Raw genomic sequence first — 115343 nt, forward strand, 5'->3', positions numbered from 1 at the left:
TCGTGGTCATCATAGAAAATGCCGGTGTGACCAGCTGCGCCGCTGGTGTATCCACGGCGACCCCAAATAAACACGTCGCCACGTCGTGCCGGGTAATTACCCGATGCATCCGGTCGAACCTGAGTCCAGCCATTACTCTCCAAATCGTGGAAAAGCGTTTCGGTATTACCGATGGCAATATTCTGCGGGAGCAGGCCAGCATCTCGCAGTGCAAAGTAAACCGCAGATGAGCAGTCATAAGAATGCGGGCCAGTTCGATAATTCATCGAATAGGTCACCTTGCCCTTACGCTGCTCCATCCATGCAATCGCTTGATCAATCTTGGACATAATAAAATCCTTTCGGAAAGGCGGTAGCCCCGCACTATGAACCTCCCGGGAAGTCTATAGTTCGGGGCTACCGCAAATGAATTGGACACTAAAAACGCCGACCAGCTTTATCTTGGTCGGCGTGACTGCTCGGTAGGCACACTCCTGCCGAGGTGATATTCACTTTATGTGGGTTGGGATGTGAAAGTCCTGTCGCGTATTTTTGAAATTACAAATTTCTTTATTGTTCGCACGGTCTCCGTGTTTCTACCTACTTCAAACCCTGGGAACTTAGGTTAACCTATGGAAAACAGGTGCATTGCTCCCTAGACTAAAAGAGCACATTGACAGACCACGCGGGCCGCCCACGCCGCGACCCCACCCATCCCAACGGGTATAGCACCGAAGGAGCCACCCATGAGCCGACGCACCGACGCGCCCGCCCGATCACCACGACGAGCCGCCCTCGCCAGCTGGATAGGCTCCGCCCTCGAATACTACGACTTCGCGGTCTACGGCACCGCTGCCGCAATCGTGCTTAACCGTATCTTCTTCCCCGAAGACACCGCAGCCATTGGCATTCTCAAATCCATGGTCGTTGTGGGCGTCGCCTACGTTGTGCGACCTTTCGGCGCCATGATCGTTGGACCCCTCGGTGATCGCTACGGCCGCCGATTCGTCCTGATGCTCACGCTCTTCCTGATGGGTAGCGCCACCTTCGCCATCGGTTGCCTACCAACCTACAGCCAAGCGGGTATTATCGCACCGATTTTGCTGGTCATCTGCCGTATACTTCAGGGCCTCTCCGCCGCCGGTGAGCAGGCAAGCTCCATCTCCATCTCCCTGGAGCATGCCAACGAGCATCAGCGTGCCTTCACCACCAGTTGGACCCTGCAGGGCACCCAGTTCGGCTCGCTGCTGGCGACTGCTGTGTTCATTCCCTTCGCCGCCCTGCCGGACGAACAGCTGCTCACCTGGGGCTGGCGCGTACCCTTCTGGCTCTCCGCCTTCGTGGTGGTGACCGCCTGGCTGATTCGCCGCACCCTCTCTGAACCGCCCGCCTACCTGCAGCGTGAAAAGCTCACCGAATCCCCGCTCGTGCTGGTCTTCAAGCACCACAAGCGGGCCGTACTCACCATCGCCGTGTGCGCCATGGTCAACACCGTGAACATGGTCTTCACGACCTTCGCGCTTTCCTTCGCCACCAAGGGTTACGGCCTTGATCGCAGCACCATGCTGCTGGTGCCGGTCGCCTCCAATACCCTCGGTCTGATTGCGATTCCGCTCGCCGCCATGCTTGCCGACAAGATTGGTCGTAAGCCCGTGTTCATTACCGGTGCGGTTGCTTCTTCCCTGGTGATGTTCCCGTACCTTGGCGCGATTGCCGAGGGTAACTGGGTGGGTATCTTCGCCTACGGTGTGCTCATGCACGGTGCGCTCTACTCCATGGCGAATGGCGTGTGGCCCGCCTTCTACGCGGAGATGTTCCCCACTTGCGTGCGCGTGACCGGTCTGGCGCTGGGCACCCAGATTGGCTTCGCAATTTCCGGAGGCGTAGCACCCGCCGTGGCAACGAGCCTCGCTGGTGCCGACCTGCACAATGCGGTGTTGCCCGCCGTGTTCACGGTCGCCATGTGTGTGCTCGTGGCCTTGGGTGCGCTGACGGCTCGTGAGGGTTATAAGAAGTCCCTTGCGGAACTGGATGCATAGCCCATACAATATATTTCGTATATAGAATAAATACAGGTGGGGCTGGATAGATGACTATCCAGCCCCACCTGTATGTGGTTTTCTAAGCCCCCTGCTGTGCCGCAATCAGTGCCTCAAAATGCGCCGCCATACGCTCAGCATTCGGCTCTAGTTTGGTAAAGAGGCGGAACGCATCCACCGCCTGACCCACCGCCATGTAGCCACCCGTCAGCACCTCGCACCCGGCGGCACGCGCCGCATGCACCAGCTGCGTTTCTTGTGGCAGGTAGATGACATCCGCAACCCACAAGCCCTCACACAATACCCCGGCGCTCAGTGCCGATTCACTCAACGGCATGCCCGGATGCACGTGCATACCCACCGGGGTTGCATTCACCAAACCCTGAGCTTTCAGTAGAGATTCAATGAGGCGCTCATCGTCGCTCAACACCTCGATTCGGGTCTGCGGGAAGAGCCCATCCAGCTGCTCCGCAAGCCCCTGAGCCTTCGCCGCGTCACGCTCAAAGAGACTCAGGCGGCGCACCCCCAGACGGCACAGTGCGTACGCCGTGGCGCTACCGGCACCGCCAGCACCCATCTGCACCACGTGCTCCAGACGCGCTGGATCCTCCGTCACCTGTGGCAGACCGCGCTTCAATGCCGCAATGAACCCCGAGTAGTCGGTGTTATCGCCGTAGAATGTGCCATCCTCGCGAATCACCACGCAATTGACCGCTCCCAAGGCGCGTGCCGCATCCGAAAGCTCGTCCAGATGCTCCATGACTGACTGCTTGCACGGGTGCGTGATGTTGAACGCGTTAAAGCCAAGCAGTGCTGCCGCATCCAGAAGCGCCGGGGCGGAAGCCCCGTCCAGGTCCAAGGCGTCCAGGTCGATGGGGCGGTACAGGTAACGCACCCCGTGCGCGTCCGCCTCCGCCTCATGCATAGGAGGGGTGAGGGAGGAGGTGATGCCGTCACCGATGAGGCCCACCAGGAAAGATTCAGTACGCAAACTCATATTCCCACTCTAAACGTCCGCTCCTCGAGACGGAACCCTGGTGTTCCGTTATTCCATAAGGGACTTCATGTCTTTGAACCGGTGCCAAATATGTGCTGGAGTTGGGGAGAAGAGAAAAATAATTTATACCCCTAAGAGCACAATGTATCTGACATAAACATCTCAAAGGTATAAGCTTGGTATAACTACTTGTGCGCTGGAGCGCGCACGTGAGACTACACAGACACCGTCACAGTGAAGTGATACCGATATTCGGAGGATAGATTGTCAATGACTGACAAGGCTATGGCACACTTCGCTGGCGCCGATGAATGGGTCGAGCAGTATTTCCTGAACAGTCCCGAAGACGAGCGTGAAGAATTCACCCCGGCAGAGTTAGAGGATTTAGCTCGCACCCACCGTGCGCTGGCTCGAATCCGCATGCCTAAGACCCCCGTTGTTGCTGCCCGCAACGACGAATACAACACCACCCTATACGTCACGACCGACGACATGCCGCATATTGTCAGCTCCCTGACTGCGTGCCTCGCAACGAACTTTGGTGGTTTCGTTACCATTCTTCACCCCACCTTCCTCGTAGAACGTGATCCGGAAGGTGCCATCCTGAGCCTGCGCGGCACCGGCATGCGTGGCAACCTCGCCAGCGGTGATACCGCTACCCTGGGCGTGCCCTCCCTGAAGCTCAGTGAGAACGCCCCCGAGGGCGCCACGGTCGCTATTGAATCCTGGATTGCAGTCCGCCTGACCCGCTACCTCACTGAGGAAGATCAGCGCCGTTGCGAGAAGGAAGTTGAGTGCGTCCTTGCTGACGTGCGTGCCTGCCACAGCGACCTGGATGCCATGGTCACCCGCGTTTTCGACATGGCTCAAGTAATGTACGAGCTGCGTGGTGCCACCCTGGGTCACGGCGAGGAATCCTACGCCGCCAACCCGCGCGGTGTGGAGCCTGCCTCCCGCGTGGAGGTGGCACAGGACTTCCTACGTTGGCTGACCCGCGGCAACTTCGTGTTCATGGGTGTCAAGGAGCGCGTTCTGGACGGCTCTTCCGGTGCTATCTCCCTGGTGGACCGCCCCGGCTCGGCGCTCGGTATTCTACGTGCCACCGAGGGCCGTAACCGCATTCAGCTCTCTGGTGAGACTCTCGAACGTGCACTGTTCCCCCGCCCCGTGTACATCACGAAGGCGAACTCCCGCTCCACGGTTGCCCGCAACGACTACCTAGACTACATTGGTGTGCGCCGCTTCGACCTGAACGGTCGAGTCATCGGTGAGTACGTCATCCTGGGTCTGTTTACCCGCCAGGCGTACTCCCTGCCCGCCATTGAGACTCCGCTGGTGCGTGAGCGTATCGCCATGGTGCGCCGCCGCCTCGGCTACCATCCCGGTTCTTACTCTGACAAGGCGCTTCTGGGTGCCCTGGAAGATTACCCGCGCCTGGAACTGCTCCACGCCTCCGCTAATGACCTGACCGAAACTTTCGGCGGCATTATGGGCCTGGAGGAGCGCCGCAAGACCCGTCTGTTCCTGCGCGCAGACCAGTTCAACCGGTTTATTTCCGCCGTGGTGTACCTGCCTCGGGACCGCTACAACACGAACGTGTGTGCGCGAATCCAACAGGTTTTCCAACAGGAATTTGATCTTAGTGCCATCGACCATGAAGTGTACCTGTCCTCCTCATCGTTGGCGCGTCTATTTTTCCGCATTCGGCTCACCAACCCTAATGATGTGCCGAAGACGGATCATCAAGCTCTCGAAAAGCGACTGCAAGAAGCCGCCCGCTCCTGGGTGGAAGCAACCGCAGCTGCTATTGAGGCATGGAAACCCGGAGCGGAAGGCCGCCGACTCGCATCAGCCTGGGCAGATGCGACGAGTGCAGCCTACCGAGCCGATTACACAGTAGAACAAGCAATCGAGGATATCGTGATTCTTGAATCTCTCTCGGGCCAGAAGCCCGCCGCAATCAAGGTTGAAGCCGGCGAAGCCAACACTACCCGACTGAAGACCTACCTGTCCGCACCTCACACCCTCACCGAGCTGCTGCCGGTTATGCAGAATATGGGTCTGGTCGTTGTTGATCAGAAGCCCTACGAGTTCAAGCCTGAGGATGGCGAAGACTACGGCTACCTCTACGACTTTGGGGTCCAGTTCCCCGAAGGTGTAGACGCGAACGCTGTGGCTTCCCTTTACGAGGATGCACTGAACGCCTACCTGCTCGGTGAGCGCGAGTCCGACACCCTGGACCGCCTGATTCTAGCTGAGGGCTTGACCTGGAAGGAAGTACGTCTGTTCCGTGCCCTGAACCATTACCTGATTCAGCTGGGCCTGGGCTACACTCCGTCCTTCATGTCAAACACCCTGCTCGCTAACCCGGCCATCACCAAGCACTTGGTCGAGTTCTTCGAGGTCAGCTTCGACCCGAACAACGGTCTCAACGATGAGCAGCGCAACGCACGCCGCGAGGAAATCGAAGCCGACCTGGTTGAGGAACTGAACCAGATTCCCACCCTGGATGCTGACCGCTATCTGCGCTCCCTCGGTAAGGTCATTCGCGCTATCCTGCGCACTAACGCATACCTTGCTGGCCGCCCCGCACTCGCATTCAAGGTGGCACCGCAGGAGATTGACTTCGCACCCCTGCCCCGCCCCAAATTCGAGATCTTCGTCTACTCCCCGCGCGTTGAGGGTGTTCACCTGCGCTTCGGTAGCGTCGCACGTGGTGGCCTGCGCTGGTCCGACCGCCGTGACGACTTCCGTACCGAGGTTCTGGGCTTGGTCAAGGCACAGATGGTGAAGAACTCCGTCATTATCCCCACCGGCGCGAAGGGTGGCTTCTTCCCCAAGCAGCTGCCCGACCCCGCAGTGGATCGCGATGCATGGATCACCGAGGGTCGCGAGTCCTACAAGGTCTTCATCGGCTCCCTGCTGGACGTCACCGACAATCTCTCCGTTGGCGCTGACGGATCCGAGACTGTTGTCCGCCCCGAGGGTGTTGTAGCACGCGACGCTGACGACTACTACCTGGTGGTCGCAGCGGATAAGGGCACCGCAGCATTCTCCGACACCGCAAACGTAATCAGCCTGGAGCGCGGCTTCTGGCTGGGCGACGCCTTCGCATCCGGCGGCTCCGTCGGCTACGACCATAAGGCAATGGGTATCACCGCACGCGGTGCATGGGAGTCCGTCAAGCGTCACTTTGCTGAGCTCGGCCACGACGCTCAGACCGAAGAGTTCACCGCAGTCGGTATTGGCGACATGTCCGGTGACGTATTCGGTAACGGTCTGCTCCGCTCCAAGGCAACCCGCCTGGTCGCAGCATTCGACCACCGCGATATCTTCCTGGACCCGAACCCTAACGCGGCAGCATCCTTCGACGAGCGTCAGCGCCTGTACAACCTGCCCCGTTCCTCCTGGCAGGACTACAACCGCGACCTGATTTCCGCCGGTGGTGGCGTGTACTCTCGCGGCCTGAAGTCCATCGAGATCACCCCCGAGGTACGCGAGGTTCTGGATCTGGACGAGTCCGTCACCGAGCTGGCACCGACCGAGCTGATTTCTGCTATCCTCAAGGCACCGGTCGACCTGATTTACAACGGTGGTATCGGTACCTACGTGAAGGGATCCACCGAGACCAACGCACAGGTAGGCGACAAGGCTAACGACGCACTGCGTGTCAATGGTAAGGACCTGCGCGCCAAGATCGTTGGCGAGGGCGGTAACCTCGGTTTCACTCAGCTGGGCCGTGTTGAGGCTGCGCTCAACGGCGTTATCCTCAACACCGACGCAATCGACAACTCCGCAGGTGTGGAAACCAGTGACCGTGAGGTCAACATTAAGATTTTGGTGGACCGCCTCGTGGCACGTGGTGAACTACCCGTTGAAGAGCGTGCTTCCTTCATCGAGTCCCTGCAGGACGAGGTTGGCGGCAAGGTACTCGGCACCAACGTTGAGCAGAACGTGCTGCTGCAGGGTGAGTTCCACGGTTCCTTCCTGGGCATCAACCTGTACAAGCGCCTCATGCACGACCTGGAAGAGCACGCCGGTCTGAACCGCGCCGTCGAGTTCCTGCCCACCGATGAGGAGTTGGATGCACGTCTGGAGACCACCGGCGAGCGTCTGACTCGCCCCGAGCTGTCTGTGCTGGCTGCGTACGTGAAGATTTACCTCACTCACGCACTGGAACAGACCGACTTCGCGGACGACCCCTACCTGGAGGGCGTGCTGCGCAGCTACTTCCCGGCAGCACTGGTTGAGCGTTTCGGCCAGCACCTGAACTCGCACCCGCTGCGTAAGGAAATCCTCTGCACCCGCGTCGCTAACGAGCTGGTCAACATCGGTGGTATCACTTTCGCATACCGCGTGATGGAGGAGTTCAACGTTGGTATCGATTCCGTCGCACGCGCCTTCATTGTGGCTCGCGAGCTCTTCGAGCTGGGCACCGCAGCTAAGCTACACCGTGAACTGTCCCCGAAGACCCCGCTGGATGCATGGTTCACCGTTCTGCGCGATAACCAGCGCGTTCTGGACCGTGCCGTCCGCTGGTTCATCACCGAACGTGGTGTGGTCGCTGGCACCAGCATCTCTGAGCTACTGGAGACCTTCGGTTCCGTCGTCGAGATGCGCCGTAACCTGCCCGAGTACCTCTCCGGTACTTCCCGTGACCGTGTTCGTGCAAAGCGCGATGCAGGCGAGGCATGGGGCCTGCCTGAGGAACTCATAGTCATCTGGATTCGCGGCTTTGAGGGCTACGCCCTGATGGACGTTATCCGTTCCGCACGCGACCACGACTTCGAGGCAACCTCGCTGGCACCGGTCTACTTCGCAACCTACGACCGTTTCAAGGTGGACGAGCTGCTCGGCCTCATCTCCGACCTGCCCCGCAACGACCGCTGGGAGATTCTGGCACGTCAGGCACTGCGCGGCAGCCTCTACGAGACCGCTGCAGAGCTGGCACTGTCCGTGGCAGAGGGCGCCAAGGGTGACTTCTCCACTGTAGAAGGTGCACAGCAGGCTCTGGAAACCTGGGTTGAGGAGCACCCGACCCGCGTGGGCAACATTGACCGCGTTCTGAAGGAGATCCGCGAGGCTGCTCCGGACGTTACCGGTCACCCGCGCCTGGCTGTGGTGTCCGTGGCTCTGCGTACTCTTTCGAGCGCATCCTAATGAACTAAGACCCGTTAGGGTCGCGTAGAGCATCCCGGTTCCTTCGCTGTTGAAGGGGCCGGGATGCTTTTATGCAGTGGGTGGGATGTCGCAAAATCTATGCAGAAAAACCTTCTCTGACAACGAACGATGCGTTTTTACACTAAATGCAGTGTGAGACTTTGTTCTAAATCCCGCCAAATATCAGGTAGAGGGTTAAGGAAACCTAAGGTTTTAATCGATATATGGAGTATATTGATTCCCGGCGGCATCGCGGCAAGCTCACTGTAAGCCAAAGGGACCCGGCACCATCATCATGACGAACCCCCACCCTGCGGCACGTGATGCGGTGCTACCAACCAAAAACACACTGCCCCTAATCTTTACGATTATCGACTGAAAGTCTGCAAGATTGTCCACCAGCCCGGTACTGAGGAAAAAAAGTAACAGCGCATGGCGCCTACTCAATTAACTTTCTGCTTTATGTCTCTCCGGTCGCACTGCTGACCACCGTCTTCCCCGCGGTCACCCCGACCATTTACCGGTACAACCTCGATGGTATACCCCTAATCCAGGTGATTCTGGCAGCGTCCATTACCGTTCCTTAGCTCAGTCAGGCGGCCTGCCTGCCCCTTTACCGTGCTATCCAGATGGAGCACAAGAAGATTGCGGGCGCCTGCGAAGGCCTGCGTATTCACGCTGAAATCCTTCAGCACCGGCTCAAGTGCGCTGAAGCACGTGCTGTACGCGCACGCATGTCCGAACCGCAGTTCCAGGACATGACCGCGTTCATTCCCAACTGGCTCTACCTCTTCTTCATGACCATGCTGCTGGTACTGCTTTTTGCCGTACCGTTCGCCCTCGTCCTCCACTGGGTCCCGACTGCATTCGGTGACTTCTTCATCCTGGGCGTTCTCAACATTGCGTTCGCACAGCTGCTGGTCATCCTGAACCTTGTGAAGAACCGCATCATCTGGTTCTTGCTGCCGTTGGTTGGTTCGTTGAAAATGGGACGCTTCTGCTACCCCAGCGCCGATATGGCAACCTACCTGTACCCTAAGGCTCTGGAAGAGGCACACGGTATTGGTGCGCCCATCGACCAAATGAATGAGGGCGAGAAGGACTGCGCAGTCATCCTGCCCAGCGGTATGCTCATCGAGTCCGTGACGGAAGCCTATTACGCCCGCCAGGCAGCGCGTGCCCACATCCTCTCTGAGGGTCGTGGCCACGTGTGACGTTTCGTGTTTATTGCCCGCGTGGTGCCCATTAAGGGCCTGACTGACCTGATTCGCTCCCTCGCGGTGCTGCGCCCCCTCATGGAGGAGCCCAGCATCTACGAACGTTACTGTGGGATCGCCTACGACCGTATTGTCAGCTTCTGCCAGCTGTGACTGGTCATGGACCGCTACAACACGATCTACCGCGAGCTGGGTAAGCTGTCTCCTCGCGCCCCTGAATTCGACCTGGAGTACGATGGCAAATAAACTTACCCGTATGGGCGGACCCGGCAAGTTTGGGCATGGGTCCGCTACGGCGGTAAGCCCATTACCCAGCAGCAGCTCGATTTTGCGGTCAAGAACTACTCTGTCGCAATCCTGTATCCCTGGGAACTGGATGCGGCACGCTACCTGAAGAAGCGTGCACCTCAAATGGTGGTGCTGGCGTATAAGTGCCTGTCCTCCACACGCTCTTATGAGCCCGGCCCAATCTATTCTTTGGATGTGTCTTACCCGCTGGCGCAGTCAATGGCGAATTCCGGTAAGGATTTCTTCGCCCACCGCCTCAATGGCGACCGTATCGAGTGGAAGGGCTACCCTAAGTACTTCCAGCTGCAGGTGTGGAACGCCGACTACCGTTGGCACTGGGTGGACGCTGTGGTGCGCGAAATACGTAACTCACCCTTTGACGGGGTCATGGCTGATAACGACGTGAAGAACGACTACTACGGCCTGAACCTGCCCATTCAGGGCGTTCCTTATTATCGCTCAGAAGACCGCTCATACCCGTGCCTTTACTCGCGGTTGGGCTGCCCTGAATACCAGCTCGAAGGATGTGACCCTGAAGGTTCCCTCTAATCTGGTGGATGCGGCAAACCACCCGGTACCCTCGAGCTTCACGTTGCGGGCGCATCAGGGGGTGGTGTACCGCCATAAAGCGTAATTTACCGCTCGCATATCTCTTCGGAGCCTCTGCGCGACACCGCGCATTTGCGTATATAACCTCATATACAAACCCACCGGCAATATAGCCAATTGGCTATATGTACCGGTGGGTTTGTTATATGTGTGCTAGATGAGCTGGGATAGCTTACTTAGCGGGGTAGGAGGGGACGTCGTAGCCGCCCATACGCTCCAGAACGCGAATCACCTGGCAGGAGTAACCGAACTCGTTGTCGTACCAGACGTAGACAATTGCGGAGTCATCGGTCACCACGGTAGCCAGCGAGTCCACAACACCTGCGGTGCGGGAACCCACGAAGTCGGTGGAAACAGCCTCGGGGGAATCCGAGTAGCCCACCTGGCGGCGCAGCTCGCCGTCGATGGATTCGCGGCGGAACAGCTCGTTCAGTTCCTCAGCGGAACCTGCGGGCTTGGTCAGCTTCACGTTCAGGATTGCCATGGAGACGTCCGGGGTGGGAACGCGGATAGCGTTACCGGTCAGCTTGCCTTCCAACTGCGGCAGAGCCTTAGAAACAGCCTTTGCAGCACCGGTCTCGGTGATGACCATGTTCAGCACAGCGGAGCGACCGCGGCGGTCACCCTTGTGGAAGTTATCGATCAGGTTCTGATCGTTGGTGAACGCGTGAACGGTCTCAACGTGGCCGCGCTCCACACCGTATGCGTCATCCAGAACCTTCAGCGCCGGAGTGATTGCGTTGGTGGTGCAGGATGCTGCGGAGAGGATCTTGTCCTCATCAGTGATGACGCTGTCATTGACACCGAACACAATGTTCTTCATGTCGCCCTTACCGGGAGCGGTCAGCAGAACACGAGAAATGCCGGGGCAGTTCAGGTGCTGCTCAAGGCCCGGAACGTCGCGCCAGCGGCCGGTGTTGTCCACCAGTAGAGCGTCGTTGATGCCGTACTCGGTGTAGTTAACGGTGGTCGGGTCAGAGGAGTAAATGAAGCGAACCGGAACACCGTTAGCGATGATGGTGCTGTTCTCTTCGTCTACCTCAATAACGCCCTTGAAGGGGCCGTGAACCGAGTCGCGCTCCAGCAGGGATGCACGTTTGACCAGGTCCTGATCGCCGTTCTTACGCACCACAACAGCGCGCAGGTTCAGACCAGAACCCAGTGGCGAGGAGGAACGCTCCAGCAGAATACGAGCCAGCAGGCGACCAATACGACCGAAGCCGTACAGCACAACGTCCTGCTCCTTGGGCTGGTTGCCCTGGTGGTTCACGGAGGAACCCAGCTGCTCGGACAGCCACATGGACAGCTCGGGGGAGCCAGCCTCATGGTGAGCCTTGTGCAGAGCAGCAATGTTAATCGAGCATGCACCCAGGTTCAGCTCAGCCAGAGCACGCACCAGCTCCAGGGAGTGTGCGGGGTTCAGAGGTGCACCATCAATGTGAGATACAAAATCGTGCAGCTTCAGCAGCTCAATGACAGACTTGTTGACCAGGCTACGGCCGTGAATGCTCAGCACCACGCCGTTCTCACGGTGCAGCTTACCGATGAGAGGGATCAGTTCCTCTGCGGTAGCCTCACGGTTAACCCAGGTAGCGGTTGCAGTCGTCACGTATGACCTTCTTCCTAACTTCGTCGTTGGAGGGTAGGCGCGACGGTGCTGTCGCGTCAATACCGTGCCGGGCGTTAAAGACCCGGCGTCGGTTTAAGTCTAACCCGTGCGAACCCCTCCAGAGCCTCAAAATTAGCGATATTGGGGCTAAAAGTCAGAAGAGGTAGAAGTCAGTTCCTGCACCCGCCCGGCAAGCCAACACAAGCCCTCAAAAGGAAAAGTAAAACCACTTTAAATACCCACAAAAACACACCCCACGACACGGGAAAACATAGGTAAAATTGGAACCATGTTGACTGTAATCGGTGAAGCACTCGTAGATGTCGTCCACCAGTACGACGGAGAAACCCGCACCTACCCCGGCGGATCGCCCATGAACGTAGCCGTCGGCACACGCCGCCTCGGCCACTCTACCAACTTCGTCGGCCACTACGGCCCCGACGCCTACGGTGAAAGCATCAATGCACACCTGCAGGCATCGCGGGTGACCCAGCCCTTCGAACCGACTGCCGAACGTACTTCCATTGCCCAGGCAACCATTGGGGCCGACGGTGCCGCAGAGTACGAATTCGACATCACCTGGTCCCTCGACTCCATCGCCGAGAAGCTCACCGAACTGGCACACACCTCCGATGCAGTGCACACCGGCTCCATCGCCGCCATGCTCGAACCCGGCGCGCACGTGGTCGCCGTAGCCTTCGAAGCCGCCCGCGACAGTGCCCTGCTCAGCTACGACCCGAACTGCCGCCCCACCCTCATCCACAACGTTGATGAGGGCCGCGCCTGGGCTGAAAAGTTCGTGTCCCTCTCCAGCGTCGTCAAGGCCTCTGACGAGGACCTGCAGTGGCTCTACCCGGACCGTTCTCTCGACGACAGCGCACGCGCATGGCTTGACCTCGGCGCCGAGCTGATGGTCATCACCCGCGGCGAGGACGGCCCCATCGCCTTCACCAAGAAGTACCCTGAGGGCGTTAGCCAGCCCGCACACCGCGTTGAGGTTGCGGACACCGTCGGTGCCGGCGACTCCCTCATGGCGGCGCTCATTGCGGCTCTACTCGACCGCGGTATCGCCGGCGCTGAGGCGCGCACCAAGGTAGCCGCACTGACCGCCGAAGACATCGCCGACCTGCTGCGTTTCTCTGCAACCGCAGCCGGCATCACCGTTTCCCGCGCGGGCGCTAATCCGCCTACCCGCGAAGAACTCGACGCCGTACTCAACGGCTAAATAATCTATGCCTCGCCGGTGGATAGCTCACTCTGTCCGCCGGCGTCGCCATACCCACCCGCACCCCACCATTGAGGAGCATGATGAGCAACCTTGGCACCGCACCCCTGCCCCGCGAACCCTACGCGGGCTTGCCCGAACTACCCGAATTCACCCTGACCTCCACCGACATTCAGGACGGCGGCACCGCCCCTGAATGGATGTGCTCCGCCCTCTTCGGCGTGGCAGGGGGTCAGGATCGCTCCCCGCAGCTGTCCTGGAGCGGCTTCCCCGAGGGTACCAAATCCTTCGTACTGACCTGCTTTGACCCGGATGCGCCGGTTCCCAGCGGCTTCTGGCACTGGACTATCTCCAACATTCCCGCCAACGTGACCAGCATTGACACTGGCGCGGATGCACCCGCCGGCGCTCTGATGCACCGCAATGACGCCGGCGTGGCGGGCTTCCTGGGTGCTGCCCCTCCGGCTGGTCACGGCCCGCACCGCTACATCTTCTGCGTCACCGCCGTGGATGTGGAGAAGCTCGACATTGATGAGAACGCCAGCCCCGCCGTCGTGAACTTTAACCTGCTCGGCCACGGTCTGGGTCGCGCATTTCTGACCGTCACCTACGCGGAACCGGCGGCATAGCGGCATACCGGCTCGCTGGCGCAGTCTAACGAGCTCCGCGCTTTATCCCGTACCGATACACCCCACGACTGAAGGCAAACACTGCATGATTAAACTCATCGCCAGCGACCTGGACGGCACCCTCATCGGGCACGATTTCCGGTTCCGCCCGCGCACCCTGCGCGCCCTTGAGGCTGCCCGCGCCGCCGGGATCAACATCGTCTTCGTGACTGGCCGCCCAAGCCGCTGGCTCACACCCCTACGCGAGCAGACCGACTTTGACTCCTACGCCATCTGCTCTAACGGTGCCGTGGTGTATCACCTGGGCGCGAATGAGGTAGAAGAGATCAACGGCGCAGATCCCGCGGTGATTGCCCGCACCCACGAACTCCTAGAACCCATATTCCCCGATGCCACCTACACCCTGGAAACCGTAGACACCGTCTATATTCAGGGGCCGCACGACAGTGGTGAGGTGCTTGAGGGTGCCCGCGTTATTGAGTCGAGTATTGCTGATTCCCTGGAACGAATCGGCTCAACCCCGGTGATCAAGTATCTGATCCGTGTGCCCGGCATGGACCCCGATATCCTGCAAGCGCGCGTGCATCAGGCGGTAGGTTCGCTGGTCGCAGTTACCCGCGGGGTGGTCGGTGAACCGCTCGTTGAGATGGGCTCTAAGACCGTGAATAAGGGACGGATTTTGGAGAAGTTCGCGGCACGCCACGGCATTGAGGCGCACGAGGTGATGGCATTTGGCGACATGCCGAATGACGCGGAGATGCTCTGCTGGGCGGGGGAGGGCTTTGCTATGGCCTCGGGTCAGCCGGCACTCATCGCGAAGGTGGGGCGTACCTGCCCGCCCTTCCACGAGGATGGTGTGGCGCAGACGATTGAGGCGATGCTCGCCGAACGGTCCTAGTCGCCTAGCACTAGTCATCCAGCGCTAGCGGCTGTGTGGCCCTTGCAGATATAACTCAGACATAAACTTTTATGTCTACACATAAAAAATTTGAGTCTAGACATAAAAATTTATGTCTAGACTCAAATTTTTGTGTCTGATTTACATCTGTTTTGTGTCTAAGCAGGGTGGCAGTTGTGTGTAATACCCAGAAGACGTAAAAAGCGGCCCGGATGGAATCTAATCCATCCGGACCGCTTTTTACACCCTGCGCCTCAGGAGCATTACTCCAACGGGCGCAAGCGTGAGGGGCTAAAACCTAGTGTCCTTCAGACTTCGACGGGTCATAAGGCTCCAGCGGGTCGCCAGTAGCCTTCGTGTACTTCGCGATGAAGGTCATCAGGTGGAAGATAATTAGGGTCGCAGCGGTACCCAGAGCAATACCGGCGAAGGACAGCTCACCGAAGGTCCAGGTGTAATCCGCAATACCAACAATCAGTGCCACAGCAGCGGTGGTCAGGTTGATCTGGTTTGAGAAATCAACACGGTTCTCGCTCCAAATACGAACACCGAGCATACCGATCATGCCGTACAGAACGGTTGCGGCACCACCCAGAACACCTGCCGGGACGGTCGCAATAGCAGCACCGAACGCGGGGAACATGGATAGGCCAATCGCGAAGATAGCTGCCACCCAGTACGCCGCGGTGGAGTACACTTTAGTCGCTGCCATCACGCCGATGTTCTCAGCGTAGGTGGTGGTACCCGAACCGCCACCGAAACCGGCGATGGTGGTTGCCAGGCCGTCCGCCATGAGGGCGCGGCCGGAGTAGTCGTCCAGGTTGGTGTCGGTCATTAACGCAACGGACTTCACATGGCCAATGTTCTCAGCCACAAGCACCAGAATCACGGGGATGAACAGACCAGCGAGCTCCCAGTGGAACTCGGGAGTCTGAAAGTGCGGCAGACCAATGATGCCCTGAGCCTCAACGGTCTTGTGAATGGTGGAGAAGTCCACCTCGCCGCGAATTACCGCGGTGATGTATCCGATAATGACGCCTAGCAGGATAGACAGACGACCAATGATGCCCTTGAACAGTACCGAAATTAGCACAATAGAGCACAGGGTTACCAGCGCGGTAATCGGTGCCTTCATGAAGTTGTCTTTAGCGCTGGGCGCCAGGTTGAAGCCAATCAGTGCCACAATCGAACCGGTGACGACCGGGGGCATGAGCTTGGTCAGCCAGCCGGTGCCAGCGAACTGAACAATCAGACCGACGAGGAACAGGGCGATACCCGCCATGACGATGCCGCCGAGCGAACCCGCGGGGCCGTGCGAGGAGCTCGCAGCGGCCAGGGGTGCAATAAACGCGAAGGAAGAACCCAGGTACGAGGGGACGCGTCCGCGAGTAATGAGCAGGAACAAGACCGTGCCGACACCCGAGAAGAATAGGGTGGTTGCCGGCGGGAAGCCGGTCAGCAGCGGAACGAGGAAGGTCGCGCCGAACATTGCAACCACGTGCTGTGCGCCAATGCCGATGGTAATCGGCCAGGCGAGGCGCTCGCTCGGTGCTACGACGGAACCAGGCTTTACGGTGCGGCCGTCGCTGTGGATTGACCAGTCAAAGCCGAGAAGTTTAGAGATGCTCAAAAGGGAGCTCCTGAGATGAATATGGTGGTGTATAAAATTCCACATAATTCTACGCGTATACAGGTGTAGGTCACAGCTAAACGCCTATAAATATGAGCAGGGATACGTTAATTGGGGCATAGTATTCTTTTATCGTGGGCCCATATCCCGTATATAGCCCATAATGCATCAATACCCCGTATATGCAATTCAAAGGATATACGGGGTATTGATGCAGAAAGTGAATAAAAACACTCGCTACACGGAGCTCATTAGCTTAGAGAGCATCACGCAGATTCTCCAAGTGATCATAACGCGCCAACTCATATCGCAGGTGGCCTTCAGTCGGGGACTGAACCGGCAGGAACGACGCCTCACGCAGGCGACGAGCAGTCGGGGAACCAGCCACGTAACCGGCGCCTCCAACAACCTGCAGCTCAAAGTGAGTAGCAATGGTTGCAAAGTGCGAAACACCCAAACGCAAACTCAGCAGGTCACGACGCTCAGCACGCTCCGGCTCAGACGCCAGGCGAACCAGCTCCTCACGCAGGCTCTGGTACTCCGCCAGAATCAGTGGGAACTCAGGACGGAACACACCCTGGGAGACGTCCAGATGCTTAGCGGCCTCCTGTAGGGCACCAGCGGCAAGACCCAGGCAGAACGACGACTGAACCAACAGGAACGGTGCAGTCACATCGTGCAGGAACGCCTCAATGTTATCGCTCAGAATGTCCTCGCTCGGAACGAAAACGTCCTCAAACTTCAGGGTGCCAGACTCGGTGCCGTTCAATGCCAACAGATTGCGGTGGTAGTCAATGCTCAAGCCCTCAACGTCCTGGCGAACCGTCACAATGTAGCGATCCGGGTGGCTCTCCGGGGCGTTCTGCACAGCCACCGGAAGAACAATCACACCGCCCGGGTACAGGTTCGATGCCCACGACACGGAACCGTTCAGCTTTACGCCACCCTCAACAAGAGTGCCCTCCACCTTGATTGGTGCCAGGCCCGAAGCCTCCTTGTACGCTGCCGCCATGGCGGTAGTGCCGCTGACGGTCGCATCCGCCAGGCCGGCGGGAAGCTTGCGACCCACAGCGTCAAAGAACGCGATGGTGGAGCGGTGAGCCCACAGGGAGAATGCCGTGGAGGCGTCCTCGGTGGCAAGGTCGAAAGCCACCGAAACCTGGGGGACCAGGGAACCGCCGTCGCGACCCAGGGTAATCAGGCCGTCTTTGGCGATTTCGCGCAGGTTTTCGAAGGGGGAACGCTCGCCGCGGTCAACAGCATCTGCGTGGGTTCGGGCGAGGGCGAGCACCTGCTCGCGCTGGGGGTAGTCGTGGAGGGGTTCGAGAGTGAACTCGGACATGGGGTTTCTCCTAATCGGGGAGTATCACGTCTATGCGTGCAGCTTGAACAGTCGGTCAATGGGGGTGCTGACGGCCTTACGGGCGCGAACAACAGCTTCTTCGTCGGGTGCGTCGTAGAAGCAGAGGCACTTTGCAGTGTCTTCGCGAACGTAGGTGCGCAGGAAGGAAACCTCGGGTACTTCAGCGTACTTGGGCGCGTTTGCCTTCTTGCGGGTCAGGTACTGTTCCATAGTAATCTCTGCGGGGATGTCCCACTCAACCAGGTAGTCTGCATCCTTCTTGAGCTTCTTGATGTCTTCGAGCTCTGCGCCGACCAGGCGGACTGCGTCGGGGCCTGCGACGGTTGCGCGCTCACCGATGGCTGCGGCGAGGTCGGGGCCGAATGCGGTGTTCTCAGCTTCGACGATGACGAAGACGATCTTGTGGTCTGCGGAGACCTGGGTTTCGATGAGCTCGGCGCCGTGGCTCAGGGATGAGTTAATGGTCTCGATGAGTGCGGTTGCTTCGTCCTTGGACGGCTGGGCGGGGGTCAGTTCTACCAGGTAAAGTGCCATGATGTTCTCCTCGGCTAAGGGTTGAAGGATCGTCCCGGAAGGGGTCTTCCGGTTCGTTATGGAATCACCTTAGACCTGTGGTTGAGGACTGTCTAATAGATTTCGGTTCGTGGCTTAATGCGTCCTTATTTGACTCTAATGTTCGTCATGCGTGTTCATGCGGAGACATAAATCGTCACAGTTTCGTGCCTTGGAACGCGCCTACAGCTGTAGAATTTTCGCGCGGGTTATCGTGCCCAATGGCGCATCTATCCGCGCCGTCCCGCTCGTGCCGCAAAATCGTCAAGGGCGCGGTTGAGAGCGGGGACAGTCCACACTTTTTGCCCCTGAATTTTGACGCGTTCTTCACGCAAAATCTGTAACTCCACCATGCGGTTGAGAAGGCGATACGCACTAGCTCGGAACCCCTGCGTGTGTTCCTCCACCATGCGTGCGGTGAAGTCGGGCTCGGTACAGCACAGGTCGGTGAGGGAACGCAGGAGAGGGGTTTTAGGCTGGGCAATGGACAGTACCTCACCGCGTAGGGTTTCAACGTCTTGCGCTAGGATTTCTGCGTTGATAATTGCCTTCTGTGTGGCGTCGATGAAGAGCTCGATGATGGGCCCGGCATCGCCTGAACGGTAGTCGGTGAGCGCCTGAATGTACCCTTTGGTATCGTGCAACACACTTTGATTTTCATATTAAGGCGCCTAATAAGAAAATCAGCGCGGAATGTCTCATTAAGGAAAACGTCCCGAACGCCCCTAAACCCGCCCTCCTGAACCTCCCCCAAACATTCCTAGGCTCCGGGTACCGGTGTATATGCTGGGGCATGTACCCCGGCGTGTACAGTAGGGGCCCCGAACCCTTGGTAATTCAAGGATTCGGGGCCCTATGCCTATAAACGCTCACGCTGCCCGAAGCAGTGAGTTGGCGGTGTAGGCAAGCAACCGTGTGGCTACTTCACGCCGCGCATCATCTTCTGAACCGGCTTGTGCACCAGGAACAGCAGCACACCGGTCGCGATGGTGATAATACCCATCCACGTGAAGTAGGGAACCTCAGTTTCCATGCTGTAGAACTGAGCCAGCCAACCCGACAGCACGGTGCCCATTGCCACGGAGGTATAGTACAGCGCCATCATGTTCACGCGGTGCGCCTTCGGTGCGAGCTTGGTCGCCAGCGAAATACCCACCGGGGAAATAATCAGCTCAGCGATGGTGCAGACGAATAGAATCAGTACAATCCAGCCGACGTTCACGCTCTGAACGCCCGCCTGAGCGAGGAAGATCCAGAACGCCAGGCCAATAATAATTAGCGCTGCGGAGAATTTCACGGTGGTCACCGGCTGACGTTCACCCCACTTGGTCCACAGGGTGGAGAACATCATGCCGAAGATAATGATGAAGATCGGGTTGATGGAGTTGACCAGGTTCGGGCTCAGCTCCATGCCCAGAATGTTCCAGTTAAGACGCTCATCCGAGTACACAGCCATCACGGTGAACTGCTGTTGGTACAGTGCCCAGAACACAGAGTTAGCAATCCACAGGGGAATGAATGCGGTGACGCGGGAACGCTCATCAGAGGTGACGTCCTTAGCGCTCAGCAGTTGAGCAAACAGGGCGATAGCGCCGATGAAGATGAAGCCCATGACCCAGTTCTTGAGGTTGCCTGCGGTCATCAGGCCGGTTGCCAGCAGAATACCGAGAACGACCATGATACCGACCAGTGCCAGGAAGAAGTTACGCTTCTGAGCGCTGGTGAAGGGGGTGGCAATCTCGTGCACGGAGGCGGGCAGGTTCTTGCGGGTCAGTGAGTACTGAATCAGGCCTGCAGCCATACCGATAGCAGCCAGGCCAAAGCCGAGGTGGAAACCGCCGGTGGTCCAGCCCCAACCGGTCAGGATTGGGCCGATCAGTGCACCGGTGTTCACACCGATGTAGAAGATGGTGAAGCCTGCGTCGCGGCGGTGGTCGTTGTCCGCGTAGAGGGAGCCGACCAGCACGGCGGCGTTACTCTTCAAACCGCCGGAGCCGATAGCGACCAGCAGCAGACCAATCACCACACCCGGAATTCCGGGGATGAGGGAGAGGGAGATGTGACCCGCCATGATGCCGATGGCGGAATAGAAGAGGGTACGCTCGGGGCCGAGGAGACGGTCACCGAGGATGCCGCCAAGAATTGTCATGAGGTACACGACTGCGCCGTACGCGCCGATAACGCCGGTGGCGAGGGCCTGGTCGAGGCCCAGGCCACCCTTGTCGGCGGTGTAGTACAGGTAGTAGATCATGATGCCCTGCATGCCGTAGAAGGAGAAGCGCTCCCACATTTCTACGGTGAACAGGTTTGCGAGCATGCGTGGGTGGCCGAAGAAGGTCTTGGTTTCCTTGGGTTCGGCACCTGTGGTGGTGTGAGACATGTTGGAAATCTTTTCTCTGAAAGCCCAGGGTTCTGTGTGACCCGGGCAATATGTGTTTAATTCTATATCCTTATAGGTGCATACGTATGCACCACGTCCGAATCTCACGCCCCCACATACCGGGCTAGATGCATCACGCACCCCCAAAGCGCTAGAGTGGAACCACAACTATGCCCACCCGGCACCCCGCCGTGCCGACCGGCTCATCCTAGTTCAATTCAAAGGAGAACCCCATGACCGCTGTACCCCAGGTTGACCCCCGCGACGTTCCCGCAGGCGCAACCATCATCGACGTGCGTGAAGACTACGAATGGGAGGGGGGCCATGCGACCGGCGCTAAGCATATCACCCTCGGTACCCTCACCGAGCGTCTAGCAGAACTGCCCGCACCCGGCGAAGACTTCTACGTTATCTGCCACGGTGGTGGCCGTTCGAACCGTGCGGCAACCTTCCTGCGCGAACACGGCTACGCCGCACACAACATTGCAGGCGGCACCAGTGCGTGGTTCGCTGCCGGCCTGCCGATGACCAGTGAAAACGGTGAAGCACCCGCAGTCGTTCACTAAACCGCTAGTTCGCCTGCACGCCATACAATGGAGTCCGTGACTGAAAATTCCGCGGACCGTATTTTTTCTACCCCGAACGCTCCCGCTTCTGCGTCCCCGCATGCCCTGCCGAGTATTCTGCAGAGCACCCCGTGGGATGCGCAGACGCGGGAGCTTGCCGTGCGCCCGCTGCCTTTCGCGGTGAACTGCGAGGAGGCATACCCGCTGCTGACCGGTGGCGCCGAGTATTCCTTCTGGCTGGATTCGGCGCGCGAGGAGTCGCCCATGTCGGTCGCCTCGTATGTGGGTGTGATCCCGGCGCAACTGTCGCCCCTGCGCGTGGATTCGGCGCGTGCGGCGGCTGAGTCTGGCGGGGAAGACCCCTTCGCCCAGCTGGAGGCGGCGCTCGCCTGCGCCCCGCGTGTGCACCCGGATACCGCGGCGGCAACCGGCCTGCCCGCGGGTTTGCGTGGCGGTTACGTGGGCTATTTCGGCTATGAGGCGCGTGCCGCTATGGGCATGGAGCACGACCACCCGGTGCCCGGCTACCTGCCGGCGCATGAGGCGCCGACCCCGGATTCTCTGTGGTTGCCAGCGGTCCGCTACCTGGTGCATGAGCATGCCCGCCCGGGGGCTGCGGCGCGTAGCTGGCTGGTGGGCGATGAGTTGTGGTGTGAGGCGGCGGAGCGGTTGCTGAGCGAGGTGCTGACTCCGGTACTGAGCGCGGCGCTGAATACGGCGGGGGAGCGCGCCTCCGAAAATACTCCTGACAACGCCCCTGATAGTGCCCCTGAGCTCGCCGAGCTGCTGCTCTTCCCGGCACCCGCCGCAGAAGCCTACATGGACGCCGTTCGCGCTAGTCAGCACGAAATCTACGAGGGTAACAGCTACGAGGTGTGCCTGACCGCGCAGACGAATGCGCGCATCCAGAATCCGAGCCCGGAGCTTTTCTTTGAGCTGTACCGCCGCCAGCGCGCCCACAATTCGGCGCCGTATGCGGCGTATCTGCGGTGCGGTGATTTTTCGGTGCTTTCTTCTTCGCCGGAGCGTTTTTTGAGCGTGGATGAGCAGCGTAACGCCCAGACGAAACCGATTAAGGGCACGATTGCTCGTGGCGCCACTCCGGAGGAAGACGAGGCTGCTGCAGCTTGGTTGCGTACCGATGAGAAGACCCGCGCCGAGAACCTCATGATTGTGGATTTACTGCGTAATGACCTGTCCACGGTATCTGACCCGGCGTCCATGCGCGTACCGGTGCTCATGGGTGTGGAGAGCTATTCGACGGTGCATCAGCTGGTGTCTACGGTCAGCTCGCGTCTGCGTGAGGGTGTGAGCACGGTGGCTGCCGCGCAGGCGTGCTTCCCGGGTGGTTCGATGACGGGTGCCCCGAAGCCCTCGACCATGCAGATTATTGAGGGTTTGGAGAGTCGCGCTCGCGGCGTGTATTCGGGTGCTCTGGGTTTTGTGTCGGTGGATGGTTCGGCGAACCTGTCGATTGTGATTCGCACGCTCGTGGCGCACGATGACGGCGCAGTGACTCTTGCCGCCGGTGGCGCTATCGTAGCTGATTCCGACCCGACCGCCGAGTATGAGGAGATGCTGACGAAGTTGCGTGCTGCGTTGCCGCCGTCGGTGGGTCGCGTGGTGGAATAACCTAGCGCTGGAATAGTGCAGGGAATAGCCTGCGCCGCCTGCACGTGAGCCGCTACACTTGAACTATGACTAAGCTTTCTGAAAACCTCCCCATTGAAGAAGCCCGTGAACGCCTGCGCCAGCTGATTATGGAGCTGGCTGTGGTGCGCGGGCACGTGGTCCTCGCCTCCGGTAAGGAAGCCGACTACTACGTTGACCTGCGCCGCATCACCCTGCACCACGAGGCTTCTCGCCTGGTCGGTCAGGTCATGCTGGACCTGCTGGATAAGAACGGCATCGAGTTTGAGGCTGCTGGCGGTCTGACCATGGGTGCTGACCCGGTGGGTACCGCGATTATGCGTGCCGCTGGCGATCAGGACCGTGCGATTGACGCGTTTGTGGTGCGTAAGGCTCAGAAGTCTTACGGCATGGGCCGTCAGGTGGAGGGCCCGAGCGTTGAGGGTCGCCGCGTGGTTGCTGTTGAGGACACCTCCACCACCGGTGGTTCTGCGCTGACTGCTGTTGAGGCGCTGCGTAAGGCTGGCGCTGAGGTTGTGGCAGTTGCTGTGATTGTTGACCGTGCGACCGGCGCTAAGGAGCATGTGGAAGAGGTTGCGGGCGTTCCGTGCCTGTACGCGTACTCGAAGGATGAACTGGGCCTGGACTAGTCTCTGCTGACTTGGACTAGGACCTTGTGAATTTTTAAGACGTTCCCGTTGCGGCGGGTGAACCCGTGCCGCTGGCTGCTGTGTGTGGCTGGTGGTGCGGGTTTTTGTCTGTAAGATGGCTCTGTGGGCGCCGGAGTGGCGCTGGTTGTTGGCGTGAAGGTGGTTGTGATGGTTGAGAATCGTGAGGCGGCTGAGGCTGTGCCTGCGGAGGCGGCTGAAGCTGAGGCTGTTGAGGGTACCGAGCAGGGTACTGCCCGTTTTGAGGTGGGTGTGGGCCCGTGGGAGGGCCCGTGGCCTGAGGGCGACCACTGGGATGAGGAGCTGCTGCGTGAGGGCGACCGCCGTAACGTGGTGGATAAGTACCGTTACTGGTCGATGGACGCGATTATTGCTGACCTGGATACGCGCCGCCATGATTTTCATGTGGCGATTGAGAATTGGCAGCATGATTTGAATATTGGCACGGTGGTGCGTACTGCGAATGCGATGTTGGCGAAGGAGGTCCATATTATTGGGCGTCGCCGCTGGAATCGTCGTGGTGCGATGGTGACGGACCGTTATCAGCATGTGCGTCATCATCCGACGATTGAGGATTTTGTGGCGTGGGCGCAGGCTGAGGGTCTGGAGATTATTGGTATTGATATTTTTCCGGATTCGGTGCTCCTGGAGACGTATGATCTGCCGAAGAGGTGTGTGCTGGTTTTTGGTCAGGAGGGCCCGGGCTTGTCGGAGGAGCTGCATGCGGCGGCTAGGGATACTCTGTCGATTGAGCAGTTTGGGTCGACGCGTTCGATGAATGCGGCGACGGCTGCGGGTATTGCGATGCATGCGTGGGTTCGCCGCCATGTGTTTGGCCAGATTCCGTCGTAGTTCGGTGGCTGTTTATGAGGTGTTTAAAGGTTCCGATGCGTTGTGTGCGCGTTGGAACCTTTTCTGTTGGGGGGGGGGGTTTATTGGGGATTGGGTGATTTTTTGTTTGGGTGGGGTGTTGAGTTTTTCACATGAATGTGGATACCCACGGGGTTTGATGCATTGTTTGTGGTGGGGTTGTATGATGTTATCTGGATTTTTTGTCTTGTAAATGTAGTAAATAATATTTAAATATATCTAAAGTGGGTAAATCACATATTATTACATAAGTGATTTAAATCACTAAATAAATAGTCTAGGTGTGCTAGTGTTAATTCAAGTCACAGGGAATATGAGAATCGCACTCTCAAATTCGGTTTGGGACATGCGATGGATTTCCTGACTTCGGCTCGCTAATGATTGCGGGTTGTGGATATGAATGACCGCGACGTCATTCCCCTGAAAGGAGTCGGTAACAATGAAGAAATCTGCTGCTCTGTTCGCCTGCTTTGCTTTAGCTTTAAGTTCCTGCGCCGCTGCGCCTAAAGATACTAGCCTCAAAGCCCAGCTGGATTTTGAAAATAACTATATTACTCTTCCGCTCGACGAATACGATATGAGTGACCAGGCCGAAGATATAACATATAGGGCGTATTTGTTGATTCTTCAAGAGTGCTATGCGAAAAAAGGATACGATTTTGAAATTCTAGAAAATGGCTTGGTTTCTGGCAACGCCTCCCAGTACGGCTCCTGGAACGTGAAGCATGCGGCGAATCATTTTACGTCCATCCAAGTCAGAGATGAGCAGGAAAGGATTTATAAGAGCATCCCTGAAGACGTCAGGGCCAGCTGCCGCGAAGAGCATCGGGAAGAACTGGATATGCTCTATTTTGATGTGGCTGATGAGGAAAAGTACCGCCCCGTCGAGCGTATCCGTGGCGAAGCGTACCAACGCGCGCAGGCTGACCCTGAATGGAAGAAAGCCCGCTCAGATTGGTGGGACTGCCAGCGTCAGGAAGGGTTGACGCCTCGCACCGGGGACGGTGAATGGACGAGCAAAGAAACGGCCAATCTGAATGCTGATGATCCCAAAGTGTTGGAGGAGGTTATCCGCCTGGCAACCATTGAAGCTCAATGTAGTGAGAAGGTGAGGTTAGCTCAGCGTTTGGGTGATCTTGAGGCGTCCTATCAGGGTCCTTTGATTGAGAAGAATCAGACGCTGCTGAATGAGTTGAAGGCTGAACGTGATGCGAAGATAGCGAAGGCGCGTGAAATTATTGCCACCCGCCAGTAGCCGCAGCCACCTGAAAGGCAGAACGGGCGAACCAGCCGCGGATAGCCTCCAAGAAAATCCGTGCATACGAAAATTTCACAAGAAGGAGCCGGGGAGTGTCACCACTCCCCGGCCCTCACTTTATTCACTCTCAACCTCGCAGCCTACGCCGACGCACCTACAGGCTCGCCAGCTCAAGGCCACTCAGCGTCAGGTTACTGAGCCCTTTAGCCCACCGGAACGTTAACGTTCACCAGCGAGTACAGATCCTTCGGATCATCCGGGCTAGCAACCAGGTCAATGAACTGCTGCAGGTCGGTGTCCTGCGTAGCCGCACGAGCATAACGCAGACCCGAGAAGTCAGCAATCGCGAAGCCCACCGAATCAAACAGGGTAATCTGCTCATCCGACACGCGGCCGGGCTCCTCACCGGTCAGAACCTTCCAGAACTCCACCACGGGGAAGTCCGGGTCCTTCTGCTGAATCTCGCCCTCAATGCGGGTCTGCGGCGGGAACTCAACGAACACGGTGGAGCGGTCCAGAATTTCGCTTTCCAGCTCAGTCTTGCCGGGGCAGTCGCCACCAATAGCGTTCAGGTGCACGCCGGGCTTTACCTGGCGGTCCAGCAGAACCTTCGCCTGCTGCTTATCTGCGGTGCAGGTGGTGATGATGTCGGCATCCTGAACAGCCTCGTCCACGTCCTTAGCCAGGTGGATGCGGAAGCCCAGCGGCTCCAGGTTACGGCGGAACTTCTCCATCGCGTGCGGATCAACGTCATAGACGGATAGGTCCTCAATGCCGAGCACCGCGCGCATACCCAGCGCCTGGAACTCAGACTGGGAGCCGGTACCAATCATCGCCATCTTCTTCGAATCCTTGCGTGCCAGGTGCTTAGCAACCATGGCGGACACGCCAGCGGTACGCAGCGCGGTCAGCAGGGTCATCTCAGCCAGGAACACGGGGTAGCCGTTGTCCACGTCAGCGAGCAGACCGAACGCGGTCACGGTCTGGAAGCCGCGTGCCGGGTTGGACGGGTGGCCGTTCACGTACTTGAAGGAGTAGGTGATGTTGTCGGAGGTGGGCATCAGCTCAATCACGCCGAAGGGGGTGTGGGAGGCGACGCGCGGGATCTTGTCGAAACTCTGCCACTTCTTGAAGTCTTCTTCGAGGAAGTCGACCATGCCGGCAATGATGTTGCCTACGCCGTCCTTCTGAATCCACTTCGCCATCGAGGCGACGTCAACAAATTCCACCGCGTGTGCGTTAGGACGTTCAGTCATGATTTTCTCCTTTGAATATCTGCACAAAATTTCTTTGTGCATCTGATGGTCACTGCGGATATCTATTATCTCAAAATATATTGCAGGACACACCGTATTAGAAATGCTGTAGATATGTACTTTGCTTTATGTATTACACGGATGTAATACGGAAGCGAACACGAAAAGACGTACGGGGAGGGGGTTCTAGAGTCTAGAGCTCCTAGACTAGGGCTAGGGTCTAGAACCCCTCATTCGCCTTCGCCGGGATATTACCGGGATTACAGGCAACCGGTCGGGTTAGCTGCCCTTCGGGTTGTCCTCGTCCTCAAACTCACCCAGGTTAATGTGGGTACGAGGCTCTGAAACGAGCTTCTTCACCACGGGGCGGGCAGCAATCACAGGCACGGAACCGGTGTAGCCTTCACGGATGCGAGCAATCTCGTTGACGCGGTCACGAACCGTGTACCAGCCGATAATCAGCAGCGGGATAACCAGCAGCAGCGATGCCAGGGTGTAGGTGCCCACCGGGTAATCCAGAGCCATCAGCACCAGCACAACAGCCAGGAAGCCCATCACAGCCCAGTCGCTGAAACGACCGCCGGGTGCACGGTAGTTGGGGCGCTTGTACTTGCCCTCGCCGACCAGCTTCAGGTATTTCTGGTGGGACATTGCGATAGCCGCCCAGCTAGCCATGGTGCCCACAGATGCGATGTTCAGCACGACCTCGAACGCCTGCTCGGGAACGAAGAAGTTCAGCACAACACCGAAGAGGCCCACCACACCGGTCAGCAGAATACCTGCCACCGGAACGCCGGAGCGGGACACCTTGGTGGCGAACTTCGGTGCCGAACCGGCAACACCCATCGAGTGGAGGATACGGCCGGTGGAGTACAGGCCAGCGTTCAGTGAGGAAGCAGCCGCGGTAATCACGACCAGCTGCATAATCGGTGCGGTGCCTTGAATGCCGATAGCGTCGAAGAAGGTCACGAACGGCGACTCTGCGTCCTTGTATGCGGTGTAGGGCATGAGCAGGCAGAGCAGAACCACGGAACCAACGTAGAAAATCGCAATACGCCAGATCACGGTGTTGATAGCACGGGGGATAACCTTCTCAACGTTCTTGGTTTCACCACTGGTGGTGCCGACCAGCTCAATACCGGCGTAGGCGAACACAACACCCTGAACCACGATAAGAGCGGGAAGAATGCCGTTGGGGAAGAAGCCGTCATTGGCTGCAATAAGGCTCAAGCCGGGGGTGACGCCGTTGATGGGTTCACCGAAGACCAGGTACCAGATACCTACCGCCATGAAGGACAGCAGGGCAAGAATCTTAATGAGCGCGAACCAGAATTCCAGCTCACCGAAGAGCTTCACGGAGATGAGGTTCAGGGCCACGGTGACGATAACGACGATGAATGCGCTAAGCCACTGGGGAATGTCTGCGAAGAACTGGTTGTATCGACCGAACCAGCTGATGTAGATGGCGATAGCGGTGGCGTCTGCAACGGCGGTCATTGCCCAGTTCAGCCAGTAAAGCCACCCGGATACGAATGCGGCCTTTTCGCCGTAGAATTCGCGGGTGTAGGAGACGAAGGAGCCCGAGGAGGGGCGGTGAAGAATCAGCTCGCCGAGGGCTCGAAGAATCAGGTAGCCGAAGAAACCGATGACGGCGTAGATGACGGCGAGCATGGGGCCTGCGTCCTGCAGGCGGCTACCGGTGCCCAGGAACAGGCCGGTACCAATTGCGGAACCGATGGCAATCATCTGGAGCTGACGTGCGCCAAGCCCCTTGTGGAAGCCTTCCTGTTCGTGTGCAAACGGGTCGTCTGTGGGGGGCTTAGTGTATTGATCCGCTGCAGAAGTCTGCGGATTCTTGTTCGGTGAGGTGCTCATGCTATACCTCCTTGAATAGTTACATCTGGAGCACGTGCTACATGAAATGTGGTTGGGAACACGCCTGTGAGTTGTAATGACTATAGCACGACAATTTGGTTAAATATAATCCGCGTCACGTAACAATTTATATACATATAATGCATATCTTATGAATATATTTGGTTCATGTTGTATTGTGTGGTTTTCATTGTTTTGTGAAATAGATTAATTGAACTCTGAGTTTAAAAAATCAATTCCCCCACCAGTGCACAGCACAAGAGCACCCACAACGGGGTGCTCCAGCAACCTATTCAGAATGGGGAGTTAGCCCTCTAGCAGGCGGTCAATCTTCGCCCGCAACGCACGCTCACGACGATTCAACCACCACCAGCTCGGCCAACGCATCAATGACTTACGACCCACCTGCACGACCGAGGGGAGCTTCGCCTCCGCAAGCGCCACATCAATCTCGTGGTCGCTCGCACCCTCATCACGCATTTTCTCTATTAACTCAAGGGATTTCGCCATATCGCCATGCCCCAAAACATGACGACTCTTACGTTCCAGAACCTCATCCAACAGGGCGCGCACCGGGGCAATAGCCGCCGCATTCGGGTGCTCACGCTCAGCACGACGCTGAGCCTGGCGGGCACGCTTCTCACGCTTCGCGTCGAGCTGTTTCGGATTATTTTTAGCGCTCGCCTTGATCATGGGAGGATCCTTTCGCTGCGTCCGGGTGATGTGTATGCTGACCTGCGCACAGAATACATCAAGTCATTAACACCTCTACTTTACCGCGGTATTTCGCGGAAATTTCGCTGCAGTAAACCCAAAAAAACCCACAAAAAATTAACGATAAATAAGTCGTATCTTGGTAAAATAGTATGAGTAGGAGGCGTCTCGCGCGCCAACAAAATATGGTGAACCGGCCCAATATCGGTAACCGGTCGCATCTATCCAAGGAGTCAGCATATGGCTATTGCAACCCCAGAAGTTTACGCAGAAATGCTGCAGACCGCGAAGGAAAAGGGCTTCGCGTACCCCGCAGTGAACGTGACCTCCTCCCAGACCCTGAACGCTGCTATCCGCGGCTTCGCAGAGGCTGGCTCGGACGGCATCATCCAGGCATCCACCGGTGGTGCAGCATACTGGTCCGGCGCTTCCAAGAAGGACATGGTCGTTGGCTCCCTGGCCTTCGCAGCATACGCACGCGAGGTTGCTAAGCAGTACGACGTGAACATTGCACTGCACACCGACCACTGCCCCAAGGACAAGCTGGAAGGCTTCGTTCTGCCCCTGCTGGCAGAATCCGAGAAGGCTGTTGCTCGCGGTGAAGACCCCATCTTCAACTCCCACATGTGGGACGGCTCCGCAATCGACCTGGATGAGAACCTGAAGATTGCTGCTGAGCTGATTGAGCGTACCTCCAAGGCAAAGCTCGTTCTCGAGGTTGAGATTGGTGCCGTTGGCGGCGAGGAAGACGGCGTTGAAGGCGCTATCGACGACTCCCTGTACACCACCGTTGCAGACGCAATCAAGACCGTTGAGGCAATCGGCCTGGGCGAGAAGGGTACCTACATGGCTGCTCTGACCTTCGGTAACGTTCACGGTGTGTACAAGCCCGGTAACGTTCACCTGCGCCCCGAGCTGCTCAAGGAAATCCAGACCGAGGTAGGCGCTAAGTACGGCAAGGGCGACAAGCCCTTCTACCTGGTCTTCCACGGTGGCTCCGGCTCCACCGAGCAGGAGATTGCAGACGCAGTGTCCTACGGTGTTATCAAGATGAACATTGACACCGACACCCAGTACGCGTTCACCCGCCCAGTTGCTGGCCACATGTTCAGCAACTACGACGGTGTGCTGAAGGTTGACGGCGAGGTCGGCAACAAGAAGACCTACGACCCCCGCGTTTGGGGCGCAGCTGCAGAGGCAGGTATGGCCGCACGCGTGGTCGAGGCTTGCCAGCAGCTCGGTTCCGTCGGTACCTCCATCAAGTAAGGTACTGTTCGCCCGCCGCAACCTCCGTAGGTGTTGCCGGGTGCGAACCTAAGCTTCTTTAAGCGAAAACGGTGCCCGCTTCCTCATGACGAGGAGGCGGGCACCGTTCTTTTAAATTTCAGGTGAGAGTCAGCCGGGGCAGGGACTCGCGTTAGTTCCTGTGCTGGGTCTCAACAGGGCTCTTAGTTGGGTAGGGGTGGGGTTTACTTGCCGCAGCCGCAACCACCGCAGCCGCAGCCGCCGGACTTCACAGCCACCGAACCAGAGGTGGGAATACCGTCGCCGGTGTCGCCGCCCATGAGGTTCACACGGTTGCCAATCTCGGGGCCGCCAATCGGCTGGGGTGCCTTACCCGCCAGGGTCGCCGCGAAACCTGCAGGCTCCGCCAGAGGGCTCAGGTTCGGGATCATTGACGCCGCCGGGGAGCCGGAGGGGCCGCACGCAGCCGCTGCCGCATTAGCCTTCGGCTGAGCAACCAGGTGAGCGCGGGAGAAGCGCTTAATCTGCTCGGCGGTCGGGTACGCGAAGGACACCTTCACCTCACCGTTGACGAGCATGAGCGGCAGAACCTCGCGGCCGTTCATCTCAATCTGCTCGGCGACCGGTGCGCACTCTTCAAATGCTGAAGGGTAGGAGTCGGTGGAGTACACCTCAATGTCCACGCCCGAATCCAGCGCCTCCTGCGCGGCACCCAGGAAGATGGAACGCTCCATATCCTGCGGATCCTCCGGGTTCTCGCCGGGGCCCGGAATAAATACTTCAAGAACGGTCTCAGCCGCTTCAGTCATCAGTTCAGCCTTTTCTCTCTTATGGGCACCGACTCGGGGGAGGGTGCCACTCCTTCACTAAGTGTACTCGCGACCTCAAGAGTGTAGAAGTGTGAGTTGAAGTTCCAGATTTGCGGAATATTTGCAGAATTCGAGTCGAATGACTCTCAGCTCATGAGCTGCAGGTTCAGGTGTTGTATTCTGAGTGCATATGCACCGGAGTGTGCGAACCCTGCAATATCCAGACAGGCGCCGCCCGATGCGACACTATAAGGCAACGACGCCCGCATCCGACGCGGACGCATCAGCGCTACAAATACACGCTATTCATAGCGCCACACGACCAGAAGGAGCATATATGTTTGGTTTCGGTAAGAAGAAGAAGGAAGCTGCCGCACAGGAAGCATCGTCCGCAGACGTCTACGTCGCACCTGCTACCGGTGAGTACCTGCCGCTGAGCGAAGTTTCCGACCCCGTTTTCTCTCAGGGCGTTATGGGCGATGGCTACGCAGTGAACCCCACTGCAGGCACCATCGTCGCACCCGTTGCAGGCACCATTGCACTGATTCAGGACACCCTGCACGCATTTATGCTCCGCACCGAAAACGGCGGCGAGGTACTGGTCCACATCGGTATCGACACCGTTGAGCTCGGCGGCGACGGCTTCACCAAGCTTGCTAACGTAGGTGACAAGGTTGAGGCAGGCGCCCCCATCATCGAGGTCGACTGGGCAGCTATCGAGGGTCGCATCCCCTCTAAGGAAACCATGGTGATGATCACCAACACCGCAAAGTTCAACATCTCCAAGGACTCTGAGTCCCGTCGCCCCGTCGCAGCCGGTGAACGCGTTGCTCAGGCATCCAAGAAGTAAGCTGAACCAGCGAAAATAGCTCAGCTTCAACAGCGGCGAAAACCCGCGAAAATACTCAACGCAAAAGGTCGCGTCCTGCAGGCTCAATCGGGCTACAGGCGCGGCCTTTTCCGTTATACGAGAAATTTTTTAACGCCGCATGAAATACCGCTATTAAAAACAGCGGAAAAGGAGGAACACATTCACCCGTATGGCACAGTGGGTAAGAATGAGGTGCATGTAATACCCTATTTGCCTGTGAGCGCAGTGAATCACCGATAAAAATCTTTATCCTACATGGAGTTGCAGCTTGAGTTGAGGGAATCCGGACCCTCAACTCATAAACGAAAAAGAACCACTACAGTGACTGCATTCCCGAAGATCTCCAAGAATCTGCTGAGCCGTCGCGGCTTCATCGGTGCCTCCGCCCTGGCACCCGCTGCCCTCATGTTCCAGGCAGGCGAAGCCCGCGCCGTAGCCAGCACCCGCGCACAGTTCGCGGCAGTACACAGCGGCTCCCGCGCACATCAGCTGCTCTACAAGACCGATGAATTTTTCATCGCCCACCGCGGTGACGGCAACATCAGCCCCGAGCACACTGCCTTCGCTTACGCAGAGTCCGTACGCCGCGGCGCCCTCGCCGTCGAAATTTTCGTACGCACCACCAGCGACGGCCAGTTCGTCTGCATGCACAACACTAACATCAAGCACACCACCGGTGCGTCCATGGACGTGCGCGGCCACACCCTCGCCAAACTGCGCCAGCACAAGGTCAACATGCGCAAGAACCTGGGTGAAAAGACTGACCTGTACGACATCCCCACCCTCGAAATACCATGAAGCTGCGCCAGAAGGTCACCACCGGCCAGGTAGTGAACTGCAAGGTGGAGAGAGCGGGCGAGGGTGCGTAGGGACGCGGGGATGTGTATGTGGGCGGGGAAGACTCGCAGGGTAGGGGAGCGCGCGGGACTAGAATTAAAAGCGTCAGAGTCGACCGCACCGGCCGCCCCAACCCGAAAGGCACGCCATGACCACCTCACCTGAAAGCTCCGCCGAGAATCCCGCCGCAAAGACCGCTGCGAAATCCGCCTCGCTGCGAGGCCGCACCGAACCGCACATGCAAAGCATCAACATGCCGCAGCGTGAACCTATCGACCCCTACGAGCGACCCTCCTACCCCTTCTTCTACGTGCCCACCGATCTGCTCATCGGCGGCAGTTGGGTCACCGGCGACAACGGCTCCTTCCCCGTACACAACCCCTCCTGCGGCCAAATCCTCGCGCACGTCGCCGACGCCAGCGTCGAACAGGGTATCGAAGCACTCGACGCCGCCTGCGACGCCCGCACCTCATGGGCGGCAACCAGCGTCCGCGAACGCGCCGACATCCTCAACCACGCCTACACGCTCATGACGCAACGCACCGAAGTCATCGCCCGGCTCATGACCCTCGAAATGGGTAAGCCCCTCGACCAGTCCCGCGGCGAAGTCGCCTACGCGGCAAACTACCTGCGTTGGTACGCCGAAGAAGCCGCCCGCAACTTCGGCCGCACCGCCGTCGCCCCCGAATCCGGGCTGCAAATCACCACCGTACGCCGCCCCGTCGGCCCCTGCCTACTGATTACCCCCTGGAACTTCCCGCTCGCCATGGCGGCACGCAAGGTCGCCCCGGCGCTCGCGGCGGGCTGCACCGCGGTGCTCAAGCCCGCCTCCCTGACTCCGCTCAGCTCCCTGTACTTCGCGTCCCTGATGCGTGAGGCGGGCCTGCCGGACGGCGTGCTGAACGTGGTGACTACCTCCCGTACCGGTGAGGTTGTCTCCGCGCTGATGGCTGATGAGCGCCTGCGGAAGGTCTCGTTCACCGGCTCCACCGCGGTGGGCCGGACCCTGCTCGCGCAGGCCTCGCAGAACGTTCTGCGCACCTCTATGGAACTGGGCGGCAACGCACCGTTCATCGTCTTTGAGGACGCGGATATCCCCGCCGCCGTGGAGGGCGCCTACGCGGCGAAGATGAGGAACATGGGCGAGGCATGCACCGCCGCTAACCGATTCATTGTGCACGAGGACATTGCTGAAGAGTTCACGGCCGCCTTCGTAGAGCGTATGGAGGCAACCGTCGTGGGTGACGGAACCGTCGATGGAACCGACTGTGGACCGTTAATTCAACCTTCAGCGGTTGAATCCATACTTTTTATGGTCGAAGACGCCCTGGGCAAGGGCGCGCTCCTCGCCTGCGGCGGGTATATTCCCGAGCTTGAGGAGAACGTTCCGAGCGATACCGGCGGCATGCCCAAGAACCTGAACAAGGGCAACTTTGTGACCCCCACCGTGCTGACCGGCGTGACCGATTCGATGCGCGTGTGGCGTGAAGAGATTTTCGGGCCCGTAGCCCCGATTGCCACGTTCAGCGGCTACGGTGAGGAGGGTGAACGCACCGCCCTGAAGCTCGCCAACGACACCGAGTACGGCCTGGCGGCGTACGTGTACACGAGCAACCACCCGCGCTTTACGCGCATGGCGGCTGGTCTGGAGTTCGGCCTAATCGGTTACAACTCCGGCGTTATCTCGAACGCGGTAGCCCCCTTCGGCGGCGTGAAGCAGTCCGGCATGGGTCGCGAGGGTGGCCCCGAGGGTTTGGAGGAGTACACCGAGCTGCAGTACATCGGCGCGCCGAACCCGTTCGCCGGATAAGCCTGTTTGCCGGATAAGCCTGTCCACCGGGTACACCTGTTTGCCGGGTACGGCGAGATGCCAGCTACAGTGAACTTTGAATACAGCGAAGCCCCCGATGGGTACCCGAGAAGGTGCCCGCCGGGGCTTTACGCTGTCTACATCATGCGCGGGTGCTAGAACTGGCTCTGCCTAGAGCTGGGGCAGGGGTTATAGCTGGCACAGGGTTTATATCTGGTGCAGGGGGTTAGAGCTGATGCAGTGCGAGCAGCTCGCGACTGAAAGCATCTGCGGGACCCTTGCCGCACGAGTTGGGGCGCGGCTCGAGGGTGACTCGCTCGAAGAAGGCGACCCAGGTGCGTCCGTCGGTGTGGTAGGTGAGTGCCGCCTCCATGGTGGGGTTTTCGGCGGTATCTGCCGGGGGCTCAATGCCCGCCTCGAGGAGTGTACTCAGTGCCTCCGCTACCGATGTTTCACGTGAAACCAAACCTCCAGAGGTTACTTCTTCGCCCTTTTTCTCCAATTCGAGGCGTACGGCGACCTCCGCCGCCTGCTCCACCGGGGTATCCGTGCTGCGGCCTCGCAGACCGTGCAGTGACGGAATGGAACGACCCGCCAGCGATAGGTACGCCGCCAGTGCCGAAGGCTCCGAGAGGCGACCGTAGGTGTAGCCGGTGGGCAGCATAATGCCAACCGGGGCAAAGCGGTGACCGCCCGTATGCGAGCACTCCCAGACCGCATTACCCGGCAGGATATCCGCCAGGTGCGCCGCAATGGGGCGACCGCGCAGGGCACAGCAGCGGTCACGCTTGGAGTGGGTGCACACGAGAATAGCGGGGGAATCCATGAGCTCCGCACCGGTCGCCTGAATCAACTCCTTCGGGTTGCCCAGGGGTAGTTCGAGGAGCTGTTCGGGGGTGCTCACGCTGAACGAGTAGAGCTTCTCCTCGCCCGGGGTGCAGAGCGCGTAGAGCACCCGGTGGGTCGGGTTGCCGGATGCATCCGGCGCACCGTGCAGTACGCGCCCCGCCCTGCCCGTCTGACGGATGAGTAGGAACTTCAGCCCCGCCTGTGAGACTGCCTCGCCCAATGCCGTCGAAAGCTTCTCACCGAGGGCGGATCCGTCCAGTACGTCGCGGCCCCACTGGCCCACGTGTTCGAGTGCCAGCCAGGCGGTGGCGCGTCCGGCGGTTCCACCGAGCGCCTCGTCGTCATAGAGGGAGCAGGAGTCTGTCGGGATGCTCGTGGCGCGGGTGCGTGAAGAGAGCTCATCGGCGTGTGCGGCGCGCAGGTTGTTCAGCTCGGCGGGGTTGGTGGTGCGCGGCTCGGGGGTTGCGGGGGTGCAGGATTCAGTCATGATTTCTCGATTCTACGCCTGCGGGATGTGAATAACCTATGTTGCCCCTGCACGGTCTAAATGCTGAAAGACAACCGCTCAAGGGTGATTTTTGGGGACTATTGGGCGGTCAACTACTCAGGAAGGAGCGCCGCACCGCAACGGTGGAGGCATAAGCGCTACGGGTTAGACCGCCGGTGCAACGTAAGAAGGGTGTGTGCCGTGTTCACTGAACACGGCACACACCCTTTCGGCATGCCGACTATTACCGGCTGTTATGCGCTGTTACTGGTTGTCGAGCACGTACTGCTTGAACTGCTCGTCCCGGCGCTTGAATTCTTTGAGCTCATTCTCCAGGGCAGCCTGGTTCTTGGCGATGAGCGGCTTCTGGTACTGCGCCTCCAGATCGTAGAGTTTCTGCGAACGGCCTACATCCTGATTGCACTGTGCCTGGATGGTAGCGATTCGAATTTCTTCTTCGGAGGGGGTGGTGCTCTGAGGAATGTTCTTTTCTTCCTTGACGGTCATCTCACTATCGGGGGTGAGGCCCTTGTCTTTGACGCATCGCTTCCATTCGTCGTCGAGGGATTTTTTGAGCTGTCGATCCCCTGCGGCGTCTCGGGCATCGGTCTCCAAACGTCTATACGTGGCGGAGCCGAATGGTATCTCTCCAATTTGCTTCATCTCATCGATGGCGCGCTGATAACATTCGGTCCTGACATCCTTCCCGGGGTCGGAGGAGGGCGCAGGGGAGGACAGATCCAGCGTATTCGATTCATTGGGCTCGTGGAGGCCGTATTTTTGGGCGCGCTCAACATTCCAGAATCCGTAGGTCCTGCCGTAGTTCCTGCCGGCCCCCTCGGTGCGGACAAACATCTCGTAGTGCTGCCCGTGTTCGGCAAAACACTTTTTGCGTGCCAGCTCAAGGGCCTTGGTGAAGTATTCGTCCTTACCGGTGGTGTCGTATGCATCCAGGGGTAGGATCACCTGGTCATTTTCTACGTCGAAGATTGCTCGGGCGCTTTCGTCCTTCTCCAACGGAGGGCCAAAAGAGCACGAGGAGAGCGTGAGGCCCAGCAGGATTGCGGCGGTAGCTCGCGCCAAGTTACGCCTTGCGCCGGTAGGCTCTGTATTGTGGGTAGGCGTTGCACTGCCGGTAGACCTCGTGAGGTGGCTAGACATGGTGTATCTCCAATCTGTTACGGGGAGCCTGTGGCGTCGCGGCCACACCCCCCTGTAGACCACGCGAACTAGGTGGTCTTGAGAACACTTCTTGAGAAGGTGACTTAACAATACCCCCTAGTGGGGCGGGTTTGCGCTCAATAGGCTGGTGCGTGCAGTAGAAAATTTTCTGCCGCATGGCGGTTCGTCACGGCTCAGCCCGGCGAAACCATGCTCGCCAATGCCGGCAAAAATACGGCGGAATCACGGCGAAAACAGTGCAAGCGCAGGACGGGTAGGCGGGTGTACCTGATTTGGTGCCCCGCCCGCCTCGCGCCACAATGAACACATGACCGCAGAAGACACCACTGCACTAACCAGTGCCAGGCTCGACCTCTGGCTCTGGTCAGTGCGCATCTTAAAACCCGCTCCCTCGCCGCCGACGAATGCAAAGGCGGCCACGTGCGCGTCAACGACGCCCCCGCCAAGCCCTCCCAAAAACTCAAAAAAGGCGACATCGTCAAGGTTCGCTACCCCGGCTGGGAACGCGTCTTCAAAGTCGAAAAACTCCTCGTCAAACGCGTAGGCGCACCCATCGCCGTCACCTGCTACGAAGACCTCTCCGGCCCGCGCCCCGCCTACCTCTCCATGCCGCCGGTCGCCAAACGCGAACGAGGCAGCGGCCGCCCCACCAAGAAGGAACGCCGCGCCCTCGACGAACTGCGCGGCCGAGGGGCCTAAAGCGCATCTCACACACCTATCTCGCAGAGTGCACCTTGCCCCACGCGCAGGCACTCGCCGCGGCGGCAGGGAGTAGCCTAGAAGGATGAGCACACAGAAGCACCCGAATACCGAACCCGCTGTGAACACCGCCGAGCCTTCGCTGAACCGGCGCATCCTCGCCCTCGCCGTACCCGCCTTCGGCGCGCTCATAGCCGAACCCATCTTCGTACTCACTGACTCCGCACTCATTGGCCAACTCGGTAAGGCGGAACTCGCCGGCATGAGTATTGCCGCCACGCTCGTCACCACGGTTGTGGGCCTCATGAACTTCCTCGCCTACTCCGTCACGCCCGCCGTGGCGCGCGCCTTCGGCGAGAAGAACCTGCGCCGCGCCTGGCAGATCGGCGTGGACGGCGTGTGGGTCGCCTTCGGCCTCGGCATGCTCCTCATGATCGCCGGATACGCCTTCGCAGACCCGCTGCTGCGCGGCCTCGGCGCGACCGACGAAACCATCAGCTACGCCCTCGACTACCTGCACCACTCACTCTGGGGCATCCCGCCGATGATGATTATCCTCGCGCAGGTCGGCACGCTCCGCGGGCTGCAAGACACCGTCACCCCGCTCAAAGTCGCTACGGTTGGCACGCTCGTGAACATTGCGCTGAACTGGCTGCTCATCTACCCGGTCGGCTGGGGCGTTGCCGGTTCGGCGACCGGTACCTCCCTCACCCAGTGGGGCATGGCTGCCGCCCTCGGCATGGTCATGATGCGCGGCACCCACGAGCACGCCGTCCGCTGGGCACCCGACCTTGCCGGCATGCGCTCGGTGCTCTCGCTCGGCTCCTGGCTCATGCTGCGCACCCTGTCCATGCGCATCGCCTCCCTGCTGACCGTGTTCGTCGTGGCGCGATTCGGCACCGAACACACCGCCGCCTACCAGCTCGGCATGGGTGTATTTAACCTCTTCCTCTACGCCCTGGACTCCCTCGCCATCGCCGCCCAGGCGCTACTCGGCAAGGAACTCGGCGAACGTGACCTGGCTGTGGAATCCGAGCGCGTGAAGGTGCGCCAGCTGAAAAACCGGCTGCTGCGTATGAGCCTCATCTACGGTGTTATCACCGGCCTGATCTGCCCGCTCATCGGCTTCTTCGGCTCCTGGATTTTCACGCAGGACGCGCAGGTGGCGTTCCTTTTCACCATCGCCACCGTCATCATCGCCCTCGGCCAGCCCATCGCCGCGTACGTGTTCACCCTGGACGGCATCCTCATGGGCGCGCAGGACGTGAAATACCTGGCAATCGGCTGCTTCATCATGCTCGTCATGTACGTGCCCGTTATGCTCGGCCTGCACTGGGCTGTCGGCGCCGGTGCCATGGATGCGCTCGCCGGGTATTGCGGCCTGTGGGCGGCGTATATTCTGTACTTCCAGGGAATCCGCGCGGTCATTTTCGGCCGCCGCGCCCGCTCGGATGTGTGGATGAAAGCCGGTGCCTAAACCCTTCGAACCTGACTGCTTCGGAACATACGTGCTCTGGGCGTAATGGCTCACAATTAGACCGCCCGCCCCCTCCGCAGGTGTAGCATGACAGGGTATTGAAACCCTCATGTAAAGGATGAAACCGTGACCGTAACCCGCGAAGAAGCCCTCGAAATTTTCGCCCGCCGCCGCGCAACCCGCGCCTACGATCCCGACCGCCGCGTCAGCGACGAAGACTTCGCCGCAATCCTCGAATTTGCGCGCCTGTCGCCCAGCTCCGTCGGCACCGAACCGTGGAAGTTCCTGGTCATCCAGGACCCCGAACTGCGTGAAAAGCTCAAGCCGATTGCCTGGGGCATGGCGGGCGCCCTTGACGACGCTAGCCACCTGGTCGTACTGCTGGCGAAGAAGGGTCTGCGCTACGACACCCCGTGGATGCGCCGCACCCTCGAAGGCCGTAACCTCACCGAGGAGCAGATGGAGGCCGCACTCGAACGCTACGGCAACTTCCAGAAGAACGACATGAAGGTCCTGGAAAGCGACCGCGCGCTCTTCGACTGGGCATCCAAGCAGACCTACATTGCCCTGGGCAACATGATGACCGGCGCCGCAATGCTCGGCATCGACTCCTGCCCCATTGAGGGTATGAACTACGAAGCAGTGAACGAGCTGCTCGCTTCTGCAGGCCTGTTTGACCCGGAGGAGTACGGCCTGTCCGTGGCTGTGACCTTTGGTTATCGTGCCCACGAGATTGCCCCGAAGAGCCGCCGCTCCATCGAGGACCTGGTGACCTGGGCCTAAGGTACTGCCCGGGTTTTAGGCGAGGTTTTCTTGCCGGGTTTTTGAGCTCGGGCTTTCGGGAGGGGCGTTTGAGCTAGGTGTTCACGCCTGGTGTTCAAGCCGCCGCCCGTGAAAACTAAATATAAAGAAATGCACCGCCTTTACACGGGCGGTGCATTTCTTTATATCTTTTACCGTGCAAAAAGCACGGTGAGATGCGTTTTTGAATTTTTCGTTTGAAATCGCGCGGGGCAATTCATTCTGTATAACGGCAGGGCGCTACTTCCTAAACGCCGTCAGACGCATAGAATTCAGCACCACAAATACCGAACTAAACGCCATTGCCGCAGCCGCAATCATCGGGTTCAGCAGACCCGCCACAGCGACCGGAATAGCCGCCGAATTGTAGGCGAACGCCCAGAACAGGTTCGACTTAATGGTGCGCAGCGTAGCGCGGGAGAGACGTAGCGCCGTCACCACCGAAGCAACATCCGAACGGGTCAGCACAATATCGGCTGCCTCCGCGGCAACGTCCGTGCCCGAACCCATCGCAATGCCCAGCTCAGCAAGAGCCAGCGCCGGGGCATCATTCACGCCGTCGCCGACCATCGCTACGCGGTGACCGGCAGCCTGCAACTTCTCAATCACCTGCGACTTACCCTCCGGGGTCACGCCGGCGTACACGTTCTCAGCCGAAATGCCGACCTTCGAGGCGACCGCCTGCGCAACCTGCGGGGCGTCACCGGTGAGCAGGATCGGCTCCAGGCCGAGCTCACGCAGCTGCGCCATGGTTTCTGCCGCCTCCGGCTTGGGAGTGTCGGCAACCGAAATCATGCCGACCGGCTGCAGAGCGGAGGTGCTGCTCGGGGTATCATTCGGGGCCTCGCCGCGGGCGACAACCACCGTCGTCAGACCCGCCCGGCGAGCCTGATCCAGCAGGGCCAACTGAGCCTCGCTCAGCTGCGCACCCGCTGCCTGCAGGTACTCGGGAGTACCCACCACAACCAGCTGGGAGGTGCCATACTCGGCGCCTTCACCCGCGCCGCTCAGCACGCCGCGCACGCCTCCGGGAACACCCTCAAAGCCGCTCACACTCGGCGCCGAAGCACCCTCCGCCAGCACGCCCTGCTCACGGGCAAAACCGGCAATCGCGCGAGCAATCGGGTGCTCACTCAGCGCCTCCACGGCGGCGGCATCACGCAGAACAGACAGGGAACGCTCGTTCTTGGAACCGGTAGAATCCGACGAAATACCGGACAAGTCACCCACCGACTCATAGTCACCAAAGGTGCCGTAGAACGCCACAGACATCTCTCCGGTCGTCACCGTACCGGTCTTATCCAGCACCACGCGATCAACCGTGCTCGTCGCCTCCAACACCTGCGCATTACGAATCAAAATGCCCAACTGCCAGCCGCGACCCGTACCCGCCAGCAGCGCCGTCGGAGTAGCCAAACCCAAAGCGCACGGGCACGCCACCACCAGTACCGTCACTGCCGCATTAAACGCCGCCGCACCGTCACCAGAAACCAGCCACCAACCGACCAGTGTCAGCGCCGAAATCACCAAAACCACCGGCACAAACACCGCAGAAACACGATCTGCCAAGCGAGCAATCGGAGCCTTCGTCTCCTGCGCGCTCGCCACCAGCTCACCCATCTTCGCCAGAGTCGTCTCAGCGCCCACGCGGGTCGCACGCACCGTCAACGAACCAGACGTATTCACCGTCGCACCCGTGACCGCATCACCCGGATGCACCTCAACCGGCACAGACTCACCCGTCAACAGGGACGCATCCACCGCCGACGAACCCTCAACCACCACACCATCCGTGGCGATCTTCTCACCCGGGCGCACCAAGAACAGGTCATCCGGCATGAGGTCCTCCACCGGAACCTGCACCTGCTTCGTCACGCCCTGCTTATCGGTGCGCAGCAGAGTCGCCTCCTTCGCACCCATACTCAGCAGGGTGCGCAGCGCCTCCGAAGAACGATCGCGAGTACGGTGCTCAATCGCGCGACCAATCAGCAGAAACAGCGTCACCATGGACGCCGAATCAAAATACAGCGGCGCATGGTTGCCGGTAAACATCGACCAGAAACTACCGTCTGCATGATGCACATGCGCCGTCAACTCCGGGTTCATGAGCAGCTGCGCCAGCGAATAGAAATACGCCAACACCACACCGAGAGATACCAGTGTATCCATCGTGGACGAGCCATGACGCGCATTAATAAGCGCCGCACGGTGGAACGGCGCAGCACACCAAAATGCAACCGGCGCCGTCAGAACCGCCACAACCCAACCCCAATTCGGGAACTGGAACGACGGGAACATCGAAATCAAGAAAATCGGCACACCCAAAATCGCCGCATAAATAATGCGGTCAGTGAAGCCGCCATTCATGCTCGGAGTGCTGTGATGGTTGCCGCCGCCGGATGCGCTCGCGTTCGTTCCAGCGCCCGCGCGCGGCCCGTTCTTAAGGTGCGCCGCGTAGCCGGCATTGTTGATGGTCTCAACGATCTGTTCGTCGCTCACGCCCTCAGGTACGATGACGCGCGCCGACTCCAGCGGCAGGTTCACCGCCGGGTCAACGCCGGGGATTTTGCGGAGCTTACGCTCCACACGACCCACACAGGATGCGCAGGTCATACCCTGAATATCCACGTGAATGATTCGGGTGGACTCCGTTGATTTTACGGTTGTTCCGGCAGGATTAAAAAGAGAGCGCTCACTCTGTGATGAGGGTTCACGGGTGGTTGGTGAAGGCTGTGTAGAAGACACAATACTTCCTTAAACTTAAAAAAGGGGGGTAGAAGAAGGTGCACGAAGCCGGGGGAGGGGCCTCGAAGGACCCCGTCCCGGATAGTGTATGGTGTAGTGTTTAGGGTGCAGTACTGAGGGTGTCGCGCGAGGGCGAAAGCTGCGGGTAAAACAGCGAGGCTGTAAACGCGGCGGCGGGAGTAATGCTGTGGTGGCTTAGTGGTCGCCGGGCAGCCCATCCGGCCTGCTCGTATGCGGGCGAATACCGGTCACCTTCGCGCCACGATCAGACACACCGTAGGCACGTTTCACGGCAGCCCGCGGGAACGGTGAAGCGTTCGCCTTCTCGCGCGCTTTCACGCCCTGCTCGTGCTCGGCGGAACGTTTATTCGCGCTCGTGCCGCTACGTCGTGCGGCGCCGGGCGCATCCTCACGCGCCGTATATTCGGGGCTCTGCTTCACCCACGAATCGACCAGCGCCGCATCCAGATTCATCTGCCTGGCCACGCGGGTGATCGCGTCGCGCAGGTGCATGTTTTCGGTGCCGACAAGGGTGCGGACCGCGCCAACAACCATCGCAATGTACTGCGGAGGGTAAGCCATGATGACTCCTAATCGAGCCGGTTGCCGCGCTAGACGGTAGGGGTGTAGCCAGCCTCCACGATAGCGTCTGCAACAGCCTGAGTGTCGAGGGTGCCCTCGTGCTCAATGGTCACGGTGGAGATGCCGTCCTTGACGACGTCCACGGTCACGCCGGTCACGCCGGGAACTTCGCTGACCTCTTCGCTGACGCTCATAGCGCAGTGGTTGCAGGTCAGGCCGGTTGCCTTAACGGTGGTGGTGCTCATGATGATTTCCTTTCGGTAATGGGTTAAAACTTGGGTCCGCCCGGTGTTTAGGTGCGGGGCGTTTAGCTGCGCATGAGACGGGAGATCGCGGCGGTTGCCTCTTTGACCTTGGCTTCTGCGATGGTCGGGTCGCCGGTGCGTTCGGATTCGACGGCGGCGCCGGTTACGCAGTGACCGATGTGCTCTTCGAGTAGGTTCAGAGAGACTGCGTGGAGCGCCTTGGAGACCGCAGCAACCTGGGTGAGGATGTCAATGCAGTACTTGTCTTCATCGACCATGCGGGCGATGCCGCGAACCTGCCCTTCGATGCGGCGCAGGCGCTTGAGGTGCGCCTCTTTGTTGGAGGTGTAACCGTGCTGGGTTTTGGGTGCCTCGCCGCTGCAGCATGCGCCGGTGTGCGCCTCGGTGGGTTCCTCAGTGGGGTTTTCAGTGGGCGTGCCGGATGCGGTGCTGACCTGGGTGGATGTGCTGTGACAGCACTGGTTGCTAGTGGTTTCCATGGCTCCATTATATACCCTAGGGGGGTATGCCACAAGGGGGTGTTACGGGTTGTTACGCGGTATGGGTGCGGGGGTTTGTCGATAGGGGGATTCTTCGATAGGTTACGGCCCTGTCGATAGGTTAGTGACTTTAATGCGGGTTAAAGACCCACCGTGAAGACACTAACCTACCGAAAACCTCTGTCTAAAAAGCAGGCGGCCCCCGGATGCACCAGGTAGGCGCGCGGGATCCGGTAATGACTTAGTGTTTTTGGTGATGAGTTAGTGACTTTAGGCTGGGGTTTTAACCATTACCAAAGGCGCTAAGTCATGACTCATTCTCTAACCGCTTGGAGGTGCCGCTTCTGCAGAATTTGTGCCATGATTTAGCATCTTCTGCCATAGCTTTTAACTACGACCAAAGATGCTAACCTATGGCAAAATTTTTCGGCACGGCACTGTAAAACAAAAGCGGCCCCGGACGCTTAGATGTCCGGGGCCGCCTGCTGCGGTTATTTATATGTTGGGCCAGAGCCGGTTTACATGTCGGGCCAGAGCCGGTTTACATGTCGGGCTAGTCACGATGCAACGAATATTCCGTATCCCCGTCCCCGTTGTCGTTCAGGTGCCAACGCTGACCGGTGCGAATATCGGCCTTACGCAGGCGCGGGTTCGGGTTGTCCGGCTTGCCCATAGTGGGGTCGTTTTTGCAGCCCCACCTGGTGTCGTCGTAGCTGCAGTCACCTGCCACGCGGCCAACATCGGTCCACCACACACGCACCAGCAGCGGGTCACTGGTCGCCTGCGGAGTCACCTCCATCATCTGCCACGGGCCACCATCCACACGGAAACGAGCCGTGTAGTGCACGGTCGCATACGCATGGAAGTTACCGGAACGCTGGTAGGCGTAACTGGTTTCTGTCTGACGCGGACGCTGACGAGGGTAGGTGGTGACCGGTTTGCCCGCGGTGTAATTGGTGTCTGTATCACCATTGCCGTACTCGATGAAGTAGGAGGAGGGCATGAGCTCAATTTCGACGTGCCCGGCGAGCATATCTGCTTCGAGACGGTAGGGGCCACCGTCATCGACGTAGAAGTTGATCTGGTCGCCCTTGTAGATGTTGGGGTCGCCTTCTGCTCGGCCGGTTCCTGCGGGGTTGTTGTAGGACTGGTGCAGGGTGGGCTTGCCGGGTTCTAGCGATTCTGCTGCATGACGGATTTCCTCCATGACTTCTTCGTAGGTTGGGCCGGTGGGGCCGGGGCTGTCGGCACTGGTGAGGGTGCGGGTATCGTTGGGAATGCAACTAGCAGAGGAGGGGCTTCGAGGACTTCCGTGGTCTACAGGAATGCCAGATTCGAGTGACATGTTTGTGAATTTAAATGTTCCTGCTCTTCCATCTTTGGTTGTGCACGACATAATATTGTGATTTTCATTAGCGTAGATAACTTTTACGCCGTTTCCCTGATTTACCGTGGAATAGGTATATTGTGGCTGAATTTCCTGGTCAGCGACACCAGAATTTCCGTGGCCATCATGATGTCCATCGGTTCCTCGTCGCGTAGTTGATTTCTTGACTTCGACTTGACATACCTTAGCGGAAGTTTCAGAACAGGAGGTAGTGACAACATATGCATTAGCTCCTGATACGCATTCTAAAACGGGTAAGAGTGCAATAGCAGCGGTGTAAGTTACCTTTTGTAAAGTACGCATATTAGTCATCTACTTGTTCGCAATTAGTAATTTTCCACGAAGAATCAGAATACTTAAACTCAAATTTCCAGGTGTCATTATCCTTCTGGATATTGACATCTCTGTGCCATTCACCAGTAGGCTCCACAAGAGTTATATAATTCCACTCACGATACGCCTTCCAAAAATAGGTTTCCCCATCCTCAGACCACGGATTTCCGTCAGCAATATAGTTGTCAATGCCATCAATAATCCAACCACCGCGCTTATACAAATCCTCAAAACTCTTATACCCTTCCAGTTCCTCCATAAAATCACTGGAAATGTATTTTCGAGATTCTGTAAAATCGCCTACCTGAATTCCATAATTAGTCCATTTAACCCAAGCGTCCATCGTCTTACGGATGCCTTCAATAGACTTTTCGCGGTAGCCTTCTTCCGGGGCATTGGGTTTCGGTACATTCTGAGCAGGGCCGTAGCCATCAGCCTTACGGTACTCTCCATCGGGCGCCTTCGATCCACCCGAATAGCCTCGAACAGTAGACGGGGTTGCACTCGCCGAAGGCGATCCAGACGCAGCGGCAGTAGCCGAGGTGGTCTCACTCGGCGCCGCGGAGGCGGTGGCTGCCGCCTCGTTATTTGCCTGCTGGCCGCACGCCGCAAGCAGGGCGCCAAGGCCCATGAGTGCGCCGCTGCCCAACAGGGTGCGGCGATTGAGAATGGTCGAATCCATAGAAGATACGCTCCTATCGTCGGTGATGGTGTGTTATTTAGCTACTGGTCAGGCCGTCTTTCGCAGGTCAAACTGACTACCGGAAGAAAAACAGCCCCGTAGTGCACCCAGCAAACGCGTCAATGCGCTATGGAACACTACAGTTACCACCCTACCGCATGTTTGTCGTCGTTTGTATTATTTTGAGGATGGTGACGGTGGTTGGTCATTATTCGGGCTTCTCAATGTTTTATGCATCAAATAAATCTGCGCCCTCGGAGGTGCCGCCTCAGCAGAAATTGGACCATAGGCTAGTATCTTCGACCATGGTTTTTAACTACGACCAAAGACGCTAACCTATGGCACAATTTTTCGGCACGGTAAAACAAAAACGGCCCCGGACGCACACGCATCCGGGGCCGCCTGCTGCGGTTATTCAGAGCCTACGAGGCAATCTTCGCGATCTGGAACATGGACGCCGGCATCGGGCGGTCCAACGACCAGCGAATATGCATCGGCTTGGAGCCCTCGTGGGAAATGTATTTCACGGTGCCCAGGCACATATAGGGTCTGGTGCCTATAGCATCCTTATTGTTGCGGCGAACGAAAAGAACGATACGATGCCCCAACTCTTCATGATGCTGGAAGAGCTGACCCAGTGAGCTTTCGGGGGTGGTTGTGTTCTGTGAGTCCCATGCGAACTCGTCAGTGCTAATGGCGTAGTCCTTGTACATGGTGGTTGGGGAGAAATGCTTTTCAGACTTTTCCAAATTCACCACAAGCGCAGTAGTGTTTGACGAGTTGAAGGTTCTGACTCCCTCCCGGAAACCGGTTGGCACACCAAAACTTGCCCCTTGACCCGCCAGCCCGGCAAACAACTCCTCACGAGAGTAGTAGGCGTGAGTGCGTAGTGGAATGTCTTCACCCTCAAAAAGTGGCAGGGTGGAGTTGGTGTCCAGAATGGCGTTGCGTTGCCAGATGCTCTCCAGTTCCTGCAGTATTCCGCCGTTCTTACGCAGGGTTGCCAGACCTTCGTCAAGGCTGAACCTTTCGGTTGAGCCTACCCACTTAGCATCCGGCCAGATGGAAAACAGAAGCATCCAGGCGTGGCGGCGCTGTTCATCGGTCATATCCTGCTCCAGGATGTTCGTGTTCAGCAGCTCCAGGTAGGCATTGATACGGAAGCTGTCGTTCACGTGTCTGAGTGCCTTAATGCGCCTATTCACTTCAAGAGAAATATTGTCCTGGAAGGGAACCACCAGGTCGGGGTACAGTCCACTCGCGGCCTGGAGGCTGGTCCAGGTCGTTGCGACGGGCTTAGTGACACCGGGCAGGGTCACCTTGCTACTACGGCCGTAAATCTGCGGCAGTCCCAATCCGTAGTGGTTGATGAAGTCAACGACGGTCGGGCGAATATAGGGTTCCGCAGAGTTTTGCTGCATATTTTCCAGGTAGTTCTTGACGGTGTCGATGAGGGCGTTTTTATTCATACGCAGGGACTCGTGAATTTTCATGAGAACCTGCTTCTGAGTCAGCTCGTCCAGATGGAAGTGACAGCCAGCCGGCAGTTCAGGGCTCTCAATGTCCCGCTCAGTCAAGGTACCCTGCCGCACAAAGGCGCGGTACTTGTGGTGAACCATGAAGTTCTTGTTCTGGTGTCCCACAAAGTCGAGGACCGTCAGAACAGATTTCAACGGCGCACGGCGCAGACCGCGGCCCAGCTGCTGCAGGAAGAGGGTGAGTGACTGGGTGGGGCGCAGCATCAGAAGCGTGTCGATGTTCGGAATATCGACGCCCTCGTTGAATAGGTCCACGGTGAAAATAACAGCAAGTTCATGATCGTCACTCATGAACTTTTTCATAACCTCATCACGACGTTTGGAGATATCATCTCCCACCAAGAAATCAGCGGGAATACCCACCTCGTTGAACTTCTGTGCCATGTATTTGGCGTGCTTCACGTTCACGCAGAACCCGAGCGCCTTCATGCGCAGGGGGTTGTCGACCTTCTCGCGTAGCTCCTTCACGATGATGCGCAGGCGGCGTTTAGCATCTTCATGGTCGGTGTACCGTTTTGCCAGGTCGTTTTCGTCGTACCGGCCACCCCGAATGTTGATGTGGCGCAGGTCGGTGCCGTCGGCAATACCGAAGTACTGGAAGGGTGCGAGGAGGTTGTCTTCGAGTGCGTCCCACAGGCGGATAGAGGTTGCCACGTAGCCGTCAAAGTACTTGTCGGCGATGTTCACCCCGTCTTCTCGTTCGGGGGTTGCGGTCAGGCCGATAAAATCGCGGGGCTTAAAATAGTTGAAAACTTTGTCCCAGCTGGCAGCTTCAATGTGGTGACATTCGTCCATGATGATGACGTCGAAATAGTCCGGTGCATAGTTTTCGAGGGCGGCACCTGACAATGTTTGAATGGTTGCAAAAACAGCCTCATTGTATTCAGGCTTTTTGCCGCCGGTCAGGAGCTCACCGAAATTACCTTTTAGCATGACGTCGCCGAAAGTGCGGCGCGCCTGGTCAAGGATTTCTTTGCGGTGCGCAATAAAAAGCAGCTTCAGCTTTTTGCCGGACTGCTCGCAGAGGCGCCTGTAATCGAGAGCCGAGAATACGGTTTTGCCGGTGCCGGTTGCGGCCACGGCGAGGTTGCGGTGACGACCCTTAGAACGAGCGTTCTGCATTTCTTCAAGCATGCGTGCCTGATGCGGGAACGGGTGCACATCCAGCAGGGACGAGTCGATATCGTACTCCAGGCCCTTGCTTTTACGGCCGGTAATATCCGCCTTGGCCAGGACAGTGTCGAGCTCCTGTTTCTCCTTGTCAGAGGCGGTGTAAAGAGTGAAATCGCCGCTCTTCCAGTAGCTTTCAAAGAGGCCCTCAAACTGGCGGATCAGGCCGGGCGTAATCGGGTTGGAGATACGAACATTCCACTCCAGGCCGTCAGTGAGCGCGGCACTGGACAGGTTCGAGCTACCCACATAGCCGGTGGACATGCCGGTATTGCGGTGGAACAACCAAGCCTTCGCGTGCAGGCGGGTGCTGTCGCCCTGGTAACTGATTTTTACCTCGGCACCGTACTTTTCAACAAGGCGGTCGATAGCCTTGCGGTCGGTTGCGCCCATGTAGGTGGTGGTAATAATGCGGAAAGGAATACCGCGATTTTTAATAGCTTTAAGCTGCTCACTCAAACTATTAACGCCGGACATTTTAAGAAATGAGCAGAGCAAATCTACACGGTCTGCACTTTCTAATTCTTTCTGAATTTCAGTATTGAGATTCAGGTCTTTAGAAGTATTCGTCATTAGAGCAACGTCGCTCAGAGGAATATCGGGGCGTGTAGTTTTTGCGTCAGTGAGGGTGAGCTCGCGCATCTGAATTACGTTGCTGTCGTCATCGGTCAGCAACGAGTCGTTTTGCTCTTCGGCATCCTGCGGTAGGAGCTCCATCATGCGGTTGACGAGTTCCACCTGGTCTGCGGGGGTTTTGAGGCTTTCGAGGGCGGGGGCCAGCTGGGTGGCGAAGAACTGGGTGAGCAGTTCGGGGATGTTGTAGTCGTCCTTTTCGAGGATTTCTTCCTGCCATTGCGCGCCTTCAGGGATGGCTCGGCTCATGAGCGATGCGCTCTTGAGATGTTCGTAGAGCCCCAGGGGGAGAGTTTCATCAGTCGTGGTCATAGCAGCAGCCTAGCAGCCCGGGTGGTTTGCCGCTGCTTGGGTGGTCACCGGTTCACGGGGCAGGGGACTGAATCCTGTAATTACAAAAAATTCTGCCCCACATGCACAACATTCACCAGTAAAAATGCTATTGATTCACATCACATGCTGGTGTTCTTAGGTATCCTTGGAGTAATACTCAGACAGAAGCTCTCCCTCCACTTCGAAAGGGGCCGCATGAAAACCTTCTGGACCAACCTACCCCTCACCATCCGCGCGGCAGCCATCTTCTGCTACGCCTACGTTGCGGTGCGCATCCTCAACCTCTTTGCTGAGGCAGGCACCGCACCGCTGACCCCGCGCACATTCTTTGACGGTGCCCTCACCGCCGTGGTCGTCGTCGGTGCTCTCGCCCTGTACCTGGGTAACGCGCTGGGTGCTGCTCTGCGCGCCCGGCGAGAAGGCTACGAGCCCCGCCCGGTCGGCATCATCGTCGCTTATGCCCTCTTCGTGGCGGCGTGCACCTACCTTGCCTGCCGCCTCATCGCCTACACCGTGGAGGCGGGTCTCACCTGGCTCTTCCCGCCCGCCCTCGGCCAGGTTCTGGCCGCCGTGGGTATGGCTGTTCTTGGCGTGATTAACTATGTGCGCCTTGACCGCCGCACCCGCAAAACCTAACCAGGGGAGCGGCACCAAAAATCCCTGTAATTACAAAAATCTCCCGCATCGGGTGGAGCACACCTTCACGGCATGCTCCGCCCAGAGCGGGAGATTTCTATATCAACGGACCGCTGCAGCCTTCACGCTACAGCGCCGCGTGCACCTTACAGGCTCTGTGCCTGAATTGCGGTGATCGCAACGGTGTTGATGATGTCCTCAACGGTGGTACCGCGCGACAGGTCGTTCACAGGCTTACGCAGACCCTGCAGAACCGGGCCCACAGCGGCAGCACCCGAAGACTGCTGAACAGCCTTGTAGGTGTTGTTACCGGTGTTCAGGTCGGGGAAGACGAATACGGTAGCCTGACCAGCGACCTCGCTGCCGGGCAGCTTGGTTGACGCAATGGACATGTTCGAAGCAGCGTCGTACTGAATCGGGCCCTCAACCGCGAAGTCGGGGTTCGATGCGCGCACGAGCTCGGTTGCCTCACGCACAACGTCCACGTCTGCGCCAGCGCCGGAGGTGCCGGTCGAGTAGGACAGCATAGCAACCTTGGGGGTCACACCGAACTGGCGTGCAGTCTCTGCGGATGCCTTCGCGATGTCGGCGAGCTGCTCTGCGTTGGGGTTCGGGTTCACTGCGCAGTCGCCGTAGACCAGAACGCGGTCTTCCATCAGCATGAGGAAGACGGAGGAGACGATCTTGGTGCCGGGGCGGGTCTTGATGAACTCGAGCGAGGGGCGGATGGTGTTCGCGGTGGTGTTCACGGCACCGGAAACCATGCCGTCGGCGATGCCCTTGTAGACGAGCATGGTGCCGAAGTACGAGGGGTCGGTCATGCGCTCGCGAGCAGCCTCGATGGTAACGCCCTTGTGTGCACGCAGCTCAGCGTAAGTTGCTGCGAAGTCCTCGGAGTACTCGTTGTTGTCGATGTCGATGATACGAACGGTGCTGGGCAGTTCGATACCTTCGGCCTGGCAAATCTCTGCGATCTTGGCGGGGTTGCCGAGCAGGATCAGGTCGCAGAAGTCGCGGCGTGCAATGATTTCGGATGCACGCAGGATTCGTACGTCGTAACCCTCGGGCAGGACCACGGAGCGGCGGTTTGCGCGTGCGGTCTCGATGAGGTTGTGCAGGAAGCGCAGCGGGGTCATGGATGCGGGGCGCTCAATTTCGAGGCGGGCGAGCAGTTCGTCCTTGTTGACGTGCTCATCCCAGCCGCCCATTGCTGCTGCAAGCTTGCGATGGTGGCCGCTTTCGAGGGTGCCGCGGACGCGGGAGACTGCGCGTGCAGACTTGAAGGTGTCCTTGGTGGTGGACAGCACGGGGAACGGTGCGTTGTCGATGAGGGAGCCGACCGCGGTGTTCTTGCCGGGCAGTGCGTCCAGGCCGCCGGTAAGCAGCACGCCGGAGGGTGCGGGGAAAGTCGGTGCCAGTGCGGATGCGAGGGTTGCTGCGACGATGTCTGCGCGGTCGCCGGGGACGATGACGAAGTCGCCGTCAACGAACTGGTTCAGGAAGTTGGAGACGTTCATTGCTGCGACCTTGATGCCGTGGATGTCGCGGCTGAGGTCTTCTGCCTTGATGCCTTCGGTGTCGAGCTTGAGGGCTTCGGCAACCTCACCGACGGTGGGCGCGGTCAGTTCGGGGATTTCGGGCAGTACGTAGACGGGCAGGTTTGCGTCGCCGCGCTTGACGGACTTTTCGATTTCTTCGCGCAGTTCGGGTTCTGCACGGCCGACGATGATTGCGAGCAGGTCTGCCTTAGATGCGAGCAGTTCGGTGCGTGCCACGTCGACTGCGGTGACTGCTTCTTCGACGGCTGCCTCGTGTGCGCCAACGATTGCGACGACGGGCAGGCCGAGGTCACGTGCAACCTGGACGTTTAGGTCAAATTCGACTGCGAGCGCGTTGGCGGGCAGGTAGACGCCGTCGACGATTACGACGTCGCTGTGTGCTGCGACCTTCTCGTAGGCGGAGACTGCGCGTGCGGAGATTTCTTCGGTGTCGCCTTCTGCGATGAGTGCGAGTGCGTCGGTCATGGAGACTGCGCCGCCGACCTGCTCTTCGGCCAGGCCGAAGTGTTCACGGATGAGGCGTGCCATGGGGTCGTCGGCGATGGTTGCGCCGTCGAAGACGGGGCGGAAGAAGCCGACGCGGTCTGCGCGCTTGATGAGGGAGTCTGCTAGGCCCAGGGCAACGAGGGACTTGCCCGAGTTCTGGGACATAGCGGAGAGGTAAAGACCGGTGGTCATTGTTTTACTGTCCTTCTATGCGATGTTCGGCGCTGGGTCCCGCGGTTGCGCAGGGGTGTATGTGCTCCTGTGCGCGGGTGCGTCGAGCTTATATGTCATCTTCTATCTTAAGGCGTAGTGGGGATGGTGCCTAACAGGGGTGTTGCGTGCTGTATCGTGTGGGGTGGATGCGCGGCTGTTGGGGGATGGGTTGTTTTGTGTGTCGCCTCCTGGTGTGGCGTACCGTTTAGGGGTTGAGGATGCGTGTGTATCGGAGACTGTGGCCGGGTTCCCAGGAGCCGCGTGCCGCGAATTTGATGCTGCTGCGCTGGTAGCCGAGGCGCTCGTAGAAGGAGAGCGCTCGTTCGTTTTCTGCCATGACCCACAGGTAGGAGTTTTCGTCCGGGTAGATGACGGATTCGTAGAGTGCCTGTCCGAGGCCGGTGCCGTGCGTGTGGTTGAGGGTGTACAGGTGCGTGAGTTTGCGGGTGCCTGCGGGCAGTTCGGGGAGGTTATCTGCGCGTTCAAGTTCCCAAGCGGATTGTTCGCATAGGGAGAGCACCAGGCCGACCGGCTTATCCCAGTCGATGCGCGCGCCGATGGAGCAGGAGAGTCCGCCGTCGGGGGCCCAGCCGGGTACGTCGTAGGCGAAGAAACCGCGCACGGTGGGGGAGGCTAGGTGGCGGTGGAAGTCTTCGAGGTATTTGTTGCGTTCGGCGCGGTGGCGGGCGGTGAAGCTTTCCCCGAGCCTGTCGAAGTAGATCGGGTCGTAGGTTTGCTCCATGCAGTCCAGCTGCAGGTTGACGTATTTTTCGGCGTCAGCCGGTTCAATCGGTGCGAGCGCGTAGCGGCCCTGACATACAAATCCCATGGGGTCTAGTCTACTCAGCTAGCCTCTGTGGAGGCGGTTTGCCGTGGGTGCGTACGCTAGGGGCGTGCGGGTGGCAGCTAGTGGGCTGTGGCGATGAGGCGGCTCTGTTGCTTTGGGTCGTGTCGGTTAGGCTAGTGGGTATGGCGAAAAAGAGCAGGGCACCGAAGAAAAGCCAAAGGGCGCAGAAGAACCGCATTGATGATACTGAGAAGACCCCCATGCAGGGTGCCATCGCTGGCGTGTACCCCATCTCTACGGGTGAGGCGGAGCTGGTCCCCGACGGCTACCACGCCGACGGCTGGCTCCTGCTCATTAATGGTGTGCAGTCCTCCCACGTAATTGTGGGTGAGCCCCGTCAGCTGGATTTTGAGTACATGCGCTGGATTGCTGCGGTCGTCTCCTTGCACGTGGAGGAGCACCTGGACGCTGCGAAGCTGCGCATCACTCACCTGGGCGGCGGCGCCTGCTCCATGGCGCGCTATTTCGCTGACCTGTACCCGACCAGCCGCAACACGGTCGTTGAGCTGGACGCCAAGCTCGCCGAGTACGTGCGCGTCTGGTTCGACATCCCCAAGGCACCGCGCGTGAAGATCCGCGTGGGTGAGGCGGGTGCCGTCACCGCAGCCTTCGCGCCCGCATCCCGTGACGTGCTGATCCGTGACGTGTTCGCCGGGGACATCACCCCCGAGGCGCTCACCACCGTCGAGTTCACCCGCACCGTTGCCGAGTCCCTGGCACCCGGCGGCCTGTACATCCTCAATTGCGGTGACGGGCCGGCGCTGACCGGTGCCCGGGCCGAAGCGTCCGCCCTGCTTGAGGTGTTCGAGTACGTGTGCATTGTGGCGGATTCGGCAATGTTGAAGGGCCGCCGCCGCGGTAATGTTATTATTGCTGGCTCCCACGCGCCCCTGCCGGAGGCTGGTTCCGTGCAGGCTGCCGCTATCGCCCGTGAGCTCATGGGTGGAGGCGTGCCCGCCCAGTACTGGGACACCGCCCGTGTACGCCAGTTCGTGAGGTAGCGGTTTCAGCTACTATATAGATTTTTCGGCCATAGGTTAGTGACTTTGGTGGGGGCTTTTAACTACTGCCAAAGACTGTAACCTATCACCGAAATCGGCGGCCCCTCCACAGCAGACGCTACTATAGTGGCATGCGATACACCTACCTTGGCCCCTCTGGCACCTTCACCGAATCCGCCCTGCTGAGCGTCCCCGGCGCATCCGACGCCGAACGACTCCCCGCCACCAGCGTGCCCGATGCGCTCGCACGCCTGAACGCGGGCGAGGTGGACGCCGCCATGGTGCCCATTGAAAACTCCGTGGAGGGCGGCGTGAGCGCCACCCTAGACGCTATCGCAGCCAGCGAAGGTGTACGCATTATCCGCGAGGTGCTCGTACCGATTCGATTCGTGCTGGTGACCGCGAAACCCATCAGCATCGAGGACGTTAAGACCATCTCCACCCACTCGCATGCCTGGGCGCAGGTGCGCGGCTGGGCGCAGGAGAACGTGCCCACCGCCGCCTACCTGCCCGGCTCCTCTACCGCCGCCGCAGCTGTCGATCTGCTCGAAGAGGGCTGCACCTATGATGCGGCAATCTGCTCCCCGGCACTGCTGAACTACCACCCGGAATTGCACGTGTTGCAGGATAATATTGGCGACAACAAGAACGCCGTAACCCGCTTTGTGCTGCTCTCCCGCACCGCCGACATCCCCGAACCGACCGGATCAGACAAAACCACCCTGACCGTGCCGCTACCCACCAACCGCGCTGGCGCCCTACTCGAACTGCTCGAACAGTTTTCCGTGCGCGGCGTGAACCTCTCCCGCATCGAATCGCGCCCCACCGGCGAAGGCATGGGCTCCTACTCGTTCAGCATCGACGCCGACGGCCATATTTATGAGGCACGCATGCGCGACGCCCTGCGCGGTCTGCACCGTGTCTCCCCGACGCTGAAATTCCTCGGATCTTACCCGCGCGCCAACCACGAAAACACCGAAGTCGATGCCATCCACTCCGACGGCTCCTTCGACGCCGCACACGAATGGGTCGAGTCGCTCTTCCCGAACGGCCGCCCCGCACACCTGCAGCGCCACTAGCGGCACCGGCGGTACCACCAGCCGCCCACCGCTAGACACCCCCGCACCTACCCGCGAAAACCCCGCCCACAACCCACCGCAAGATTAGGTAGGATAAAACAGTGATTGATATTAACCTCCTCCGCGAAAACCCCGACCTCTTCCGCGCCTCCCAGCGAGCACGCGGTAAGGACGAAACCCACGTCGACCGCATCCTCGAAGCCGACACCGCACGCCGCACACTCATCGGCGAATACGAGACCCTGCGCGCCGAACAGAACGCCTTCGGTAAGACCGTCGCAAAGGCACCCAAGGAAGAAAAGCCCGCCCTCGTTGCACAGGCTAAGGAACTAGCAGCCCGCGTCAACGAAGCAAAGGCAGCCTCCGAAGCAAAAACTGCTGAATACGAGGAACTGATCAGCAGTATCGAAAACCTCATTATCGACGGTGTACCCGTTGGCGGCGAAGACGATTACGTAGTCGTTAAGAAAGTCGGCACCCCCCGCGACTTCACCACTGAAGGCTTCGAACCGCGCGACCACCTCGAGATCGGCGAACTCGTCGACGGCATCGACATGGCACGCGGTGCAAAGGTCTCCGGCGCACGCTTCTACTTCCTCAAGGGCCAGGTAGCACGCCTCGAACAGGCACTCATGTGGATGGCGCTCGACCTCGCAACCGAGCACGGCTTCACCATGATGACCACCCCCACCCTGGTACGCCCCGAAATCATGAACGGCACCGGCTTCAACGTCAAGCACGATGACGAAATCTACCGCCTCGAACGTGACGACCTGTACCTGGTCGGCACGTCCGAGGTGGCGCTCGCCGGTTACCACACCGACGAAATTCTCGACTTCGAGAAGGGCGCGAAGAAGTACCTGGGCTGGTCCTCCTGCTACCGCCGCGAGGCAGGCTCCGCAGGTAAGGACACTCGCGGTATCATTCGCGTGCACCAGTTCAACAAGGCTGAAATGTTTGTCTATTGCCCCGCTGAGCAGGCAGAAGAGATGCACGAGAAGCTGCTGTCCCTCGAAGAGGAAATGCTGCAGCGTTGCGGCCTGGCATACCGCGTGATTGACACCGCCGCAGGTGACCTGGGCACCTCCGCAGCACGCAAGTTCGACTGCGAGGCGTGGGTCCCTACCCAGGGCACCTACCGTGAGCTGACCTCCACCTCGAACTGCACCACCTACCAGGCGCGCCGCCTGAACATCCGCGAGCGCACCCCGGACACCGTAGATGAGGCAGGCAACGTGCGTAAGGGCCGCACCCGCTCCGTAGCGACCCTGAACGGTACCCTGGCGACGACTCGCTGGGTGGTTGCCATCCTGGAGACTCACCAGCAGGCTGACGGTTCTGTTGTGATTCCGGAAGCACTGCGCCCGTACATGGGTGGTGCCGAGGTCATCCCGGCAGTAGCTGCTGAATAAGGGAAACCCTGCCCGCTGAGTAATCTCACAACCAGCCGAAAAACCCGCTCACCGCGTAAACGGTGGGCGGGTTTTCGCGTATCCCGGTAGTCTAAGAACTATGCCTCTATACCGTAAAATCCTTGGTGTTTCCGCGGCGGCGGCCCTGACCGCCTCCGTCACTCGTGCCCGCCGTGAAGCGCGCCGCCGCGCTATCGAACTGGGTGCACCCTTCGGCGTTCTGCCGACCCTGCCCACCGGCGAGGCGCAGCGCGTGGGCGTGGTGTACAACCCCAGCAAACCCGGCGCTGCGGCGGCTATCGAGATTCTGGAACGTACCCTCGCGGCGAACGGCCACCCGCAGGCGCTGGTGCGTACCACCCGCGTGGACGAGCCCGGTTCCGAGGCTGCCCGCGAGCTGATCGCTGAGGGTGTTGACCTGCTGGTTGCTGCCGGTGGTGACGGTACGGTGCGCGCTGTGGCGGCGGCGCTGGCGCATCATGAGGGGACCAAGCCGCGTCTGGGTATTCTGCCGATGGGTACCGGTAACCTACTGGCACGTAACCTGTACATTCCGGTCAGTGACGTGGCGGCGTGCGTGAATATTGCGCTCAATGGTGCAGGTCAGGCCGTTGATGCGATTGAGATGACGACGACGAGCACCCCCGGCGAAGAAACCGAACACACGTTCTTTGTGATGAGTGGTGCAGGCTTTGATGCGCTCGTCATGAGCTACACGAACGAGGACATTAAGGCGAAGTTCGGGTGGGTGTCGTACGTGCAGTCCGGCATGAAGCACATGCTAGGCGGGTCGCACCCGGTGCGTGTCAGTGTGGATGGTGCACCGTTCCGTACTCTGCTGATGCGGTCGGTGCTGATCGCGAATTGTGGCCGCCTGCAGGGTGGTATTCGCCTGGCTGATATGACGGATGTGCATGACGGCAACCTTGAGGTGATTGTGGCGTCGCCGCGTGACCTGATGGAGTGGGGCCTGCTGATGGCGAAGGTTGCTCGCCGCACGATTTTGGGTTCGCCGCGCATTGAGCTGCCGGTGATTCGCCATATGGTGGGGTCTGAGGTGGTGTTGGAGTTCCCGGATGGTGTGCAGCCCGTTGAGGTGGATGGTGACCCGGCACCGTCAGCGTACCGCATTAGCGCGTGCGTGCTGCCTGCCGCCGTGGAGGTGGCGGTCCACCCCGAGGTGCTATAGCGGGCGTGGTGAAGGTGCTGGGGGAGAGGTCGGCACCACCCCGAATCACCAATTTGTGACCTGGATAATGAAAAAAATCGCGGATTTTTCACTATTTCCTGAAAATTAGGGGGATAGTGAAAAAATTAGCGATTTTTTACACTATTTTTCTTGCTATTCCCGTATTCAGGGTGGCAACCTCCGGCACCCGAATACCCTGGAACAGTCATCGTTTCTAGATGCTACGCCCCAACAAAAACCCACGTATCGGTTCGGTGGTGTTGGGGGATGTGGCGTTGGATGCGTCAAGGCCAGCCGCCACTGGCGGCGGGTCACCGTAGACGAGTAATCGTCTACTCATCCCTTTTATATATGTATACGTGTGGGAAACTGAATATTTTTAGGCTTCTGCTAGGCATTGTGCCTTGTGGCTAAGTGTATTCCGGTATGCGCGGGGATGAGCCCTGGCGTGTCCCTAACCATTCATCCTTCGGTAGCTTCTGGCACCCCACCACACCCGCACCTCACTAACCCCACGGCTGCCCCCTAGTAAAAACCCCCGGTAAAAACACTGTCGGGGCCGTCTCGCACGCAGGCTCGAAAAGTGCGAGAATGGAGCGGAAAAGAAAACTACGAAAGAAGATACTTTCATGCTTATTCTCGTTGTGAACGCCGGTTCTTCCTCCCTGAAGTACCAGGTGCGTGACACCTCCCTGCCCGAGTCAGAGCAGATGCTGACCTCCGGCCTCGTCGAAAACATCGGCACCGATGTGCCCAACCACGAGGTCGCATTCGACATCATGTCCGAGAAGCTTGAGCCCGTCCTGCACGGCCGTGAGCTGCAGGCAGTCGGCCACCGCGTGGTGCAGGGTGCAGAGAAGTTCACCCACCCTACCCTGCTGACTGAGGAAGTTGTCCAGCAGATTGACGACCTCTCCCCGCTGGCACCGCTGCACAACCCCGCACACGTTCAGGGCATGCGTGCAGCAATGCATAAGTGGCCCTCCCTGCCGCAGGTCGCTATCTTCGACACCGCGTTCCACTCCACCATGCCCGAAGAAGCATGGCGCTACGCAATCCCCTACGACCTGGCAGATAAGTACAGCATCCGCCGCTACGGCTTCCACGGCACCAGCCACGAGTATGTCTCCCACGTTGCAGCTGACATGCTCGGCGTGGCTCGCGACGAGTTCAACGGTATCGTCGCACACCTCGGTAACGGCGCGTCCGTGACCGCTGTGAAGGGCGGTAAGTCTGTTGACACCTCTATGGGCTACACCCCGCTGGCTGGCCTGATCATGGGTACCCGCTCCGGCGACATTGATCCCTCGGCACTGACCACCATCCTGATCCGTGAGGGTATTGACGGTGCCCGCCTGGATACCATCCTGAACAAGGAGTCCGGCCTGCTCGCACTGGCTGGCTCCAACGATATGCGTAAGGTCTTTGAGTTTGCAGAGTCCGGCGACGAGCGTGCACAGCTCGCACTGAACATGACCGCATACCGCCTGGTGAAGTACATTGGCGGCTACAACCTGGTTGTTGGCGGCGCGCATGCGCTGATCTTCACCGCTGGTATCGGTGAGAACTCCGGTGATTTCCGCAAGCTGGTCCTGGATCGCCTTGGCGCATTGGGTGTCAAGTACAACGAGGAAGAGAACGCTAAGCGTTCCCCCGAGCCGCGCGTGATTTCCACCGAGGATTCCGCTATTAAGGTGCTGGTCATCCCCACCAACGAGGAGAAGGCTATCGCTGAGGCTACCGAGGAACTCGTCAAGAGCCTCTAAGCCCCACGCACCCCGCCGTGTAGGCGGCTCAGCGTAAGGTGATCCGCCGTGGCGCCCATTCTGTATGGGTGCTACGGCGGATTTCTTATGCCCGTAAGGCTGTGTGCCCCGGCGCTGTGTATTCCGATGATGTGATGTACCGTAGCGTCGCGAATGGGGATTCTATGAGAAAAAGCGTATTCACATTCACTGGTAAGTACCCAAAAACGATAGAGTGGAATCAGATAACACTCGATACGAAGCAGACGAGACATGACTCAACCCCCTGAAAACCACCAGCAGACTGGCGGGCAGTTTAACGCCCAGCCGGGCCAGCAGGCATTCCACGCTCCCGGTGAGCCCCTCCCGCAGGACCTCTCCGCCGGCTGGCTCCCCGAAGACGAGCGCCAGAAGCCGGTCAGCCCCCTGCCCCAGCCGAAGCTCTTCGCCTACCAGTCGATGCTGCCGCCGAAAGTGCTGCACGCGTTGCGTCACCCCTCCGAAATTCCGTGGCTGGTCGCCGCCTACGCGGTCACCGCGGTCGGCTACATTGTGCTGTTCATGGCGCTGGCTGACCTGTTCAGCTCGATGATGCATTACATCTTCAGCTCAACCGGTGAAGGCTCGGTTCGTGTACCTTCTTCCGGTAGCACCACGGCAAGCATGGAAGACCTAATTTTCCAGACGGTTAGCCTGCTCCTCCTGGGCCCGATTGCCATCTTCATTGTTCGTGCAATCTACTACGCGCAGCAGCGTGTGCGCGGTGTGCGCATCACCCCCACCCAGTTCCCTGAGGCGTACCAGATGCTCGCCGAAGCAGCTGAGGCGGCAGGTCTGCGTCGTGTACCGGACGCGTACGTTGTTCTCGGTAACGGCACCATGAACGCTTTTGCGGCAGGTCACGGCTTCCGCCGCTACATTTGCCTGTACTCTGACCTGTTCGAGATTGGCGGTAAGTCCCGTGACCCGCAGGCGCTACGCTTCATTATTGGCCACGAGGTTGGCCACATCGCCGCAGGTCACGTCGGTTATTTCCGTCTGATTTTCACTATGCTGTTCAGCCAGATTCCGGTGCTGTCGAGTGCACTGTCCCGCTCGCAGGAATACACCGCCGACAACTTCGGCTACCGTTTCTGCCCCGAGGGTGCTGAGGGCGCTGTCAAGGTGCTTGCGGCAGGTAAGTACCTGAACAAGCAGGTTAACTTCGATGAGCTTGCCGACCGTGCCGTCACCGACCGCGGCCTTGCCGTCTGGTATGTGAACCTCATAGCAAGCCACCCCATCCTCACCTGGCGTGCGCATGCGCTGCGTGACCGCACCCAGCCCGGCCGCCTGTTCTGGCGCCCGACTGAGAACCCGGTCAAGGACACCGTACCGCGCGTTCCTGTCCTGATCCCGGCGGCGGAGCCGGTGCATATGTGGCCCGATCCGATTCAGTCCACCGAGTTCATGCGTGAACACCAGGACATTTGGGCAGACCACACCCTGGAAACCGTGGATGTGTACTCTAAGCCTGAGAACGCCCCCGAGTTCGATGCGAATGCTACGCTGTTCGCTGGCTGGCTCACTGAGCAGGCTCGTGCCTTCCACGGCCAGCGTTGGGATGCGTACGCTGCCGCCGGTGGCGCTCCGGCACCGGGTGCTCCGGGTGGCCCGCAGGTGCCCGCACCGGGTCAGCCGGCGTACGGTCAGCAGCCCGGCTTCGGTCAGCCTGCCGCAGGCCAGAATGGTGCAACCCAGAACGGCGCAGGCCAGCCCGCCCCTGAGCAGCCTTCTAATGGCCAGCCTAACGGCCAATCTTCTAATGGTCAGACTGCTCCCGAACAGTACGGTTACGGCCAGTACGGTAGCGGCCCCTCTGAGGGCGGCCCGTACGGTTACGGCTTTGACGGCGATAAGAAGTAGCCAGTAGCCGCCCGGGTGCGCTCTAAGCGCCTGCCTGAGCCGCACAGCTCAATAACCTTCACGAACCCGTCGGGGTGCCTGAGGCTCCCCGACGGGTTCTGCCGTTAACCGCCTCCTCACAGGCTCGTAGCCGGTTGCTACAGCCATTCGGGTTACCTGGCATGAGACGCCCGTAACCTTCAACTACCCCGCCTACAGCTGAGATACACCCGGCACTCCCGAACCTGCACATAGACACAGGTCTAGAATGGTCAGTATGCTTTCATCCCTTCGCTCTATCAAGCTTGACCCGCTACTGACCATGCTCATTAGCGCGGTTATTCTCGCAATTATCGTACCGGCACGCGGCGACTTCGCAGAATGGTTCAGCACCGGAACAAAGTTCGCGGTTGCCCTGCTGTTCTACCTGTATGGCGCTCGCCTCTCCACCACGGAGGCCATTCGCGGCCTAACCCACTGGCGTCTGCACCTGATGATTTTGAGCTGCACGTTCGTGCTGTTCCCCCTGATTGGTTTGGCGCTTTCACCGCTGCGTTTTGTACTTGGTGATGGGCTGTACATGGGCATACTGTTCTTGACCTTTGTGCCCTCGACTGTGCAGGCGTCAATCGCGTTCACTTCGATTGCGGGCGGTAATGTGGCGGCGGCGATTGTGAGCGCCTCGCTCTCCTCGATTGTGGGTGTGGTGGCGACCCCGCTGCTCGCCATGCTGCTGATGAACACGGGCCATATTGAGTTCTCCGGAACGGTCTTCCTGGATATTGCTATTCAGCTATTCTTGCCGTTCGTGCTCGGCCAGCTGACGCGCCGCTGGGTGGGCGAGTTCGCCAAGAAGCCGACCACCAAGTGGCTGGATAAGTTCTCGGTCATGATGATCGTCTATTCGGCGTTCTCCGCTTCGGTGGTGCAGGGTGTGTGGACGCGCGTGGAGTGGTGGCAGATCGCGTTGCTGGTCGTCCTCATGGCGATTATTGTGGTGTTCATGCTGTGGCTGACTGACCAGCTGGCTAAGCGTCTGGGCTTCAACCGTGCCGACCGCATTACAATTCAGTTCTGTGGTTCGAAGAAGTCGCTGGCGGCTGGCCTGCCGATGGCAATCATTATTTTTGGTGCGGGCTCGCTGGGTCTGATGATGCTGCCAATCATGATTTTCCATCAGGTTCAACTGATGATTTGTACCTGGCTTGCAGGCCGCTATGCGCGGCTGGATGTGGTGGGTGTCGCCTCCGCGAAGGAATCTTAGTAGGGGATTGAAGCTAATCTGCTGGGCGCTTGCCGGGTGTCTGTTAGAAGTGGCTGCCGGGGGAGTGCTCATTGGGCGTTCTTCTGGTAGGTGCCCGACGGGTGCTATTCGGGGCCTCTGATCCTGTGAGATAAGCCTTGGATGAGGGGTTTTAATGGAGGTGCTTCGGATAGTATCAACCGGTTTATGAAGTGATATGGCGCGCACCGATAAAAATTCACCAATTAGTGCATTTATGTGCAAAATATGGTATTTGCACTGGTCGGTTGGTTTTCTATGGATTATTTTCACTCCATTGCATAAAAGTAACCGGGGGAGACAATCAACACTATAGGGTGTTGAGTGACACAAGCTCCCTAATTTTTGCCCTAAAACATTTTGTCGAGGGTTATATAGATGTGCATCTTGCTTGCAAGAATTTAGACTCACATGGGAACGGTTGAGATTCACTCCCCGCCCGTTACGTGCCTAAGTCAAGAAGACTGAACATACCAAGCCCGAAAACCGCTGGGCATCTCGCACGCTCCGTGCCTACCCCGAAATTGACCGTGACGGTGACGGCGTAGCCGACGTGGTGAACCCCCGCCAACCCCTTGTACTTCTCCGATTCCCTGTACATGCTCAATGCGTACGGCGATAGGGGCCTGAAGGTTGTGGACACTCCCGTCGTTGACTAGGAGTAATACCGACCAGCTTTTTAGTGCTGACTAGAGCATATATTCACCGCCCGCCGGCGCGACCCAATGGGTTGTGCAGGCGGGCGGGGCGCTGTTCTGGCAGGTTGTGAGTACCCATGCCGCTACACAATCGCCTGCGTACACTGAAAGGCGTCTGCGCTGCACCCGCTAAGCTAGAAGACATGAAGATTGCCACCTGGAACATCAACTCAATCCGCGCCCGCGAAAACCGCGTCGAAGACTGGCTCGACGAACACGATGTTGACGTGCTCGCCCTGCAAGAAACAAAAACCAAGGACGAAACCTTCCCCTTCGACCTCTTCGAATTCATGGGCTACGAGGTTGCACACTTCGGCCTGAATCAGTGGAATGGCGTGGCAATCGCCTCCCGAATCGGACTCGAAGACGTGCAGCGCGGCTTCGACAACCAGCCACACTTCGGCAAGCCCGGTGAACCCGAGGTGCTGGAGGCGCGCGCAATCGGTGCAATCTGCGGCGGCGTGCGCGTCTGGAGTCTCTACGTACCCAACGGCCGCGGCCTGACCGACCCGCACATGGACTACAAGCTCCGCTGGATGGAGACGCTCCGCCAGAACGTGCACAACGAACTGGTCGCCAACCCGCAGTCGCAGCTCGCACTGGTCGGTGATTGGAATGTCGCCCCCGAAGATGCCGATGTGTGGGATATTGACTACTTTCTGCGCAACGAGATGACCCACGTTTCCGCACCCGAACGCCGCGCCTTTGCCGCCCTGCTCGAAGAAGGCATGGTGGACGTGGTACGCCCGCACACTCCGGGCGAGTACACCTACTGGGACTACCAAGCGGGCCGCTTCACCAAGGATGAGGGCATGCGCATTGACTTCCAGCTGTTCTCGCCCGCGCTCGCCGCGCGCGTGGAACGTGCCTGGATCGATAAGGTGGAGCGCGCCGGTGAAGGCGCAAGCGACCATACGCCGGTTGTGGTTGAGATTGCCGACTAAACCGAGTGCATAGCGTGCCGTAAAAACCGCGTGCAGTAAGGAGGCGGGGGAGGGGTCCCTCGCCTCCTTGCTGTATCTGCTGGTGCTTCTGTGTGCCTGTCTCTGGGTGGCTGGTCCTATGCCTGCCCCTGGGTTTCTGCCAATATTTCAAGGTTTTCTGTGTGGCTTAGTTGAAAAGTTCGGCTAGCCGAACTATTGTTAAATTCCGCCCGGGACGACAGGCAAAAGCGCATTATGATGCCTGCGCAGACACCACCGTGTCCCTATCGTCCCGGCGCGACAAATTCCACATATCAGCCACATGCTCAAACGCGTGACTTCCAATGAAGGATGCCTCATGAACACTCTCACCCTGGCCGGTAGCACCGCCCGCCGCCTCATCCAGGCGCTCTGCGCCGCCCTCGCACTCACCCTGCTACTCGTACTCACCGGCTGCGCCAGCACCGCCGACGGCGCTAAGAGCAGCAACGGCAAGAAGACCGTGCTCACCACCTTCACCGTGCTCGCCGACATCGCCCGCAACGTCGCCGGTGACGACCTGAACGTTGAATCCCTCACTAAACCCGGCGCAGAGATTCACGAGTACGAGCCCACCCCCTCCGACCTGAAGAAAGCGCACGCCGCCGACCTGGTACTGGACAACGGCCTCAACCTCGAATCCTGGTTCACCAAGTTTGTCAAGGACTCCAACGCTAAGCACGTGACCGTCTCCGAGGGAGTCACGCCCATCTCCATTACCGAGGATGCCTACGCGGGCAAGCCCAACCCCCACGCCTGGATGAGCCCCAGCAACGTGCAAAAGTACGTGGACGTGATGATTCGCGAATTTAGCACCCTCGACCCCACCCACGCCGCCGACTACAAAAACCGCGGTGAAGCCTACAAGAAGCAGCTGCAGGGCGTGCGTGACGAGCTCGTCAAGGAAATCTCCACCCTGCCCGAAAACCAGCGCGCACTCGTCACCTGCGAAGGCGCCTTCTCCTACCTGGCAGCCGACGCAGGCCTGAAAGAAAAGTACATCTGGGCGGTCAACTCCGAACAGCAGGCAACCCCCTCGCAGATTTCCTCCGTCATCGACTACGTGCGCCAGAACCAGGTGCCCGCCGTGTTCTGCGAATCTACCGTCTCTGACAACCCGATGCGCCAGGTAGCAGACGCCACCGGCGCACGATTCGGCGGCGTGCTCTACGTGGACTCCCTCTCCGAAGCGAACGGCCCCGTACCCACCTACCTTGACATGATCCGCTACGACGCCCGCACCATCGTGGCGGGCCTGAAAGGCGAGCAGAAAAAGTAACCGGCCGGGCTCATCAGCTTCACCGCACCCCCAAGAAACTTCGAAAGAAGAAACCTCGAAAGAACCACCGAATGTCACTTCTCACTTGCGATAACGTACACGTGAACTACGGGCCCGTCCGTGCCCTCACCGGCGCCTCCTTCACCCTGGGCACCGGACGTATCTGCGGCCTGATCGGTATGAACGGCTCCGGCAAATCAACCCTCTTCAAAGCCATCATGGGGGTCGTGCCCATGCACGCCGGCAGCATCACCCTCGACGGGCAGCCTGTCGGCGGCAACCGCACCGGCAGCCGCAGTAAGAACGCACACCGCCACCGCGCCGGACTCGTCAGCTACGTGCCGCAGAGCGAAGAAATCGACTGGACCTTCCCCATCTCCGTACGTGAGGTGGTCAATATGGGGCGCTACCGTAACCTCGGCATCACCCGCCACCTGCGTGCCGCAGACCGTGCCGCTGTGGATGAGGCACTCGCCCGCGTGGAACTGACCGACCTTGCCGACCGTCAGATTGGGGCGCTCTCGGGCGGTCAACGTAAGCGCGCCTTCGTGGCACGCGCTATCGCCCAGGGCGCCCAGTTGCTACTGCTGGATGAGCCTTTCGCCGGTGTGGATAAGCGCAGCGAGGCGATGCTCATTCAGGTCATCAAACAGCTGCGTGATGAGGGCGCGACCGTGCTGGTCTCGACGCACGACCTGGCGACCCTGCGCCAGTTCGCCGACGAGGCGCTGCTGCTGCGCGGTGAGATTTTGATGCACGACACCCCCGAGAAGGTGCTCGCCCCCGAGAACCTGGTGCGTGCCTTCGGCATGGAAGTAGACACCGGCACACCGGTCGCTGTCTCCACAGCTACTACCTCCGGCAATACTACAAACAGCTCTGCGGAAGGGAAGAACTAAATGGACATCCTCAACTTTCTGGTAGAGCCGCTGACCCTGCCCTTCATGCTCCGCGCATTCGTGGTTACCATCATTGCCGCTGCCGTCTGCGCCCTGCTCTCCTGCTGGCTTGTGCTGCTCGGCTGGTCTCTCATGGGCGACGCCATCTCGCATGCGGTGCTGCCCGGCGTGGTGCTCGCCTACATTTTCGGCGCACCCTTCGCGGTGGGTGCGGTCATTGCCGCGCTCGTGGCGGTGGCGCTCATCGGCGGGGTGCGGCGTAGCGGCCGCGTGCGCGAAGACGCCGCAATCGGCATCGTGTTCACGACCCTCTTCGCGTTCGGTCTGGTGCTGATTTCGGTCACGCCGTCGAATACCGACCTGAACCATATTCTCTTCGGTAACGTGCTGGGTGTGTCCTGGTCGGATGTCTGGCAGGTAGCCGTCCTCGCGGTGGTGGTTGCCACCGTGCTGCTGGTCAAGCGCCGCGACTTCGTGCTGTACGCCTTCGACCCGGGCTTCGCGCAGGCGGTTGGGTTGCGTCCGCGTCTGCTCGGTGCGCTGCTGCTGATTATGCTGGCACTGACCTCTGTGGTGGCGCTGCAGATTGTGGGTGTGGTGTTGGTCGTGGCGATGCTCGTCATCCCCGGCTCTACCGCGCGCCTCATTACGGACCGGTTCGTGCCTATGCTGTTGGTGAGCGTAGGTGTGTCCCTGGCGGGTACGCTGACTGGCCTGTACGTCAGCTACCATGCGGATATATCCCCCGGTGGTGCCGTGGTCGTCACGCAGGGTCTGCTGTTCGCCCTGGCGTATGTGTTTGCCCCGCGTTACGGTGTGCTGGGTCGGATGCGCGCCCGTCGACTGAGCGTGACTGCGGAGGAAGCTGAAACCTCGGTAACCGAGCCGTCAGCTTCCTAAGAAAGCTCACTAAATACACTCACCACATACAGCAATAGGCGGAAAGTCCCACTGTGGGGTTTTCCGCCTATTGCCATCTTCTGAAGGTTTAGTCGCGCTTCTACCGGACCGTGCGGGACACGAACAGGGAGGCGGTCGCCTCCGCACCCAACGGAATAATCGTGCCGCCGGGCTTTACCGCACCGACCGCATCCGTCTCGTGCAGGTTACCGGAACCGGCACCGACCACGCTCACATTCACCGCCTCCGAGAAGGGCGCACCCTCCTCAATGTGCAGGCGCACGCCGGGCACAAAACCGTGGCCCTGCAGGTAACGCAGCAGGTGCGGGTCGTCATCGTTAATGCGTTCGAGTACGACTGTTTCGCCGGGTTTGCACTGGCTCAGCGGCACGGTCTGCGGAAAACTAATATGCCCCGACGCGTCCGGAATCGGGTCGCCATGCGGGTCGCGGGTCGGGTGCCCCAGCAGGGTATCGATGCGGTCCACCATGAAGTCGGATACCGCGTGCTCCAGAACCTCCGCCTCGTCGTGCACACGGTCCCATGTGTAGCCGAGGCTCTCCACGAGGAACGTCTCAATGAGGCGGTGGCGGCGAATCATCGCCAGCGCGTAGGAGCGGCCGGTTTCAGTGAGCTCAATAGCGCCGTAGGGCTGATGCTCAATCAGATCGGCGGCGGCCAGGCGCTTAAGGCCGTCAGATACCGAAGAAATGCGCAGGCCCATGCGCTCTGCCAGGGCGGATGCGGTGGCAGGGGTTTTGGTCCATTCTTCGAGGCCCCAGATTTCCTTGAGGTAGTTCTGGGTGCTGACGGAAAGTTCTGAGAGAGGCATAAAGATAAGTTTACCTTTTCGCTGGTTTTGTCCGTCGAGTTGCAGGGTATTCAGTGCGGGCTTAAAGAGCATCCCGCCCGGCGGTTCATCCCTGGCAGGGGGCGACCATCACGGGCGGGATCAGGTGTTCGAGTCTGCGCTGACAGGTACGAAAGGCTGGCAGGCGCGAAAAGAATGAGGGATGCGCGGCGGCGTTAGGGGGCGCGGCGGCGCGAACGGTCAATACGGGTCAGTAGTTCGATGAGCGCACCGCGTGCCGCCTGCTCCTCATGCCAGAGGGAGCGGACGAGGGCGCGGCTGACCGCCTGGGTAGTGATGCCGAGTGCGGTTGCGGCTGCTTTCTGCTGGCCGCGCACACCGGGTACGAGCAGGTTTACCACGCGCCATTCGGCTTCGGTGCGGCCGGCGCATACGCGGTAGAGCAGACGTGCGGAGCCTGCGGCAAGGTCGGCAAGGTGGCGGTTATCGGCGCTGATGCTGATGCAGCGTACGGGTGCACCTCCCTGTGCTTCTTCGACGGCGAGGCGTGAGAATTCGAGGGCATCGCCGGTGCAATCGGTGGTGCTGACGGCGCCGAGTGCGCCTGCGAATCGGGGGATGTTGAGCTCGCCGATTCCGATGCCGACCCAGAAGCCGTTATCGCGCGCGGCAATGAGCGCCGCGTGTAGTGCGTCGCTGGCGCGGTCGAAAGCGCCCTGAATTTCGTCAGGGTATGTCTGGGCGAAGGCAACACGCGGGTTGAGCTTTGCGAGTTCGTCCGACAGTGCAGTGAGTGAGTGCTGTGCGGAACGTTGAATGAAGGTTAGAACGAACACCTTCCTATTATGCCGTAAAACCTTCAACAAGCGGCGTAAGGTTCGCCGTAATACCGGCAACATTTAAAACCCCAAAAATGCGCATTGATAAGGGGAATTATTGTGAGCGTGCACTGTGTGCAGAAATCCTCAAAAGGACGTAGAACACCCCCGAAAGGAAAATAATTTTCATGCAAGTGCACGTTGAATTATTCGCTTTCGGGGGTGTTGAGTGGAGTTGATAGACGGGGCTATCGTGGAACTACTGTGCGTTCGTTACCTGCGAGATATGGGGCAGCTGACGTAGCGGCTTCTGGAATACCATCACCACCAGCGACAGGAAAATGAACACCGCGTAGAACAGCGCCGTGTACGTAATGCCCCAATCAACAATGAGGAAGCCTGCCAGCAGAACAGCCAGCGGGGTCAGCGCCATGTTCGGGATGCCCTGCACCGAGTGCACGCGACCGATCATATGCTCCGGGGTGGATGCGTTAATGTACGCAATGATGCTCGAATTGAAGGAGGGAAGCACAATACCCGCCAACACAATCAGCAGGCACACCGCCCACAGCATCGAATGAACCACCGGCAGCAACAGGTAGCAGGCCGACATGATAGCCAGGGAGGTGATACCGAGCGGGCCGAGCGCAAACTTCTCGGTCAGCGGGCCGACCAGGAACGAACCGAGCAACACGCCCACACCGAAGGCGCTCGCAAAGATGCCGATGAAGAGCGGGTGTGCGCCCTCCAGGGTGTAGTAGTAGATGAAGGTGAGCGGAATGCCGACCGTTCCAAAGTTTGCAAGCGTTGAAACGAACGCAATGGACACCAGCACCTTGTTTTTCAGGATGTACTCGAAACCGGCTTTTGAGTCCTGCCAGAAGCTGGTTTTCTCGCTCTCCTCCTCTTCCGCGGGCTGCCGACTAGCGCCGTAGCTCTTGGGTGCGACGATGAACGCCAGCAGGTTGACGACCGCGTGAACTGCGGTCATGAGCACGGTCGAGAAGCCGATAATGATGCCGGCGACCGGGCCGCCCAGCAGGTTGGCGGTGGACTCGCGCGTCTCACCCATACCGGATGCGTACCCTAGGTGTTCCTTGGGGACTACGCGGGTGATGATGGACTGTTCACTCGGGTAGTCGAAGGTGGAAATGATGGCGGCGAGAGAGATCGTAATCACCAAAATGTAAATGTTGGTGACGTTGAAAACGAGGTAGAGAAGAATCGCTATCCAGGACAGCGACTGGCCGATACAGGACAGTGCCAGGCACTTTGAGGGGCCGATTCTATCGACCCACGTTCCAGATACTGCTCCGGCGCAGGTGGCGAGAACACCCGCGACGAAGAGGGTGATACTCGCAGCTTCGGGGGAGCCGGTTAGCGCCAAAATAATGATGGGCGTGGTGATATAGCTCATCGAGTCTGAGAGCTGGTTGGCTCCAATGGCGAAGAGAGTATTTCGAAAATCTCTATTCTTGAGTAGCTCGGTGTTGACACTCATGGGGGACCTCCACGATGGGGTTTATGGTGTCGCGCGGTGTGCAATCCGTCGTGCGTAGTTCATCGTGCGCAATTCGTAGCGCGCAATTGTATGAGTGAATACCCCAACAGAGTCGGCTGTGCCTGCCTGTATTCGTCTGTTTTCGCCTGTGCTCGCCGGTCATCACGGGGTGGTTGAGGATGCACGGGGCGGCTCATCGGGAGCCACCCCCCCGCACAAGAAGTGTGTCGCGCGATACTTTAGATTCTATGAGAGATATGGGTCATATGCATGAAGGCACGTCGAAAAACTTTCCTTATTTTGAGTATTGACATTAGGGTTATAGTGACTATAATTCATTCTTGGTGCTTCCACCCAACCGAACCCTGAATGAACCCGGCTGAACCCGATTCCGGGCACGCCAAAGACGCCCGCCACCGGTCAGCCCCGCAACGCAGCGGGCAGGGGCGGGGGAGTGCAGAAGAGCACTACTCCACCAGGCCCGCGAAGCCCGACAGAGCCAGCACCTCCTCAACATCCTGTGGCACCGAACGCGCCACCCACGGCGAATGCACCAACACCGCCTGCCACTGACCGCGCGACACCGCCACATTCAAACGATTCGGCGAGAGCACAAACCCGGCACCGCGCCCAGAATCAACCCGCGACGACGCCAATGACACCAACACCACCGCAGCCTCCTGACCCTGGAACTTATCCACCGTACCCACACGCACGCCAGCACCCGAAGAATCAGCCAAATCAGCCGCAATCAGCGCCTCACGCACACAATCAACCTGTGCGTTATACGCCGCCACCACAATGCAATCCTCCGCCGCCAACGGGCGCGGCGCAGCACCAGCCGCCGGAACCCACTCACGGCCCAACAACTCGCGCACGCAATCCACCACCGCCTGCGCCTCCTGCACAGAACGCACCGAACAGCCCGCATGCTCCACCGGATACGACACCACACCCGGCTCAACGCCCTGCAGGGCACGACCAACCGTCGCCGCAGCGCTCGCCAACGCGCCATCATAGGACAGCCACGACACCCGCTCGCACAGCGCCGAATCCATGCGCCACGACTCACCCAAGAAATAGCCACAACGAGGATCCAGCGCCGCCGCCCCATCAGACAACCAACCCAACGCCGAAACATCCACCGGGTATGGATGCACACCTGTCGACACCTGTGGCAACTGCTGCGGATCGCCCAACAGTAGCACCGAACGCGCTGCACGGGCCGCCGCCACCGTATTCGTCAGAGAGAACTGGCCAGCCTCATCAACCACCAGCACATCCAACGACCCGGCAGGCACGCGACGCTCACTCACGTAATCCCACACCGTGCCGCCAAACAGCAGGCCACCCGCACCAGAAATCAGCTCCACCAGCTCAGAATCAGACACCTCAGACCACGGGGCATCCGGGGTTACCGACTTGCCGCGCAGACGCACCGCACGTGAAACATCAAAACCATCACGGGCGCAGCACGCCAACATAAGATTCTCAATCACCGCATGCGACTGAGCCACCACGCCCACCTTCGCGCCCTCCGCCACCAGGCGCGCAATCACATGCGAGGCGAGGAAAGTCTTGCCCGCACCGGGAGGGCCCTGAACCGCCACGTAGGAGTGGTCGAGAGCGCGAACCGCCGCGTGCACGGCATCCACCGTGGGCAGGTCAGAGGCGGAAAAATCAACCTCACAGGGTAGATTTTCTGCATTTTTGGCGTTCGAGGTGCCCTTCTTTAGGCGCGGCGGGCGGCGGAACAGCAAATCCGCGGAGGCGCTCTGTACCCCCGTCAGGGAAGCCGCCGCATCGAGCACGCTCGGCAGGGCGCGGGACGAAGCGGGGGCATCGGAAGGCTCAGAATCTTCACCGGATGCGGGGAGGTCAGATATCAGCGCGCTAGGCATGAGGGCACCGTCGAAAAGCAGCCTGTGCACATCAGACTGCAGAGCCGTCTCAATCGTGGCCGTAGACACCGGATCACCAGGACCAATACCCGAAGGCAGGGCGCCGTGCGGCTCATCCTTCACGCGGATGCGCTCCTGCAGAAGCACCTCCAAGAACTTGCCGGGCGACTCTTCGACAGCCTCTGCGGTAGTCTCTTCAGAGTTCGCAGAACCCTCAGATCCGGCACCAAAACCGCCCTGCGCCACCGCCAGCACACGCATGCCAAAGAAACCCGTCGCCGCCAACTCGGTGGGCATACGCTCATCCGGATTCGACGCACGGAAATAATTCAGCTGCGACTCCATGCGGTCCAGCGCAATCTGCGGGCTCAACCCCGCCTCATACGCACAAAAAACCGCACGGTCAGAGGGCGCAATCACCAGGCTTGGGTCAGCCTCAATTCGCGCACGCAGCAGGCGCACCTGTGCCCCGCGCACACGATACCAGCCGGGGGCGTCCTCAATCTCGGTGGGTTCCTTCATGGCGGCGGCAAGCGCCTCCAGGGCTGCGGGGGCATTCAGAAGAGCATGCGCATGCTCCGCCGAAAGCACCTGCACCCGATCAAGGTACGCGTAATCGCGGCTCGCCACCCACGCCGTCGGGCCGTCCTCCAGACGGCGAATGTGCTCACGCCAGAACGGGGCACGCTCACGGCGGTGATAATTCGTCATGGACAGTAGCATCGCCGCCTCAAGTTCACCGGCACCCCAGCCGTGCTCCGCCGCGTGCTCTTCGAGGGAGGCGAGCTGGGCATCTAGTAGGCACTGCAGGCGGTACTGCTCGCTGTCGTTCTCGACTGCGGCGGGCACTCGGTACATGGCCGGATGCTCCTCAGGTTCAGGGTTTTCGGCAGTGTCTTCGGTGACGAGCTCCGGGGCGTCGGTCGCGAGGGCAAGAGGTGCCGCCGCGTTCAGGCAGGCCTGGCATTCGCCGCAGGTCAGAAAATACGGGATGCGCTCGGCAAGTTCCGCCGGTTCCATACCCTCGTTCAGTGCCTCGGTGAGCGAGAGGAGGCGCTGCTCCTGCAGGCGAATCAGCGGCAGAATACGCGCCGAATCAACCCGGTGAGGTTGACCAGTGGGCGAGGAGTGCGCAGTATGCTCGGTGGGCTCAGCGGGCTCTGATTTGGACTCATTTTCGTGCTCTAGATAGAGATCGAGGCGCACCGCGTTCTTGGCACTCTCGGTAGTGCTCTCGGCGGTACCGGCGGTCAGCAGGTGCGCCGCCAGGGCACCGCGCAGTAGCGCACGATGCGCCGCCTCACTCGGGTGCGGGGTGCAGATGATTCGCGCGGCGCTGTCCGCGGTTGGGCATTCCAGGCGGTCAAGCTCCACCGTGTAGGTCAGCCCCTCCTCAGAGGTTGCCACCAGGAGCACCGGGCGTGCTGTGCCGCCTGCGTGCTCACTGCCGACTACTCCACTGCTGACCATGCCACCTTCGGTCAGCACTCGTAGACACTCGCGGTACGCTTCGCGGGCACGCTCGGACTTCTCAGGGGGGAGGGCTGACTGCTTCTGCGCGCATTCCCGAAGCTCGGTGTAGAGCCGCAGCTCGCATGCGGAGGTGGCGGTCAGATCAGCGAGGGTGAAGGTAAGGTCCATGGTGACTTTTCTGCTGGAGGAGAGAGAAACAAGGCGAATATAAAACTCCCGTCGCAGGGAGTGGGCGAGAGCACCGGTGGAGGAGTCTATCGGTACCCCGTGCTACCCCCTCGCCCCGAGAGGTTGATTTTTAGGTTTCACGTGAAACACTACAGAAAATCAACCTGTAAGGAATGATTTACAGGGCTTTCGGGGGCTATCCGGGTGCACATGTTAGGAGGCGGTACCCGCCGCAGCAGCAGTAGAAGCAGCCGGTGCTACCGCAGAGGGACCAGCAGAAGCACTCGGCGAGGTCGAGCGGTTCGCAATCGCTGCCGCCGCGGCGTCCACGCGTTCCTTCGCGGCGGGTAGTGTATCCGAACCGCCCAGACCATTCAGAATAATCGTGAAAATCAGGCGGGTTCCGTCGGGTCGGGTCGCCACACCGCACAACGAAGACACTGTGTACAGGGTGCCAGTCTTCGCCCGCACAAAGGTGCGTGCGTGCACGGCGTTCGCCGCACCAAAACGATCGGACAGGGTGCCGCTCACGCCCGCGACCGGGAACGTGCTCATGAGCTGCTCGGCGTGCTCGTTGGCGTTCATGAGTGCCACAACCTGCACGAGGGTTCGGGCGGTCACGCGGTCCGTCAACGACATGCCGCACACGTCCGCCTGCACCAGGTTTTCGATGTTCACGCCAGCATCCACGAGTGCCTGGCGTACGGTCTGCTGTGCCGCTTCGCCGCTGCCTTCCTTACCGGCGGCGATGGCAGCGCAACGGCCGAGCACCTCGGCCAGGGCGTTATCGGATTCGAGCATCATGTGTTGCGCCTGCTCCAGCAGGGTTGCCGATTCGACCGCAGCGATTTCAACTGCTTCCGCGGGGGCGGTACGGCGCTCAGCCAGGGTGAAGCTCAGGCCGGACTCCTTGCCGGCGGTGTTGAGTGCATCCACGAACGCCTGCTGCGCTGCAACTGCCGCATCGTCCGGGCGTACCGGGTTGCTTGGGGTCGACTTGCCCGGCACCGTGTGCGATTCGAGCGCAATCGGGTGAATGGGAGTGATCTGGCCGGATGCCAGGTCGGCAGTATCCCAGCCAGGGTTCACGCCGGGGCCGCTAAAGAAGGTGCCGTCAAAGTAGACGGGTAGCGCCGCGGCAGGTTTCTCACCCTGCAGGAGCGCCTTCACAGTCAGCTCAGCGAGGGTGCCCAGGCCTGCGCGTCCCACAATCTGCTTCGGGTTGGAGGCCCCGGCACCGAGCAGGGTGTCGCCACCCGCCATGAGGTACAGTCCGGCGGTGTCGCGGGTGACGCGGGTGCGTAGGCGCGCCTGTAGGTTAGCGTAGTGGCTGAGCGCGAATAGCGTCAGCACCTTAAATGTGGAGGCGGGCACGCGTGCGGTGTCGGCGTTGGCGGCGTACAGGTCGGCGGGTGCGGTGGCTGCTTTGATGTTGGGCAGGTTGCCGTCCATGCCGGTGACGAGCAGGCTGTACTGCGGGTAGGTGCCGTCCGCGAAGAGCGCGGTGAGGGCATTGCGTAGCTGCTCCTGCTCCGCCTCGGGCAGTGCGGGGGCGAGGGTTGGGCTCGGAGCGGCGGAAGTGGTTGCATTGGCGGTGCCGGTTGCGCTGTCGGTGGGGCTTGCGGAGCCTTCGGGGCGTTTCTGTTCGGTCGCGGCGGATCCGCAGGCGGTGAGGAGGAGCATGCCGCCGAGGGTGAGTGCGGCGCGGCGGGTGAGGGTGGTGCTCTGGGTGTTGTGCTTGTTGGAAGGCATCTTTTGAGCATAGCGGGCGGATGGGGTGCCTATCGAGTTTACGTGCCGGTGCCGTGATGCTCATGCTGCGCTCTTGCTGACCTTCACGAACCTTATCTGGGGTGCCCGGCACGGTGGCGGGCGTGCCCTGGCGGGCGTGGGACTAGGTGGAACGTTAACGGTGGTGTGTGCGTGGTAAATTACGCTGGTTTTGGTGCCGAATACGCGGTTTCGGTGTGCGTGAACGGGTTACAATGGGTGAGTTCAACACCTAACTTTCGCACCTTGCGCGCCGAAGTCGCCGCGAAAGTGACTCTAACTCACGAGAAAGAAGGTTCCGATGGAACTCGATGTCACTATTGAAATTCCCCGCGGCTCCCGTGTGAAGTACGAAGTGGACCACGAGACCGGCCGCCTGCGCCTGGACCGCGTGCTGTTCACCTCCATGCAGTACCCCACCGCTTACGGTTACTTCGAGAACACCCTCGGTGAGGACGGCGACCCGCTGGACGCAATGCTGATCCTGGACGTTGATGTTGTTCCCGGCGTGCTGGTTGAGGCTCGCCCGGTTGCTGTGTTCAACATGACCGATGAGGCTGGCGGCGACGCTAAGGTTCTGTGCGTTCCCACCGACAAGCGTTACAACCACATCAAGTCCCTGGCTGATGTTCCCGAACAGCTGAAGGCTGAGATTCAGCACTTCTTCGAGCGTTACAAGGACCTGGAGCCCGGCAAGTGGGTTAAGGGCGAGGGCTGGGAAGACCTGGCCGCTGCTGAGAAGATGGTCCAGGAGGCTATCGACCGTTTCGCAGCTGAGGGTCACTAAACTGCCGCACCGTTAGGTGCACCCGGTTTTTGTCAGGGGACGTGTTCCCCGTGTCTGGTTCGTGCGAGTTTCGTGCGTGCTGGAGGCGGTGGGCACGCCCCCTTTTTTGTTGTACTCCTTGATTGTGTTCGGAGGTTCCGGGAAGAGCATTTGCAGCCGAACTATTCTTCGGAATCACAGCCTCAGAGAGATTCTTGGGGTGCTATTATGGGCATATTACGAAGAATAGTTCGTATAAATTGAGGTTCTGTAGCGGTGAGGAGGAAACCCCATGGCATTCGACGCAACGGGGTTCGCGCAGGAATTTGGTGCCCAGGTTCGCGCCGTACGCAAGTACGAAAAAATCACTCAAATGGAGTTGGCGTGGATGGTTGGGATCAGCGATAAAACGATCCGTGATATTGAACGTGGGCTACCCGGCCCATCAATTGGTGCGGTCCTCAAGGTCGCCCAAGAGCTCGGCATCGAGCTGACTATTGCCAACCCCCTCACCTAACCCTCCCGCACGCCTATATAAAGGAACCACCATGCAGAATGGACGCGCAGGACGCCTGCACCCCGCCGTCGGCACTGCCCGCCGCCACCTCGCCGCCGCCCTCGAAAAGCTCCTTGGCGCCGGAAGCATCAAAGCCACCGGACGCTCCCGCACCGCCTCTACCGCGGACGCCGCCGACCTACCCTTGCTCCTGGTCGCCTGCAGCGGCGGCCCCGACTCCCTCGCGCTGGCAGCCATTGCCGCGCACTTTGCCCGCCGCAGCGACGTACGCGTAGGCGCCATCATCGTCGACCACGGCCTACAAGAAGACTCCGCCGCAATCGCCGCGCAGACTGCGCAGACCCTTGCCGACCTGGGGCTTCACCCCGTCATCACCGAAAAAGTGCAGGTTCCCGCCGGTAACATGGGCCCCGAAATGGCGGCACGCACCGCCCGCTACAGTGCCTTCGCGAGAGCCATCGAGGCGACCGGTGCCCGTGCCGTACTGCTCGGCCACACCCTTGACGACCAGGCAGAAACCGTGCTGCTCGGCCTGAGCCGAGGCTCTGGCACACGCTCCCTAGCGGGCATGCCGCCTGTACGCGTCGAAGAGGGCGTCACCTACCTGCGACCCTTCCTTGACCTGCGCCGCACCGACATGCTCGACATCTGCGACGCCGAAACCCTCACGCCCTGGATTGACCCGACCAACACTGACCAATCCCTCATGCGTGCCCGCATCCGCCACAGCGTGCTGCCCTACCTGGAGAAGTATCTCGGGGGGGACGTCGCCCGCTCCCTGGCGCGCACCGCCTCCGTAGCTGGCCCCGATGCCGAATACCTCGACGAACGGGCACAGGCAGCCTACAAGCAGGCAATCCTACCCGCCGGAACCGCTGTGCGCGGCATCGAAGGCGAGGACGCCGTGCTGCTGGACCGTGCGCAGGTGGCGGCGCTGCATCCGGCGCTTCGTTTGCGTGTGCTTGCGACGGCCTGTAAAGCCGCCGGGGGAGAGAACCCGGGCTTCGAGCGACTGCGGGCGCTGGACTTTTTCACCGCCGAATATGCGGTAGCTGGACCCGTTCAGATGCCCGGTCACGTAAGCGCGTACCGTCGCCGCAAAATTGTGCATCCAGCAACTGGTAAATGCCTGGACGTGCTCGTATTAGTGCCAACTCGACCCTAACTAGGTACCCGCGGAGCCTCCTCAGCACACACTGTCTGCGTGGTAAGGTGCGCCGCGGCGCCGTTTTAAGCCATACTTAAGGCGAACATCATCCACATTGTCCGCTGGGGGAAGGTATGAAACCCCGTACCTGGGGCTCCGGCGGAGACGCAGAGCGTCTAAAGATACGAAGGAATACATCGTGCAGGCTATCGACGTGCAGGACGATATTAAGAACGTTCTCTTCAGCAAGGAAGAGGTTAATGCGAAGGTCGCCGAACTGGCGGCGCGCATCGACGAGGACTACGCCGGTAAGGACGTGCTGTTGGTGGGTGTTCTCAAGGGCGCCATCATGATTATGGCTGACCTTTCCCGTGCTCTCAAGGGCCACTACACCATGGACTGGATGGCTGTTTCTTCTTATGGTTCCGGCACCAAGTCCTCAGGTGTTGTGCGTATCCTCAAGGACCTGGATACCGACCTGGTAGGCCGCAACGTCCTGATTGTTGAAGACATCATTGACTCCGGCCTGACCCTGGCATGGCTGCAGCAGAACCTGATTTCTCGCGGCGCAGCTTCCGTTGAGATTTGCACCCTGCTGCGCAAGCCTAAGGTTGTCAAGGCTGACGTTGATGTCAAGTACGTCGGTTGGGACATTGAGCCCGAGTTCGTTGTTGGTTACGGCCTGGACTTCGCTGAGAAGTACCGCAACCTGGACTGTGTCGCAACCCTGCACCCGCACGTTTACTCCTAAGCCTTCACCTCAGCAACCATGCTGTTGGTGGTGACGCCCCGCTTCCTCACGTTTGTGGGGGAGCGGGGCGTTGCTGTACCCGACTGTGGATATATCCGGAGATGGACGCGGGAGACGCAGCCACCCAGACGTACCGTTGCCGCGGATACTAGCTACCAAAGATACCAGCCGCCGCGAATACCCGACGAAGAAGATGCACTTTCAGCCCCGCCGAATGCTACAACCCTTTAGCCCGCAGGTGAAATAGAGAAGCCCGGTACCTAGCCGCTCGCTGAGGTAGGGTACATTTAAGGTTGCATCGTAGGGTGTTCCGGCTAGCAGGCCGCACCCCAACGGGTAACAGCCGCAACGTAAGGACAAAGCATTGGCGCAAAACCCCAATACTCCACAGAAAGGCTCGGAGGCCTTCCTGAAGAAGCTGATTCATAGTTCCTGGTTCTTTCCGGGTGTAGCTATTGTGGTCATGCTGGGTTTCCTCATGACCTCCTTCTTCACTCAGCCCTCGCGTCAGGTGGACACTAACGTCGGTCTTCAGCTGCTCAACGACCATCAGGTCAAGAGCGCAAAGATTTACGACGGCGACCAGCGCGTCGAGCTGCAGCTTAAGGACGACTACAAGAAGGGCAACGACAACTACGGTAAGTCGGTGCGCTTCTACTATGTGCAGCCCCGCGGCAACGAAGTTGCTAAGGCAATGGAATCCGCTGAGCTGGAAAGCTACACGGACCAGCCGGTTGAGCACAGCTTCCTGGGCTCCCTGGTGTCCCTGCTGTTGCCGATTCTGATCTTTGGTGTGCTCTTCTGGTTCCTGATGGGACGAATCGGAGGCGGCTCCTCCGTGATGAGTTTCTCCAAGTCCCGCGCGAAGAAGTTTACCAAGGATAAGCCGGAGGTACGTTTTAGCGACGTCGCCGGTGTGGACGAGGCGCTCGCTGAACTGGAAGAAGTCCGCGAGTTCCTGGCTGAACCCGAAAAGTTCACCCGCCTGGGTGCAAAGATCCCCAAGGGCGTTCTGTTGTACGGCCCTCCCGGCACCGGTAAGACCCTGCTCGCCAAGGCTGTGGCGGGCGAGGCTGGCGTGCCGTTCTACTCGATTTCTGGCTCTGACTTCGTTGAAATGTTCGTAGGTGTGGGCGCGTCCCGCGTGCGAGACCTGTTCAAGGAAGCGAAGAGCGACCCCGCCGCCATCGTCTTCGTCGACGAGATTGATGCTGTTGGTCGCCGCCGTGGCGTCGGCATGGGTGGCGGTAATGATGAGCGTGAGCAGACCCTGAACCAGATGCTGGTTGAGATGGACGGCTTTGACGGTAACTCGAACGTCATCGTCATTGCGGCAACGAACCGACCTGATGTTCTGGACCCGGCGTTGCTGCGTCCTGGTCGTTTTGACCGCCAGATTGGTGTGGACGCACCCGACATGCAGGGCCGCGAACACATCCTGCGCGTTCACGCGGCAGGCAAGCCGATCGCTAACACTGTTGACCTGGCTCAGGTCGCGAAGCGTACCCCCGGCTTCACCGGCGCTGACCTGGCGAACGTCATGAACGAGGCGGCTCTGCTGACCGCCCGTGATAACGGTAACGTGATTGACGACCGCGCTATCGACGAGGCAATTGACCGCGTCATGGCTGGTCCGCAGCGTTCCTCGCGCATCATGAACGAGCACGAACGTAAGGTCACCGCATACCACGAGGGCGGTCACGCCCTGGTCGCGGCGGCACTGCGTAACTCCGCGCCGGTCACGAAGATTACTATTCTTCCGCGTGGTCGCGCCCTGGGTTACACCATGGTCATGCCGCAGGATGACAAGTACTCCACGACCCGCCACGAACTGCTCGACCAGATGGCGTACGCGATGGGTGGCCGTGCGGCTGAGGAAATCGTCTTCCACGACCCGTCCACCGGTGCTTCTAACGACATTCAGAAGGCGACCGACACCGCCCGCAAGATGGTTACCGACTACGGTATGAGTGCCGTGATTGGTTCCGTGAAGCTCGGCGGCGAAGATACCGAACCGTTCCTCGGCGGCGGCGGCGCTTCGGCACGCAACTACTCTGATGCAACCGCGGCAAAGGTCGACACTGAGATTCGCGCCCTGCTGGAGCAGGCACACGATGAGGCATTCCAGATTCTGTTGGAAAACCGTGATGTTCTAGACCGCCTGGCCTTCGCCCTGCTCGAGAAGGAAACCCTGCTCGAGAACGAGATTGCCGAAATCTTCAAGGATGTTCGCAAGCGCCCCGAGCGTGAGTACTGGTACTCCAAGCCGACCCGCGAGCGCACCGACATCCCGCCGGTGAAGGCACCGAGCGAGCTGGCGAAGGAAGCTGAAAAGGCTGAGGAAGCACCTGTCGCTGCACCGGCAGCTCCTGCTACGGCACCTACTGTTCCTGTAGCACCGGCTGCACCTGCACAGCAGGCACCCGTACAGCCGCCGGTCACCAACCCGGATGCCGACCCGACCGTCGCAATGCCCACCCAGCAGTACCCGAACTACCCCGTGCCTCCGGCGCAGCGCCCGGAGAACGGCACCCCGAACCAGAATGGAGAAGAGAATGAGCGAGGCTAAGAACGCCGTCGACCAGCCGCGTATTGAGGCGGCCGTCCGTGAGATTCTGCTCGCGATTGGTGAGGACCCGGACCGTGACGGTCTGCAGCAGACCCCGGCACGTGTTGCGCGCGCCTACGCGGAGTTCTTCTCGGGCTTGCACCAGGACGCTGGCGAAATTCTGGGTACGACCTTCGACATTGCCCACTCTGAGATGGTGCTGGTGAAGGACATCCCGTTCTACTCCACCTGTGAGCACCACCTGGTACCTTTCCACGGTGTGGCGCATGTGGGTTACATTCCCGGTCCGGACGGTAAGGTGACCGGTCTGAGCAAGCTTGCCCGCGTGGTGGATATGTACGCTCGCCGCCCGCAGGTGCAGGAGCGTCTGACCACGCAGGTGGTGGAGGCTCTCGAGGAGCACCTGAACCCGCGCGGCGCGATTGTGGTGATTGAGGCTGAGCACATGTGCATGTCAATGCGCGGTGTGCGTAAGCCGGGCGCGAAGACCGTGACCAGCGCGGTACGCGGTGCGCTGATGAACACCGCAACCCGCGCGGAGGCGATGAGCCTGATCTTCTCGCAGCGCTAAGCGCACTCTAGACACGTTAAAAGGGGCGGAGGTGAAGACCTCTGCCCCTTTTCGCATCGCCAAAGTGCTCTGAGAGTGTGTTGTGAGCTGTCGCCTCCTGAACGGCGGTGCAGTGAATACTATGTCTCAGAAGCTAGAAGAGCCCGGCACTAACGCTGCAGGCTATCCTTCGCCTCGCTCGGATCATCCCAACCCAGGACAAGCGTCACGATCAAGCCCAGGGCAATGAAACCGCAACCGGTTGCGGTGCCGAAAGCAATCCAACGCACGGCGGGAGCATTTTCAGCGAGCACAATAGTCACCAGCGCGGCAAGAGCCACCAGGGAGAGGATCCAAGCTCCAGTCTTCATATTCACAATGAGTCACTTCCTAGAGTATGTATGTGTGGGGGCGCGCTGCCGACTAGGAACGCGCCCGGTGCGATATGCGTGCTCTCCCAGCATACCCTTAAATAGGTATCTGTAATGCAAATATTGCATGTTGTGTCACCAGAATCGCCCCGTCGGTGTCCCGACCCCCGCCCCAATAGCCATTCCAATCACAGCGGCACACATGGGAACACCGCAGATTCGGTACGATAAATTTATGACTGAATCCACACACACCACTCGTGTAGCCTCTCTGCCCTGCGATGCGCTCGCTGCTGAACGCACCCTCGTGATGGGCATCCTCAACGTCACCCCCGACTCCTTCAGTGACGGCGGACAGCACTACGCCGCCACCGATGCTATCGCCCACGCCGCCCGCATGATCGCTGAGGGCGCCTCCATTATCGACATTGGCGGAGAGTCCACCCGCCCCGGCGCAATCCGCATCAGCGTGGAGGAGGAGCAGCGCCGCATCCTGCCCGTTATTGAGGTAGTCGCGCAGATGGGCACCACCATCAGCGTGGACACCATGAACCCGCAGACCGCCCGCGCCGCCATCGCCGCGGGTGCGCACATCATCAACGATGTGTCCGGCCTGAACGTGAGCGATGAAATGATTAAAACCGCCGCCGAACTGCAGGTGCCGTACATCCTCATGCACGCCCGCGGCACCTCCCAGACCATGAACAGCCTGGCGGAGTACCCGCGCGGCGTGGTCACCGAGGTTGTGGAGGAGCTGACCGGCCTGCGTGAGCGTTTCCTTGCCGCCGGTGTGCTGCCGCAGAACCTGATTCTTGACCCGGGTCTGGGCTTCGCGAAGGGTGGCATGCAGGACTGGGAGCTGCTCGCCGCTATTGATGAGCTGCACCACCTGGGCCACCGCTTGCTCATTGCCGGTTCCCGCAAGCGTTTTATTGCGAACGCCCTGACCGCGGCGGATATGGCGCTGGCTGAGCGCCTGAATGCGAGCGGTTTCACCGCAACCGATGCGGGTGAGGCTGAACGTGAACTGTGGCAGTCGCTGTCGGAGCCGCGCCCGGCTCAGCATCGTGCCGTAGCTTCTGCGGCGGTGACCGCCCTGGTGGCGGCGCGCGGCGTGTGGGCGGTGCGCGTGCACGACGTGCCCGCCAGCGTGGATGCGGTGACGGTCGCCTCCGCGCTGCGCTCTGTTAGCTAGAGCCCTGCCAGCTAAACCCCGCCCGCGACCGCCGACTACCCGAATACCCTCTAGGAGACCCCAATGACCCAGGCAGATTACGCACGCCACGACCGTATCACTCTTACCGGCATTACCGCCAAGGGCTACCACGGCGTGCTCGACTTTGAGAAGCGCGATGGCCAGCCCTTCGTCGTGGACGCGACCCTGTACAGTAATTTTTCTGCCGCAGCTGCCACCGATGACTTGACGAAGACTACGAACTACGCGCTGGTAGCGGAGCTTATCAACCGCGAGATTACCACCGGCTCGCTGGATTTGATTGAGACCCTTGCCATGAACATTGCCGAGGGTATTTTGGCTGATTTTGAGCGTATTGACGCGGTGGAAATCAAGGTTTCTAAGCCGCAGGCGCCCATTGAGGTGCCATTTGGGTGCGTAGCGGTGAGCGTGTTCCGTGAGCGTGTCGCCGGTGAAGGCGTCCGTTAATGGCGGGCACCCAGAAACTAGGTATACAGAAGCACCGTGCGGTGTTGGCGTTGGGCTCGAACCTGGGCGAAAGCGAAGATACCCTAGAGCGTGCCATCGCCGACCTGGTGGCGAGTGGTGTGCAGCTGGTGCGCGCCTCCGGGCTGTACCGTACCGCCCCGGTGGGTGGTCCAGCGGGTCAGCCGGATTTCGTGAACGCGGTCATTGAGGTGACCACTGACCTGGGGGCCTACGAGCTGCTGAAGCTGTGTAACGCGGTGGAGGCGGCGTATCACCGTGAGCGCCTGGTGCGTTGGGGCCCACGTACCCTCGATATTGACGTGATTGACTATGATGGCATGATCTCTGAGGATCCGGTGCTGACTCTGCCGCATCCGCGGGCGCAGGAGCGTGCTTTTGTGCTGGTACCGTGGGCGCAGATGGACCCGCAGGCACGCTTGACGGTGACGCATCGTGCGAAGCCTTCGGGGGAGCGTGCGGATGAGGTTCCTGCACCGCTGAGCCGCGAGGTCGTGAACGTTGTAGAGCTGTCCCGTACGCCGATTGAGGCGGATGAAGACGCTATTAGCTATATGCGTGAGATGCAGGTACCTGATCAGCCTTAAATATGGCACCCTGGAAGGTAGAGGAACCTACCGAAAGGAAACACCATGAAGCCCCTGAGCTATTGGGCGATTATTGTAGCGGCGGTGTGCGCTGCCGCTGTCGCTCTTATGGTGAATTCCGTGATGATTGGCGCCGGTTTTGGAGAGCTGAATTTTTCGTGGATGCTTGGCGCGGTGTGCCTGCTGGTTGCGGCGGGTGCCGTGTGGCTGGGTGTGCAGGTGGCTCGTTATCGTCGTATTCAGACGCGTGAGAAGGCACCGCATATGGGCCCGATTCTTGCGGCGCGTGCGGTGGCGTATGCGCAGGGGTCCATTATGACCGGTGCCCTGTTGGCGGGCTGGTGTGGCGCGATTCTTGGCTACCATTTGGCGATGGTGTCTACGCGCGGTTTTTCGGTGGTCTTTTGGGAGGTTCTTGTTAATTGTGTGGGCAGTGTTGCCTTGCTGATTGCTGGCCTGTGGGCTCAGCATTGTTGTCGTATTCCGCCGGGTGATGATGAGGATGTGGCCTCCTCGTCCGGTGCCGTAAAGCCGCGAGAGGGAGGAACCTATGTCGGCTCCTAACCAGAATAGTTATTCGCCGAATGGCCAGTACGGGCAGGACGCCCAGCAGGGCCCCTATGGGCAGAACGGGCAGTATCAGCAGCCCTATGGTCAGCATGGTACCCCGTATGGACAGCAAACAGAGTACGGTCAGCAGGTTCCGTCCGCAGCCTCGTACCCGAACGCATCTCAGCCAGTTCCCGCGCAATCCGTACCGGAGCCGCAATGGGTGCCCGCAGCTTCCCGCTACCTGACAGTTCGCTTTGTTCACACCATTTCTGCTTTGGCGTTCCCGATTCTTGCGGGTGTTGCCATGTACTGTGCGGGTGCGTTCTTCGGCGGCCCGGAGGTACTGCGCATTATCGGTCTGGCTGTGATTGGGGTGTTTGGCCTGTGGGGTCTGTGGTGGATCCTGACCACTCCGCGCCGTACTCGCGCGCTCAGCTACGCGCTGGAGTCTAATCACCTGATGGCTCGCCGCGGTATCATGTTCCGTTCGATGAGCTCCATGCCGTACGGTCGCATCCAGTATGTTGATGTGGATTCGGGCCCGCTGGAGCGCATGTGCGGTGTTGCCCGCCTGACGGTGCGCACCGCGGGCACGACCACCGGCACGATGGTGCTGTTTGGTATTCCGCTGAACGTGGCGGAGGAGCTGCGTGCGGATTTAGTGCGCCGCGCCGATGAGCGAATGGCGGCACTCTAATGAGTACCCCGGTTCCGAATAATAACGCTCCGAACTCTCAGGATCAGAAGTGGTGGCGTGCCGATATCCGCACGTTCATTATGAACCTCTGGTTTATTATTCTGCTGGCGTTCGGCTTCTTCCAGAGCATTATCCTGAATATTCTGACCACCCCGCCGAACGAGTGGGGCGCGCGTCTGACGCAGGCATTTGACGAGAACAGCAGCTATTTCAGCACGACGTACTCGCAGCTCATCGGCTTTGCCGTGCTCCTGCTGATTCTGGCTGCTGGCTCGATTGACTGGTGGTTTACTCGCTATAGCCTGGACGATTTGGCGATTCACCGCCGCAGCGGTTTTCTGTTCAAGAAGAACCGCACGATTCGTCTGGAGAGCGTGCAGAGCGTGGACATTTCGCGTCCTCTGGTGACTCGTCTGCTGGGTCTGTCGGAGCTACGTTTTGAGGTGGCTGACGGCTCTTCGGAGGCGCTGCACATCAAGTACGTTTCAGCCCGTAAGGCGGAGGTTCTGCGCCGCACCGCGATGGCGAGTATTAACCTGCTGCGTTCGGAGGCGGCTGGCCGCCCGGTCGACGTGTCGTCCGATAGCATGCAGATTTCGACGGAGCGTATGCTGGATGCGGATCAGATGCACCAGCCGTTCGAGGCGTCCTATGGTGCGCCCGTGCAGGACAGCACCCAGCAGGTAGTGTCTCAGCAGGGATTCCAGCAGCCCGCACCCGACCAGTTTGCACCCGAGCAGTCTGTACCTCAGCATCCCTCAGCATCTCGCCGCGGCGCTCGCGGTCGTATGCCAATGCCGGTCGCAGCCGACCTCTCACAGCCGCCGATTTTTCGCATCTCGAATGTGCGTCTGATTGGCTCTATCATACTGGAGCACCTGGTGTGGCTGGTGCCCGCCGTGGCCCTCATGGTTGGCATTGCGGTCTTAGCCGCAATGCTGGAGGGTGAGAGCCCGTTCCTCATTTTCATGGCGATACTGCCCGGTACCTTCGCGCCTATGGTCGGTTACGTGGTTGCCCTATGGACACGTTTTGATGGTGCCGCGAACTTCAAAATCACCCCCAGCGGTCAGGGTGGTGTAACCCTGCGGTACGGTTTCACCGGCACGCACACCCAGAACGTGATGGTTGAGCGTATTCAGGCGCTGGTCGTGGAGCAGCCCATCCTGTGGTGTGCGTTTGGCTGGTACCGCATCAAGATGACCATTGCCGGTATTGGTATTGAGAAGAACGAAAACCAGAAGCTGGTGACCCGCAATATTGCCCTACCGGTTGGCAACAAGCAGGAGACGGTGATGGTGTTGCGTCTGCTGTTGCCCGCCCTAGATGAGGTGCAGGCGCAGGTGCTGCTGGATACCGCCAACAGTTCGCTGGAGAGTCAGAAGCCGCAGGTTCCGGCAATGATTGTGACGCCCTCTTCGGCGCGCTGGATGGATCTGCTCACCTGGAAGCGTAACGGTGTGACCACGGTCGGTTACACCGCCGGTTCGGTGCAGGCGACCACTTGCATTGATTCTGATGCGGCGTGCTCGAGTGTTGGTGAGCATACGCGAGGTGACCTGCTGCTGATTCGTGGTGGCTACTTTATCCGTGCCCTGTCGATTGTTCCGGTCAGCCGTGTGCTGAGCGTAAGCTGGGGTCAGGGCCCGCTGCAGCGTGCCTTCGGATGCGCGAGTGTGCATTTCGGTACGGTGCCCGGCCCGGTGCGTACGCTCATGATGCACTCGCCGCCACGCGTCTGCGAGAACCTGGTGTGGTTGATGACGGTTCGGCTGGAGGGTATTGAGCCCTACTACCGAGTACCGGAACCCGCGCTGGGTTCTGCGCCTGCTGCGAATGTGCCCGGCGCGAATGGGTACGGTGTGCGTTAACCCGCTACTAAAACTGCAAACACACCCTACCGCCGGTCTCCTGTTGTGTACCGGCGGCAGGCGGTGTTGCCAAGGGAGAATATACTTAAAGCCGTGATACAGCATTCAAAACCTGCGCGTTTGGGCATTGGAATTATTTCAGCCGGGAGGGTCGGAGCCGTCCTCGGTGCAGCTTTGCGCGCCTGCGAGCACACTATTGTGGGTGTTCACGCGGTGTCTGAGGCTTCTCAGGAGCGCGCCGCGATGCTGCTTCCCGATGTGCCGTTGCTGCCGGTGGAGCAGATTGCTGAGCGTAGCGAATTGCTGATTCTTGCTGTTCCTGATGACGAGTTGCCGGGCCTTATCACCTACCTGGCGTCCTCGGGAAGTATCATCGCCGGTCAGATTCTGGTGCACACCTCCGGCCGTCACGGCACTGAGCTTCTCGCACCGGCGACCGCGCTGGGCGCTATCGGTTTGGCGATTCACCCCGCCATGACGTTCACCGGCATGTCCGTGGATTTGCAGCGTCTGAACGGCACCTGCTTCGCTGTGACCGGACCCGCGCCGTTCATCCCGATTGCTCAGGCACTCGTGGTGGAAATGGGCGGCGAACCCGTGCACGTTGCCGAGGCTGACCGAGCGCTCTACCATGCAGCCTTAGCGCATGCCGCGAACCACCTCGTGACCATCTTGGGCCAGTCCCAGCAGATGCTTGCCTCTATCGGTATTGAGGACCCGGCACGCTATATGGGGCCGCTCGTTCGAGCCGCCGTGGATAATGCGCTCGCCAGCGGTGAAGGTGCTCTAACCGGGCCCGTGGCACGTGGAGACGCCGGTACCGTGAAGGCTCACCTTCAGGCTCTGAATGAATATTCAGAGCCTGAAAAAACAGGTGATATTACAGACTCTTATGCCGCTCTGGCACATGCAACTGCAAAAAGGGCGCATAATAGAGGTTTGTTAAACGATGAGCAACTGGGACGAATTGAAAATCTGCTGGGCGATTCTACGGAGTGCAACCAGCCCGGCGATATTGATGATTCAACCCCCGAAAACAAGGAGTTCTCGTCATGACTGAGACTTCGAAGCCCCGAGTTGTGACCACCATTGCGGATTTCCGTACGGTAATCACCGAATCCCTTGCCGTAGCGCAGGAGGAACTGGACCGGGTAGCCCGCCAGGAGGCGGAGCAGAATGGCACTGATGTTCAGTACCGTACCGCCACGCTGGGTTATGTGCCCACCATGGGTGCCCTGCACGATGGCCACGCAACCCTGTTGCGTCGTGCCGCTGAACAGAATGATGTAGTGGTCGCCTCCATTTTCGTGAACCCGCTGCAGTTTGGCCCCGGCGAGGATTACGAGGCGTACCCTCGTACTCTCGAAGCGGATGCTGCTCTGGCCGGTGCTGCCGGTGTTGACATTATTTTTGCCCCCGAGGTTGAAGAGATGTACCCCGATGGTGACCCGCTCATCCGCATTTCGAGCGGTGAGCTGGGTACTAAGTTTGAGGGTGCGACCCGTCCCGGTCACTTTGATGGTGTGCTGACTGTGGTCAATAAGTTCTTCAATATTATTCGCCCCGCGGCCGGTAACCACCAGGTGAATGCGTACTTCGGGCAGAAGGACGCTCAGCAGTACATCCTGATTCAGCGTATGGTGCGCGATTTCAACCATGACGTGACCATGCGCCCGGTGGTGATTGTGCGTGATGATAACGGTTTGGCGTTGTCTTCGCGTAACGGCTACCTGTCGGATGAGGAGCGTGAGTCTGCTCTCGTGCTGTCCCGCACCTTGGCGATGCTGCGTGAGAATTCACTGAACCGTGGTTTCCACGAGATTGACTTGGATGGTGCGCGCGAGCGGATTAATTCCACTCCCGGTGTGCGCCTGGATTATTTAGAGTTGGTTGATCCGATGACTTTCGGCGAGCCGACTGAGGAGTCGGAGCGAGTGCTGGCACTGGTTGCTGCGTACGTTGGCCCGACCCGCCTGATTGACAACATGGACCTGCGCTAAGCGTTTGCTCGTTTAGAAGAGTCCCCAACACACTACACAGATAGGTATCACTGTGAGCACTGAGCACACTGCCGCACCGGCGATTGCTGATATGTCCGAGCAGATGCAGATTCGCCTGGAGAAGCGTGCGAAGCTGATCGAATCGGGTCGCGAGGCATACCCGGTGGGTCTGCTGGATTCTGAGGGTAATCGCGTGGAGCCCAACCACATTGAGGATCTGCGCGCCGAGTACGATCCGAAGCTGGCTGCTGAGGAGCTGAAGGCTGGGGAAGAGACTGACCGTGTGGTGCATGTTGGCGGCCGCGTGGTGTTCGTCCGTAACACCGGTAAGCTGTGCTTTGTGACCCTGCAGGGTGGTACCGAAGGCAAGCGCATCCAGGCGATGCTGTCGCTGGCTGAGGTTGGCGAAGAATCCCTGTCTGAGTGGAAGTCCCTGGTTGACCTGGGTGACCACGTGTTCGTGACCGGCCGCGTGATTGTTTCTCGCCGCGGTGAGCTGTCCATTATGGTGACCGACTGGAAGATGGCGTCGAAGGCGCTGCGCCCCATGCCGGTTCTGCACAAGGACCTGAATGAGGAAACCCGCGTTCGCCAGCGTTACCTGGATCTGATGGTTCGCGAGGAGGCTCGCGAGTTGGTGAAGAAGCGCGCCCTGATTACCCGTACCGTCCGCCGCGTGCTGGAAGATCACGGCTACATTGAGGTTGAGACCCCCGTTCTACAGCTGGTGCACGGTGGCGCGACGGCTCGCCCGTTCCGCACTCACCTGAACGCTTTTGACCAGCCGATGACGATGCGTATTGCAACCGAATTGCCGCTTAAGCGTGCAGTGGTTGGTGGTATTGACCGTGTGTACGAGATTGGCCGCGTGTTCCGTAACGAGGGCGTGGACTCGACCCACAGCCCCGAGTTCACCACCCTGGAGTGCTACGAGACGTACGCTGACCAGTTTGTGATGGCTGAGCGGATGAAGGAGATTATCCAGAGCTGCGCGAAGGCTGTCGGCACTGAGCGTATTGAGACCGAGAACGGCACCATTGACCTGTTCGGTGAGTGGAAGTGGGTTGGCGTGTACCCGGGCCTGTCCGAGGCTGTGGGAGTTGAGATTACCCCGGAGACTGACGCATCCGTTTTGCGTGAGATTGCTGAGAAGCATGAGGTGGACATTGACCCGAAGTGGGACGCTGAGAAGCTGGTGACCGAGCTTTTCGGTGAGATTGTTGAGCCGGCCCTGGTGAACCCGACCTTCGTGTACGATTACCCGCCGAGTGCTCAGCCGCTGGCTCGTCCGCACCGTTCCGGTGAGCCTCTGATCGAGGCATGGGACCTGATTATTGGCGGTATGGAGCGCGGTACCGCGTTCTCCGAGCTGATTGACCCGGTCATTCAGCGTGAGCGCCTGACCGCTCAGTCGATGCTGGCTGCTGCCGGTGATGATGAGGCGATGGAGCTGGATGAGGACTTCCTGCGCGCCCTCGAGCACGGTGCACCCCCGATGGGTGGCCTGGGCTTGGGCATCGACCGTCTGATTATGCTGCTGGCGGGCGACCAGGATCCGGAGCATCCGGGTACTGTGGTGCGTCAGCCCGGTATTCGTGAGACTATTCTCTTCCCCCTGATGAAGCCGGAGGCCTAAGCTTCCCCTTCACTTGTGAGGGTGTTAAAGCGGCGGGTGCCGCGGATACGGTTGTATCTGCGCCACCCGCCGTTTTCTGTGTGTTCTTTTGCGCGGCGTATAGCTTCTGGGGTGGGGTTTGTTGTTTATTTACACAGGTCAGGGGAGTTTTAGGGTGATTTTTTGCTTATTCTGGTGCTGATTTATGCTGTTCCATTCACTCTGGTGGGGTTTTCTGCTTATATACATGAGTGTGTTACATAGAAAATAATGAAGGGATGGGAGGCGGCAGAATTTTGCATTTGAATAGAGTTGAAATGTATGGTGCGAATGATCTAATGTGCAGGCTCGTACGGGCGCTATATTGCACTCAGATTGTCGGGGGATGAGGGGGTGCATTATTAGGTGTCTTTGTCTCTGAGGGCTGTGTCTGCTGTCTGGAAGATTCCAAAGTATTTGCACTCTGAACTTCACTTTAATGTTCTTGTAGTGAGTGCAGATTTAACGGGGGGAAGCAGAAGCGATATATCGCTGCGGGTGATTGGTCCATTGTTTCAATGCTCAGAATATTTTCGGAATCTTTAATATATTTCTGTTACTATATGAAAGAAAATTAGTACATAAATATATCCGGCGCCCTATTTTCTCAATCCCGATAGAGGTTTTTGGGTTTACCCCATAGGATATATGTAACAGATGAGGAGGCGCCTCAATGGCACAGAAGGTTCGCATCATCCTGGAAGACGATCTCGATGGCGGTCCCGCAGACGAAACTATCCGTTTTGGCCTGGACGGCGCTCACTACGAAATTGATCTGTCCTCTGCAAACGCAGCTCGCCTGCGTGACGCTATCCGCCCCTTCGTAGCGAAGTCCCGCCGCGTGCAGGGTGCCGCTACTCAGCGCAGCCGTGCTCCCCGTGGCACCGCTGCTCCGGTTAAGCGCAACCCTGAGACCGCAGCAATCCGCGAGTGGGCTAAGGCTAATGGCCACAAGGTTTCTGACCGTGGCCGCATCCACCAGGATGTTCAGGACGCATACTACGAAGCAATGAAGGCTCAGGGCTAAAGGCTCTCAGTATTCACGCTGTCGGAGGGTTTGGTGCTTTAGGGCTCTAATTCTCCGGACGCTAAAGGCGGCTGGTTTTCTGACCATCCGCCTTTAGTTGTACCCCGGTATTTCTTGATATGTGTTGCATATCTGCGGAGGGTGGGGTGTTTTTATATCACCCACCCTAATTTACTACTTACATGTAAAACATATTGATCCTTTGCCCATGCTCGCTTCTGAATTATCAGGAGGAAGACTAGGGAATCGGATACCCAATCTGGTGTCGAGTTCAGGCTCCCCATTTAGATTTCATGTATCGGCAGGAACACTAAAGGTAATGGTGCATTCACCTCTTCTAAGCGGGGGTATGCTCTGTAGTATTCGTGCCGTCGTTGAGTCGAGTATTCCATTGAAGAGGATGGAATGTACTGACTGAAATTTTTCGAATAATTAGGGACTCTGCATCTTCGGTGGTACTTTCGGAAATTACGGATTATTTCTTGGTGTGGTGCCGAAATCATGCGGGAATTGTCTGGGAAATAAGTACCGTGTTGTCCGGCAAGTATTTTTTGCAAATTATTGAAATTTCTCACTTAAGCGTATAAATTTTTAAAAATTTCTGCAATATATTCATGCACCTGCAGGAAACAATCAGTTTGGGGATTTGGTCTATATGGGTTATTGTGCGTTCACCTCTTCAGTAAACCCTCGTATCGGCACCATGGTCTCTCAGAACCCACCCGTACCACCTGCCCGCAGTACATCCGATGGCAATATGCACACACTCTGCATGCGCACACTCTGCACAGGCAGCCCCGGCAAAAACAGTCAGCACCGACCGGCAGTGCCCATCCACCTGCAGGGTAGGCCCACCTGCGTGAGCTAGCTCCCTCAAAACCACTCCCGTACCCCGCCAGAAGCCCCGAAACCGTGCCTAAAACGCTTCGAACAGCTCATCTGTTCTCTTGATGGCGAACAGACGCCCATCAGCCCGCCCTTTCAGCCGCGCTCAACGTACTCTTGTATCAATAGGAAAATGCAAGGAGTGCGTAAATGTTTGAACGCTTTACCGATCGAGCTCGGCGCGTTGTGGTGCTTGCCCAGGAAGAGGCACGCATGCTCAACCACAACTACATCGGTACCGAACACCTTCTGCTCGGTCTGATTCACGAGGGCGAAGGCATCGGTGCCCGCGCCCTGGAATCATTGGGCGTTACCCTGAACGCAGTACGTGAACAGGTTCAGGACATCGTCGGCCCCGGCCCCCAGGCACCTAACGGCCACATCCCCTTTACCCCTCGCGCGAAGAAGGTTCTCGAACTGTCCATGCGCGAGGCTATTCAGCTGAACCATGGCTACATCGGCACCGAACACATCCTGCTGGGCATGGTTCGTGCCAACGAGGGCGTGGCAAACCAGGTGCTGGTCAAGCTGGGCGCTGAACCCGCAGCCGTGCGCCAGGCTGTGATGGACCTGATTTCCGGCTACCCCGGCAACAACTCCGGTGATAAGGAAACCGCCGGCGTGGGTGCAGGTAACTCTCGCGAAGGCACTCCCGCGGGTTCGACCATCCTGGATCAGTTCGGCCGCAACCTCACCGCGGCAGCACGTGAGGGCGAGCTGGACCCGGTCATCGGCCGCCACAAGGAGATGGAACGTGTCATGCAGGTCCTCTCCCGCCGTACCAAGAACAACCCTGTGTTGATTGGTGAGCCCGGCGTCGGTAAGACCGCCGTCGTGGAGGGCCTGGCACAGGCTATCGTGCACGGTGACGTCCCCGAGACCCTCAAGGACAAGCACCTGTACACCCTGGACCTCGGCTCCCTGGTTGCAGGTTCGCGCTACCGCGGTGACTTCGAAGAGCGCCTGAAGAAGGTCCTGAAGGAAATTCGCTCCCGCGGTGACATCATCCTGTTCATCGATGAGATCCACACCCTCGTCGGTGCAGGTGCCGCAGAGGGCGCGATTGACGCTGCCTCCATCCTCAAGCCCATGCTGGCTCGAGGCGAACTGCAGACCATCGGTGCAACCACCCTGGACGAGTACCGTAAGCACATTGAGAAGGACGCGGCCCTGGAGCGCCGCTTCCAGCCGATTCAGGTTGAGGAGCCCTCTCAGGAGCTCGCCGTGCAGATTCTCAAGGGTGTGCGTGATAAGTACGAGGCACACCACCGCGTCACCATTACCGACGAGGCAATCGAGACTGCCGTGAATCTTGCGGCACGCTACATCTCTGACCGCTTCCTGCCGGATAAGGCTGTCGATCTGATTGACGAGGCGGGCGCACGTCTGCGCATCAAGCGCATGACCGCACCTCCGGAGATCAAGCTGCTCGACGAGAAGGCTGCCAAGTTGCGCCAGCAGAAGGAAGACGCCATCAACTCCCAGGATTACGAGAAGGCTGCAGGCCTGCGTGATCAGGAGCAGAAGGTCCTGGCTGAGAAGGAAGAAGCCGAGAAGGCATGGCACGAAGGTGGCGACGCATTCGGCACCGTGACCCCCGAGGTTATTTCTGAGGTTCTGGCAGCTTCCACCGGTGTTCCCGTCTACAAGATCACCGAGGAAGAGTCCAGCCGCCTGTTGACCATGGAGCAGGAGCTCCACAAGCGCGTTATCGGCCAGGAGCACGCTATCGCGGCGCTGTCCCGCGCTATCCGTCGTACCCGCGCAGGTCTGAAGGACCCGCGCCGCCCTGGTGGTTCGTTCATTTTCGCCGGCCCGACCGGTGTGGGTAAGACCGAGCTTGCTAAGGCACTTGCTGAGTTCCTGTTCGGCGATGAGGATTCGCTCATCACCCTGGATATGTCCGAGTACCAGGAGAAGCACACCGTCTCCCGTCTGTTCGGTGCGCCTCCCGGCTACGTCGGCTACGATGAGGGCGGCCAGCTGACCGAGAAGGTCCGCCGTAAGCCCTTCTCCGTGGTCCTGTTCGACGAAGTGGAGAAGGCTCACGCCGACCTGTTCAACTCGTTGCTGCAGATTCTGGAAGATGGTCGCCTGACCGACTCGCAGGGTCGCGTGGTGGACTTCAAGAACACCGTCATCATCATGACCACCAATCTGGGATCGCGTGACGTGAACCGCCGCATCCCGGTCGGTTTCCAGGCGATGGACGACGCAACCGCCGACTACGAGCGTATGCAGTCGCGTGTGATGGAGAACCTCAAGGAACACTTCCGCCCCGAGTTCCTCAACCGTGTGGACGACATCATTGTCTTCCCGCAGCTCTCCGAGTCTGAGATTCTGCAGATTGTGGACCTGTTCGTGGGTCGCCTGGCTAAGCGTCTGGCGGAGCAGGATATGTCTATTGAGCTGACCAATGCTGCGAAGGTTCTCATGGCCACTAAGGGTTACGACCCGTCCATGGGTGCTCGCCCGTTGCGCCGCGAGATGCAGCGCAACATTGAGGATGCACTCTCCGAGAAGATCCTCTTCGGTGAGATCAAGCCCGGTGAGAAAATCACCGTGGATGCTGAGGGCGAGGGCGACTCCGCGAAGTTCGTTTTCTCTTCTCAGCCGATGAAGGAGCTGGCTCTGGATTCGGTGCAGGAGCTGAACGAAGCGGACGCTCCTGCAGCTGAAGCACCTGCAACTGATATTCAGGACGAGGACTAGGCTCTGTGTAGCTAAGTTCTAGCGTACTAAACGACTGTGGGGCGGTACCGGAATTATCCGGTACCGCCCCACAGTCGTTTTCTGTCTTCTCAAGGAGAAGCTCCACTCAGATGATTCCTAGAGCGAGATGAGCACTGTATCGCCCTGGGCGACCTCGCGTGCCAGAGAGTCCGCTAGCAGCCCCGCGTAGCAGCGCTGCAGCTGTTCGGCGGCGGGGGAGAGCGCATACAACGCCTTGAGTGGGTGGTGCACCGCGGCGGGTGCATCCGAGGGGAACGCCAAGTCAGGCGAAGAAGCTGCAGCGGGTGAAGAGGCCGTGCCGCCAGCCGAGGCTACACCCGCACCCAGGATGAGCTCGCGGTCCACCGGCTCATGCGCCGCACGCAACACCGCCATAACCGCCCCGCGTACCTGACGGTCCGTGCCGTGCCAGCTCTGGCCCTTGGGGGTGTAGTCCGCCTCCGGCTTGCCCGCCGCAACCCAGGCACACAGATCCTCCACGGGGCAGAGCTCGCAGGTTGGGGACTTCGCCGTACAGACCAGCGCACCAAGCTCCATGGTTGCCGCATTCCACAGGCAGGAGGTGGGGGTGTCGGCGGGCATGAGCGCCTCCGCCAGGCGAGTCTCAGCCGCCGTCAACGAACGGGAGGGTAGCGCCTTGCCGGACACGGCGCGCGCATGCACGCGACGGATATTTGTATCAATGACCGTGGCGCGCAGACCAAACGCGAACACGCTAATCGCCGCCGCCGTGTAAGAACCTACGCCCGGCAGAGCCAGTAGCGCCTCATAGTCGGCGGGAACTTCACCGCTGTGCTGCTCCACAATCGCGACAGCGGTACCGTGCAGACGCTGCGCACGGCGCGGGTAACCCAGGCGGCCCCAGGCGCGCACCGCCTCCGATGCGGGCTCGGCGGCAAGGTCGGCGGGGGTGGGCCAGCGGCGCATCCACTCCTCCCACACGGGTAGCACGCGCTTGACGGGGGTCTGCTGCAGCATGAATTCGCTGACCATCACTCCCCAGGGGGTGCACTCGTCACGACGCCACGGCAAATCGCGTGCCTGGTTGAGGAACCACTGGTTGATTCGGTGGTGGAGTGCTTTGATGTTCGTGTCTTCAGGCAGGGTAGGTTCGGGGCACGTGCGTGTGGTGCGTTTGGGCTCTGAGGTCATCCGAAAAGCCTACGCCACAGAATATATATTCCCAAAATTGCATGAACAGAGTTCACTGTGAATCTCAAGGTTAAACCCGGTATCCTAGAGGTATGTCTGAAAATGGTCCCGTTCTGCCTCCCGAAGTGTACCGTCGTCGTCGTATCGTGGCGGTTATTGCTCTGCTCGCTATTATTTTGCTGCTGGTTGCTGGCGTGACCTCCATGATCGGCATGATTAACGGCAAGAAGGACGCCACTGTAGCCTCTACTGCGACGCCTTCCGGTGCGCCCTTCCAGAGCTTCAGTGCTCGCCCCTCCGAAACTGCTTCGGCTACCCCGTCCACTAGTGCGACTGCCTCTGCAACCGCGTCTGCTTCGGCTACTGCTTCGGTAACCCCCTCGGTGACCGCTTCTGCGGCACCCACTGCAAGCGTGACCACCCCCGCACCGGTCCCTTCGGTGACCACTGCGGCTGCTGTTGCGGCCTGCACCGCGAACGACCTGAAGGTGACCGTCACCCCCGCGAAGCATACCTTCGCAGCCGGTGAGCAGGTGTCCTTCCACGTGACCTACACGAACTCCTCGAAGACCCCCTGCGCTGTCGGTGGCGAGGGCACGAACACCGGTGTGGACCTGAACATCACCTCCGGTGCGGCTCGGGTGTACACCCGTAGCCTGTGCGCGGCGACCACCCTGCCTAAGGCGGACGTGGCTGCAGGCTCTGAGGGTGCGACCGACCTGGCGTGGGACCGTAAGATCAACGTTCTGGGCTGCTCCTCCGCTTCGAATGCTCAGAAGGGTTCTTACTGGGCGACTGCTACGGTGAATGGTGTGACTTCGACTCAAGTGAACTTCGTGATTCAGTAGTTCACGTCTATAGTTTTCACCCCTGTGTGAGTGTACAAAGCCCCTTCGCTGGATATTTTCCGGCGTGGGGGCTTTAGCTTTTATATGGTTATTACTTGGAGGTGCGAGGTTTGGCGAAGCGGCGCTCGCCCAGGTACCCGAGCAGACTACCGAAAGCGGTCCACTGCAGTGCCGCCAAGAGCAGGGTGGACAGGTCGGTCACCTCAAAGGAGTTGGGGATGACCTTGAACCATAGTAGTGGCAGGTAAATCAGGAACAGGATGGGGGATGCCCACACAAAGAACGGGAGGGGGCGCTTGGTGCGTGAGTACGACATTGTGACCTCCTTGGGGTGCCAAGGTACGGAGATAACTCCACTGTTACTGCATCATATCGCAAAACTATTTTTGAGGGATCGATAATCTGTTCCCTTAGAGATACTTCTAGAGATACTTCTCCAGGCTGCTCTCCGCCATGCGGGACAGCTGCTCGCGCACCGTGCGGGCACGAGCCTCACCCACACCATCCACGGCACGCAGATCCTCAAGGGACGCCGCCATCAGAGCCTGCAGGCTACCGAAGCGCTCAACCAGACGCTCAGAAATAGCGTTCGGAATGCTCGGAATACCGGCGAGCAGGCGGAAACCGCGAGGCTGCAAAGGGAGCTCCAGGTCGGGGTTCTCTCCAAAGCCGACAGTGCGGGCAATCGTGCGCAGATCCACGATGTCCATATCGTTCAGGTTCTGAAGCGCCTCAACGCCAGCAGTCATCAGCTCGTCGTTCACCTCGGGCAGATAGTCGCGCAGAATTAGGTCGCTAGCGGTCATCTCGGGGGCGCGTAGCTCCTCCAACTGCAGGGCAATCAGGCGGCCGTGCACGCCGAGCTCCAGCACGTAGTGGCTGACCTCGCGGATAATGCGGTTCACCATCTCCATGCGCTGCAGGGTCATCGCCACATCGCCCAGGGAAACGTTCGATTCAATCTCCAGGGCAGACAGGCTGGAGAGCACAGAACGCAGGCGCTTCTTATAGCTTTCAAGGGTCTGAATCGCCTGGTTTGCGCGAGCCATCATGTACTGGCTGTCTTCAACCATGTAGCGGGTGCCGTCAACGTACACCGAAATCACGGACATCGACGCGCTCACCGAAATCACCGGGAAACCGGTCTGAATCGCCGTGCGTTCGGCGGTGCGGTGGCGGGTGCCGGACTCGTTCGTGTCAATGGAGGCGTCCGGCATGAGCTGCACGCCGGCGTGCAACAGGCGGGTGGCGTCGCGGTCGCAGATAATAGCGCCATCCATCTTCGCCAGTTCGCGCAGACGGGTTGCCGAGAACTCGGTGTCGATATTGAAACCGCCCGACGACATAGAAGATACGGTGCGGTCGGATCCGAGGACGATGAGTGCGCCCGTACGGCCACGCATGATGCGTTCCAGACCCTCGCGGAGCTCGGTACCGGGGGCGATTCGGGCGATAGTTTTAATCAATAGGTCACTATAATTCATCTGCACAAAAAACATTGTACCCGTAAGGGTGGTTATTGAGCCAGGTCAGCGGCGGAACGGCGGGCTAAAGTGCCTTAAAAACGAATGGATATTCTCAATATTTATGTGGGAGTGTGCAGGTCTAAACTATCTGCATATAAGAGTAAAAATGTATTCTGTGGTGCCCTATTTCGCCCTGACCAAATACTGCGCACCATATCGTCCCAGACCCTAAAATAGACCCATGACCGCGCGCACGAAAAACACCAAAAACGCACCCGCCTACCGCTGCACCGAATGCGGCTGGACCACCGCCAAATGGGTAGGCCGCTGCGGCCAATGCCAAACCTGGGGCACCGTCGAAGAGGCCGCCGGGGGCACCCGCGCGCGCACTCGCGCCGCATCCAGTGTGCAGAAACCCGCCCAGCCCATCGCAGAAGTCGACTCGCGCGTAGCCGCCTACATGAGCACCGGAAACCCCGAATTTGATCGCGTGCTTGGCGGCGGACTCGTACCCGGTGCGGTCATCCTCATGGCGGGCGAACCCGGCGTGGGTAAATCCACCCTGCTGCTGGACGTCGCCGCCACCTTCGCGCGCGGCACCACCCGGAATGCGGGGCAGAACAACCCGGCACACAACACCCAGCCGCCGCGCCCGGTCCTGTACATTACCGGCGAGGAATCTGCAGCGCAGGTCAAGCTCCGCGCCGACCGCATCCGCGCCATCGCGGACACCCTCTACCTGACCAGCGAAACTGACCTCGGCACCGCCCTGGCGCATATTGAGCAGGTCACCCCCTCCCTGCTGGTCATTGACTCCGTGCAGACCCTCGCCTCCGCTGAAGTTGAGGGTAGCGCCGGTGGCGTGACCCAGGTGCGTGAGGTTGCCGCCTCCGTCATTGCTGCCGCAAAGGAACGCAATATGTGCACTCTGCTCGTGGGTCACGTGACCAAGGAAGGTACCATTGCGGGTCCGCGCCTACTCGAACACCTGGTGGACGTGGTCTGCCAGTTCGAGGGCGATAAGCACTCGAATATCCGTATGCTACGCGCTATCAAGAACCGCTTCGGACCCACCGACGAGGTCGGTTGCTTCGATATGGACGAAGACGGTATCGCGCCGGTGCTGGACCCCTCCGGCATGTTCGTCTCCAGCACTCCGCACCCCGTACCCGGTACCTGCGTGACCGTCACAATGGAGGGCCGCCGACCCCTGCTCGCGGAGGTGCAGGCCCTGCTGGATCAGGCGGTGGCACCCGCCCCTCGCCGTACCGTTTCGGGTCTGGATTCGGCGCGTATTCAAATGCTATTGGCGGTGCTACAGCGCCGCGCCGGGCTGAATGTGGGCAAGCTCGACTGCTACGTTTCTACCGTGGGTGGCGCAAAGATTACCGAACCCGCCGCTGACCTGGCCTGCGTGATGGCGTTGGCTTCAGCGGCCCAGAATAAGCCGCTCCCGCGTAAGCTCGCGGTCTTTGGCGAAGTCGGTCTGGCCGGTGAGGTGCGCGCCGTGCCGGGCATCCGCCAGCGTATTGCGGAAGTGGGCCGACTGGGCTTCACACACGTGCTGGTGCCAGCCTCCCCGGCAGGCGTAGGGGATGTACCCGAAGGTGTCACCGTACGTGAGGTAACCACCCTGGGTGAGGCGTTGGCTCTGCTCTTCCCGCAGAAATAAAACACTCTAAAAATAGCAAGAAAGGGGGCTCCCGGCTGGCGTCATGCCCTCGGGAGCCCCTCTGTGGGAAATACCGCTAAGAGCGGCTCTCCTCCTCGTTCTCATGCAGCATAATGTTGATCGAACGGGTATTCAGATTATTCGTGTGGTGGGCGTTGACCGCGCTATCGGCTGTGTCGTTAACCACCATCAGGTCGTCCACGTCAGTATCAACAATTGGGATGGCCGAGGTGCGCGGCGCATGCTGTGTGACCGCCTCGCCCAGGGGTACCAGAACATCGACAGCGTCCTTGTGTGACATGCCAGTGGCCTCCATAAAGTCGACCACAATCAGACGAAGCATCAGCACTAGCGACTCACCCTCAAAGGTTTCCACACCCATCGCACGCGGCTCAAGGGTGCCTGCGAGCTTCACCATGCGTTTGCGGGCTTCCATCATGTAGTGTTCGCGTTCGCCTTCGGTCGGGGCAGACATACCCAAGCCGAGACTCTGCGCCGCGAGCGATAGCTCAGCCAGTGCGTCACTGAGCGAAATCTGCGCGGCGGTGCGCAGTTGCACGTGGCGAATCGTGGACGCCATACGGCGGTTGAGGACGCGATCGTTACGAATTGCCAAATCCACCGCGGCTAGGGTCTTCGACAAGCGCGCCAGCTCGCCTTTGCTTTTACGGCTATTCCAGGACAGCTCGCTCATACCCTGCGCAGTAATTAGATCGCCACGGCAGCTATCGTAGAGCGGCTGCAGAGCGCGCGCGTCGAGTAGGCTCTGGTACGCCTTGTCGTAGTTGTAGTAGCGGATTGCCTCAGAGGAAAGAGCGAAAACCTTTGCGAAAGCATCCATCAGAGTCATAGCGCGGGCACGCGGGTTCTTACGCGGATCACGCGGCATCAGATACATGGCAAGGAACGCGAAGGCACCACCGACAATGCCGTCAAAACTGCGGGTGAACGCGTCATCAGGCACCGGTAGCAGTAATACAAAACACGCCTGGAAGCTGAGCTGAATCGTAAAAATAATGCCCTTATCAATAAATCGGGCAATAATCACGGATAAGAACAGCACGACCGCCGCCTGCCAGGTGCCGTGACCAAGCAGAATCAGCAGAAGGTCACCGATAAGAATACCGAGGGTTACGCCGAAGGAAACCTCAAGGATTCGGCGGGAATGCTTAGCGCCGCTCACATAGCCTAGGGACACGAGGGCAGAAACCGCCGCGAAAATAGGCTCTTGATGGCCCAGGACGCGTTCAGAGAAAAGCCAAGCACCCATAGACGCCGCAACAATCTGCACAGACTGAAAGAAGTCTGCTTGGACTCGATGAATACCCTCACGAATGAACTGACGGGTATTCTGTTCAGTAGTGCGTAGAATCTCTGCGAAGCGTGCCATGAGCACCATCATACCGGCGTGTGTGCGGTGCACAAGGGGCTAGGACAGTGTCGGGCTCAACTGTGAGAGAGTCCGCGCACTGTACCCGCTCTGGAGCCGTATTTTTTCGAGGAAACTTAGCCCCGAACCGCTACTTGAGCCTCCCGTTACACAACCTAGCTGCGGAGGCGGCGAGCCACCCTCGCTAGCAGGCCCGGCTGGGCAGGGTGTGGCTGTGCGGGTGCTTCGGAAGATGACTCAGGCTCAACGGTGACGGGGTGTGTTTCTTCGGCGCCGTGTGCGCCGTGAATACCCTGCGTGCTGTGCCCGCCACCGATTGCGCAGGCATGTTCGAGCTGTCGGCGGTGCTCAGCGTCCCAGGAGTGCGCTCGGTCAGACATCGCCCACTCAAACCCCGCGGTGAGGGAGGTTTCGGTGAAGAGATCGCGGGCGGCACGGACGGTTGCACCCAGCGGCTCGGGGAACGCCGGGACCTGCTCCACGGTGGGGAAAGGCGCGGGGGCTTCTACTTCGCCGCGAGTTTCTGCCTTGTCGCGCGCTTCTGCACTAGAGGCAAGAATCTGTGCGAGCAGGTAGGCACGATCAGCCTGCAGAACCTCCACAAGTTCAGCGCGGCGCGCATCCGACGCCACCGCCGCGTGCTGCATGGCAGCGGCAACCATCAGCTCGGGAACACCACCGGCCAACATGCCTAACGGCAGTGTGAAATCACCCAGCCCGTACAGGCTCAGGGCTCCGCCCACACGCATCTGCGTGAAGGCATCCGGCACGAGAGTGAGCACGGGAATACCCGCCGCGGCGGAGAACACCGCCGGGTGGTAGCGGCTGGTCAGCGTGAACGCCGCCCCTCGGTGCACGGTAACGCTCTGGTCTGCGTGCAGAATCGGCAGTAGGGTCGCCGGCGTGGAGGGGCTGAGCTGCTCAGCGATGCGCTGGTGTGCCTGAATATCGCCGCTTTCGGGGTTCTGTGGGTCGCCAAAATGGCTCAGGAATACGGGGGCGTAGCCGTGCTCTCGCCACATGCTATCGAGCAGATGCGCAATCTGCTGCGCCTGCTGTTCGGTGCACTCGTTGACGGTGACGCACACGTAGAGCTCAGGTAGCTTATCCAGTATCTGACTTGAGGAAATGCCTTTCGCATAGTGCAGGGTACGCGCCGGGGAAGCCACCAGGTAGTCGGTAGCATCGTCCACGCTCAGGCGTGCGTCAATACCCCGCTCACGGCACCAGACGAGGGAAGAATGTTCGCGCATCGTCACCGAACGGGCGGTGCGCAGCATGCGCTCCAGGATGCGGGCATCCTCGGGGCTGAGCACTGGACCCAAGGATTGGCCGGTCACATGCACAGGTACGCCAGCATGCTCGGCGGCACGCACCGCAGCGGCGCGTTCATAGAGGAGCCACCCGTAGCGAGAATTGAGATTCCCTCCGCCGGAAATAACCACCGCGTCCATAGTTGCGATAGAATCCGCAAATTCCACCATCCGCTCAACGATCTGCTCCAACGGATGCAACACCTCGGGTAGTGCCTGCACCTGCGGCAACGCCACCAGATCGGTGATGGAGGGGCGCTCCCGATCGGCGTGCAGCTGTACCAGGACGCACTCGAGCGCCGCGATGGTCAGCTCGCGTTCAGCCGGCGCCCAGGGGAAGAGGAGAAACGGCAGGTACCCGTAGGGGGTGCCTACATCCTGCGCAAAGGGCTCACCAATGTAGCGCGCCGAATGCCCCACATCGCGGGTCATGAGGGTGACCGCTGCGCCGCCTTCTGCGAGGGCCTGGGCACTCGCGATGGTCATAGCTTCATCACCGACGTGGTAGGTATACTGGCCAATATCGCCAATGACGAGTACGCGCGGTGCTGTAGAAGAATGATTATTCTCTGTCATGGCTATGCGTCCTTCGCGCTGGTAGAACCAGTCTGGGTGCTACCACCAGCGCGGTGGCCCTGGGAACGAGAAGACAGAGAATAAGAAGCCAGGGAACGCTTCGCCAAGGAACGCAACGCGCGGCCCGGAGCACGCAGGTGCTTGAGAACCTTCAGGCGCTCCTCAATAGAGTGCTGGCGGGTCTCAATAACCTGCTGACGAGCCTCGATACGTCCCAGGCGGTGCTCAATTGAACGCAGAATATCCAGGGATTCGCGGGTCAGATCGTGCCCGTCAATCACGCGGCGCTCCAGGTCAGCCGCTAAATGCGCCTGGTACAGGTACGCACCCGGTCGGGCACCTGCCTGCAGATCCTCGCGGATAGCGCGGGCGCGCACCAGTGAATCGAAGCGGGCGTGATCAGCCTGACGCTTCACGCTATTCGCCTCGGCACCCTCCGCGTCGGGGCGCAGCGACCAGTACGCCAGTGGCTCATCCACCAGCAGAATATCCGCAACAGAGGCGGCACGCATGTTGAACTCCCAGTCGCCGACCACCGGCAGGGACTCGTCGTAGAAACCAACTAGCTCGTGCAGACTACGGCGGTAGAGAATACCAATCGGCACGGTACGGTTCGTGCGGAACAGGAACTGTAAACCTACGCTGGGCAGGCTGTCGTGGAAAATACGCTCTTCGTACACCTCGAACTCGCCGTCGGCATTCTCGCGTTCGTACCGCTCCACAATGCGGGTGGTGCACATGAGCGCGCCGCTTTCTTCGAGCGCCGCGACAGTGCGTTCCAGGAACTCGGGCGCCCACAGGTCGTCGTCATCGTGAATCGCCACGTACTTGGAGACGGTCGCCGTCAAACCGGCGTTGGATGCCGCCTCCATGTTGCCGCCGGCGGTCAGCAGCTGTACGTGACCGGAATCCAGCGGGGATTCCTCAATGACGGCGCGGGCTGCCTGCTCGTCGCCTCCATCGTTAATCACGCAGACCGTGTAGTCGGTGAAGGTCTGCTGCGCAATGTTCTCCAATGTGCGGCTCAAGAAGCGGGGACGGTCCTTCGTGCGGACCAGAATAGCTACGGTAGGGGAAGACATAACCACAATCAGTCGAGGGTGAATGGGCCCATGCTAGCCCAGGAACTCAACCCATTATGAAGGTGTGCACTGTTCAGACTCAACCCGCCGCCCGTCCACGCTGCAACAGCATGCATGCAGAGGCATGCGCCGCCCCTAAAAATTAGCTGATGGACTGTAGCGCCACCATTGCCAGCACCCCAAGCACAAAGCATGCCGGAATGGTTACTAGCCACACCAGAAGAATCTGCAGAACAATCCTGGACTTCAACGCGTTAAAACGCTGGTTCACGCCCGCACCGAGCGCCGATGCAGTCGCCAGGTGCGAGGAGGAAAACGGCACCTGCAGCAGGAAGTAGCCGAGCACCTGCACCACCGCGGTCGTGCCCTGAGCGACCGCGCCACGGAACGGGTCCAGGCGCACCATCTTGTAGGCGAAGGTGTAGCCGATGCGGCGACCACCGGTCAGCGTACCCGCACCCAGGCTGAGGGCAATAATGAGGGTGCCCAGCAGCATCCCGCCCCCGGTGAGGGCTTGAATCAGCGCCGGATTAGTGATGCGTTCGCTCAGTAGCGCCCACAGCAGCAGGTACAGGTAGCCAGTCTGCAGGCCGTGCAGCAGCGAAATCGCGGAGGCAGACACCGCCAGTACCTCGCGGGCTCGCTGATTCACGAGGCGCGGGTTGTGGCCGACCACGAGCCGGTAGAACGGCACCACCATCAGCCAGGACAGCAGAAAAATGAGCGGCGGAAGGTAGAAGAGCGGTAGCAGAGTCGCCCCAAAGATATGCGGCAGGAATGCGAGGGAACCGAACCCTTCGGCGGCGCTGTCGATCTTCGTCTGGGTCCACCAGCTCACACCGGCGAGGGCACCGACCAGCGCGTGGGTCGAGGAGGACGGAAAACGCAAAAACCAGGTGAGCACACCCCAAATAGCGCAGACCAGCAGCGCAGCAACAATGCCGTTCAGGCCTGTGATGCCCTCCGGGGCGCTTACCCACGAGGCGGAATACTCGCCGAGTAGCAGGAACGCACCGAGCACGCCGAGCACGTTGAAGAGCGCGGCAAGGTACGTGGCGGAGTGCTCGCCAAGGGCGCGGGTACGCACCGGAACCGCGACGGAGTTGGAGGCATCGTGCACACCGGTAACGTAGACCGCGGCAATGAAAGCGCAGCAGGCTAGAAGACCCAGGAGCATTAGGATTCCTGAACGATAATGCGGCCGATCTCGGCGGACACATCGCGCATAGAGTTGGAGGCGGCGGTCAGCTGCGCCAGGAAGGTGGCGTAGCGACGGTACCGTTCGGGGGTGTAGCGTTCGGCAATGTACGCATCGTATTCTTCGGCGGTTCGTAGCGCCTGGCGGGAGATGCGCAGCATGTCCATCCAGTAGTTATCGAGGCCGCGAATATCGGCAAGTTTGGGGATGACGGCGGCTGTCAGCACCGCCTGACGCTGAATGATGTCCAGGATTGAGGTGATGTGCGTGGCGAAGCCGTCAATGCTGTGCAGAGACAGCACGTGCGCGGCGCTGGTGAGCTTCTCAACGGCGTTAGTGAGCTTGCGTGCCAGCGTATACAGGTCTTCACGCGGAATCGGCGGGGAGAAGGAGCTACGCACCTCGGTGAGGGTGCGGAATAGCAGGTTCGTGGAGTCTGCCTCGTGGGTGAGCATGCGTTCGAAGAGTTCGGGGTACTCCGCGACGGGGGAGCCGACCATTTCAGAGAGCAATGCCGCAGCCTCACCGACCTGCGCTGAAATTTCAGCGAGGGAGGCGAGGGATTCGTTGGCGTGGGGGAAAAGTCGGTGCAGCATAGTTCCCAGTCTAACCAGTATTGGACGCTGCGGGTGCGCATAGCCCGTGCGTACATCACTAGAGCCCGACCTGCAAATGTTATAGCGCCGAGCTGTTTGCGGTTGCCCGTGAGGATTTTTAAGCAAAAAACGGTGGGAATCGATTTCTCGACCCCCACCGGAACGTTGAGGGATGTCGGGTTGGGAGCGCCTCTCGGCGGAAGGCCGCTCGAAGCGGCTAAAGATTTGGAGCCCGGGGCTACCTATTAGCAACCCGACATCTTGTAATTATTATCCACCCGCACCCGGTACAGAGTCAATTAGAAAACAGGCTTTTCACGCCTTTGCAACCCAATGTGGAACCTGTGCCAATTTACGGCACGAACCCGCATTTTTAGGCGCCCAAAGGCTGAAGAAGACTAGAATATTTTGAGGTTGGTCTGCGATTTTTCCTGCGCAGAATCAGCCTCCGAAGCCCCGTCAGCCTGCTCACCAGCCTCAACGGCGCGCAGCTGGGCGGCGACCGCCTCCAAATCGTGCGCGATCTGCTCCATCTGATGAGCCTGATACGGCAGACGAGCACGACGCTCCACCGCCTCACGCTTCACCTCGTGGCTGCCCAGAACCGCACCATCCTGCCTGGCAGAGCGCGCATAATCGGTGCGAATACCCAACGCCACCACGTGCGCAAAAGCCGCGCAACGTTCCATCGCAATGTCCATATCGCCGGTGTACAGGCCCGCCAGAATCTCATCAATCGTGCGGACCACCTCGTCGGTACTCGGCGGGTCGGGAACACCCGCCACCACGTGTGAACGGTAATCCTCCGCCATGCCCAGCTCAAAAGCACGGCTCACCCCGCGCGGCGAACGATGCACCACATCCCGCAGCCAGTACATACGCCACAGCGCACCAGGCAGGGAGTGGGCGCTCGCGTGCGACCAGAGTTCGGCGAGCATCTCAATACCGTAGTCGTCGGTGAAGCTGACAAGCCGCTCGGTCATCTGTTCGTCGGTGCCGCGTCCACGCATCAGTAGGATGCGTGCGGAGGCGTGCGCCGCCTCTTCGCGTGCGGCGGGGTCCATGCCGCCTTCGTGGCGTTCAAATTTCTTGGCGGAGTAGAGGACGGGGCGGTGGTGGGTGCGGTGTCGGGTGTGCCCGGAGGCGCTGCTTGATGCTGCGGGTGTAGACATAGGATTTTCCAGTGTACCGTTTATTAGCTGGGAGTCGGTAGTGTATAGTATTTCTATCTGCACACTTTCAGTTTTGTGTGGATAGGAGCGCCTTTAGCTCAGTCGGTAGAGCTACGGACTTTTAATCCGCAGGTCGTGGGTTCGAGCCCCACAGGGCGCACTAGCCGATCCGTCGCCTCCCGCTTCGCGGGGGTCGGCGGGTTTTTGCGTCTTCACCCTCATGTTCGGGGTTTTACCCCGTGTTGATTCCGTGTGGATGGGGCGCGTCCTGCCGGATTGGCCTGGCAGTTGTTGATTTGTGTACGTTGACCCGAAAAGATGAGGAAACCCGTGAGCGTCACCATTAAGAACTCCGAAGAAATCACGATTCTTGCCACTGGCGGCACGATCGATAAGTTCTATTCGGTGGCGGGCACCATGGATATTGGAGAGCCTGCCGCTAAGGACCTGCTGGACCGCGTTATCACCGATGTGCGTTTTCACATTCGCCCGCTGATTGGTAAGGACAGCTTGGACATGACCGATGCGGATCGTGCCGAGCTGACCGAGGTGCTGAATGCTGTCACTAACGACCAGGTGCTCATCACTCACGGTACCGACACCATGCCGGAGACCGCACGTTACTTGGTGGAGCACGCCGACCTGGGCGATAAGGTTGTGGTGCTAACCGGTGCGATGCAGCCCGCCGTGATGGCTCGTTCGGATGCCAGCTTCAACCTGGGCGCCGCTATCGCTGCCCTAAACCTGCTGGAGCCTGGCGTGTACATCAGCATGAGCGGCCGTATTTTCCCTGCGGAGAGCGTGCGTAAGGACCGTTCCCGCGGCATTTTCGAGGGCTAAATGGCTGATTCCGCTCGTACGCGGCGGGGCAAACCAGTTTCTGCCGCTGAGCTTGCGCAGGTGGTGGGTTCCTCGGATCTTGTGCCGCAGGAATATATGACTCAGACACAGCTGATGCAGTTGCAGGCCTTGGAGGAGCTGGAACAGCAAGCTGACGAGTTCTGGAATGTCGCCAGTGATTACCCGTTGCCGGCTAAGAACCTGTACCTGGTGCGTGTGCTGCTACTGGTTGTACCCTCGCTGATTATTGTTTATTACTTCATCCGTGTCACACTTTTCCCGATTGGTGCGGTACCGCTGGTCTACCTGGTGATGCACATGTGGCTTGCCATGATTTACCGGGTGAACCGTTCAGTGAAGCTGGTGCTGCTGGCGAATGTTGCTTCCGCGGTTGCTGCTGCGGTGATGACGGCGTTTTTCATCTATGTGTTGGTGGCTCTGCACGGTCCACAGACGTTGCTGGACCGTGTGGACGTGTTCTATGCGGTGAGCCTGCTGACGGTCATGGCGTCCTTTGCTGTGGAGGTTTTATTTTCGCTGTTATATAGCGTGGTGATTCGTAGGAGTCTGCGCCGGAGCAAGCTGGAGAAGCAAACAGGCGCTGAACAATAAAAGTTATGGTCTTGAGGAGTGGCGTTCAATCACCCCAGCGGGTGGGGTGCTCCTTTGTGCATTCACGCCTCTGAGAGGGTGATGACGAGGTAGCGAAAGACAGCGGGCAATGCTTTCCGCGACGCTCAGCTACTACTCAGAAACCCCTCAAGAACGCGTGATACGGTATAGACAGAAACACGACTTGCACCTGCCAGGAGACCACTCATGGGCGCTACACACCTGAACACAGATGCTGCTTCATCCGCAGAACACCCGGATGAAGATATCAGTGTACAGACTCGCTATCAGGCGCCTATCCGCCACGCGACTCCTGCCACGCCGGAGGTGTCCGTTCCGCTGAACGTGCCGCCGGTGGTGACCGGTTCGCATCCGGTTATTTCGGCGACTTCTACCGTCATTATTCAGGAAGGTGCGAACCAGCCGATTGTGGTGCGTACGCATCCGACAGGTCCTCTACCGCCGTTCCCGGGGCAGGGGCAGGTGCCCACTTTTCTACGCACCTACACCGCTAATGAGGTGAATGATCGCAAACAGAAGCTCAAGAAGAACCTGCTGGTCCGCGCCGTTATTTTGTGCATTTTGACCCTGGTTGAGGGTCTCATTATCTCCCAGTACACGCAGCCGTTGGCGATTTGCTTTGGCTTTGTTACGGCGCTTTACCTGGTGGTTCAGATGTGGCCGCTGATGCACCCTCCGCGTGATTCAGCGGACGCCTCCGTGTATAGCGTTTGGGCTATATGCTCCCTGACTGGGTATGTTGCGGTGGGCTTGGTACTTTCACCGATTACGTTCCTGCTGCTGATGCTTGACTGGGCTGGGGTTTCGATGGGGTTGGATCCTTTGCTGGTTCTCGTCCTTTTGGGTATGGTCTGGTTGAGTGAGATCGGTTTATCCTTGCTGACTATTTACCGCTTCAGTAACTTGCGAATTGCGATGGCGAACCGGGCAGATTCTCCGTCGTTATCTAAAAGCATTTCTGCGACGGTGGATCCGTCCACTTCTTCCTAATTTTTTTGAGGCGGTGCGCCCATCGAATACCGCGCCGCCACCCACATTCACACCACGTGCTTGCTCATGCATCCTCCGCACACTATCAGCCGACATTCGAAAGATTCCGCCATGTCCGCCGTTGAGCCTTCGCCGCCATTCACTCCAAACACCACGTATCTTACGAAGCCTGCTACCCCGACTCTCGTGTCTGTGGCAGGTTGGGTTTTGCTCGCTATTGCTGTGGGCTGGCTGGTGCTGATTGGGTACACGGGTTTTGTGTATGCGACGACGCAACTGTCGCACCTGTCCACCTGGCGTGCCCAGTCACTGGTGGATGCGCAGGCATACTATCCGGTGCTTTTTCTGATGGTGAGTGCGTTCAGCAACGTAGCCCTGCACGGCTTCTGCACGGTGGCGTATCTGCGTGGTTACCGTTGGGCGGCGTTGGTGCTGTCAGTAGCGTTGGCGTTGGGCGTGCTGGCTTCTTTGCTGATTATGCTGGCGGTCGCAGCTCTTTTAGGTACTCTGAATGGTGCTCCGAGCCAGGATGTTGAGCTGCTGCTCAGTAGCGCTTCGCCGCTGTACACGCTGGTATATATTGCTGTGCCGTATATGCTGGTGTGTGTTGTGGCGTTGGCGTTGGTGTGGTCGCGCCAGTCGCGTACCTATATGGAGATGCGCCGTGATTGGCGTGTGCGCCGAAGCGAGGATTACCTGATTTAGCGTTATGCTGCCGATGGTGGTGGCATACGTGAGGAAGGAAGCGCATAACAGAACGTACCCCGAAGCAGTCCTTGAATAAGAATAATCCGGAGTACACGCTTTCCGAATACAGCGTGCTGCAACCCTCCGACCAGGCTGAAAACAGCACGGTAGAGAGTAACGCCGCCTCCATAACGTTGCCCCCAGTAGTACGGTAGACAATAACGCAGCAGTGGACAACGCACCCGGCGACAGCACCCCCGAGTAAGCCACGACCACCAAAAGGCTCAGAGCATGAAAGGGCGGGGATACCAGACGGTATCCCCACCCTTTTACCATCCCCGGCTTGCGACCGAGGGCCACTCACATATTACTCAGCAGATTCCTGCTTCGCCTTTGAACGGCCACGCAGGTACTCGATAATAACCGGCACCACAGAAACCGCCACAATAATCACAGCAATGTACTCAATGTTGTTGTGTACGAACGGGATACCGCCTAGCAGCACACCCGCCAGACCAATCAAACCAATCCACGCAACCGCGCCAACAACATTCCACAGGTGGAACTTCTTACGGTCGTACGAAGAAATACCAGCCGCAAGAGACACAAAAGTACGAACAATCGGCACGAAACGACCTAGAACCAGAGCCAAACTACCGCGCTTCTGGAAGAACTCCTCAGTAGTGTGCAGGTTCTTGGTGCTCAGAATCTTCGCGTCATCCTTGAAGATCTTACGGCCGTAACGGGCACCAATCTGGTAGCCAACCTCAGCGCCAGCAATAGCAACCAGCACCAGGACCGGGAACGCCACCCACAGGGACAGGCCCATCTGCTCATGCAGCATACCCAGAGCAAAAATCAGGGAGTCACCCGGAAGAATCGGGAAAAGAACACCGGACTCAATAAATACGATAATTGCCGAAACTACCAGAACCCATGGGCCGGTATCGAGCAGGAACTGCTCAAGGTCGAGGCCCAAGAGCGCAACCGGAAGATGCGCCAAAGCGGTGGCAAGAAAAGTCATGAAAAATCCTGAACTGTGAGTGGACCGCACGCACGGCTCGGCGGCGGAGTAACATCAGCATAGAAAGCGTACCTATGGCGAACATTGTGCAAAACTATGCGGAGGCTGTGTATTACTGGCACAATTCTACCGGTATTTACGCCGGATGCACGGGTGAGCGAGGCTAAATCTCTGCGCCTGCATGGCGAAACAACCCGAGGTGACGCGACGCTCGCGTGCCTCCCCAATAAATGACCATCCGCAGAGCCGGAGGATACGGGGTGTGACATGATGGAAAGAGAGCACGGCGCGTCGCGGCGTACCGATTGACCCAACCACCCACCGTTGGAGAGAACCATGAACCCCCAGCAGCCAGCTTCCAGCCCCGCCAATCTCCTGTACACGGATCCCCTGCACGCTGAAGCCCGCGAAGTGTTGCGCCGCCTCACCGGCATCGCTCATGCCGAGTTCCACGACGACCAGTACGAGGCGATTCGCGCCCTGGTAGCCGACCGCGCCCGCACCCTCGTCGTGCAGCGTACCGGCTGGGGTAAGTCTGCGGTCTACTTCATTTCTTCCCTGCTGTTGCGTGCCCGCAGTATGGGCCCGGCTCTTATTGTCTCCCCGCTGCTTTCCCTCATGCGTGATCAGGTTGAGGCGGCATCCCGCGCGGGAGTGCGCGCCGCCATGGTGAACTCCGCGAACGTCACCGAATGGGATGAAATCCGCACCCGCCTCGAAGCTAACGAGCTCGACGTGCTCCTGGTGGGCCCTGAACGCCTCAATAACCCGGCGTTCCGCGAGCAGTGGCTACCGTACCTGCTGCCGCGTCTGGGGCTGCTCGTTATTGATGAGGCACACTGTATTTCTGACTGGGGCCATGATTTCCGCCCCGATTACCGCCGTATAGGTTCGCTCATTAGATCTCTGCCGGCGGGTGTGCCGGTGCTGGCGACTACCGCAACCGCGAATAACCGCGTTAGCAGCGATATCGCCGAACAACTCAGCACTGATGCCACCGCACCCGTACATGTGCTGCGCGGCCCGCTGTCCCGCGAGTCCCTGCGTCTGGGTGTTCTGACCCTGCCTCATGAGGCGCAACGCATCGGTTGGCTACTCACGCACCTGAACAGCCTGCCCGGTTCGGGCATTATCTACACGTTGACTGTCTCTGCGGCAGAAGATACCGCAAATGCTCTGCGTGCCAGTGGCTACGAGGTGCGAGCCT

General features: G+C 59.4%; 94 protein-coding genes, 1 tRNA gene and 1 pseudogene (2 of these 96 cut by a window edge). 57 read left to right on the top strand and 39 right to left on the bottom strand.

Features of this window, described 5'->3' with window-relative positions; all coding sequences use genetic code 11:
- On the bottom strand, positions 1-329 hold the 5' portion of the coding sequence (locus QFX07_RS00285) for a peptidoglycan amidohydrolase family protein (RefSeq protein ID WP_279741912.1). Its footprint begins 322 nt before the window's first position; 329 of the gene's 651 nt are visible here — the first part of the coding sequence; the start codon lies at positions 327-329; its stop codon lies off the left edge, out of view.
- Positions 330-725: 396 nt separating this feature from the next.
- Between QFX07_RS00285 and QFX07_RS00290 the strand changes: the two genes are divergently transcribed.
- The gene (locus QFX07_RS00290) at positions 726-2018 is read left to right on the top strand and encodes an MFS transporter (RefSeq protein WP_279754427.1); all 1293 of its coding nucleotides are present in this window, start codon (positions 726-728) and stop codon (positions 2016-2018) included.
- A gap of 82 nt (positions 2019-2100) precedes the next feature.
- On the opposite strand, the gene QFX07_RS00295 is transcribed toward QFX07_RS00290, so the two are convergent.
- Positions 2101-3015 carry a shikimate dehydrogenase gene (locus tag QFX07_RS00295; RefSeq protein ID WP_279754428.1) on the bottom strand — a complete coding sequence of 305 codons (915 nt, stop codon included), beginning with the start codon at positions 3013-3015 and terminating at the stop codon, positions 2101-2103.
- 270 nt (positions 3016-3285) lie between these two features.
- Here QFX07_RS00295 and QFX07_RS00300 point away from each other — a divergent pair, with 270 nt between their 5' ends.
- The 4 genes from QFX07_RS00300 to QFX07_RS00315 all read left to right on the top strand — a co-directional run bounded on the left by QFX07_RS00300 (position 3286) and on the right by QFX07_RS00315 (position 10229).
- The gene (locus tag QFX07_RS00300) at positions 3286-8175 is read left to right on the top strand and encodes an NAD-glutamate dehydrogenase (RefSeq protein WP_279754430.1); all 4890 of its coding nucleotides are present in this window, start codon (positions 3286-3288) and stop codon (positions 8173-8175) included.
- Positions 8176-8804: 629 nt separating this feature from the next.
- The gene (locus tag QFX07_RS00305) at positions 8805-9389 is read left to right on the top strand and encodes a hypothetical protein (protein WP_279754431.1); all 585 of its coding nucleotides are present in this window, start codon (positions 8805-8807) and stop codon (positions 9387-9389) included.
- A gap of 6 nt (positions 9390-9395) precedes the next feature.
- Positions 9396-9545, top strand: coding sequence for a hypothetical protein (locus QFX07_RS00310; protein WP_279754432.1), 150 nt, complete (start codon positions 9396-9398; stop codon positions 9543-9545).
- A gap of 258 nt (positions 9546-9803) precedes the next feature.
- Positions 9804-10229, top strand: a complete 426-nt coding sequence (locus tag QFX07_RS00315; RefSeq protein ID WP_279754433.1) for a putative glycoside hydrolase — start codon at positions 9804-9806, stop codon at positions 10227-10229.
- Positions 10230-10461: 232 nt separating this feature from the next.
- Here QFX07_RS00315 and QFX07_RS00320 read toward each other — a convergent pair whose 3' ends face one another.
- A complete protein-coding gene (locus QFX07_RS00320; RefSeq protein WP_279754434.1) occupies positions 10462-11898 on the bottom strand; it encodes a glyceraldehyde-3-phosphate dehydrogenase in 1437 nt (478 codons plus the stop codon).
- A 289-nt stretch (positions 11899-12187) separates the two neighbouring features.
- Between QFX07_RS00320 and QFX07_RS00325 the strand changes: the two genes are divergently transcribed.
- The 3 genes from QFX07_RS00325 (at position 12188) to QFX07_RS00335 (ending at position 14650) form a co-directional block, all read left to right on the top strand.
- On the top strand, positions 12188-13123 hold the full coding sequence (locus QFX07_RS00325) for a PfkB family carbohydrate kinase (RefSeq protein WP_279754435.1): 936 nt from the start codon (positions 12188-12190) through the stop codon (positions 13121-13123).
- Positions 13124-13206: 83 nt separating this feature from the next.
- Positions 13207-13752, top strand: coding sequence for a YbhB/YbcL family Raf kinase inhibitor-like protein (locus QFX07_RS00330; RefSeq protein ID WP_279754562.1), 546 nt, complete (start codon positions 13207-13209; stop codon positions 13750-13752).
- Positions 13753-13837: 85 nt separating this feature from the next.
- A complete protein-coding gene (locus QFX07_RS00335) occupies positions 13838-14650 on the top strand; it encodes an HAD family hydrolase (RefSeq protein WP_279741902.1) in 813 nt (270 codons plus the stop codon).
- A gap of 298 nt (positions 14651-14948) precedes the next feature.
- Here QFX07_RS00335 and QFX07_RS00340 read toward each other — a convergent pair whose 3' ends face one another.
- The 5 genes from QFX07_RS00340 to QFX07_RS00360 all read right to left on the bottom strand — a co-directional run bounded on the left by QFX07_RS00340 (position 14949) and on the right by QFX07_RS00360 (position 20575).
- Positions 14949-16280: a uracil-xanthine permease family protein gene (locus QFX07_RS00340; RefSeq protein WP_279754436.1), complete on the bottom strand. Its 1332-nt coding sequence runs from the start codon at positions 16278-16280 to the stop codon at positions 14949-14951.
- Positions 16281-16536: 256 nt separating this feature from the next.
- A complete protein-coding gene (locus QFX07_RS00345) occupies positions 16537-17622 on the bottom strand; it encodes an acyl-CoA/acyl-ACP dehydrogenase (RefSeq protein ID WP_279754437.1) in 1086 nt (361 codons plus the stop codon).
- 30 nt (positions 17623-17652) lie between these two features.
- The gene (locus QFX07_RS00350; RefSeq protein WP_279754438.1) at positions 17653-18177 is read right to left on the bottom strand and encodes a DUF4242 domain-containing protein; all 525 of its coding nucleotides are present in this window, start codon (positions 18175-18177) and stop codon (positions 17653-17655) included.
- Between the two features lie 248 nt (positions 18178-18425).
- Positions 18426-18842, bottom strand: a complete 417-nt coding sequence (locus tag QFX07_RS00355; protein WP_279754439.1) for a hypothetical protein — start codon at positions 18840-18842, stop codon at positions 18426-18428.
- Positions 18843-19114: 272 nt separating this feature from the next.
- Complete coding sequence (locus QFX07_RS00360; protein WP_279741897.1) at positions 19115-20575, bottom strand: peptide MFS transporter; 1461 nt, start codon at positions 20573-20575, stop codon at positions 19115-19117.
- A gap of 233 nt (positions 20576-20808) precedes the next feature.
- Here QFX07_RS00360 and QFX07_RS00365 point away from each other — a divergent pair, with 233 nt between their 5' ends.
- From QFX07_RS00365 to QFX07_RS00385, 5 genes are all read left to right on the top strand, one after another.
- Positions 20809-21141: a rhodanese-like domain-containing protein gene (locus QFX07_RS00365; protein WP_279754440.1), complete on the top strand. Its 333-nt coding sequence runs from the start codon at positions 20809-20811 to the stop codon at positions 21139-21141.
- 27 nt (positions 21142-21168) lie between these two features.
- Positions 21169-22773, top strand: a complete 1605-nt coding sequence (locus QFX07_RS00370) for an anthranilate synthase component I family protein (protein WP_279754441.1) — start codon at positions 21169-21171, stop codon at positions 22771-22773.
- 65 nt (positions 22774-22838) lie between these two features.
- The gene (gene pyrE, locus QFX07_RS00375; protein WP_005504234.1) at positions 22839-23420 is read left to right on the top strand and encodes an orotate phosphoribosyltransferase; all 582 of its coding nucleotides are present in this window, start codon (positions 22839-22841) and stop codon (positions 23418-23420) included.
- 168 nt (positions 23421-23588) lie between these two features.
- Entirely contained in the window at positions 23589-24290 is a 702-nt protein-coding gene (locus tag QFX07_RS00380; protein WP_280926436.1) for an RNA methyltransferase, read from the top strand.
- 457 nt (positions 24291-24747) lie between these two features.
- Complete coding sequence (locus QFX07_RS00385; protein WP_279754443.1) at positions 24748-25563, top strand: hypothetical protein; 816 nt, start codon at positions 24748-24750, stop codon at positions 25561-25563.
- Between the two features lie 206 nt (positions 25564-25769).
- Here QFX07_RS00385 and QFX07_RS00390 read toward each other — a convergent pair whose 3' ends face one another.
- The 3 genes from QFX07_RS00390 to QFX07_RS00400 form a co-directional block, all read right to left on the bottom strand.
- Positions 25770-26822, bottom strand: a complete 1053-nt coding sequence (locus QFX07_RS00390) for an ornithine cyclodeaminase (protein ID WP_279754444.1) — start codon at positions 26820-26822, stop codon at positions 25770-25772.
- A 279-nt stretch (positions 26823-27101) separates the two neighbouring features.
- Positions 27102-28697, bottom strand: a complete 1596-nt coding sequence (locus tag QFX07_RS00395) for an amino acid permease (protein ID WP_279754445.1) — start codon at positions 28695-28697, stop codon at positions 27102-27104.
- A 306-nt stretch (positions 28698-29003) separates the two neighbouring features.
- On the bottom strand, positions 29004-29390 hold the full coding sequence (locus tag QFX07_RS00400) for a cobalamin ABC transporter ATPase (protein ID WP_279741890.1): 387 nt from the start codon (positions 29388-29390) through the stop codon (positions 29004-29006).
- 261 nt (positions 29391-29651) lie between these two features.
- Between QFX07_RS00400 and fbaA the strand changes: the two genes are divergently transcribed.
- Positions 29652-30677, top strand: a complete 1026-nt coding sequence (gene fbaA, locus QFX07_RS00405; protein WP_012902702.1) for a class II fructose-bisphosphate aldolase — start codon at positions 29652-29654, stop codon at positions 30675-30677.
- Between the two features lie 203 nt (positions 30678-30880).
- Here fbaA and QFX07_RS00410 read toward each other — a convergent pair whose 3' ends face one another.
- Complete coding sequence (locus QFX07_RS00410) at positions 30881-31465, bottom strand: arsenic metallochaperone ArsD family protein (protein WP_279754446.1); 585 nt, start codon at positions 31463-31465, stop codon at positions 30881-30883.
- Between the two features lie 337 nt (positions 31466-31802).
- On the opposite strand from QFX07_RS00410, the gene QFX07_RS00415 reads away from it, so the two are divergent.
- From QFX07_RS00415 to QFX07_RS00425, 3 genes are all read left to right on the top strand, one after another.
- Positions 31803-32315, top strand: a complete 513-nt coding sequence (locus QFX07_RS00415) for a PTS sugar transporter subunit IIA (RefSeq protein ID WP_279741888.1) — start codon at positions 31803-31805, stop codon at positions 32313-32315.
- A 342-nt stretch (positions 32316-32657) separates the two neighbouring features.
- Entirely contained in the window at positions 32658-33134 is a 477-nt protein-coding gene (locus QFX07_RS00420) for a glycerophosphodiester phosphodiesterase family protein (protein ID WP_279754448.1), read from the top strand.
- Positions 33135-33321: 187 nt separating this feature from the next.
- Entirely contained in the window at positions 33322-34983 is a 1662-nt protein-coding gene (locus QFX07_RS00425) for an NAD-dependent succinate-semialdehyde dehydrogenase (protein WP_279754449.1), read from the top strand.
- 226 nt (positions 34984-35209) lie between these two features.
- On the opposite strand, the gene QFX07_RS00430 is transcribed toward QFX07_RS00425, so the two are convergent.
- On the bottom strand, positions 35210-36319 hold the full coding sequence (locus QFX07_RS00430) for a sucrase ferredoxin (RefSeq protein ID WP_279754450.1): 1110 nt from the start codon (positions 36317-36319) through the stop codon (positions 35210-35212).
- A 264-nt stretch (positions 36320-36583) separates the two neighbouring features.
- Positions 36584-37402, bottom strand: coding sequence for a UDP pyrophosphate synthase (locus tag QFX07_RS00435; protein WP_279754452.1), 819 nt, complete (start codon positions 37400-37402; stop codon positions 36584-36586).
- Between the two features lie 406 nt (positions 37403-37808).
- On the opposite strand from QFX07_RS00435, the pseudogene QFX07_RS00440 reads away from it, so the two are divergent.
- The 3 genes and pseudogenes from QFX07_RS00440 to QFX07_RS00450 all read left to right on the top strand — a co-directional run bounded on the left by QFX07_RS00440 (position 37809) and on the right by QFX07_RS00450 (position 40460).
- A pseudogene (locus tag QFX07_RS00440) lies at positions 37809-38200 on the top strand (RNA-binding S4 domain-containing protein).
- 85 nt (positions 38201-38285) lie between these two features.
- The gene (locus tag QFX07_RS00445) at positions 38286-39677 is read left to right on the top strand and encodes an MATE family efflux transporter (protein ID WP_279754456.1); all 1392 of its coding nucleotides are present in this window, start codon (positions 38286-38288) and stop codon (positions 39675-39677) included.
- 126 nt (positions 39678-39803) lie between these two features.
- Positions 39804-40460 (top strand): NAD(P)H-dependent oxidoreductase, encoded by a 657-nt coding sequence (locus tag QFX07_RS00450; protein WP_279754458.1) that lies wholly within the window; start codon positions 39804-39806, stop codon positions 40458-40460.
- Positions 40461-40718: 258 nt separating this feature from the next.
- On the opposite strand, the gene QFX07_RS00455 is transcribed toward QFX07_RS00450, so the two are convergent.
- From QFX07_RS00455 to QFX07_RS00485, 7 genes are all read right to left on the bottom strand, one after another.
- The gene (locus tag QFX07_RS00455) at positions 40719-43226 is read right to left on the bottom strand and encodes a heavy metal translocating P-type ATPase (protein ID WP_279754564.1); all 2508 of its coding nucleotides are present in this window, start codon (positions 43224-43226) and stop codon (positions 40719-40721) included.
- Positions 43227-43418: 192 nt separating this feature from the next.
- Positions 43419-43805, bottom strand: coding sequence for a hypothetical protein (locus QFX07_RS00460; protein ID WP_005504270.1), 387 nt, complete (start codon positions 43803-43805; stop codon positions 43419-43421).
- A gap of 29 nt (positions 43806-43834) precedes the next feature.
- Complete coding sequence (locus tag QFX07_RS00465) at positions 43835-44050, bottom strand: heavy-metal-associated domain-containing protein (protein ID WP_279754460.1); 216 nt, start codon at positions 44048-44050, stop codon at positions 43835-43837.
- 62 nt (positions 44051-44112) lie between these two features.
- Positions 44113-44550 (bottom strand): metal-sensitive transcriptional regulator, encoded by a 438-nt coding sequence (locus QFX07_RS00470; RefSeq protein WP_256500171.1) that lies wholly within the window; start codon positions 44548-44550, stop codon positions 44113-44115.
- A gap of 553 nt (positions 44551-45103) precedes the next feature.
- On the bottom strand, positions 45104-45895 hold the full coding sequence (locus tag QFX07_RS00475) for a hypothetical protein (protein ID WP_279754461.1): 792 nt from the start codon (positions 45893-45895) through the stop codon (positions 45104-45106).
- Positions 45896-46241: 346 nt separating this feature from the next.
- Complete coding sequence (locus QFX07_RS00480) at positions 46242-46952, bottom strand: DUF6318 family protein (protein ID WP_279754462.1); 711 nt, start codon at positions 46950-46952, stop codon at positions 46242-46244.
- A 422-nt stretch (positions 46953-47374) separates the two neighbouring features.
- Positions 47375-50605 carry a DEAD/DEAH box helicase gene (locus QFX07_RS00485; RefSeq protein WP_279754463.1) on the bottom strand — a complete coding sequence of 1077 codons (3231 nt, stop codon included), beginning with the start codon at positions 50603-50605 and terminating at the stop codon, positions 47375-47377.
- Positions 50606-50821: 216 nt separating this feature from the next.
- Between QFX07_RS00485 and QFX07_RS00490 the strand changes: the two genes are divergently transcribed.
- Positions 50822-51262: a hypothetical protein gene (locus QFX07_RS00490; protein WP_279754464.1), complete on the top strand. Its 441-nt coding sequence runs from the start codon at positions 50822-50824 to the stop codon at positions 51260-51262.
- A gap of 146 nt (positions 51263-51408) precedes the next feature.
- Here QFX07_RS00490 and pta read toward each other — a convergent pair whose 3' ends face one another.
- Both pta and QFX07_RS00500 read right to left on the bottom strand, forming a co-directional pair.
- On the bottom strand, positions 51409-53499 hold the full coding sequence (gene pta / locus QFX07_RS00495; RefSeq protein WP_279754465.1) for a phosphate acetyltransferase: 2091 nt from the start codon (positions 53497-53499) through the stop codon (positions 51409-51411).
- Between the two features lie 226 nt (positions 53500-53725).
- Positions 53726-54349: a GNAT family N-acetyltransferase gene (locus QFX07_RS00500; protein ID WP_279754467.1), complete on the bottom strand. Its 624-nt coding sequence runs from the start codon at positions 54347-54349 to the stop codon at positions 53726-53728.
- 140 nt (positions 54350-54489) lie between these two features.
- Between QFX07_RS00500 and QFX07_RS00505 the strand changes: the two genes are divergently transcribed.
- The 11 genes from QFX07_RS00505 to QFX07_RS00555 all read left to right on the top strand — a co-directional run bounded on the left by QFX07_RS00505 (position 54490) and on the right by QFX07_RS00555 (position 68697).
- On the top strand, positions 54490-55368 hold the full coding sequence (locus QFX07_RS00505; protein WP_279754468.1) for a spermidine synthase: 879 nt from the start codon (positions 54490-54492) through the stop codon (positions 55366-55368).
- A 131-nt stretch (positions 55369-55499) separates the two neighbouring features.
- Positions 55500-56447 carry a prephenate dehydratase gene (gene pheA / locus QFX07_RS00510; protein WP_279754470.1) on the top strand — a complete coding sequence of 316 codons (948 nt, stop codon included), beginning with the start codon at positions 55500-55502 and terminating at the stop codon, positions 56445-56447.
- 101 nt (positions 56448-56548) lie between these two features.
- On the top strand, positions 56549-57859 hold the full coding sequence (serS, locus tag QFX07_RS00515) for a serine--tRNA ligase (protein WP_279754472.1): 1311 nt from the start codon (positions 56549-56551) through the stop codon (positions 57857-57859).
- Between the two features lie 100 nt (positions 57860-57959).
- Positions 57960-59048, top strand: a complete 1089-nt coding sequence (locus QFX07_RS00520) for a diacylglycerol/lipid kinase family protein (protein WP_279754474.1) — start codon at positions 57960-57962, stop codon at positions 59046-59048.
- Positions 59049-59677: 629 nt separating this feature from the next.
- Complete coding sequence (locus tag QFX07_RS00525; protein WP_279742242.1) at positions 59678-60814, top strand: acetate/propionate family kinase; 1137 nt, start codon at positions 59678-59680, stop codon at positions 60812-60814.
- Between the two features lie 252 nt (positions 60815-61066).
- A complete protein-coding gene (locus QFX07_RS00530; RefSeq protein WP_279754476.1) occupies positions 61067-62698 on the top strand; it encodes a M48 family metallopeptidase in 1632 nt (543 codons plus the stop codon).
- Between the two features lie 247 nt (positions 62699-62945).
- Entirely contained in the window at positions 62946-63941 is a 996-nt protein-coding gene (locus QFX07_RS00535) for a bile acid:sodium symporter family protein (RefSeq protein ID WP_399536661.1), read from the top strand.
- A gap of 859 nt (positions 63942-64800) precedes the next feature.
- Positions 64801-65601, top strand: a complete 801-nt coding sequence (locus QFX07_RS00540; RefSeq protein ID WP_279754480.1) for an exodeoxyribonuclease III — start codon at positions 64801-64803, stop codon at positions 65599-65601.
- 337 nt (positions 65602-65938) lie between these two features.
- On the top strand, positions 65939-66898 hold the full coding sequence (locus QFX07_RS00545; RefSeq protein WP_279754482.1) for a metal ABC transporter substrate-binding protein: 960 nt from the start codon (positions 65939-65941) through the stop codon (positions 66896-66898).
- Positions 66899-66969: 71 nt separating this feature from the next.
- Entirely contained in the window at positions 66970-67797 is an 828-nt protein-coding gene (locus QFX07_RS00550; protein ID WP_279754484.1) for a metal ABC transporter ATP-binding protein, read from the top strand.
- A complete protein-coding gene (locus tag QFX07_RS00555; protein WP_279754486.1) occupies positions 67798-68697 on the top strand; it encodes a metal ABC transporter permease in 900 nt (299 codons plus the stop codon).
- A gap of 100 nt (positions 68698-68797) precedes the next feature.
- On the opposite strand, the gene QFX07_RS00560 is transcribed toward QFX07_RS00555, so the two are convergent.
- The 5 genes from QFX07_RS00560 to dacB form a co-directional block, all read right to left on the bottom strand.
- A complete protein-coding gene (locus QFX07_RS00560; protein WP_279754488.1) occupies positions 68798-69529 on the bottom strand; it encodes a metal-dependent transcriptional regulator in 732 nt (243 codons plus the stop codon).
- A 194-nt stretch (positions 69530-69723) separates the two neighbouring features.
- Positions 69724-70344: a recombinase RecJ gene (locus QFX07_RS00565; protein WP_279754490.1), complete on the bottom strand. Its 621-nt coding sequence runs from the start codon at positions 70342-70344 to the stop codon at positions 69724-69726.
- A 241-nt stretch (positions 70345-70585) separates the two neighbouring features.
- Positions 70586-71827 carry an MFS transporter gene (locus QFX07_RS00570; protein ID WP_279742233.1) on the bottom strand — a complete coding sequence of 414 codons (1242 nt, stop codon included), beginning with the start codon at positions 71825-71827 and terminating at the stop codon, positions 70586-70588.
- A 467-nt stretch (positions 71828-72294) separates the two neighbouring features.
- Positions 72295-75369 carry a DEAD/DEAH box helicase gene (locus QFX07_RS00575; protein ID WP_279754492.1) on the bottom strand — a complete coding sequence of 1025 codons (3075 nt, stop codon included), beginning with the start codon at positions 75367-75369 and terminating at the stop codon, positions 72295-72297.
- 213 nt (positions 75370-75582) lie between these two features.
- A complete protein-coding gene (gene dacB, locus QFX07_RS00580) occupies positions 75583-77121 on the bottom strand; it encodes a D-alanyl-D-alanine carboxypeptidase/D-alanyl-D-alanine endopeptidase (protein WP_279754495.1) in 1539 nt (512 codons plus the stop codon).
- Between the two features lie 319 nt (positions 77122-77440).
- Here dacB and ppa point away from each other — a divergent pair, with 319 nt between their 5' ends.
- The 6 genes from ppa (at position 77441) to folE (ending at position 83460) form a co-directional block, all read left to right on the top strand.
- On the top strand, positions 77441-77926 hold the full coding sequence (ppa, locus tag QFX07_RS00585) for an inorganic diphosphatase (protein WP_279742230.1): 486 nt from the start codon (positions 77441-77443) through the stop codon (positions 77924-77926).
- A gap of 271 nt (positions 77927-78197) precedes the next feature.
- A complete protein-coding gene (locus tag QFX07_RS00590; RefSeq protein WP_279742229.1) occupies positions 78198-78422 on the top strand; it encodes a helix-turn-helix transcriptional regulator in 225 nt (74 codons plus the stop codon).
- A 31-nt stretch (positions 78423-78453) separates the two neighbouring features.
- On the top strand, positions 78454-79587 hold the full coding sequence (gene tilS / locus QFX07_RS00595) for a tRNA lysidine(34) synthetase TilS (protein ID WP_279754498.1): 1134 nt from the start codon (positions 78454-78456) through the stop codon (positions 79585-79587).
- A 181-nt stretch (positions 79588-79768) separates the two neighbouring features.
- The gene (gene hpt / locus QFX07_RS00600; protein WP_279742227.1) at positions 79769-80320 is read left to right on the top strand and encodes a hypoxanthine phosphoribosyltransferase; all 552 of its coding nucleotides are present in this window, start codon (positions 79769-79771) and stop codon (positions 80318-80320) included.
- Between the two features lie 364 nt (positions 80321-80684).
- Positions 80685-82889 carry an ATP-dependent zinc metalloprotease FtsH gene (gene ftsH / locus QFX07_RS00605; RefSeq protein WP_348539267.1) on the top strand — a complete coding sequence of 735 codons (2205 nt, stop codon included), beginning with the start codon at positions 80685-80687 and terminating at the stop codon, positions 82887-82889.
- On the top strand, positions 82876-83460 hold the full coding sequence (gene folE, locus QFX07_RS00610) for a GTP cyclohydrolase I FolE (protein WP_049347520.1): 585 nt from the start codon (positions 82876-82878) through the stop codon (positions 83458-83460). The genes ftsH and folE overlap by 14 nt, the downstream gene beginning before the upstream one ends.
- A 149-nt stretch (positions 83461-83609) precedes the next feature.
- On the opposite strand, the gene QFX07_RS00615 is transcribed toward folE, so the two are convergent.
- On the bottom strand, positions 83610-83816 hold the full coding sequence (locus QFX07_RS00615) for a hypothetical protein (RefSeq protein WP_279754502.1): 207 nt from the start codon (positions 83814-83816) through the stop codon (positions 83610-83612).
- Between the two features lie 229 nt (positions 83817-84045).
- On the opposite strand from QFX07_RS00615, the gene folP reads away from it, so the two are divergent.
- The 11 genes from folP (at position 84046) to QFX07_RS00670 (ending at position 97476) form a co-directional block, all read left to right on the top strand.
- Positions 84046-85005, top strand: a complete 960-nt coding sequence (gene folP, locus QFX07_RS00620) for a dihydropteroate synthase (RefSeq protein ID WP_279754505.1) — start codon at positions 84046-84048, stop codon at positions 85003-85005.
- A gap of 63 nt (positions 85006-85068) precedes the next feature.
- A complete protein-coding gene (gene folB, locus QFX07_RS00625; protein WP_279742224.1) occupies positions 85069-85473 on the top strand; it encodes a dihydroneopterin aldolase in 405 nt (134 codons plus the stop codon).
- Positions 85473-86078: a 2-amino-4-hydroxy-6-hydroxymethyldihydropteridine diphosphokinase gene (gene folK, locus QFX07_RS00630; RefSeq protein ID WP_279742223.1), complete on the top strand. Its 606-nt coding sequence runs from the start codon at positions 85473-85475 to the stop codon at positions 86076-86078. Before folB ends, folK begins: the two co-directional genes overlap by 1 nt.
- A 45-nt stretch (positions 86079-86123) precedes the next feature.
- The gene (locus tag QFX07_RS00635; protein WP_279742222.1) at positions 86124-86642 is read left to right on the top strand and encodes a DUF3180 domain-containing protein; all 519 of its coding nucleotides are present in this window, start codon (positions 86124-86126) and stop codon (positions 86640-86642) included.
- Positions 86629-87327, top strand: coding sequence for a PH domain-containing protein (locus QFX07_RS00640; protein ID WP_279742221.1), 699 nt, complete (start codon positions 86629-86631; stop codon positions 87325-87327). The genes QFX07_RS00635 and QFX07_RS00640 overlap by 14 nt, the downstream gene beginning before the upstream one ends.
- Positions 87327-89198, top strand: coding sequence for a PH domain-containing protein (locus QFX07_RS00645; RefSeq protein ID WP_279754506.1), 1872 nt, complete (start codon positions 87327-87329; stop codon positions 89196-89198). The genes QFX07_RS00640 and QFX07_RS00645 overlap by 1 nt, the downstream gene beginning before the upstream one ends.
- Positions 89199-89291: 93 nt before the next feature.
- Positions 89292-90254 carry a Rossmann-like and DUF2520 domain-containing protein gene (locus QFX07_RS00650; RefSeq protein WP_279754508.1) on the top strand — a complete coding sequence of 321 codons (963 nt, stop codon included), beginning with the start codon at positions 89292-89294 and terminating at the stop codon, positions 90252-90254.
- Positions 90251-91198, top strand: a complete 948-nt coding sequence (gene panC, locus QFX07_RS00655; RefSeq protein ID WP_279754510.1) for a pantoate--beta-alanine ligase — start codon at positions 90251-90253, stop codon at positions 91196-91198. The genes QFX07_RS00650 and panC overlap by 4 nt, the downstream gene beginning before the upstream one ends.
- A 52-nt stretch (positions 91199-91250) precedes the next feature.
- On the top strand, positions 91251-92834 hold the full coding sequence (lysS, locus tag QFX07_RS00660) for a lysine--tRNA ligase (protein ID WP_459741171.1): 1584 nt from the start codon (positions 91251-91253) through the stop codon (positions 92832-92834).
- A gap of 691 nt (positions 92835-93525) precedes the next feature.
- On the top strand, positions 93526-93879 hold the full coding sequence (locus QFX07_RS00665) for a histone-like nucleoid-structuring protein Lsr2 (protein WP_279742217.1): 354 nt from the start codon (positions 93526-93528) through the stop codon (positions 93877-93879).
- A 1035-nt stretch (positions 93880-94914) separates the two neighbouring features.
- The gene (locus tag QFX07_RS00670) at positions 94915-97476 is read left to right on the top strand and encodes an ATP-dependent Clp protease ATP-binding subunit (RefSeq protein ID WP_279754512.1); all 2562 of its coding nucleotides are present in this window, start codon (positions 94915-94917) and stop codon (positions 97474-97476) included.
- A 117-nt stretch (positions 97477-97593) separates the two neighbouring features.
- Here the strand turns inward: QFX07_RS00670 and QFX07_RS00675 are convergent, their stop codons facing one another.
- A complete protein-coding gene (locus tag QFX07_RS00675) occupies positions 97594-98649 on the bottom strand; it encodes an HhH-GPD family protein (protein ID WP_279754513.1) in 1056 nt (351 codons plus the stop codon).
- Between the two features lie 92 nt (positions 98650-98741).
- Here QFX07_RS00675 and QFX07_RS00680 point away from each other — a divergent pair, with 92 nt between their 5' ends.
- Positions 98742-99497: a hypothetical protein gene (locus QFX07_RS00680; RefSeq protein ID WP_279754515.1), complete on the top strand. Its 756-nt coding sequence runs from the start codon at positions 98742-98744 to the stop codon at positions 99495-99497.
- A 91-nt stretch (positions 99498-99588) separates the two neighbouring features.
- Here the strand turns inward: QFX07_RS00680 and QFX07_RS00685 are convergent, their stop codons facing one another.
- Positions 99589-99813, bottom strand: a complete 225-nt coding sequence (locus QFX07_RS00685; protein ID WP_279754516.1) for a phosphoglycerol transferase — start codon at positions 99811-99813, stop codon at positions 99589-99591.
- Positions 99814-99919: 106 nt separating this feature from the next.
- Entirely contained in the window at positions 99920-100996 is a 1077-nt protein-coding gene (gene disA / locus QFX07_RS00690; protein ID WP_279741055.1) for a DNA integrity scanning diadenylate cyclase DisA, read from the bottom strand.
- Positions 100997-101204: 208 nt separating this feature from the next.
- Here disA and radA point away from each other — a divergent pair, with 208 nt between their 5' ends.
- On the top strand, positions 101205-102635 hold the full coding sequence (radA, locus tag QFX07_RS00695; RefSeq protein WP_279741053.1) for a DNA repair protein RadA: 1431 nt from the start codon (positions 101205-101207) through the stop codon (positions 102633-102635).
- A 76-nt stretch (positions 102636-102711) separates the two neighbouring features.
- Here radA and QFX07_RS00700 read toward each other — a convergent pair whose 3' ends face one another.
- From QFX07_RS00700 to QFX07_RS00725, 6 genes are all read right to left on the bottom strand, one after another.
- A complete protein-coding gene (locus QFX07_RS00700; protein ID WP_348539263.1) occupies positions 102712-104037 on the bottom strand; it encodes an FUSC family protein in 1326 nt (441 codons plus the stop codon).
- A 143-nt stretch (positions 104038-104180) separates the two neighbouring features.
- Complete coding sequence (locus QFX07_RS00705; RefSeq protein WP_279754520.1) at positions 104181-105914, bottom strand: polysaccharide pyruvyl transferase family protein; 1734 nt, start codon at positions 105912-105914, stop codon at positions 104181-104183.
- A 2-nt stretch (positions 105915-105916) separates the two neighbouring features.
- The gene (locus tag QFX07_RS00710) at positions 105917-106996 is read right to left on the bottom strand and encodes a glycosyltransferase family 2 protein (protein ID WP_279754522.1); all 1080 of its coding nucleotides are present in this window, start codon (positions 106994-106996) and stop codon (positions 105917-105919) included.
- A 142-nt stretch (positions 106997-107138) separates the two neighbouring features.
- A complete protein-coding gene (locus tag QFX07_RS00715; protein ID WP_279754525.1) occupies positions 107139-108173 on the bottom strand; it encodes an inorganic phosphate transporter in 1035 nt (344 codons plus the stop codon).
- Positions 108173-108790 (bottom strand): hypothetical protein, encoded by a 618-nt coding sequence (locus tag QFX07_RS00720; protein ID WP_012902791.1) that lies wholly within the window; start codon positions 108788-108790, stop codon positions 108173-108175. The genes QFX07_RS00715 and QFX07_RS00720 overlap by 1 nt, the downstream gene beginning before the upstream one ends.
- A 398-nt stretch (positions 108791-109188) precedes the next feature.
- Positions 109189-109962, bottom strand: a complete 774-nt coding sequence (locus tag QFX07_RS00725; protein ID WP_279754526.1) for a histone acetyltransferase — start codon at positions 109960-109962, stop codon at positions 109189-109191.
- Positions 109963-110049: 87 nt separating this feature from the next.
- Here QFX07_RS00725 and QFX07_RS00730 point away from each other — a divergent pair.
- From QFX07_RS00730 to QFX07_RS00750, 5 genes are all read left to right on the top strand, one after another.
- A tRNA-Lys gene (locus QFX07_RS00730) sits at positions 110050-110122 on the top strand.
- Positions 110123-110292: 170 nt separating this feature from the next.
- Positions 110293-110802: an asparaginase domain-containing protein gene (locus tag QFX07_RS00735; protein WP_279741042.1), complete on the top strand. Its 510-nt coding sequence runs from the start codon at positions 110293-110295 to the stop codon at positions 110800-110802.
- Positions 110803-111414, top strand: a complete 612-nt coding sequence (locus tag QFX07_RS00740; protein ID WP_371567976.1) for an amino acid transporter — start codon at positions 110803-110805, stop codon at positions 111412-111414.
- Between the two features lie 207 nt (positions 111415-111621).
- Complete coding sequence (locus QFX07_RS00745; RefSeq protein ID WP_279754531.1) at positions 111622-112425, top strand: organic solvent tolerance protein OstA; 804 nt, start codon at positions 111622-111624, stop codon at positions 112423-112425.
- Positions 112426-112536: 111 nt separating this feature from the next.
- A complete protein-coding gene (locus QFX07_RS00750) occupies positions 112537-113130 on the top strand; it encodes a flagellar type III secretion system protein FlhB (RefSeq protein WP_279754532.1) in 594 nt (197 codons plus the stop codon).
- A gap of 349 nt (positions 113131-113479) precedes the next feature.
- Here the strand turns inward: QFX07_RS00750 and QFX07_RS00755 are convergent, their stop codons facing one another.
- Entirely contained in the window at positions 113480-114136 is a 657-nt protein-coding gene (locus QFX07_RS00755) for a DedA family protein (RefSeq protein ID WP_254756501.1), read from the bottom strand.
- A 336-nt stretch (positions 114137-114472) separates the two neighbouring features.
- Here QFX07_RS00755 and QFX07_RS00760 point away from each other — a divergent pair, with 336 nt between their 5' ends.
- Positions 114473-115343 carry the 5' end (the start) of a RecQ family ATP-dependent DNA helicase gene (locus QFX07_RS00760; protein ID WP_279754534.1) on the top strand. 1304 nt of this gene lie beyond the right edge of the window, so the window shows 871 of its 2175 coding nt (coding positions 1-871); it begins with the start codon at positions 114473-114475; the stop codon falls past the right edge of the window.

Origin of the sequence: Rothia similimucilaginosa, from assembly GCF_029850985.2 — a bacterium.
Lineage (GTDB): Bacteria > Actinomycetota > Actinomycetes > Actinomycetales > Micrococcaceae > Rothia.

Coding starts and splice junctions, on each gene's coding strand:
- pheA (WP_279754470.1), top strand. CDS start 55,500: ATGCGATACACCTACCTTGGCCCCTCTGGCACCTTCACCGAATCCGCC.
- QFX07_RS00425 (WP_279754449.1), top strand. CDS start 33,322: ATGACCACCTCACCTGAAAGCTCCGCCGAGAATCCCGCCGCAAAGACC.
- QFX07_RS00380 (WP_280926436.1), top strand. CDS start 23,589: ATGGTTGAGAATCGTGAGGCGGCTGAGGCTGTGCCTGCGGAGGCGGCT.
- QFX07_RS00315 (WP_279754433.1), top strand. CDS start 9,804: ATGGTGGTGCTGGCGTATAAGTGCCTGTCCTCCACACGCTCTTATGAG.
- QFX07_RS00460 (WP_005504270.1), bottom strand. CDS start 43,805: ATGGCTTACCCTCCGCAGTACATTGCGATGGTTGTTGGCGCGGTCCGC.
- fbaA (WP_012902702.1), top strand. CDS start 29,652: ATGGCTATTGCAACCCCAGAAGTTTACGCAGAAATGCTGCAGACCGCG.
- folP (WP_279754505.1), top strand. CDS start 84,046: ATGACTGAATCCACACACACCACTCGTGTAGCCTCTCTGCCCTGCGAT.
- QFX07_RS00665 (WP_279742217.1), top strand. CDS start 93,526: ATGGCACAGAAGGTTCGCATCATCCTGGAAGACGATCTCGATGGCGGT.
- ppa (WP_279742230.1), top strand. CDS start 77,441: ATGGAACTCGATGTCACTATTGAAATTCCCCGCGGCTCCCGTGTGAAG.
- QFX07_RS00475 (WP_279754461.1), bottom strand. CDS start 45,895: ATGTCACTCGAATCTGGCATTCCTGTAGACCACGGAAGTCCTCGAAGC.
- QFX07_RS00755 (WP_254756501.1), bottom strand. CDS start 114,136: ATGACTTTTCTTGCCACCGCTTTGGCGCATCTTCCGGTTGCGCTCTTG.
- QFX07_RS00720 (WP_012902791.1), bottom strand. CDS start 108,790: ATGCTGCACCGACTTTTCCCCCACGCCAACGAATCCCTCGCCTCCCTC.
- QFX07_RS00485 (WP_279754463.1), bottom strand. CDS start 50,605: ATGACCACGACTGATGAAACTCTCCCCCTGGGGCTCTACGAACATCTC.
- QFX07_RS00590 (WP_279742229.1), top strand. CDS start 78,198: ATGGCATTCGACGCAACGGGGTTCGCGCAGGAATTTGGTGCCCAGGTT.
- QFX07_RS00325 (WP_279754435.1), top strand. CDS start 12,188: ATGTTGACTGTAATCGGTGAAGCACTCGTAGATGTCGTCCACCAGTAC.
- QFX07_RS00415 (WP_279741888.1), top strand. CDS start 31,803: ATGTTTGGTTTCGGTAAGAAGAAGAAGGAAGCTGCCGCACAGGAAGCA.
- QFX07_RS00365 (WP_279754440.1), top strand. CDS start 20,809: ATGACCGCTGTACCCCAGGTTGACCCCCGCGACGTTCCCGCAGGCGCA.
- QFX07_RS00715 (WP_279754525.1), bottom strand. CDS start 108,173: ATGCTCCTGGGTCTTCTAGCCTGCTGCGCTTTCATTGCCGCGGTCTAC.
- QFX07_RS00350 (WP_279754438.1), bottom strand. CDS start 18,177: ATGGCACTTTACCTGGTAGAACTGACCCCCGCCCAGCCGTCCAAGGAC.
- pta (WP_279754465.1), bottom strand. CDS start 53,499: ATGACCACCGGTCTTTACCTCTCCGCTATGTCCCAGAACTCGGGCAAG.
- QFX07_RS00700 (WP_348539263.1), bottom strand. CDS start 104,037: ATGATGGTGCTCATGGCACGCTTCGCAGAGATTCTACGCACTACTGAA.
- QFX07_RS00290 (WP_279754427.1), top strand. CDS start 726: ATGAGCCGACGCACCGACGCGCCCGCCCGATCACCACGACGAGCCGCC.
- QFX07_RS00410 (WP_279754446.1), bottom strand. CDS start 31,465: ATGACTGAAGCGGCTGAGACCGTTCTTGAAGTATTTATTCCGGGCCCC.
- QFX07_RS00335 (WP_279741902.1), top strand. CDS start 13,838: ATGATTAAACTCATCGCCAGCGACCTGGACGGCACCCTCATCGGGCAC.
- QFX07_RS00745 (WP_279754531.1), top strand. CDS start 111,622: ATGGGCGCTACACACCTGAACACAGATGCTGCTTCATCCGCAGAACAC.
- QFX07_RS00740 (WP_371567976.1), top strand. CDS start 110,803: ATGGCTGATTCCGCTCGTACGCGGCGGGGCAAACCAGTTTCTGCCGCT.
- QFX07_RS00390 (WP_279754444.1), bottom strand. CDS start 26,822: ATGACTGAACGTCCTAACGCACACGCGGTGGAATTTGTTGACGTCGCC.
- QFX07_RS00710 (WP_279754522.1), bottom strand. CDS start 106,996: ATGTCTTCCCCTACCGTAGCTATTCTGGTCCGCACGAAGGACCGTCCC.
- QFX07_RS00370 (WP_279754441.1), top strand. CDS start 21,169: ATGGAGTCCGTGACTGAAAATTCCGCGGACCGTATTTTTTCTACCCCG.
- tilS (WP_279754498.1), top strand. CDS start 78,454: ATGCAGAATGGACGCGCAGGACGCCTGCACCCCGCCGTCGGCACTGCC.
- QFX07_RS00345 (WP_279754437.1), bottom strand. CDS start 17,622: ATGTCCGAGTTCACTCTCGAACCCCTCCACGACTACCCCCAGCGCGAG.
- QFX07_RS00725 (WP_279754526.1), bottom strand. CDS start 109,962: ATGTCTACACCCGCAGCATCAAGCAGCGCCTCCGGGCACACCCGACAC.
- QFX07_RS00360 (WP_279741897.1), bottom strand. CDS start 20,575: ATGTCTCACACCACCACAGGTGCCGAACCCAAGGAAACCAAGACCTTC.
- disA (WP_279741055.1), bottom strand. CDS start 100,996: ATGTTTTTTGTGCAGATGAATTATAGTGACCTATTGATTAAAACTATC.
- QFX07_RS00550 (WP_279754484.1), top strand. CDS start 66,970: ATGTCACTTCTCACTTGCGATAACGTACACGTGAACTACGGGCCCGTC.
- QFX07_RS00535 (WP_399536661.1), top strand. CDS start 62,946: ATGGTCAGTATGCTTTCATCCCTTCGCTCTATCAAGCTTGACCCGCTA.
- radA (WP_279741053.1), top strand. CDS start 101,205: ATGACCGCGCGCACGAAAAACACCAAAAACGCACCCGCCTACCGCTGC.
- QFX07_RS00305 (WP_279754431.1), top strand. CDS start 8,805: ATGGAGCACAAGAAGATTGCGGGCGCCTGCGAAGGCCTGCGTATTCAC.
- QFX07_RS00445 (WP_279754456.1), top strand. CDS start 38,286: ATGAGCACACAGAAGCACCCGAATACCGAACCCGCTGTGAACACCGCC.
- QFX07_RS00490 (WP_279754464.1), top strand. CDS start 50,822: ATGAAAACCTTCTGGACCAACCTACCCCTCACCATCCGCGCGGCAGCC.
- QFX07_RS00520 (WP_279754474.1), top strand. CDS start 57,960: ATGCCTCTATACCGTAAAATCCTTGGTGTTTCCGCGGCGGCGGCCCTG.
- QFX07_RS00480 (WP_279754462.1), bottom strand. CDS start 46,952: ATGGATTCGACCATTCTCAATCGCCGCACCCTGTTGGGCAGCGGCGCA.
- QFX07_RS00525 (WP_279742242.1), top strand. CDS start 59,678: ATGCTTATTCTCGTTGTGAACGCCGGTTCTTCCTCCCTGAAGTACCAG.
- QFX07_RS00430 (WP_279754450.1), bottom strand. CDS start 36,319: ATGACTGAATCCTGCACCCCCGCAACCCCCGAGCCGCGCACCACCAAC.
- QFX07_RS00505 (WP_279754468.1), top strand. CDS start 54,490: ATGGCGAAAAAGAGCAGGGCACCGAAGAAAAGCCAAAGGGCGCAGAAG.
- QFX07_RS00555 (WP_279754486.1), top strand. CDS start 67,798: ATGGACATCCTCAACTTTCTGGTAGAGCCGCTGACCCTGCCCTTCATG.
- QFX07_RS00685 (WP_279754516.1), bottom strand. CDS start 99,813: ATGTCGTACTCACGCACCAAGCGCCCCCTCCCGTTCTTTGTGTGGGCA.
- QFX07_RS00680 (WP_279754515.1), top strand. CDS start 98,742: ATGTCTGAAAATGGTCCCGTTCTGCCTCCCGAAGTGTACCGTCGTCGT.
- folE (WP_049347520.1), top strand. CDS start 82,876: ATGAGCGAGGCTAAGAACGCCGTCGACCAGCCGCGTATTGAGGCGGCC.
- QFX07_RS00545 (WP_279754482.1), top strand. CDS start 65,939: ATGAACACTCTCACCCTGGCCGGTAGCACCGCCCGCCGCCTCATCCAG.
- QFX07_RS00705 (WP_279754520.1), bottom strand. CDS start 105,914: ATGACAGAGAATAATCATTCTTCTACAGCACCGCGCGTACTCGTCATT.
- QFX07_RS00675 (WP_279754513.1), bottom strand. CDS start 98,649: ATGACCTCAGAGCCCAAACGCACCACACGCACGTGCCCCGAACCTACC.
- QFX07_RS00635 (WP_279742222.1), top strand. CDS start 86,124: ATGAAGCCCCTGAGCTATTGGGCGATTATTGTAGCGGCGGTGTGCGCT.
- folB (WP_279742224.1), top strand. CDS start 85,069: ATGACCCAGGCAGATTACGCACGCCACGACCGTATCACTCTTACCGGC.
- QFX07_RS00400 (WP_279741890.1), bottom strand. CDS start 29,390: ATGATCAAGGCGAGCGCTAAAAATAATCCGAAACAGCTCGACGCGAAG.
- QFX07_RS00395 (WP_279754445.1), bottom strand. CDS start 28,697: ATGAGCACCTCACCGAACAAGAATCCGCAGACTTCTGCAGCGGATCAA.
- QFX07_RS00385 (WP_279754443.1), top strand. CDS start 24,748: ATGAAGAAATCTGCTGCTCTGTTCGCCTGCTTTGCTTTAGCTTTAAGT.
- QFX07_RS00295 (WP_279754428.1), bottom strand. CDS start 3,015: ATGAGTTTGCGTACTGAATCTTTCCTGGTGGGCCTCATCGGTGACGGC.
- folK (WP_279742223.1), top strand. CDS start 85,473: ATGGCGGGCACCCAGAAACTAGGTATACAGAAGCACCGTGCGGTGTTG.
- QFX07_RS00465 (WP_279754460.1), bottom strand. CDS start 44,050: ATGAGCACCACCACCGTTAAGGCAACCGGCCTGACCTGCAACCACTGC.
- pyrE (WP_005504234.1), top strand. CDS start 22,839: ATGACTAAGCTTTCTGAAAACCTCCCCATTGAAGAAGCCCGTGAACGC.
- QFX07_RS00560 (WP_279754488.1), bottom strand. CDS start 69,529: ATGCCTCTCTCAGAACTTTCCGTCAGCACCCAGAACTACCTCAAGGAA.
- QFX07_RS00330 (WP_279754562.1), top strand. CDS start 13,207: ATGAGCAACCTTGGCACCGCACCCCTGCCCCGCGAACCCTACGCGGGC.
- QFX07_RS00570 (WP_279742233.1), bottom strand. CDS start 71,827: ATGAGTGTCAACACCGAGCTACTCAAGAATAGAGATTTTCGAAATACT.
- panC (WP_279754510.1), top strand. CDS start 90,251: ATGACTGAGACTTCGAAGCCCCGAGTTGTGACCACCATTGCGGATTTC.
- QFX07_RS00300 (WP_279754430.1), top strand. CDS start 3,286: ATGACTGACAAGGCTATGGCACACTTCGCTGGCGCCGATGAATGGGTC.
- QFX07_RS00750 (WP_279754532.1), top strand. CDS start 112,537: ATGTCCGCCGTTGAGCCTTCGCCGCCATTCACTCCAAACACCACGTAT.
- QFX07_RS00470 (WP_256500171.1), bottom strand. CDS start 44,550: ATGGAAACCACTAGCAACCAGTGCTGTCACAGCACATCCACCCAGGTC.
- QFX07_RS00645 (WP_279754506.1), top strand. CDS start 87,327: ATGAGTACCCCGGTTCCGAATAATAACGCTCCGAACTCTCAGGATCAG.
- QFX07_RS00530 (WP_279754476.1), top strand. CDS start 61,067: ATGACTCAACCCCCTGAAAACCACCAGCAGACTGGCGGGCAGTTTAAC.
- QFX07_RS00540 (WP_279754480.1), top strand. CDS start 64,801: ATGAAGATTGCCACCTGGAACATCAACTCAATCCGCGCCCGCGAAAAC.
- QFX07_RS00500 (WP_279754467.1), bottom strand. CDS start 54,349: ATGGGATTTGTATGTCAGGGCCGCTACGCGCTCGCACCGATTGAACCG.
- dacB (WP_279754495.1), bottom strand. CDS start 77,121: ATGCCTTCCAACAAGCACAACACCCAGAGCACCACCCTCACCCGCCGC.
- QFX07_RS00575 (WP_279754492.1), bottom strand. CDS start 75,369: ATGGACCTTACCTTCACCCTCGCTGATCTGACCGCCACCTCCGCATGC.
- QFX07_RS00640 (WP_279742221.1), top strand. CDS start 86,629: ATGTCGGCTCCTAACCAGAATAGTTATTCGCCGAATGGCCAGTACGGG.
- QFX07_RS00670 (WP_279754512.1), top strand. CDS start 94,915: ATGTTTGAACGCTTTACCGATCGAGCTCGGCGCGTTGTGGTGCTTGCC.